Annotated in this window: 111 protein-coding genes, 1 tRNA gene and 1 pseudogene (1 of these 113 running past the window's edge); 62 read left to right on the forward strand and 51 right to left on the reverse strand. The window is 32.2% G+C overall.

Annotated elements, in window-relative coordinates; genetic code table 11:
* Positions 1-279 (forward strand): integrase core domain-containing protein (locus H526_RS0100005; RefSeq protein WP_027391073.1); only part of this gene is annotated, 279 nt, incomplete at its 5' end.
* Between the two features lie 458 nt (positions 280-737).
* Here the strand turns inward: H526_RS0100005 and H526_RS27940 are convergent.
* The 16 genes from H526_RS27940 to H526_RS0100085 all read right to left on the reverse strand — a co-directional run bounded on the left by H526_RS27940 (position 738) and on the right by H526_RS0100085 (position 24,130).
* On the reverse strand, positions 738-1,088 hold the full coding sequence (locus tag H526_RS27940) for a hypothetical protein (RefSeq protein WP_155839583.1): 351 nt from the start codon (positions 1,086-1,088) through the stop codon (positions 738-740).
* Positions 1,078-5,448 (reverse strand): RHS repeat domain-containing protein, encoded by a 4,371-nt coding sequence (locus tag H526_RS0100015; protein WP_027391074.1) that lies wholly within the window; start codon positions 5,446-5,448, stop codon positions 1,078-1,080. The genes H526_RS27940 and H526_RS0100015 overlap by 11 nt, the downstream gene beginning before the upstream one ends.
* A 26-nt stretch (positions 5,449-5,474) precedes the next feature.
* Positions 5,475-10,664: an RHS repeat domain-containing protein gene (locus H526_RS0100020; protein ID WP_155839584.1), complete on the reverse strand. Its 5,190-nt coding sequence runs from the start codon at positions 10,662-10,664 to the stop codon at positions 5,475-5,477.
* Between the two features lie 152 nt (positions 10,665-10,816).
* Complete coding sequence (locus H526_RS0100025; RefSeq protein WP_245591169.1) at positions 10,817-11,521, reverse strand: hypothetical protein; 705 nt, start codon at positions 11,519-11,521, stop codon at positions 10,817-10,819.
* Positions 11,518-11,871, reverse strand: a complete 354-nt coding sequence (locus H526_RS0100030; RefSeq protein WP_027391077.1) for a four helix bundle protein — start codon at positions 11,869-11,871, stop codon at positions 11,518-11,520. Before H526_RS0100030 ends, H526_RS0100025 begins: the two co-directional genes overlap by 4 nt.
* 155 nt (positions 11,872-12,026) lie before the next feature.
* Positions 12,027-12,560 carry an OmpH/Skp family outer membrane protein gene (locus tag H526_RS0100035; protein WP_035084003.1) on the reverse strand — a complete coding sequence of 178 codons (534 nt, stop codon included), beginning with the start codon at positions 12,558-12,560 and terminating at the stop codon, positions 12,027-12,029.
* A gap of 150 nt (positions 12,561-12,710) precedes the next feature.
* Positions 12,711-14,294 carry a tail fiber protein gene (locus tag H526_RS30475; RefSeq protein ID WP_051335905.1) on the reverse strand — a complete coding sequence of 528 codons (1,584 nt, stop codon included), beginning with the start codon at positions 14,292-14,294 and terminating at the stop codon, positions 12,711-12,713.
* A gap of 4 nt (positions 14,295-14,298) precedes the next feature.
* A complete protein-coding gene (locus H526_RS30480; RefSeq protein ID WP_155839585.1) occupies positions 14,299-15,672 on the reverse strand; it encodes a tail fiber protein in 1,374 nt (457 codons plus the stop codon).
* A gap of 378 nt (positions 15,673-16,050) precedes the next feature.
* On the reverse strand, positions 16,051-16,827 hold the full coding sequence (locus tag H526_RS0100050; RefSeq protein WP_027391079.1) for a formyltransferase family protein: 777 nt from the start codon (positions 16,825-16,827) through the stop codon (positions 16,051-16,053).
* Complete coding sequence (locus H526_RS0100055; RefSeq protein ID WP_027391080.1) at positions 16,805-17,713, reverse strand: ChbG/HpnK family deacetylase; 909 nt, start codon at positions 17,711-17,713, stop codon at positions 16,805-16,807. The genes H526_RS0100050 and H526_RS0100055 overlap by 23 nt, the downstream gene beginning before the upstream one ends.
* 160 nt (positions 17,714-17,873) lie before the next feature.
* Positions 17,874-18,392 carry a hypothetical protein gene (locus tag H526_RS0100060; RefSeq protein WP_027391081.1) on the reverse strand — a complete coding sequence of 173 codons (519 nt, stop codon included), beginning with the start codon at positions 18,390-18,392 and terminating at the stop codon, positions 17,874-17,876.
* Positions 18,376-19,584, reverse strand: coding sequence for a hypothetical protein (locus H526_RS0100065; protein WP_027391082.1), 1,209 nt, complete (start codon positions 19,582-19,584; stop codon positions 18,376-18,378). Before H526_RS0100065 ends, H526_RS0100060 begins: the two co-directional genes overlap by 17 nt.
* On the reverse strand, positions 19,584-21,821 hold the full coding sequence (locus tag H526_RS0100070; RefSeq protein ID WP_027391083.1) for a type II secretion system protein GspD: 2,238 nt from the start codon (positions 21,819-21,821) through the stop codon (positions 19,584-19,586). The genes H526_RS0100065 and H526_RS0100070 overlap by 1 nt, the downstream gene beginning before the upstream one ends.
* Positions 21,822-21,825: 4 nt before the next feature.
* Positions 21,826-23,241 carry a GspE/PulE family protein gene (locus tag H526_RS0100075; protein ID WP_027391084.1) on the reverse strand — a complete coding sequence of 472 codons (1,416 nt, stop codon included), beginning with the start codon at positions 23,239-23,241 and terminating at the stop codon, positions 21,826-21,828.
* Positions 23,241-23,723, reverse strand: a complete 483-nt coding sequence (locus tag H526_RS0100080; protein WP_027391085.1) for a hypothetical protein — start codon at positions 23,721-23,723, stop codon at positions 23,241-23,243. The genes H526_RS0100075 and H526_RS0100080 overlap by 1 nt, the downstream gene beginning before the upstream one ends.
* A complete protein-coding gene (locus H526_RS0100085; protein WP_027391086.1) occupies positions 23,723-24,130 on the reverse strand; it encodes a prepilin-type N-terminal cleavage/methylation domain-containing protein in 408 nt (135 codons plus the stop codon). Before H526_RS0100085 ends, H526_RS0100080 begins: the two co-directional genes overlap by 1 nt.
* 256 nt (positions 24,131-24,386) lie before the next feature.
* Between H526_RS0100085 and H526_RS32425 the strand changes: the two genes are divergently transcribed.
* On the forward strand, positions 24,387-24,521 hold the full coding sequence (locus H526_RS32425; RefSeq protein WP_281171926.1) for a hypothetical protein: 135 nt from the start codon (positions 24,387-24,389) through the stop codon (positions 24,519-24,521).
* A gap of 70 nt (positions 24,522-24,591) precedes the next feature.
* On the opposite strand, the gene H526_RS0100095 is transcribed toward H526_RS32425, so the two are convergent.
* The 4 genes from H526_RS0100095 to H526_RS0100110 form a co-directional block, all read right to left on the reverse strand.
* Positions 24,592-24,786, reverse strand: coding sequence for a hypothetical protein (locus H526_RS0100095; RefSeq protein ID WP_027391087.1), 195 nt, complete (start codon positions 24,784-24,786; stop codon positions 24,592-24,594).
* Positions 24,787-24,932: 146 nt separating this feature from the next.
* On the reverse strand, positions 24,933-25,478 hold the full coding sequence (locus H526_RS0100100) for an RsmD family RNA methyltransferase (RefSeq protein ID WP_027391088.1): 546 nt from the start codon (positions 25,476-25,478) through the stop codon (positions 24,933-24,935).
* 1 nt (position 25,479) lies between these two features.
* Positions 25,480-26,310 (reverse strand): DUF3822 family protein, encoded by an 831-nt coding sequence (locus tag H526_RS0100105; RefSeq protein WP_027391089.1) that lies wholly within the window; start codon positions 26,308-26,310, stop codon positions 25,480-25,482.
* Complete coding sequence (locus H526_RS0100110; RefSeq protein ID WP_027391090.1) at positions 26,285-26,938, reverse strand: hypothetical protein; 654 nt, start codon at positions 26,936-26,938, stop codon at positions 26,285-26,287. Before H526_RS0100110 ends, H526_RS0100105 begins: the two co-directional genes overlap by 26 nt.
* 136 nt (positions 26,939-27,074) lie before the next feature.
* Here H526_RS0100110 and H526_RS0100115 point away from each other — a divergent pair, with 136 nt between their 5' ends.
* From H526_RS0100115 to H526_RS0100130, 5 genes and pseudogenes are all read left to right on the forward strand, one after another.
* Positions 27,075-28,502, forward strand: coding sequence for an ATP-dependent DNA helicase (locus tag H526_RS0100115; RefSeq protein ID WP_027391091.1), 1,428 nt, complete (start codon positions 27,075-27,077; stop codon positions 28,500-28,502).
* Between the two features lie 11 nt (positions 28,503-28,513).
* Positions 28,514-29,089, forward strand: coding sequence for a DUF4126 domain-containing protein (locus tag H526_RS0100120; RefSeq protein ID WP_027391092.1), 576 nt, complete (start codon positions 28,514-28,516; stop codon positions 29,087-29,089).
* A gap of 64 nt (positions 29,090-29,153) precedes the next feature.
* Positions 29,154-29,858 (forward strand): annotated as a pseudogene (gene kdsB, locus H526_RS32545) (3-deoxy-manno-octulosonate cytidylyltransferase); the annotation flags it as partial.
* A gap of 78 nt (positions 29,859-29,936) precedes the next feature.
* A complete protein-coding gene (locus H526_RS32550) occupies positions 29,937-30,998 on the forward strand; it encodes an iron-containing alcohol dehydrogenase family protein (RefSeq protein ID WP_027391093.1) in 1,062 nt (353 codons plus the stop codon).
* Positions 30,999-31,023: 25 nt separating this feature from the next.
* Positions 31,024-31,581 (forward strand): 1-acyl-sn-glycerol-3-phosphate acyltransferase, encoded by a 558-nt coding sequence (locus H526_RS0100130; protein ID WP_035084005.1) that lies wholly within the window; start codon positions 31,024-31,026, stop codon positions 31,579-31,581.
* Here the strand turns inward: H526_RS0100130 and H526_RS0100135 are convergent.
* From H526_RS0100135 to H526_RS0100160, 6 genes are all read right to left on the reverse strand, one after another.
* Positions 31,578-32,090, reverse strand: a complete 513-nt coding sequence (locus H526_RS0100135; protein WP_233557599.1) for a hypothetical protein — start codon at positions 32,088-32,090, stop codon at positions 31,578-31,580. The two genes, H526_RS0100130 and H526_RS0100135, sit on opposite strands and share 4 nt — an antisense overlap.
* Positions 32,091-32,192: 102 nt before the next feature.
* Positions 32,193-32,918: a YebC/PmpR family DNA-binding transcriptional regulator gene (locus H526_RS0100140; protein WP_027391096.1), complete on the reverse strand. Its 726-nt coding sequence runs from the start codon at positions 32,916-32,918 to the stop codon at positions 32,193-32,195.
* A gap of 80 nt (positions 32,919-32,998) precedes the next feature.
* Positions 32,999-33,286 carry a 4a-hydroxytetrahydrobiopterin dehydratase gene (locus H526_RS0100145; RefSeq protein WP_027391097.1) on the reverse strand — a complete coding sequence of 96 codons (288 nt, stop codon included), beginning with the start codon at positions 33,284-33,286 and terminating at the stop codon, positions 32,999-33,001.
* Positions 33,287-33,321: 35 nt separating this feature from the next.
* Positions 33,322-34,266, reverse strand: coding sequence for a hypothetical protein (locus H526_RS0100150; RefSeq protein ID WP_027391098.1), 945 nt, complete (start codon positions 34,264-34,266; stop codon positions 33,322-33,324).
* 119 nt (positions 34,267-34,385) lie between these two features.
* Positions 34,386-34,973 (reverse strand): Maf-like protein, encoded by a 588-nt coding sequence (locus tag H526_RS0100155; RefSeq protein ID WP_027391099.1) that lies wholly within the window; start codon positions 34,971-34,973, stop codon positions 34,386-34,388.
* A gap of 3 nt (positions 34,974-34,976) precedes the next feature.
* Positions 34,977-35,861, reverse strand: a complete 885-nt coding sequence (locus H526_RS0100160) for a geranylgeranylglycerol-phosphate geranylgeranyltransferase (protein ID WP_035084007.1) — start codon at positions 35,859-35,861, stop codon at positions 34,977-34,979.
* Positions 35,862-36,061: 200 nt separating this feature from the next.
* Between H526_RS0100160 and H526_RS0100165 the strand changes: the two genes are divergently transcribed.
* The 8 genes from H526_RS0100165 (at position 36,062) to H526_RS0100200 (ending at position 44,019) form a co-directional block, all read left to right on the forward strand.
* Positions 36,062-37,249: a S41 family peptidase gene (locus tag H526_RS0100165; protein WP_051335907.1), complete on the forward strand. Its 1,188-nt coding sequence runs from the start codon at positions 36,062-36,064 to the stop codon at positions 37,247-37,249.
* Positions 37,249-38,646: a sensor histidine kinase gene (locus tag H526_RS0100170; RefSeq protein WP_027391102.1), complete on the forward strand. Its 1,398-nt coding sequence runs from the start codon at positions 37,249-37,251 to the stop codon at positions 38,644-38,646. Before H526_RS0100165 ends, H526_RS0100170 begins: the two co-directional genes overlap by 1 nt.
* A 2-nt stretch (positions 38,647-38,648) precedes the next feature.
* Positions 38,649-39,329 (forward strand): response regulator transcription factor, encoded by a 681-nt coding sequence (locus tag H526_RS0100175; RefSeq protein WP_027391103.1) that lies wholly within the window; start codon positions 38,649-38,651, stop codon positions 39,327-39,329.
* A gap of 39 nt (positions 39,330-39,368) precedes the next feature.
* Positions 39,369-40,592, forward strand: coding sequence for a serine hydrolase domain-containing protein (locus tag H526_RS0100180; protein ID WP_035084009.1), 1,224 nt, complete (start codon positions 39,369-39,371; stop codon positions 40,590-40,592).
* Positions 40,593-40,658: 66 nt separating this feature from the next.
* Positions 40,659-41,441 carry a CPBP family intramembrane glutamic endopeptidase gene (locus H526_RS0100185; RefSeq protein ID WP_027391105.1) on the forward strand — a complete coding sequence of 261 codons (783 nt, stop codon included), beginning with the start codon at positions 40,659-40,661 and terminating at the stop codon, positions 41,439-41,441.
* A gap of 62 nt (positions 41,442-41,503) precedes the next feature.
* Complete coding sequence (locus H526_RS0100190; RefSeq protein ID WP_027391106.1) at positions 41,504-41,953, forward strand: hypothetical protein; 450 nt, start codon at positions 41,504-41,506, stop codon at positions 41,951-41,953.
* 51 nt (positions 41,954-42,004) lie between these two features.
* Positions 42,005-42,424 (forward strand): hypothetical protein, encoded by a 420-nt coding sequence (locus H526_RS0100195; RefSeq protein WP_027391107.1) that lies wholly within the window; start codon positions 42,005-42,007, stop codon positions 42,422-42,424.
* 14 nt (positions 42,425-42,438) lie between these two features.
* On the forward strand, positions 42,439-44,019 hold the full coding sequence (locus tag H526_RS0100200; protein ID WP_027391108.1) for a S41 family peptidase: 1,581 nt from the start codon (positions 42,439-42,441) through the stop codon (positions 44,017-44,019).
* Positions 44,020-44,051: 32 nt separating this feature from the next.
* On the opposite strand, the gene rlmH is transcribed toward H526_RS0100200, so the two are convergent.
* Positions 44,052-44,525, reverse strand: coding sequence for a 23S rRNA (pseudouridine(1915)-N(3))-methyltransferase RlmH (rlmH, locus tag H526_RS0100205; protein ID WP_027391109.1), 474 nt, complete (start codon positions 44,523-44,525; stop codon positions 44,052-44,054).
* A gap of 84 nt (positions 44,526-44,609) precedes the next feature.
* Here rlmH and nadC point away from each other — a divergent pair, with 84 nt between their 5' ends.
* The 7 genes from nadC to priA all read left to right on the forward strand — a co-directional run bounded on the left by nadC (position 44,610) and on the right by priA (position 51,465).
* Complete coding sequence (gene nadC / locus H526_RS0100210) at positions 44,610-45,467, forward strand: carboxylating nicotinate-nucleotide diphosphorylase (protein WP_027391110.1); 858 nt, start codon at positions 44,610-44,612, stop codon at positions 45,465-45,467.
* A gap of 3 nt (positions 45,468-45,470) precedes the next feature.
* Positions 45,471-46,388, forward strand: a complete 918-nt coding sequence (locus H526_RS0100215) for a YihY/virulence factor BrkB family protein (protein ID WP_027391111.1) — start codon at positions 45,471-45,473, stop codon at positions 46,386-46,388.
* 36 nt (positions 46,389-46,424) lie between these two features.
* Positions 46,425-46,988: a chalcone isomerase family protein gene (locus H526_RS0100220; protein WP_027391112.1), complete on the forward strand. Its 564-nt coding sequence runs from the start codon at positions 46,425-46,427 to the stop codon at positions 46,986-46,988.
* Positions 46,989-47,133: 145 nt separating this feature from the next.
* Entirely contained in the window at positions 47,134-47,697 is a 564-nt protein-coding gene (locus tag H526_RS0100225) for a chalcone isomerase family protein (protein WP_027391113.1), read from the forward strand.
* Between the two features lie 110 nt (positions 47,698-47,807).
* Positions 47,808-48,236 carry a DUF2147 domain-containing protein gene (locus H526_RS0100230; protein WP_027391114.1) on the forward strand — a complete coding sequence of 143 codons (429 nt, stop codon included), beginning with the start codon at positions 47,808-47,810 and terminating at the stop codon, positions 48,234-48,236.
* A 106-nt stretch (positions 48,237-48,342) separates the two neighbouring features.
* Positions 48,343-48,909 (forward strand): chalcone isomerase family protein, encoded by a 567-nt coding sequence (locus H526_RS0100235; protein ID WP_027391115.1) that lies wholly within the window; start codon positions 48,343-48,345, stop codon positions 48,907-48,909.
* A 102-nt stretch (positions 48,910-49,011) separates the two neighbouring features.
* Positions 49,012-51,465: a replication restart helicase PriA gene (gene priA, locus H526_RS0100240; RefSeq protein WP_027391116.1), complete on the forward strand. Its 2,454-nt coding sequence runs from the start codon at positions 49,012-49,014 to the stop codon at positions 51,463-51,465.
* Between the two features lie 105 nt (positions 51,466-51,570).
* Here priA and H526_RS0100245 read toward each other — a convergent pair whose 3' ends face one another.
* The gene (locus H526_RS0100245) at positions 51,571-52,284 is read right to left on the reverse strand and encodes a LytR/AlgR family response regulator transcription factor (protein WP_035084012.1); all 714 of its coding nucleotides are present in this window, start codon (positions 52,282-52,284) and stop codon (positions 51,571-51,573) included.
* 161 nt (positions 52,285-52,445) lie between these two features.
* On the opposite strand from H526_RS0100245, the gene rpsF reads away from it, so the two are divergent.
* The 5 genes from rpsF (at position 52,446) to H526_RS0100270 (ending at position 57,443) form a co-directional block, all read left to right on the forward strand.
* Positions 52,446-52,784, forward strand: coding sequence for a 30S ribosomal protein S6 (rpsF, locus tag H526_RS0100250; RefSeq protein ID WP_027391118.1), 339 nt, complete (start codon positions 52,446-52,448; stop codon positions 52,782-52,784).
* The gene (gene rpsR / locus H526_RS0100255) at positions 52,784-53,083 is read left to right on the forward strand and encodes a 30S ribosomal protein S18 (protein WP_174412104.1); all 300 of its coding nucleotides are present in this window, start codon (positions 52,784-52,786) and stop codon (positions 53,081-53,083) included. Before rpsF ends, rpsR begins: the two co-directional genes overlap by 1 nt.
* A gap of 16 nt (positions 53,084-53,099) precedes the next feature.
* Positions 53,100-53,552 carry a 50S ribosomal protein L9 gene (gene rplI / locus H526_RS0100260; protein ID WP_027391119.1) on the forward strand — a complete coding sequence of 151 codons (453 nt, stop codon included), beginning with the start codon at positions 53,100-53,102 and terminating at the stop codon, positions 53,550-53,552.
* Positions 53,553-53,661: 109 nt separating this feature from the next.
* Positions 53,662-56,865 carry a TonB-dependent receptor gene (locus H526_RS0100265; RefSeq protein WP_027391120.1) on the forward strand — a complete coding sequence of 1,068 codons (3,204 nt, stop codon included), beginning with the start codon at positions 53,662-53,664 and terminating at the stop codon, positions 56,863-56,865.
* A 98-nt stretch (positions 56,866-56,963) separates the two neighbouring features.
* A complete protein-coding gene (locus H526_RS0100270) occupies positions 56,964-57,443 on the forward strand; it encodes a DUF6495 family protein (protein ID WP_027391121.1) in 480 nt (159 codons plus the stop codon).
* Positions 57,444-57,467: 24 nt separating this feature from the next.
* Here the strand turns inward: H526_RS0100270 and H526_RS0100275 are convergent, their stop codons facing one another.
* Positions 57,468-58,709 carry an ABC transporter permease gene (locus H526_RS0100275; protein WP_027391122.1) on the reverse strand — a complete coding sequence of 414 codons (1,242 nt, stop codon included), beginning with the start codon at positions 58,707-58,709 and terminating at the stop codon, positions 57,468-57,470.
* A gap of 219 nt (positions 58,710-58,928) precedes the next feature.
* Between H526_RS0100275 and hisS the strand changes: the two genes are divergently transcribed.
* Positions 58,929-60,299 carry a histidine--tRNA ligase gene (gene hisS / locus H526_RS0100280; RefSeq protein ID WP_027391123.1) on the forward strand — a complete coding sequence of 457 codons (1,371 nt, stop codon included), beginning with the start codon at positions 58,929-58,931 and terminating at the stop codon, positions 60,297-60,299.
* Between the two features lie 67 nt (positions 60,300-60,366).
* Positions 60,367-60,837 carry a hypothetical protein gene (locus tag H526_RS0100285; protein WP_035084016.1) on the forward strand — a complete coding sequence of 157 codons (471 nt, stop codon included), beginning with the start codon at positions 60,367-60,369 and terminating at the stop codon, positions 60,835-60,837.
* A gap of 117 nt (positions 60,838-60,954) precedes the next feature.
* Here H526_RS0100285 and H526_RS0100290 read toward each other — a convergent pair.
* Positions 60,955-61,028, reverse strand: a tRNA-Met gene (locus H526_RS0100290).
* A 154-nt stretch (positions 61,029-61,182) separates the two neighbouring features.
* On the opposite strand from H526_RS0100290, the gene H526_RS0100295 reads away from it, so the two are divergent.
* Both H526_RS0100295 and H526_RS0100300 read left to right on the forward strand, forming a co-directional pair.
* Entirely contained in the window at positions 61,183-61,575 is a 393-nt protein-coding gene (locus H526_RS0100295) for an START-like domain-containing protein (RefSeq protein WP_027391125.1), read from the forward strand.
* Between the two features lie 66 nt (positions 61,576-61,641).
* On the forward strand, positions 61,642-62,490 hold the full coding sequence (locus tag H526_RS0100300) for an aminotransferase class IV (protein ID WP_027391126.1): 849 nt from the start codon (positions 61,642-61,644) through the stop codon (positions 62,488-62,490).
* On the opposite strand, the gene H526_RS0100305 is transcribed toward H526_RS0100300, so the two are convergent.
* The 5 genes from H526_RS0100305 to H526_RS0100325 all read right to left on the reverse strand — a co-directional run bounded on the left by H526_RS0100305 (position 62,487) and on the right by H526_RS0100325 (position 67,049).
* On the reverse strand, positions 62,487-63,047 hold the full coding sequence (locus H526_RS0100305) for a YqgE/AlgH family protein (RefSeq protein WP_027391127.1): 561 nt from the start codon (positions 63,045-63,047) through the stop codon (positions 62,487-62,489). The two genes, H526_RS0100300 and H526_RS0100305, sit on opposite strands and share 4 nt — an antisense overlap.
* 132 nt (positions 63,048-63,179) lie before the next feature.
* Complete coding sequence (locus H526_RS0100310; RefSeq protein ID WP_027391128.1) at positions 63,180-63,452, reverse strand: HU family DNA-binding protein; 273 nt, start codon at positions 63,450-63,452, stop codon at positions 63,180-63,182.
* A 186-nt stretch (positions 63,453-63,638) separates the two neighbouring features.
* Positions 63,639-64,589: a methionyl-tRNA formyltransferase gene (gene fmt, locus H526_RS0100315; protein WP_027391129.1), complete on the reverse strand. Its 951-nt coding sequence runs from the start codon at positions 64,587-64,589 to the stop codon at positions 63,639-63,641.
* Between the two features lie 4 nt (positions 64,590-64,593).
* Positions 64,594-66,486: a RecQ family ATP-dependent DNA helicase gene (locus H526_RS0100320; RefSeq protein ID WP_027391130.1), complete on the reverse strand. Its 1,893-nt coding sequence runs from the start codon at positions 66,484-66,486 to the stop codon at positions 64,594-64,596.
* 5 nt (positions 66,487-66,491) lie between these two features.
* Positions 66,492-67,049: an AAA family ATPase gene (locus H526_RS0100325; protein WP_027391131.1), complete on the reverse strand. Its 558-nt coding sequence runs from the start codon at positions 67,047-67,049 to the stop codon at positions 66,492-66,494.
* A gap of 181 nt (positions 67,050-67,230) precedes the next feature.
* On the opposite strand from H526_RS0100325, the gene H526_RS0100330 reads away from it, so the two are divergent.
* The 7 genes from H526_RS0100330 (at position 67,231) to murA (ending at position 74,057) form a co-directional block, all read left to right on the forward strand.
* Entirely contained in the window at positions 67,231-67,692 is a 462-nt protein-coding gene (locus H526_RS0100330) for a (2Fe-2S)-binding protein (protein ID WP_027391132.1), read from the forward strand.
* A 20-nt stretch (positions 67,693-67,712) separates the two neighbouring features.
* Entirely contained in the window at positions 67,713-69,872 is a 2,160-nt protein-coding gene (locus tag H526_RS0100335; protein WP_027391133.1) for a xanthine dehydrogenase family protein molybdopterin-binding subunit, read from the forward strand.
* Positions 69,869-70,939 carry an XdhC family protein gene (locus tag H526_RS0100340; protein WP_027391134.1) on the forward strand — a complete coding sequence of 357 codons (1,071 nt, stop codon included), beginning with the start codon at positions 69,869-69,871 and terminating at the stop codon, positions 70,937-70,939. Before H526_RS0100335 ends, H526_RS0100340 begins: the two co-directional genes overlap by 4 nt.
* A 16-nt stretch (positions 70,940-70,955) precedes the next feature.
* Entirely contained in the window at positions 70,956-71,534 is a 579-nt protein-coding gene (locus H526_RS0100345; RefSeq protein WP_281171932.1) for a nucleotidyltransferase family protein, read from the forward strand.
* Between the two features lie 60 nt (positions 71,535-71,594).
* Positions 71,595-71,888: a DUF493 family protein gene (locus H526_RS0100350; RefSeq protein WP_027391136.1), complete on the forward strand. Its 294-nt coding sequence runs from the start codon at positions 71,595-71,597 to the stop codon at positions 71,886-71,888.
* Between the two features lie 151 nt (positions 71,889-72,039).
* On the forward strand, positions 72,040-72,711 hold the full coding sequence (locus tag H526_RS0100355) for a DUF4290 domain-containing protein (RefSeq protein ID WP_233557651.1): 672 nt from the start codon (positions 72,040-72,042) through the stop codon (positions 72,709-72,711).
* A gap of 32 nt (positions 72,712-72,743) precedes the next feature.
* Complete coding sequence (gene murA, locus H526_RS0100360; protein WP_027391138.1) at positions 72,744-74,057, forward strand: UDP-N-acetylglucosamine 1-carboxyvinyltransferase; 1,314 nt, start codon at positions 72,744-72,746, stop codon at positions 74,055-74,057.
* Positions 74,058-74,129: 72 nt separating this feature from the next.
* Here murA and H526_RS0100365 read toward each other — a convergent pair whose 3' ends face one another.
* Positions 74,130-75,440: a DEAD/DEAH box helicase gene (locus H526_RS0100365; RefSeq protein ID WP_027391139.1), complete on the reverse strand. Its 1,311-nt coding sequence runs from the start codon at positions 75,438-75,440 to the stop codon at positions 74,130-74,132.
* Positions 75,441-75,768: 328 nt separating this feature from the next.
* Between H526_RS0100365 and H526_RS0100370 the strand changes: the two genes are divergently transcribed.
* The gene (locus tag H526_RS0100370) at positions 75,769-76,929 is read left to right on the forward strand and encodes a response regulator (protein ID WP_035084022.1); all 1,161 of its coding nucleotides are present in this window, start codon (positions 75,769-75,771) and stop codon (positions 76,927-76,929) included.
* Positions 76,930-76,938: 9 nt separating this feature from the next.
* On the opposite strand, the gene H526_RS0100375 is transcribed toward H526_RS0100370, so the two are convergent.
* Positions 76,939-77,259: a hypothetical protein gene (locus tag H526_RS0100375; RefSeq protein WP_027391141.1), complete on the reverse strand. Its 321-nt coding sequence runs from the start codon at positions 77,257-77,259 to the stop codon at positions 76,939-76,941.
* A gap of 719 nt (positions 77,260-77,978) precedes the next feature.
* Between H526_RS0100375 and H526_RS0100380 the strand changes: the two genes are divergently transcribed.
* The 15 genes from H526_RS0100380 to H526_RS0100450 all read left to right on the forward strand — a co-directional run bounded on the left by H526_RS0100380 (position 77,979) and on the right by H526_RS0100450 (position 91,207).
* Entirely contained in the window at positions 77,979-78,551 is a 573-nt protein-coding gene (locus tag H526_RS0100380; RefSeq protein ID WP_027391142.1) for a Crp/Fnr family transcriptional regulator, read from the forward strand.
* 210 nt (positions 78,552-78,761) lie between these two features.
* The gene (locus H526_RS0100385; RefSeq protein ID WP_027391143.1) at positions 78,762-80,576 is read left to right on the forward strand and encodes an acyl-CoA dehydrogenase family protein; all 1,815 of its coding nucleotides are present in this window, start codon (positions 78,762-78,764) and stop codon (positions 80,574-80,576) included.
* Positions 80,577-80,644: 68 nt separating this feature from the next.
* A complete protein-coding gene (locus tag H526_RS0100390) occupies positions 80,645-81,421 on the forward strand; it encodes a glucose 1-dehydrogenase (protein ID WP_027391144.1) in 777 nt (258 codons plus the stop codon).
* A gap of 72 nt (positions 81,422-81,493) precedes the next feature.
* A complete protein-coding gene (locus tag H526_RS0100395) occupies positions 81,494-82,708 on the forward strand; it encodes an acyl-CoA dehydrogenase family protein (protein ID WP_027391145.1) in 1,215 nt (404 codons plus the stop codon).
* Between the two features lie 3 nt (positions 82,709-82,711).
* Positions 82,712-83,764: a phosphotransferase family protein gene (locus H526_RS0100400; RefSeq protein WP_027391146.1), complete on the forward strand. Its 1,053-nt coding sequence runs from the start codon at positions 82,712-82,714 to the stop codon at positions 83,762-83,764.
* 11 nt (positions 83,765-83,775) lie between these two features.
* Positions 83,776-84,411, forward strand: a complete 636-nt coding sequence (locus tag H526_RS0100405) for a transglutaminase-like domain-containing protein (protein WP_027391147.1) — start codon at positions 83,776-83,778, stop codon at positions 84,409-84,411.
* A gap of 11 nt (positions 84,412-84,422) precedes the next feature.
* Entirely contained in the window at positions 84,423-84,806 is a 384-nt protein-coding gene (locus tag H526_RS0100410) for a DUF1330 domain-containing protein (protein ID WP_035084026.1), read from the forward strand.
* 30 nt (positions 84,807-84,836) lie between these two features.
* Positions 84,837-85,592: an SDR family NAD(P)-dependent oxidoreductase gene (locus tag H526_RS0100415; RefSeq protein ID WP_027391149.1), complete on the forward strand. Its 756-nt coding sequence runs from the start codon at positions 84,837-84,839 to the stop codon at positions 85,590-85,592.
* A gap of 38 nt (positions 85,593-85,630) precedes the next feature.
* Positions 85,631-86,395, forward strand: a complete 765-nt coding sequence (locus H526_RS0100420) for an enoyl-CoA hydratase/isomerase family protein (RefSeq protein WP_027391150.1) — start codon at positions 85,631-85,633, stop codon at positions 86,393-86,395.
* A 27-nt stretch (positions 86,396-86,422) separates the two neighbouring features.
* On the forward strand, positions 86,423-87,427 hold the full coding sequence (locus tag H526_RS0100425) for an NADP-dependent oxidoreductase (RefSeq protein ID WP_027391151.1): 1,005 nt from the start codon (positions 86,423-86,425) through the stop codon (positions 87,425-87,427).
* A 1-nt stretch (position 87,428) separates the two neighbouring features.
* Complete coding sequence (locus tag H526_RS0100430) at positions 87,429-88,406, forward strand: NADPH:quinone oxidoreductase family protein (protein WP_027391152.1); 978 nt, start codon at positions 87,429-87,431, stop codon at positions 88,404-88,406.
* Between the two features lie 25 nt (positions 88,407-88,431).
* Entirely contained in the window at positions 88,432-89,169 is a 738-nt protein-coding gene (gene fabG / locus H526_RS0100435; protein WP_027391153.1) for a 3-oxoacyl-ACP reductase FabG, read from the forward strand.
* Positions 89,170-89,195: 26 nt separating this feature from the next.
* On the forward strand, positions 89,196-89,663 hold the full coding sequence (locus H526_RS0100440) for a MaoC family dehydratase (protein WP_027391154.1): 468 nt from the start codon (positions 89,196-89,198) through the stop codon (positions 89,661-89,663).
* 69 nt (positions 89,664-89,732) lie between these two features.
* Positions 89,733-90,557, forward strand: coding sequence for an alpha/beta hydrolase (locus tag H526_RS0100445; RefSeq protein ID WP_027391155.1), 825 nt, complete (start codon positions 89,733-89,735; stop codon positions 90,555-90,557).
* Positions 90,558-90,718: 161 nt separating this feature from the next.
* The gene (locus H526_RS0100450; protein ID WP_027391156.1) at positions 90,719-91,207 is read left to right on the forward strand and encodes a C39 family peptidase; all 489 of its coding nucleotides are present in this window, start codon (positions 90,719-90,721) and stop codon (positions 91,205-91,207) included.
* A 40-nt stretch (positions 91,208-91,247) separates the two neighbouring features.
* On the opposite strand, the gene H526_RS30485 is transcribed toward H526_RS0100450, so the two are convergent.
* The 7 genes from H526_RS30485 to hutH form a co-directional block, all read right to left on the reverse strand.
* Positions 91,248-93,137, reverse strand: coding sequence for a sensor histidine kinase (locus tag H526_RS30485; protein ID WP_051335908.1), 1,890 nt, complete (start codon positions 93,135-93,137; stop codon positions 91,248-91,250).
* Between the two features lie 253 nt (positions 93,138-93,390).
* Positions 93,391-93,903, reverse strand: coding sequence for a hypothetical protein (locus tag H526_RS0100460; protein ID WP_027391157.1), 513 nt, complete (start codon positions 93,901-93,903; stop codon positions 93,391-93,393).
* 67 nt (positions 93,904-93,970) lie between these two features.
* Positions 93,971-94,600 (reverse strand): hypothetical protein, encoded by a 630-nt coding sequence (locus tag H526_RS0100465; RefSeq protein ID WP_027391158.1) that lies wholly within the window; start codon positions 94,598-94,600, stop codon positions 93,971-93,973.
* 57 nt (positions 94,601-94,657) lie between these two features.
* The gene (gene hutG / locus H526_RS0100470) at positions 94,658-95,611 is read right to left on the reverse strand and encodes a formimidoylglutamase (protein WP_027391159.1); all 954 of its coding nucleotides are present in this window, start codon (positions 95,609-95,611) and stop codon (positions 94,658-94,660) included.
* Positions 95,612-95,659: 48 nt separating this feature from the next.
* Positions 95,660-97,663, reverse strand: a complete 2,004-nt coding sequence (locus tag H526_RS0100475) for a urocanate hydratase (RefSeq protein WP_035084029.1) — start codon at positions 97,661-97,663, stop codon at positions 95,660-95,662.
* A gap of 59 nt (positions 97,664-97,722) precedes the next feature.
* Positions 97,723-98,970 carry an imidazolonepropionase gene (gene hutI / locus H526_RS0100480; RefSeq protein WP_027391161.1) on the reverse strand — a complete coding sequence of 416 codons (1,248 nt, stop codon included), beginning with the start codon at positions 98,968-98,970 and terminating at the stop codon, positions 97,723-97,725.
* 2 nt (positions 98,971-98,972) lie between these two features.
* Entirely contained in the window at positions 98,973-100,553 is a 1,581-nt protein-coding gene (hutH, locus tag H526_RS0100485) for a histidine ammonia-lyase (protein ID WP_027391162.1), read from the reverse strand.
* 83 nt (positions 100,554-100,636) lie between these two features.
* Here hutH and H526_RS0100490 point away from each other — a divergent pair, with 83 nt between their 5' ends.
* Together H526_RS0100490 and H526_RS0100495 are read left to right on the forward strand one after the other, a co-directional pair.
* Positions 100,637-101,527: a LysR family transcriptional regulator gene (locus H526_RS0100490; RefSeq protein ID WP_027391163.1), complete on the forward strand. Its 891-nt coding sequence runs from the start codon at positions 100,637-100,639 to the stop codon at positions 101,525-101,527.
* Between the two features lie 148 nt (positions 101,528-101,675).
* Positions 101,676-102,305 (forward strand): porin family protein, encoded by a 630-nt coding sequence (locus tag H526_RS0100495; RefSeq protein ID WP_051335909.1) that lies wholly within the window; start codon positions 101,676-101,678, stop codon positions 102,303-102,305.
* Between the two features lie 65 nt (positions 102,306-102,370).
* On the opposite strand, the gene H526_RS0100500 is transcribed toward H526_RS0100495, so the two are convergent.
* The 6 genes from H526_RS0100500 to H526_RS0100525 form a co-directional block, all read right to left on the reverse strand.
* A complete protein-coding gene (locus H526_RS0100500) occupies positions 102,371-102,736 on the reverse strand; it encodes a nuclear transport factor 2 family protein (RefSeq protein WP_027391165.1) in 366 nt (121 codons plus the stop codon).
* A gap of 87 nt (positions 102,737-102,823) precedes the next feature.
* The gene (locus tag H526_RS0100505) at positions 102,824-104,131 is read right to left on the reverse strand and encodes a cryptochrome/photolyase family protein (RefSeq protein WP_027391166.1); all 1,308 of its coding nucleotides are present in this window, start codon (positions 104,129-104,131) and stop codon (positions 102,824-102,826) included.
* Between the two features lies 1 nt (position 104,132).
* Complete coding sequence (locus tag H526_RS0100510; RefSeq protein ID WP_027391167.1) at positions 104,133-104,831, reverse strand: SDR family NAD(P)-dependent oxidoreductase; 699 nt, start codon at positions 104,829-104,831, stop codon at positions 104,133-104,135.
* A 40-nt stretch (positions 104,832-104,871) separates the two neighbouring features.
* A complete protein-coding gene (locus H526_RS0100515; RefSeq protein ID WP_027391168.1) occupies positions 104,872-105,339 on the reverse strand; it encodes an SRPBCC family protein in 468 nt (155 codons plus the stop codon).
* A gap of 70 nt (positions 105,340-105,409) precedes the next feature.
* The gene (locus tag H526_RS0100520) at positions 105,410-105,766 is read right to left on the reverse strand and encodes a hypothetical protein (RefSeq protein WP_027391169.1); all 357 of its coding nucleotides are present in this window, start codon (positions 105,764-105,766) and stop codon (positions 105,410-105,412) included.
* An 84-nt stretch (positions 105,767-105,850) separates the two neighbouring features.
* Positions 105,851-106,510: an MIP/aquaporin family protein gene (locus H526_RS0100525; protein WP_027391170.1), complete on the reverse strand. Its 660-nt coding sequence runs from the start codon at positions 106,508-106,510 to the stop codon at positions 105,851-105,853.
* Between the two features lie 122 nt (positions 106,511-106,632).
* On the opposite strand from H526_RS0100525, the gene H526_RS0100530 reads away from it, so the two are divergent.
* Positions 106,633-107,472, forward strand: a complete 840-nt coding sequence (locus tag H526_RS0100530; RefSeq protein WP_027391171.1) for a DUF2911 domain-containing protein — start codon at positions 106,633-106,635, stop codon at positions 107,470-107,472.
* A 348-nt stretch (positions 107,473-107,820) separates the two neighbouring features.
* Here the strand turns inward: H526_RS0100530 and H526_RS0100535 are convergent, their stop codons facing one another.
* Positions 107,821-108,801 carry a Gfo/Idh/MocA family protein gene (locus H526_RS0100535; protein WP_027391172.1) on the reverse strand — a complete coding sequence of 327 codons (981 nt, stop codon included), beginning with the start codon at positions 108,799-108,801 and terminating at the stop codon, positions 107,821-107,823.
* 220 nt (positions 108,802-109,021) lie between these two features.
* On the opposite strand from H526_RS0100535, the gene H526_RS0100540 reads away from it, so the two are divergent.
* From H526_RS0100540 to H526_RS0100560, 5 genes are all read left to right on the forward strand, one after another.
* The gene (locus H526_RS0100540) at positions 109,022-109,354 is read left to right on the forward strand and encodes a hypothetical protein (protein WP_027391173.1); all 333 of its coding nucleotides are present in this window, start codon (positions 109,022-109,024) and stop codon (positions 109,352-109,354) included.
* A 309-nt stretch (positions 109,355-109,663) separates the two neighbouring features.
* A complete protein-coding gene (fabG, locus tag H526_RS0100545) occupies positions 109,664-110,410 on the forward strand; it encodes a 3-oxoacyl-[acyl-carrier-protein] reductase (RefSeq protein WP_027391174.1) in 747 nt (248 codons plus the stop codon).
* 163 nt (positions 110,411-110,573) lie between these two features.
* The gene (locus H526_RS0100550) at positions 110,574-112,604 is read left to right on the forward strand and encodes a vWA domain-containing protein (RefSeq protein ID WP_027391175.1); all 2,031 of its coding nucleotides are present in this window, start codon (positions 110,574-110,576) and stop codon (positions 112,602-112,604) included.
* 25 nt (positions 112,605-112,629) lie between these two features.
* The gene (locus H526_RS0100555; protein ID WP_027391176.1) at positions 112,630-113,445 is read left to right on the forward strand and encodes a prohibitin family protein; all 816 of its coding nucleotides are present in this window, start codon (positions 112,630-112,632) and stop codon (positions 113,443-113,445) included.
* A 260-nt stretch (positions 113,446-113,705) separates the two neighbouring features.
* On the forward strand, positions 113,706-115,343 hold the 5' portion of the coding sequence (locus H526_RS0100560; protein WP_027391177.1) for an ATP-binding response regulator. Its footprint extends 567 nt past the window's final position; 1,638 of the gene's 2,205 nt are visible here — the first part of the coding sequence; its start codon is at positions 113,706-113,708; the stop codon falls past the right edge of the window.

Below are 115,343 nucleotides of genomic sequence, written 5' to 3' on the forward strand. Positions count from 1 at the left end.
ATTGAGATTAGCATGACAGAAAATGGAGATCCGTTAGAAAATGCAATAGCAGAAAGAGTGAATGGTATTATAAAGGAAGAATACCTAAACGATTATCAAGTAGAAAACATACAAGAAGCTACAGAATTATTAGAAACTGTCGTGAAGTTATATAATAACGAAAGACCACATATGAGTATAGGAAACCTTACCCCAAACCAAGTACATCAAAACAATATAAAAACTGAAAAACTATGGAAGAATTATTATATAAAAAATCCTATTATTGTAAACCAATAATAGGATTAAGAATAAGTTGTAAATCTATTTTAGGATTAATATAAAATATGTAAACTTTTTTTAGGACGAGACACATTTTACCGCCACTAGTTACAAACTAGCGGGAGCATGGGTTCAATGCAATATTGCAGACTTTCTATAATAGTATCTTTGTTTTTTTTCGAGTAAATACGTCGATCCAATCTACTACTGTTAAAGTAATGAAATGTGGTTTTGACTGATCTCTTATTTTGTAACCATCTGTTTGCATTGATGAAATATACTAATAAATGATTGCTTTGTGAAGTTTAAAATATAGGCTTTGCGAAGTTTGTAACTTGGCACTTTAATTTAAAAAAAGCTGCAATATTATACTACAGCTTTGTCTTTTTTTACTTACTATTATGGCTGCGAAGTCACAGACATTCGCAGAGCACACACTTCGCAGAGCTAGTTTAATCACTCTTCGGAGAGCTGGTTCATTCTTCTTCAAGAGGAAAAAGCCATTCTGTTTCTACTAAGGAAAAGATTGAAAAAAACTCTTCATTTTCTATAATTTCAAAAATAACTTTATCTAATGTATCTATGCTCATATCATCAATTAAACACATATCTTCATCCCAAAAATAATATCCAGATAAACATTCCCCTGATTTTTTGAATTTTTCTACTAACGAAGTTATATTTTTATATGTGTAAAAAGTAGCTAAATATACTTTTTGCGTTTTAACAATTGTAACAAATATATCCGTATTGCAATTGTCTATATCCTGTTCAGGATCCAGTCTATATTTAATTTTAAAAATACTATTTTCTCTTTTATAATCCATGTTGTTGTAAAATTTGATTAATAACAGCATCTTGGAGCTTTTTATTAGAAATACCTAATATTTCAATTACACCATTATTTTCTCTGAAATATACTCTTGCAGGATCATTACCTCTACTTCTTAACTCTTGAAATACTTTTTTTCCACTAGAGTTGTATATCCACTTAGAACCAGATCCAGGATTAAGATTTCCGTTGACTAATTGTTTAGTTAAAGTTTGAGATCTCTGTATTATTCTAGCGTCTAATTTCCTATATAACTTTCTTATCTGTTTACTCCAAAGTACAGATGTAACTGCTCTAGTTCCCTGTTTAATGCGACCACCCGCAGGAAACATATCTAATACATCCACTACCATAGGTTGATCTCTTTGATATTGTTCTAAAGCACTTTGAAAATTTAAAGTATTCTGTAATTGCTTTTGTTCAAAATCATAAATTCTAACACTAGCCGATTTTCCAGTATTTAATGCCTCAATGTTATTGTTAATTTCAGCAAGAGCATTTACATCGGCCCAATAATTATCCCAGTAATTATCAGTATAAACAGTTCCTAAATTAACCGTGTTCAATTGTGTTTGAACAGCAACAGCTATTGAGTTTAAAACTTCTTGATTAATACAGAAAACACATCCACCGTCAGGATCAGTCAGAGATATTGGATTATTTCCTATTCCAAGGTAAGGAGAGCTAAACTCTCCATACGGATCCGTTGTCAACCATCTTCCAATCCTACTATCCCATAACCTAAGTTCAAAAGCTTCTTTCCCGGTCTCTCGGTCTTTTTCTTGTCCTTGGTATGCGTATCGGTATCCTTCGGCTCCGCTCAGGGTACGGTTGGGCATTGGCATTCCAAAAGGATAGTAATCGGTAGCACTTACGGCCATTGCAGTACCAGTTTCTTGATCTCTGGTTACCACTGCACGCACATTACCCAAATGATCTGTTAGTTGGTATAAACTCTTTCCTCCACCAAATAATCCTCTTTTATAAACGCCTAATCTGTTGGATCCGTAGATCGTATGTTCCGCAATTGAGGCTGTAGATCCTCCTCCTGGAACATTGGCATTAAATCTGTTATATATAGCCATGGCAGTACCTGCAGCATCTCTTACGTAAAAAGTTGTTGTGGTAGCGCTACTATTTAGATTATAGGATTCCTTGCGTACTCTATGATTTTTATCATTGTAAAAGAACTTCACCAAAGTTTGATTATCTTTTCTAACCTCAGTCACCAATCCACTGGCGTTATAAAGATACTCAATATTTTCTTCATTGTTCTTTACCAGTTGCCCTATTTCATTATACTCATAGTTATCTCCATCTTGATCTTTGATATCATCGGCATCGGATACTGCACCTACGGTATCATCTACCCGCAGCAATTGATTGGGTTTGTTTGTTTTGTATGCATACGATAGTTTATCCATGGCATTACTACCATTAACATTATCCTTGTTACGATTCAATGATTGTATGTTTCCATTAGCATCGTAGGTAATGTTAGATACATTATAATCTCCATTACCCAATACTGTCCCATCAGTTATGATTTTAGCACTAAAAGTACGACCATTCGTGGCAGTGATACTAAAACCGTTTTCTAATGTAATAGATCGTCTAGCTTCTGCATCGGTTGTGCTACTAACAGGTTGGTTTAGTGGATCTAAATCCAAAGGGATACTAGGGTCTGCTTCATTAACCGGTTGGTTAAAACTAGCACCTGTTAACCAATTGTTTTTGTTGTATGTATAATAGTAACTATTAGGAGTATTGGTTATATCTGGTCTATTGGTGTTCCAGGTAATTGATTTGATATTTCCATTATATTGATTAATTCCTGTGCTTGTATGAGCCACAGATCTTGGAGTGTTCGTACGAGTATAGTCGTTATCATAATAATGTAGGTTCATCCCAAAAAGATCATCAATATCTTGTGTTGGGTTATTAGTATCATCAAGCGTAGGGTCGTTAATACTTTTTAAAGCACCATTTAAGGTGTATACATAGTCTATTTTTTGTAATCCTTCAGCTAGATTCAATGTTTTTAACGCTCCAGTTTCATTATACTCATAGGCCGCATGCTCTATATAGTTAGTACCATCAGTAGAGGTTTCTACTTTGGTAAGACTATAATCATTTGTGTCATAAGTGTATTTATGTATAAATAGATCCGATGTACTGTGTTTTTGATACAGTACTCTGTTTACTTGACTTGTAATTGGGTCATATTCATAATCGATCGTTTTATCTCCTAAATCTGCAATGTTTTGTACAATCCATTGCACTCTGCCATAGATATCATAACTATAATAGGTGGTGGTATTTTCGTTTTCGGTTTTTGCCACATTTCCTGATAAGAATGACGGATTGGCGTAGCTGCTGTGCACACCCGATAGATAGTTTTTGTCAGAGTGTAATAATGCATCGTAGGTAGTATTATGGACTTCAGTTGTTATCCCAGCACCTAATACACCATCTGGGTTTAATGAACTAAACTGAACCGGAAAATGAGGTTTATAAACACCACTTTGTGTAGGCCTTCCTAATTGATCGTAATTGGTATATGAGAATTCACCAGCTGCCAATTGTTTGCTATTTTGGGAGTAGCGAATTTGTCCATCACTACGATATTTAAACCAAGCTTCACCTTCATCAGGACTTTTAGTATAGGTTAATTGTCCTAATGCATTATACTCAAAGGTACTTTCTAATTGTGCTAAGGGTTGTTTGCTACTTAGTAAACGTCCTGCTTTATCGTATTCATGTAAGCTATAATCATAATAGTTTTCTGGATAATTAACAGAAATACTATTGGCAATATAATCGTCTGTATCTGTAATTGCAATTCTATAAAATCCATTTGATAAGCTACCTATATTGGTAGTAACGATTTCTTCTGTGATTAAATTATACACAGTAATGCCAGGATTACTGGATAATGAGATTCCACTTCTGCCAACAGGAATATGAATATCTACAAATCCTTGTTCACTGATTTTTACTGAGGATGTTCTAGAGTTAGCAATACCACCTTCTTCGTTACCACTTCTAGCGACTGCTAATGTTCTACCATCTGTATCCGTAAAGACTACAGCTTCGATACCGTGTATATCTCTAGATACGGTTTTTATGATTTTATAGTCATCATATTTAGAATCCCCAAAAGCTCCGAGCTTTGATAATTCTTGTCCTGCGGGCATAGAAAACACATGGCCCTGTTTCCATTGATCGTCCATTTTGTTACCACCAATAGTTTTTAAAGCAGTTCCAGGATTTAAATCACTATAAATAGTTCTAGAATAAGGTCTATCTGTAATGTCTTGATATGGGTCACTATTGTTGTTTTCACTATAGTACCATCCTAATGTGTTTGTTTCATCCGTAACAGGAGTAGGGTTTTCTAGATCAGTATTTTCATAATCATTGATATTAAAATCAGCGTTACCTGATTTTTTAATAAACCCATCTTTATAAGTAAAACTTGGACTACCTCCAATTGGAGCACCTAGTGTGCTTAATGCTGGTCTTCCTTGACTGTCATAACGTATTTCTGAAGCCCAGGTTTTTTTAGCCTTTGTATCAAAAGTTTGAGATTGTGTTCCTTTACCCAAATCATCATAATAACTTACGCTAGCTCCTATGAAATTACCTACTACATTTTCAGTAATTCCATAACTATTTACAGATACCCAATTTTTATCTGTATCCGTAACAGAAAAAGGGCCATAGCTTTCATCAGTGATTTCAAAACCACTTTGCGCATAGGACATGGACAAAATACCTGGATTAACTCCAACTTCTATTAGATTGTAACTTTGTATTCCTGCACGATTCCAAGATAAATTAGCATCTGTAACCGTAGCGATCACCTGATTGTTAAACAAGAATCGCAACTGTGAACTACTTAATTTTTCAATACGTATACGATCCGTAGTTTGCAGTATGATATTCTCTAATTTCCCTAGTTCTGTTCCATCTGGTTTTCTAGCGGTTATTGTGTATCTATTTCCTACTAAATCATTCCTAGAATTATGCACAATAGTAATGGTATATCCATTGCTACCGTTTAAACTCGTTGAGACGGTTTGTGATAAGAATATGGATGCTGAAGAGAATTTTGTTTCTACAAAACCACCTAGATTATTACCATCAACCTTGAAATTAGTAATTTCAAAATGCCCGGTAGTTTGTTCTTGGGATAATACTTCGTGTGATAATAGGTTTCCGTTTCCTGATACTGTATTAGAATTGATGATATCAAAACCAGTATTCTGATACCAGTTTAAATCTTGAGCTGTTCCCCAAAAAGATAAAACTAGTACTAAAAAACAAGTGCTATATGTTTTAAAATTTTTCATTCTTTATTTTCGTTTAAACTGGTTATTTATTGTTGAATAATATCTATAGGGTCATCATCATCTCCAATTCCACAATTCCCTCTTTGATGATTTCCGGTACTCTCTTTAGTAGCCCCAGAATTTTTATCACGTACCTGACATTTGTAATAGCGTCTTCCTGTAGATGTACAATTGGTAGTCAAACTTCTAGTATTAGAGGATGTCCAACTCCCATAACTTAAATTAGAGGAGCTAGTACCAATCGCAAATCGATATTCATACTCATAGGTACCTCCATTTGCAGTTGCGGTAAGTGTTGTCGTAGATGTATTAGCATTACCAATACCAAGACTTAGCGAAAGTGCATTAGGGTTGGTGGTGTCATTACTTGTAGGATTCCCATAATTATAGTTAATTTCTTTATTCAACTTAAATCCTCCACGAATTTCTGGAGTATCCATTACTTCGCTATAAGTTTTATGTAGTCTACCAGCATCGTCATATTCGTATTTAGTAGCTAAGTTGTTGGCTCCGATGATATAGGTAAGTTCATCCCATTCATTATATACATAACTACTCATAGAAGAAGCGATAGGTACTAATCTAAAATCATCATAGATAACAGTTCCAGAAGTTGTATACACATATACTTCTTGATTTGCACCAATATCATTTGTGTAAAAGTTTAATTGTACCCAATCTCCTGCAGGAATTACTTCTGCAGGATGATATGCAATTGTAGTGCTACCAGCACGCAATTTAGTATTGGTGTAATTGGTATTACTTCCTTTATATGCCCAAACAGAAACTTTATAGTTTCCAGCTTTAGGAGTAACAGCAAATGCCTTTACATTAGCAGACACTTGTATGGCTTTAGATCCTGTATGAAAGGTATCCGATAGGGTAGCGGTACTTGCTTTATACACTTCTCCACTAAAGTAATTTGTATTATCTATCAAGTCTTCTGCTCCAGAATAATACATTTCTGTATATCCAGCATTTGCTACTGCAAATACTTTGGAGTTATCATCGCCCATTTTAGTACTTGCTTTATTCTCATTAATATCAATGGATTCTAGTGGCATTGAATAATGATCGTATAGACTTACTGTAGATGTTTTGATCCATTTAGCATTGGATTGATTATCAGGATCAGACCAATTAAAGTTATCATCATCTCCGGTATATCCAGAATATGCTCCATTTTCATCAACTTCACCTTTCCAGGCAAAGGTTTGATGTTTACGCCAGATCTTTTCTGCATCATTAGTTGGAGTAGTGGTGGAGCCATTATAATTACGATAGGTCCAATCATTGTTCCAGGTATTGATGTCTGCGTTAATCGTTTTCCAACCTCCAGAAGCATCTTTAATTTGAGTTAATGTTGCTGCAGTTTGGGTAAGCATGTTTTTGTTTGTAGGATTGTCTACTTTGGACCCCATACCGTAACCATCAATGATTCCATCATTATTACTATCTAGATTACCAGAATATTTAGGAACTGTATAAGCTGGAATAATTTTAGTCAAATATTCTACTCCATCACTGGATGTTGTTATAGTTTCTAATAACTGTCCAGAATTAAGATCGTGTGTTAGGAAGTTAGTTGTATTGGTTAAATTTTGATTGTATGTTGTTGTACTTATAAGACTACTAGGGTACGATATTATTGTAGAAGAATTTATAAGCCACTTATCTCTATTATTATCTTTTAGATAATCAATATTTTTATATGATTGAAATGACTGCTGAACAATACCTTGTGTTATATTGTCAGCAGATTGGAAATTATTGACGACCTTATTTAACTGTTGCCCTTTTTTGTTGTAAGTCTCGGTGGATATAAGTTGCCCTAAAACAGATAGATTGTCTTCAATTATTATGTCAGAAATATTAACATCCTGATTATCTGAATTAGAATTATTAGTTTCTGTGCTAGTAATTTCAAGAATATCTCCAAATTTTATTTTATCGTTTTGTTTGTGAGGAATAACTTTGAAATTATATTTATTATATCCTACTAATTGAGAATTTGAATCGTAAGAACTTGTTTTGACATTACTATACATTACTACAGGAGAAGGTAATAAACTACCATAAGGAGCTTCTGTAATAGCATTTTGAGAGAAAGGGATATAACTTACCATTCCAGATGTTTGAGTACCAGATTCTTTATTGTAATCATAAGAAGTTTTAAAAGAATTATTATTACCTCTTACTGTAATATCAGTAACTCTCAGGCCTCCTCCTTTTTGTTGATTTGTTGCTTTGTATTTTGCTCTAAGGCCTTGAAAAAAGCTATCTATAGGAGCTGTTCCTCCACCTGTAATAGGATCATTTGTTTTAACCTTGAATTTATTAGAGTCAATTTGCTCAATTACCTGGGCACTTCCTTTATATCTATAAAGAAAACCATTTGCTGTAAGTATATAATCAACTTCTTCAATAGAATCACCTATTTGAATTCCTAAATCGGTATTCCCAGAATCAATGAAAAACTCACCGGTGTTATAATTCATATTTGAAGCAGTATATTTTTCATTTTCCAGATCAAAGGTTATTTTATGGTCCACTGCTGTGAAAAACACATCTGATTCATAGTTTATTTCTACACTTCCCCCTGTCGGATTTGTTATTTTTGTTAAACTCCAATTTGATGGGTTTGAATTGTTGTATCCCCAATCATCTTTGTTTTTCCAGTTGAATTTTTCAACATTATTGTATTCAAATTTATAGGGAGGGATAGAGTTAATACCTTTTTTTCCCTTAAAATTAATTCCATTTAATGTCAAACGCCCTGAAGAAGAGTTAGGGGTTTCTTGCGCTAAAGAATAACTATAAGAAGATGAAAAATCAATTATTTTTAATGCATTGTTTTTCAAAGAATTCCATTCAGTAGAAGTTAAATCATTTCTATCTAAAATATCATCTTGTAGCGAATAGTTCTGTTTAGCCGTGCTTATATAAGTATTTGCTGGTGGGGTAATGTTCAAATTGGATTTGTTAGTCTTGTTTACTAGGACACCTCCATTTGGATTATTTTTAAGTAAAATGATTTCTTTCAATCTTAAAAGTTGTTGAGATAAGAATTCTATATCATTTACAGTTACACTATTTAATCTTTCTTTATGTATTAGTGCCTTTCCTCTGCTATCTAGACGCTCTTCTTTTACAAAAAGAGCAGTGTGCGTTCTTGTTTTGATTTTATCTAAATAGAATATTTCTTTTCTTCCCCAAGTGTAACTTTTTACATTTGGATCTTCATCGTTTGCGATATATTCTTCTCCATAGGGAGCATACCAAATAAAACTATTGCTCCATTTCCCATATTCTAAATTAACCCAATAACCTAAATCTCCATTAGAAGCAATTCCATCTCCATTATCTATAAAATCAGGACCCGTTACCGCTGTTAATAACCAATGTGTAGCATAACCCTCGTATTGCCTCTTTTCTACATAAGAATCTTCTTTGCCTCTTCTACCGTCATATAAACCATAAGTTCTACTTACAATTTCACTATTATATACTGGTAATGAGTAGTGATATGTTTTTCCGTCTGGAGAAGTTATTTTAAAACCGGCAATTCCGCCTCCAGAATATTCATAATCGATATTTGGTTTTAATAAGCCGTTATCTTCATAACTACTATTTTCTAGCATACTTCCTGTAAAGTATTCTACATATCTAGCTTTTTTCTTGTTTTCTTCAATAGTATTACCATTGGATAAATCTGTATAATCAAAAACATCATTTGCAGATAAAACAGAATTATAGTTAATAGGATTTACTATCAAAGACGAAGTGTATTCATTTTCAAAATTAAAAGTGGGTAGAGTGTTAAACTCTATAATTTGTTTATGTAATTCATTTAGATTATCAGGTAAAGCATACTCAATTCTAAACCGATCGTCCTGTTTGCCTATTTCTTTACTTAATCCTAATAACATCCCTGATTCTTGATAAAGAGGTTTTATAGTTCCGGATAAGCCTTGTGCGGATACATTGTATGTGTCATGATTAGGTAAAACGGCATTATTGTAATCGAGATTTAATTCTTCACTTTGATTAACAATTCCTATTTCATCTACATCCATAATATTATTAGGATGTACTCTTGTTTCACGTATACTATATCCGGGACCACAATTAATATTATCAGACCATTCTTTACAAACAGATCCACTTCCATTAAGACAACATTTATACTGAAGTCTATACGTCTGATTTTTTAAGTTAATACCACCCGTTACATAAGAACTTCTTAATTTATTTAGAGAATATTTAACTGTTTGTTTACCAAACCCTAAATTTATAAATGCATTATTAACTGGAATAACCACCGGTATATAATAACCACTTTGACTAACAAAGTAGTCGTCCATTTTGTAGGCTGAACTTGTAGATAAATTTATACCAGTACCTGCACCATTTATTTTTCCAGAAAGTCCTACTCCCTGAGAAGAGAGATTAAAACCTATACCTGATTTTTTATTTTTTTCTCCGGTATAAATTCCAAAACTACCAGATACATTTCCTGTATAGCTTATATCGGCACCTAGAGAAAGTGTGTTACTTCCTGAAGAAACACCTAGTCCTACACCAACACCGTTTGTTCCAATATTAGCATTGATAGAAAAAGGTGAGTTTTTACCTAAACCAATAGAACCGTTTAAAGAAGCCCCATTCGTTCCTACAGATACTCCAATACTTGCATAGTCGCTTAATCCTGCAGCAAAATACACGGAACCTCCAGATGCTCTATTATTTCCCCAAGAATATGACAGTCCTGCTGAAAATCCATTAAAACCAACTCCTACTGATGCAGTATAGTAATCATCTTCTGACCCCTTATCATAAAAATAGTCGTGTATACGAGTTGTTGACCAATCATCGGGGTATCCATTTACACCACGATTTATTGCTCCCGGATTTAATGACCATCCTAATCCTACCCAAGAAGCTTCTTGATCCATAGCGATACCTGCATGATAAGATAAGGCTAAAGGATATCCGCCTTCTGGCGATGGTACATTTAGTAATGGTAAGACATATGAAAAATCACCAGTAACCAGATTTACCATATCTGTGGCATCTACCGGTTCAAAAGCTGCCGCTTCTGGAGCATTTGGGCCTTGTGCAGACATATTATGAGTACATAGAAGAAATGAGCAAATAATACTCATAAGTATATATTTATGTGTCATTCTTAATAGTTTTGTTTTGTATTCCTTCATCAGTTTTGTGATTTGATGTTTTACTTTTTTTGTTTTTTCCTTCGACAAGCTCAGGATAATTAGTGTCTGATGTCCGATGTCCGATGTTTGTTGTTTACCCTTCGACAGGCTCAAGGTGACAAATATTATCTTCCGACATCTGTCTTCAGACCTCACTCAAACTTTAGTTCTAATTCGTCTTTAAATATTTTTGTTGGGATCTTAAATTTTACTTCTCCAGTATAAAAACCAAGGTCCTCAATACTAAGTGTCATATGCTCTGCATTTGTTACCATAGTTTCTTTAGGATATACTAACAAAATAGTAGTAGCGCCACTCATCCCATACATTCTAGGGTAGATATAGTCTGCCATAGCTATAGTATCTTTCTTTGGTGTATAGAAGTGAACTTTTTGTTCCATCCCAAAAGCTAGTTGATTTACCATAGCTCCAAATTGTTGTTTGTTACCCGCTACATTGCTTAGTAATTCCTGATTGTTTTTAGCCATAGATAAATTGAAATACAAGTATTGATCATATTTACTTCGTAAACTATCAATTTTTTTAGCAGAGACCTGACCACTTAATTCTTGATCTACTAATAAATCTGTTGGTTTATACACAATGGAGAAATCCACTCCGTTTACTGTTTTGGTGTGGATATATTTATTATCTGGATTATTGAGATAGTTCCATAGGTCTTCTTTAGTGTTAAAAGTAGTGTTCGAACACGAAGCTATGATTAAAGCTATCGCTAACATGCATACTAGTCTTTTGGGTTTGTATGTCCGATGTCGAGTGTCCGAGGCCCAATGTTTGATGTCGTCTGTCTGATGTCCGATGTCCGAGGGCGAATGTTTATAGTTTGACTTAATCATTTTATACTTTTTTTAAACGCTGTCATCATATTCATTAATTCGTAGCTATCAGCATAATACTTTTCAAATTCATCTTTATTGATATACTTTCTTCTTTCAGCTTTATGTAAACATGTTACTACCTCTGCTAAAGATCGTATCGAGTATCCCATAAACCTTTTGAATTCCGGATTGGTTTGTCCAATAGATCCTTCAGAAATATTTAAGGCAACTGAATCCATTGCTCTTATCATTTGAGAAGAAAGATTGTACATTTCTGTTTTAGGAAAGGACTTCGCAACTTTGTTTAGTTCTTCGCCCATATCCATTGCTTTTTGCCAAATCCTTAATTCTTCAAATTTAAATTTCATGGTTTGTTTTTTTAAAAGTCGGATGTCAGGAGTTCGATGTCTGATGTCTGATGTCTGATGTCAGGAGTTGGATGTCAGGAGTCGGGTGTTGGATGTCCGAGGTTTTTGTTTGACTCTTGGCCTCTGACTTCTAACACCCGACTCCTGACTGCTAACTATTTCCCTTCAAATTCAGCATTTAATTCTTCTAATACTTTATCTGTTAAGTCAGCAGACTCTTCTCCATACATAATGGTTCCGCTACCGGTTGCTCCAAAAATTACTTTGTATCCGTTTTTCTTACCATATTCTTTTACGAAATCATTGATGTCATTAATAACCGTCTGCGTTACTTTCTTATCTTCCTCTTGTAGTTGCTTTTGTACGGCTTGCTGGTAATTGTTAATCTGTTGTTGTTTATTACCTAGTAATTGTTGTTTTAGCTCTAGTTCTTTTTTGCTAAGACCACTGCGTTCTTTTTCGTAAGTTTTTAATTCTTTTTGCCAATCAGCTAATAAGCTATCAACATTTGATTTCATTGTTTTTGCTTTCTCATCAAATTCTGCTTTTACAATTTTGGTTCTTTTATAACCATCTAATAGTTTATTGACATCTACATATACAAGATCAGAAGAAGATTGTAAGTAGAAAAAAGAGGCTATAGATGCTACTAATGCGATTAAGGCGATGGGTAATGCTATTTTGTTCATTTTTTTGTTTTTTATGTCTGATTTCGGAGGTTTTGATGTCCGATGTTTATTTATATTTAGGGTTTTGTTTTTAAGCCGAAAGTCCGAGGTCCGATGTCAGAGGTTTATTGAAGCAAAGCTTTATATTTCATTTCCTGACCTCAAACTTTATTATTCTTTAGTTATTAATTTTTCTAGTTTTTCTAATCGAGTTTCGAGTTCGTTGTTTTTAGTTTCTAAAGTCTGAATTCGAGCGTTGGATGTAATAAGTTTATTGTTTGCATCTTTGAGTTGTTTCTCTTGAGAAATTGTATAGAGCGTTAGCTCTTCTATTTTTTCTAATAGATTAAGATTCATTTGTTTTAGCTCGATACCATTTTGCTCCATTTCTGCCGCAGAAGGAATATTTGGTAAATGCCCTTGATCTTTAATATAGGCTTCTACCTCATTAATAGTTTTTAGATCATAATCTTCTAAAAACACATAATCAGGAGCCACGGCTCCGTTAAGATCTACTTTTACTTCTTGCGTATGAATGTTTCCTTTTACGGTTAGTTTGGCGTCTGGAGTGTTGGTTCCTATTCCTAATGCTCCCTCGATATATTGATTACCTACACTGTGGACTAATCTTGCCCAGGTTCCGGTACCTTCTTTGTTTGTGCTCCTGAAATACATTTTGGGATGTACGGAGTTATTTTTAATTACAATCTGACCATTATATCTATACTCAGGATTGTTGGAGCTATGATTCATATTGATACCCCAAAACCACTGATTTGGTTCAGGAAGGTTGGTTGCGTTATAGCTTTGATAAAAACCACTTTGCCATAAAGTATTCCAGTCGGATGTGTTATTTGGATCATTAAGTAATAATTTATCACTTTTAATTGTTCCAATTATATCCAATTTTTGAGTAGGATTCATAGTCCCAATACCAACATTACCTGTGCCATCTCCATTAATTATGGTATGGGAAGTTGATTGGGATCCATTGATGTGTAAGTTAGAATTGACGTTATTACTGAAAGCACCAATTTCATTATTATCAATAGCAATATGAAGTCCATTTCGTGATCCGATAAGAAATGCTGGGTCTTGCCCTCTTCCTACGTCAGCATTACTATTTACATGAAGTTTTGCTTTTGGTGTAGATGTCCCTATGCCTGTATTACCAAAATTATCAATACTTAAACCTGTGTCTAATCCAGATGTCGTACTATTTGCAATATCAAATCTCCATCCTTGACCATCTTTGTATGTTACTAAAGAACCATTGTATTCCGAATTCATACCACGTCTTTGCATTTCAATCGAGGCAGTACCATCCGTACTTCTATGAGTCATAAACCAAGTAGATACGTGTTTATTACCAGGTGTTACACCTTTTGCAGACAAAATTAAGTTTGCACCTTGATAATTGCCAGTTCCTGTACCTTCTATATGAATGGAAGGGTTGCTACTAGAGGTTCTAATATTTCCACTTGGGCTAAAAAATACTCTATGCACATTATTAAAAGCAAAACCAATTCCTTCTGTCTTATGGATATTAATTCCATAACCAGTATTGTCAAGTGTCCCTATAGTAGGATCGTTGGCTGCAAACGTATTAGGTAGTCTAAACTCATTGCTTAATCTTAGTACAGGTGCAACAATTTCATTATTTGTTTGTGCTTCATTATTAGTAAATGTGAACTGAGAATTACCTTTAAAACCAAGTAAAATAATTGCTGCAAAAAATAAAAAATTTTCCTTCATAGTTTTAATTGTTATTTTGTAATAATAATTCTATTTTTTTCTCAAGAGCTTTGATTTTAGCATCTCTGCTTTCTAATTCTTTAATTCTTTTCTCTTGGGCAATTGTATAGAGTGTTAACTCTTCTATTTTTTCTAATAGATTAAGATTCATTTGTTTTAGCTCGATACCATTTTGCTCCATTTCTGCCGCAGAAGGAATATTTGGTAAGTGTCCATGATCTTTGATATAGGCTTCTACTTCATTAATAGTTTTTAGATCATAATCTTCTAAAAACACATAATCAGGAGCCACAGCTCCGTTAAGATCTACTTTTACTTCTTGGGTATGAATGTTTCCTTTTACGGTTAGTTTGGCGTCTGGGTTTGTGGTTCCGATGCCTACATTACCATTATGAACTATTTTCATTAAAGTTCCATTGATGTTTTTAAAATTAAAACCTCTAACAGTAGAGTTGTTATAAAGGTTTATTCCATCATCATTAACTCCAACATCTAGAGCGTACCCACTAGAGTTAGTACCTGAAGAAAAATTAATTGTTTGTCCTCCATTTTTTACTACGAATTTTGATTGAGGATTTGTAGTTCCAATACCAACATTTCCATTTTGATGAATCCCTAGTGAACCAGCAGCGGTTTTAAGTAATAATCCATAATATCCTGCTAGCTGAACTGAAGTTTTTACATTATCATTAGAAAGATCCGTGAAATTTCCTCTACCTAAACCGTACCAAGGGCTATCATTAATCCGATCATTTATACTTTCAATAGAAAAGTTAGATGCTCGAACTCCATCTCCTACTACATGTAGTTTTGCAGCTGGGCTATAAGTTCCAATACCAACATTAGCACCATTAACTGTAAATCTATCTGCACCATTTTCTAAATTTATTCTGAAATTAGTCAGACTACTATCAAATCCTACATAAGCTTTTCTCGTACCATTCTTATCCTTCCAGTTAGTGTATAGCCATGAATCATCAGAAGTTTGCAAAGTCATTATACCATCATAATTACTTACAATATGAAGAGGGGAAGCAGGATTTGAATATCCGATACCAACATAACCGTTAGGTTTAATCTTTAGGAAAGAAGTATTAAAGTCATTTTTACCAAAATTAAAACCCTGAGCGTCACTAATACGAAAACCATAGGTTGCAGCTTCTGTATTATTACCTCCATGTTTTATAGATATGTAATCTCCAACATCAGATAACCATCCAGATCTAAATAAAGGCTTGTTAAATTGCCCATCAACTAAATTAAATACAAAGTCAGTTTTAATTTCACTAACTCTTCCTGTTGATGATGTGCTTACTTGCCCAAAAGAAATAGTCACTAGCATCATGATTATGCTAGTTAGTAATATTGATTTTTTCATAAAAACTTGTTGTTAATCACTTTTTATTTCAAAAAAAAGAAGGCGCAAATATAATTGTTTGTGGTATAACCGTAAGGGGATTTTTACGTTTGTTAATAAATGTTTAAAATTGTTAAAAACTGATAGTTGTTAATGAGTATTTTACATTTGTTTTTTCTCTATAAATCTTAATTCTTTACCCTTTAGTTTTACCTGTTACTTTCTTTTTATATAGTTAAGTGTCGTTTGTAAGAAATATGTTACCATAGAAATTTGATTTTTTTTTGGATTTTAAAAAAAAAGGGTAAAGTTTAAATAAAAAGTGTCAATATTTATTAGAGAAAAAAACAGATCTAATAAAGATAACTAAGGGATAGATTTAAGAATGGACGGTATATACTATATAAAATTCTTTTTTCTTTTTCTTAGTTCTTTCCAATGAGTTTTTTTTGGGAAACTAAAGTAGGAAGGTGTGTAGGTATTATGGATAGGATGTATTTCATTTTTTTCAATTTTATGAATCGCTTGCAAAACTACTTCAGCACTATGTTTAAAACATTTTTGATATAGTCGATCAATAGTATCGTCATTTTCTACACGTATTATTTTTTGACCTAAAAGAATTCCTTTGTCGATTTTTTTCTCCATAGTATGACAAGAAACACCAACACTACTTTCTCCTTTTCTAATCGCTTGAAAAACAGGCCAAAGACCACCGAATGATGGTAGAAGAGCACTATGCCTATTAATACAATATTTAGGTATGTTTAACAACTCATTTCCAAAAATCAAAGGGTTGGAACTAATGATTATATCTGGTTTATAAGCTCTTATTCTATTTAAGTTTTCTTCAGTGTTTATATCGTATTTCACCTTGAAATAGTCTATGTTAAAACAATCAAAAACTTTTTTCACACTATAAAATGAACCTTCGGGAGAGGTTCTCAAAAACATGTTCTTAAATAAAAGATAGGCTTTTTTTACAGATAATTTAAATAATTCTAACGGAGTTAACAAATACCAATTTTTGATCATATATCTTTCAATGTCACTTTTTGGTAATGCTTTAGTAACCAAAATGGCACCAACTATATCATGATTAGTTTTTCTTATCAAATCAGCAACAAAATCCGGTTGATAAAAACAGGTTTCACTAATTATTAAAAATAACCTCATATTTCTGAATTAAACTTTTAAAATTATCATCTTTGATTACTTGGGATTCATTCTTTCTTTCTATTGAGGAGTAATATTGGAGAAAAGCATTTTTCTTTGTCCAATCAATACTTTCTTTATTTTTCACTCCCCCTGGATGAAATAATATATCTATGGATTTTGGTTTTTGTTTTCTTTGTATGCTAGATAATGCAGAATCAACATCTTTGTAGGACATTCTTCCAGTGGATAGTACCCCTACAAAGAAATCGTTCGTTTTTATACCAAGTTCTTTGGCCCTTCTAATGTATTTTTTAGATAGATGATTTAGTAAAATATTCTTGATGAAATTTAATGCTAGATAGTTTTTCATTTTAGTAAAACCATAAAAATATTTTAGTTCCAACGGGTTGCGGATAAAATCAATTTTGTGTTTTTCATGCAATCCAAGCAAAGATTTAAAAATAAATGGTATCATATGGAAATGCATATGGCTATCTATCAATATTGGAGTATTGCTATTGATAGCATTTTTATACTTATCAATTTGATTATCTATTTCTGTTTTTATTTGCTCACTAATTTTTCTCTTTTTAGCTTTTGAAGCTAAGATATAGAAAAGCCAAAGTGACAAGAAAGAGTATTTAAATTCTCCAGATTTGTCTACAATAAGATTAACTTCTTCTTTGGAAGATATTGGTTTTCCTTCAACGAGATTTAAATGTAAACAGAGCCTTATTTTTTTAGGTATAGATGTATATTTCTCTATTCCATATTTAAAATTATTTGTATTACAAACTATACTAATGCTATTAACACTTCCACTATTAATACAATCCAAAATATTATCAGTGATCTCGTTTCCTATGCCAAAATCATCTGCGTGAATATTAATAATTTTTTTCATTTTATTTAGAATGATTTTTAGGAAACGAACTTCCTTTTGCGGATTTTTTGTTGCAATTTAAGGAAAGCATTTTTAAAGAGTTGAGTGGGTTAAATTTATTTCTAATGAAATGCAGCAGTATAATAATTCTGAATAGATTTCCTTAAAATATTATATTTACTTAATGCACTCGTTGAAGTAAAATTTTACACTGCAAAAACCTATTCCCAGTCCTAAAGTTTTTCTTCTTTTTGAAATTAACACTTAAGATATTTCCAAAACTATAATTCTGTTCTAAAGCATATACTACGTGTATTAATGATTTGTAATCTCCTTGTAGCGTAAAATTATAAGTTGTAGTGGTTTTTTGAGAATCTTCATCTATATACTTATGAGGCTTTTCAAAATTAATTATTTTAAAATTTGAATCACTTGATAATGTATTAAGTACTTTTAATATGTTGTTTTGTAATGAATTTCCCTCTACATTATTGTTTTTTAGGATCTCATCCAATTGTTTCTCTTTATTAGCTAAGGCAACTAACTGGGTAGGAGCAGATTCATAGATCTCCTTTTGATTTTCGAGTTTGGTCACCTCTTTATGTATCGCAAAGGTTTTTGCAAAGCCATATCTGTATGCAATAAACAGAACAAGCAATAGGCCTATGATTAATACTATGTTTTTATTTTTCTGTGTCATCAGTGAGGTTAATTGCTATTTCAAAAAGAGATATGTTTTTTTTATCTAAGCTATAATTCACAATGGTTACTTGATTAACAAAATATAAACTTTCAATTTTATTTATCCAATTCGTAAAGCTGGTTTTGTCAGAGGAATCTCCTGTAATTAATATAGTTTTGTTTTTTATAGTTAATGGTTTGTCATTACGTATCGTTTTTGCCAAGGGTTGATAGTTTAATGATTTTAGAATAACCGTACTTGGTTGGAATTGTATAATTTGATCTACAAAATAGGAGCTTTTTGAGAAACCTGTAGTTATAATACTGTTTACGATACCTTCTTTGGTACTAACTATGGATTGTTGTTTTTCTATATTTTCTTTTTGCGTAGCATAGACTTGTTGTTCTTCTTGTAGATTTTGCAACGTTTTATACTTACTATTAAAAATAAAAAAATTGATTAATAATGAAATTAATAAAAAAACAATTCCATATTGCAGCGTTTTCTTAAAGAATTGAGTCTCTTTATAGGTACTAATTAGTTCTGTGTTTTTTTCTTCGATGTTACCAGTAATTATAGATTGATTGGTAACAGTGTATAAAATACTAGCAAATGGAAGTATATAGGTACTAGGGATTTTTAAGGTGTCAATTATGTATTCTTCTTTATCACAATTATCATTGTGGATAGAAAAAATTTCTTCACTACTACTTTTGATACTAGAATTATGCGTTAATAATGTAGCGTCTTTAAAATAAGACAATAATGAGGATACTTTAAAACTTCCTAAATCAACAGTAGTTATAAGTATATTGACTTTTTTATATTGGTCAATAATTGCATGAACGTATTCTTTTCTGCATATAGCAACGAATGATTTCTGACTGGTTTTTAAGATTTGATAGTAAAAATCATTTATATCTAAATTTGGATAAGCTTCTGCAAGAATTTCTTGATCCGTACCTATAGTGTTTACTTCTTTGTTCAGTACATTACTATCCGTAATTATTAAATTTGCTTTTATCGAAGATTTAATATGGCCTGAAATTTTAGCCAGATCATTTACATTAAAATATTGAGTTACATCTAATTCTTCATTTTTTTGCGTTACTTCAATTCCAAGAATAACAGGAACGTTTTCTTGTTCAGAATGTTCGAAAGCGAAAAAACTCTTCTTTATAGGGTTATATTTTTTAAATGATGTTCCCATTAATAAAACACTGTTGGTTTTATAATTACGTTTAATTTTTTCTTAGAGTCTTCTCTTCTCCTTTTACTAAATAACCATTTGATAATAGGTATGCGCGATAATAAAGGTACTCCTGATCCAGAATCATTTTTTACTTTTTCTTCGATACCACCTAAAATGGCGACGTCATTTGCTTGCATCCTCATAATAGAAGAAAATCTCCTGCTATTAATATCTGGCGGAGCATCTTCGGCGATACGCTCGCCACTAAAGTTAGATTGTATAACCTGTATGTCTAGTGTTATCTGACCATCTCCAGACACAAAAGGCTTGAACTCTAATGCTAATTCTGCATCAATGGGTTGGTAATTTACGATCTCAGATGTTTGGGGATTTTGTGATCCAAAAATGTTTTGACTAGTAATAGCATAATAGGTAGTTTGACCACTAGATAGATAAGCTTTATGCCCATTAAGAGTACTAAGTTTTGGTGTGGATAATATTTTTACATTACCATTCGATTCCATAGCTTTAATATCCATATAGAAATTGGGGACTACATTACCTAGATTTAATGAGCCAAATCCATCAAAACCTCCAATAATTCTATTGATTGTTTGTGCACCTAAAGTAATGTTGGCGCTAGGGAAGGTGACACCTTCTGCTGTGGTTGGTTCTTTTCCTAGACCGAATTCTACTCCTGTTTCTACAGTTGCACTTCTGCTAACCTCTAAAATCATAACTTCGATAAGAATAAGAGGTACAGGCTTATCAATATATTTTACAAAATTTTTAAATTTTTCTACTCGGGTACCCGATCCACTAACTACAAAACTATTGAGTTCTGTGTCTATTTTTATATCCAACCCTTCTATAACAGATGCTGGGAAAATATCGGAAATGGATCCAGCTTGTGCACTATTAGTAGTGTTGCTTGAATTATTTCTAGAAACTCCAGTGTTTAAAGTTCCTTGATTTCTATTATTTGTTCTATTTTGATTAAAATTAGAGTTACCTTGATTTCCAAAAAAGTTAGTGCCACCAGTAACAAAATTGTTATTTCCAAAACTATTTCCTCCGAATCCTCCAGCAGGATTTGCATCTCCTAACATTGCAATAGAACGATGCATCATTTGTACCATTTCTATTTTTTTAATGGTTAACTGATTCTCAGTTCCAAAATAATAAACATTCCCTTCTTTTTTAAATGTAAAATTGGTCGATGTTGGAGTAGTGGAAGTGTTTTGAAAACCTCCTTGTTGATTTTGATTGTTATTTCTATTTCCTTGATTATTTGATGAAGGACTTTTTACAACCTGATTAGAATTACTTTCAAAAATCTTAATAAGTAAATCATCGAAACTAATCGCCTCTGCTTTTACCGTCACCTTACCAGCACTTTCTAATGGTGAGGCGGTAAAAATATTTAGTTTAAGATCTTCAGATACATTGTTAATAAGATCAGCTACACTAGCGTTTCTTAAATCTACCGATAAAACTCTGTTTAAAGTGTCTACTATTTTATAGTTAGTATTTCTTCTATTTCGTCTTGCTCTGGAAGCACTAGCTCCATTAGTTTCATTATTTAAACCAGGTATACTTTCAAATTCATAAAACCCCTCTCTTGTTGTATTAAAATCTAAATCGTTTGTTTCTGCTAGCTTTTGTAATGCTACTTCTATTGGAACATTACTTAGGTATAAAGAAAGAGTTTTAGTGTTTAGATCAGGAGTGTAGAGTAAGTTTTTTCCAGAAAGTTCCGTTATTTTTCTAAATACTTTAGGTAAAAGATCATTTCTAAGATCAGTAGATAGAGTTCCTGTAGTCAAATCATAATTAATAATTACTTCTTTTTCTTTAGGCGCTTCCGTAGGAGGTGTGTATTTTTTTATTGATAGGATATTTCCTGTAAATTCAATATCTAATTGATATTCTTTTGCTAAAAACAAAAGGAGATCTTTTACACTTACATCATTAAACCCATTAATAATATTTATGGAATTAAGTTCATCCGAAAGATTTAAATTAATCTTATGGACCTGTGAAACTGCTCTTAGAAAATTAAGAAGTGTAGTGTTAGAGATGTTTATATTCACTTTTTCTCCTAATCCTGGAACTTCTACACTTAGTAAATCTATTTTGTTTTCTAGTGTAGCTATTCTCGTATTATCCTGAGATTGATTTTGAAATGTTTCCTGAGCATATGATAGTATTCCAAAACTAAAAATGAGATATATTAATAAGATCTTTTTCTTCATAGTATTAGTTGTTTGCCAGTAATGCATACACTTCTTCTGTAGAAGTTACACCTTCCCTTACTAGGCGCAATGCATTTTTTTGTAGCGTATCAATATTTTGGGTTGCAATGTAGTCGTCAATTTGTAATTCGTTGTGGCGTATTGCGGTTTCTAATTCTTTGGTAATAGGTAGTAGTTCATAAATAGCTTTTCTACCTAAATATCCTGTTTGGTAACAATGATTGCAGCCAGTTGGAATAAAATGTGTTTTTATTTCTTCTGGAATATCAAATCCCAAAGGAAAATCTTTTGGTTCGGCTTTTTTTTCTTTTTTACAATGAATACACAGTTTTCGCACTAATCGTTGAGCAATACTCATGGTTAATGTACTAGCTAATAAGAAAGAAGGAACTTTCATGTCAATCAATCTCGAAATAGTAGCCCAAGCCGAATTAGTGTGTATTGTGGATAAAACTAAATGTCCAGTTAATGCAGCCTTTATAGCCATATTAGCTGTTTTATCATCTCTAATTTCTCCAACCATTATAATGTCTGGGTCTTGACGCAGAAAAGCTCGAAGTGCTGCTGGAAAATCAAATTCGATATCTTCTCTTAATTGTACTTGATTTACTCCTTCTAACGTGTATTCTATAGGATCTTCTATAGTTAAGATATTTGAGACTTCTTTATTTAATTCTTTTAAAGTAGCATATAGCGTAGTCGTTTTTCCAGAACCTGTAGGACCAGAAATTAGAATTATTCCTTGAGGTTTTTTTGTAGCTTCTCTATATAGTTGAAGTTCTTTTTTAGTAAAACCGAGATCATTTAGTTGTACATCTTGTGTGTCACGGTTTAATAAACGTAAAACAATTTTCTCTCCATATAAAGTCGGCATAGTCGAAACCCTAATATCAAATTCTTCGTTTCCATTTTTAAATGTGATACGACCATCTTGTGCTAGTCTTTTTTGAGAAATATCTAATCCTGATTGTATTTTTATTTGATTAACCAGTTGAGGATATTCTTTGTTGCTAATCGTATACTGCTCCTTTAATTTACCATCAAGTCGCAATCGTACTCTACAGAATTTTTCATAAGGTTCCATATGAATATCACTACTTCCAAAATCTTTTGCAGTGGTTATTAACTTCTGTAAAAAGTTATCTTCATAATGCAATTTTTGATTAGAAGTAGTTGTTGTTTTTCTGTAGTTTAATGTTAAATAAGATTGTAAATTCTCTTCCGTTTCAGAAATAAGAACAACCTTCTGATTAAGGATTATTGAAAGTTCCTTTTTTAGGTTTTCAATGTCTTTAGAATCAGTTTTGAATTGTATACTGCCATTTTCCTTTTGGAATGGAATTATTCTATAATGAAACGCTTGATTTGGAGTAATCAATTGTTTGATATCGACTGGTATTTCAAAAGAACCTATTTTCATTATAGTATATATAGATTAATTGAATTGGAGATCCAATTAAAAGAAAAAACTAAAACCAAAAATAATGACATGTAGCCTGCTAAAGGGATTGTATTATGTTTAGAATTCTTTTTTAGAATCATCCATAGTACTAAAGAGAAAATTATAGAAAACACAAATAATATTGTAAAACTTACCGTCGGAAATGCTATTGCAAATGCAAGAAAAAAGAAAGCATCTCCGATGCCAAATACTTCTTTAAAAAATGGACGTTTTATTTTCATTGCCGAATACATATAGAGTACTGTTATTATTGAAACTATTAATGAAGCATTTATTAAAATTGAATTTTGGAAATGAATGAATAATACATTGTTATAATGCAGAAAACCTAGAGAAATCAATAGACTCAAAAACAAAAACCAGTAAACTTCTCTATTAAGTAAGTCTTGCCAGGTTATATAACCAAGATTTAAAAGTATAAGTCCTTTCAAAATAAGCATTAATCTTTAGTGATTTGTTTAGGACTTCCGTTTTGATCAATTTCCCATACATTAAAAATGCCATCTCCGTCGAAATCAACTATTGCAGTTGCTCTAGCTTTAAAATTAGAAATAGAAGCTTCGATAATTTCGTAATTATAATTTGCTGTTCCTCCATTTTTAACTGTTGTTGGAGATTCGTAATTTATTTCATTAAAATCGTTAGAATATTTCGAATTAAGGTATCTGTATTGAGTCTGCATATTACTAATAGTTTTTAATTGTATTTTGGCCTCTTGAGCTTTTGTTTGAGCAATAAGAGGTAAAAAATTAGGCAGTGCTATTAACAATAAAATTCCTATAATTGCCAAAACTAAAAGCATTTCTTGTAAGTTGAAAGCTTTGATTTTGTGTGTCTTATACTTCATATACGTAGGGGTTAACTAATCTTCAGTTTTTAGGTCTGCAAAAATATACTTTTTTGATTTACTTAGAGGTCTGATATTCATAATACTGATGACTTATAAGTATTAAATCTATTTAATAGTGTCAGAAATCTATATTTTGTTACCATAAAAAAATCAAAAAAAATGAATTATTTATTTAGTATCCGTAATTATAGGTAATTTAAAGATGTGTAAGTACAGGATTTCTTTATCGACTTTATACAAAAAAACATTAAGTATGGATATTATTGACTACCTTATTGGTAGAGGAGGTTTCGCTATATTGGCACTTGTAGTTTTGGTAGTGTTATTATATAATAAGATAAAGGCTAGAAGAGAATTTAGAGTTTCTCCTAAGAAGAAAAACAAATAAACTATTTGGTATTAAAAAAGGAGTCAAACATATTGTAAGACTCCTCTATGATTTTTTTAAATCTTTTTTCTTAATTAAACTGACATACTTTGTATGAAGAAAAAGGACTGTATCTACAAGATACATCTCCAGGTCCTAAAAACGGAGACAAATTCCAGCAATCTGCATTGGTGTTACATCTTCTGCCAGCAATGTATCCACCATTGATTTCTTTTTGTTGTTCTTTGTTTAAAGAGGTTCCTAAATTTTTGATTTTGTTAATCATAATGTGAAAAATTTAATTTGTTATATCATTTTCAAGATAAATTCTTCTCTAGTATAAATAACAACTTTGTGGAAGTTCTACAAAATCGTGTGGACTAAAGTTGTGTTGTAATTAAAAAATGTATTTGTGAACTTTTTAATAAATGCTTAGGATTCCTCTTTTTCGAAGAAACTAAACACTGATCCTCCGTATTTACGGGCGTTTCTAAAATTAGGAGCATGCTCTAAGGAGGTGTGTTTAGAATGTTCGATGATTAAAATACCTTCTTCATTAAGTAGGTCATTAGCAAAAACCAATTCTGCAATTTTTGTAAACTGCTCCGTATCGAAGTCATATGGAGGATCTGCAAAAATAATGTCTGATTTCTTTTTTACTTTTTCTAGATAGCTATACACATCACTTTTAATAGTGTCTATATCAAATTCTAGCTCCTTGGCAATACTTTTTATATAACCTACACATCCATAATTAGTATCTACCGCAGTTATATTTTCGGAACCTCGAGAAGCAAACTCATAACTGATGTTTCCTGTTCCTGCAAAAAGATCTAGTAAGGTTACCTGAGAAAACACATAATGATGGTTTAGGATATTAAACAATCCTTCTTTAGCCATGTCTGTTGTGGGTCTTACAGGTAGTTTTTTTGGTGCCTGTAATCTTTTTCCTTTATATTTTCCTGAAATAATTCGCATATCAAAAATGACTTAATAAAACAAAATGTTGGTGCGCATCTATAGAATCCATTGTTTCTGGTAGTTGTATGGTGTTATTTCTATTTCCAAAACTTACATTCCTTATATATTTATATGCAATATTGTAACATGGACTCTCTTTAGAAATATCTCCAAGAAAAACCAGGTGAAACTCTTCGGGATTTAATCGCAATTGTTCTGCCGCAAACATTACATAATATAGAAAATCCTCATTAGTTTCATATATATATGAATTACTCAATATTAATTTCCCTTTGGTTACAACTACTAAATCGAAAGATGCAGAATTCATATTAGCAAAAACTCTGGTCGTTTCACTATTTTTTTCTTTGGATAAAATACTATCCACTAGTATTGTTGAAGAGTGCTTGTATGTAAATGATCCAAATGTTTCAAAAAAGAAATTGGTAATATTAGTATAAGGGATATAAACAATTACTATTTCATGCTGATTAAGTTCATCATAGGCTATAAAATCATTTTCTAATACCTTAATGTTGTACTTTAGGTAATCTTTGAGTAACTCTGTATCAAATAAAACTTTAGGTACAGCAGTATAAAGATCATTTTCATAGATCACTTCTACAGTTTCAAAATCATATTTTAGATGTGTATTATGATCAAAAATATATTTGATTTTGTTTAAAACCTGCTCAGGAGATAAGCGTACACCAAAATTATCTTGCTCTAAAGCAACTATTTCGTTTTCAGAATTTACTGCACAAAAAGAAAGTCCATTCAGGCTCACCTGAATGGACAATGTATATTTTGTATTACCTGTGGTGTTACTCCTGTTTTGTATTTGAGTCATACGTTTTTGGCCAATTACCTGTGGTATTTACTTCTTGCATAGAACCTACTGATAAAAAAGGTCCATCAACACCTTCTACCGATACTACTTGCTTTTCTTGGAATAATAAATCTTTATCAAGATCGTGCAATAATATATCTTTAGGAACTCTTGCTTCAAAAACACTTACTCGTATTCCGTTTTTGTCGATAAATCCAGCATCAAGTTCGAACTTAGCATCTTTACCATCTACAGGAACATTCATCATTGTTTTGTATCGATCACTCCCTTTAAATAAAGAATCCTTAACAGAAGCATATCCAAGTGTATCTACTACAACAGTATCTCTTGGCTCATCAATTTGCAGAATTTTGTTGAATGCTACAAAACTAGAATCTCTACGCTGCGTTAATGTAAACTTAGCAGTATCTATAAAAGCAATTAATTTGGTTGGATCTTTTTCAAATTTACCAACTACCGTTTTATGGGCTAATTCTGCTTGTCGGATATCTCTAAGGTTTTCAATGGCTTTTGCATAACGTACCTTTTTAACTTTATTGAATCTTACAGGACCCATTACAGAATCGTATACCATGTATCCCAAGGCTGCGATAACTACCCATAGAACTAATTGAAGAACAATTTTCATTTTATAATTTAGCTTTTAGACATTAGTGTATACGCAAATCTACAATTTTTTTTTAATCGTAAAAGTTTATAGCCAAAAAATCATTACTATCTTTGATTTATTAACAGATTATGGATTTAAGGAATACAGATATTTCATGAGGGAAACAGAGTTTTATCAATTATTAAAAGATGATTTTCCTTTTGAACTGACTCTAAAACAGGATATTGTACTTCAGAAGCTTTCTGCTTTTATTTTATCAAGTACAAAAGACTCACTTTTTTTATTAAAAGGGTATGCGGGGACAGGAAAAACAACTTTAATAGGAACTTTAGTAAAAAATCTATGGAAAGCGAAGTTAAGTTCTGTTTTATTAGCTCCTACGGGTCGAGCTGCAAAGGTGATTACTAATTATTCAGGAAGACATGCGCAAACCATTCATAGGAATATTTATTATCCTAAAAAGAACAGTAGTGGAGGACTTGCTTTTCAGTTAAAACAAAACAAAAATAGGAATACAATTTTTATCGTAGATGAAGCCTCTATGATCCCTGATACACCTAGCGATAGTAAGTTGTTTGAGAATGGCTCATTACTAGATGACCTAATGATGTATGTGTACTCTGGTCATAACTGTAAGGTTTTATTTATAGGAGATACAGCACAGTTACCGCCTGTAAAATTAGAAGTTAGTCCAGCACTAGATCCAGACACATTATCGATGGGATTTAATAAAGATGTGATACAAATAGAATTAGATGAAGTTGTGCGACAAGCCGAGAATAGCGGTGTTTTAATGAATGCGACCTCATTACGAGAATTGTTAAATGATGGTTTTTATGAATCTTTTCAGTTTGACGTACAAGGATATCCTGATATTATTAGATTAGTAGACGGGCACGATATTATGGATGCTTTAAATGATTCGTACGCAAGTTCGGGTCACGAAGAATCAGTTATTATATTGAGGTCTAATAAAAGAGCTAATATATATAACCAACAAATTAGATCTAGAATACTGTTTCAGGAAGAGGAACTTTCTGCTGGAGATTATTTAATGGTTGTAAAGAATAATTATTTTTGGTTAGATACTAAAAGTGAGGCAGGATTTATTGCGAATGGTGATATTATAAAAATACTAGAAATTTATGCTATAAAGGAGTTGTATGGTTTTCGTTTTGCTGAAGTAAAAATAACCATGGTTGATTACCCTGACCAAAAGCCACTGGAAACTGTGCTTATTTTGGATACATTATCTTCCGAAACGCCTTCTTTGTCCTACGAAGACTCTAATAAGTTGTATCAAGAAGTAATGAAAGATTTTGAAGGGGAAAAGTCCAAGTATAAAAAGTTTTTAGGTGTTAAGAATAATAAATTTTTTAATGGATTACAGGTGAAATTCTCTTACGCAATTACATGTCATAAATCTCAGGGAGGACAATGGGATACAGTGTTTATAGAACAACCATATCTTCCCGATGGTGTTAATAAGGATTATCTACGATGGTTGTATACTGCGGTTACTAGAGCAAAAGAAAAATTGTATCTTATCGGATTTAAAGACGATTTTTTTATCGAAAATTAATTTTTTAAGAAATGCAAGAAACAATAATAAGTATATGCTTAGGAATTGGATTAGCGGCATCTGTTGGGTTTAGAGTGTTTTTACCTTTGTTGGCGGTTAGTTTAGCAGGACATTATGGAGCGATTCCTTTAAATTCTGATTGGGAGTGGGTAGGGAGTAACACGGCATTAATCGTTTTATCTATAGCTACAGTAGTTGAGATATTAGCTTACTACATTCCTTGGTTTGATAATTTATTAGATACTATAGCGATTCCACTTGCGGCAATTGCAGGAACAGCGGTTATGGTATCAACTGTTGCTAATTTAAGTCCTGTAGTTACGTGGGCTCTTGCTATTATTGCAGGTGGAGGAACAGCGGCAACGGTAAAAAGTACAATGGGAGCATCTAGGTTAACATCATCTGCTACAACAGGTGGATTAGCTAATCCTATAATTGCAACAGCAGAAACGGGTACAGCGACAATTATGTCGATATTATCGGTATTTCTCCCGTTCATAGCAATTATTATGGTAATACTGCTGTTTTTTGGTTTAAGAAAAGTTTATAAAAAACTATTCACTCGCTCTTCCGGAAAATCGATTTAAAAAAGTTATTTTTGACCTGCAAAAGCAAGCAATTTTGAACAAAACGGACTTAAAAACTATCGCAATGATTCCTGCGAGGTACGCTGCATCCCGATTTCCAGGGAAATTAATGCAGGATCTTGAGGGAAAATCTGTTATTTTAAGAACATACGAAGCTGCAGTGAGTACTTCATTGTTTAGTGAGGTTTATGTGGTAACGGATAGCGAGATTATATTTAAAGAAATTACGGCTCACGGTGGCAAAGCCATTATGAGTATTAAGGAGCACGACTGCGGAAGCGATAGAATTGCTGAAGCAGTGGAAAATATGGATATTGATATTGTAGTCAATGTGCAAGGCGATGAACCTTTTACTGAAAGAGAAAGCCTAGAAAAGGTTTTAGAAGTATTTCGGGGAGAGGATGCTGCTAAGATTGACTTAGCAAGTCTTATGACGCCAATGACTGATTGGGATGATATCTTGAACCCAAATAGTGTTAAGGTAATTGTGGATAAAGACGACTACGCCTTATATTTTTCCAGAGCTCCAATTCCGTATCCTAGAGATAAAGAAATCAGTCATACCTATTTTAAACATAAAGGTATTTATGCATTTAGAAAGCAAGCAATTCTAGATTTTTATCGCCTACCGATGAGGACTTTAGAAGCTTCTGAAAAAATTGAATGTATTAGATATTTAGAATATGGTAAGAATATAAAAATGATAGAGACGCATCATGAAGGTGTGGAAATAGATACCCCGGAAGATTTAGAAAAAGCAAGGAATTTAATTAATAAACAAAATCTTTTGAATAGTACATCTACGGTTACTCCTAAAGTTGAAGAATCCATCCATAAGAATTTTCCTATGGTACCAAGAGTGGTTTTTGGTAAAGGATCTTTTAATCAACTAGGACAAATCCTCTCTTCTGAAAGAAAAAATGGAGCCCCTTTTATCTATCTTATAGATGATGTTTTTGAAAATAACAAAACATTTATAGAAGATAGAATACAGTTATCGGGTAATGATAGCATAGTGTATGTTTCCACAAAAGAAGAACCTAAAACTTCTCAAGTAGATCAATTAGTTTCTGATTTTAAAAACACATACAGTTTTACACCAAGTGGTATTATAGGTATTGGTGGTGGATCCATTATGGATCTAGCAAAAGCAGTAGCTATAATGATGAATAATACAGGAAGCGCTACAGAATACCAAGGTTGGGATCTTGTAGACAATAAAGCTGTGTATCACGTGGGTATTCCAACAATTTCTGGAACAGGAGCAGAGGTGTCAAGAACAACAGTATTGACAGGTCCTGAAAGAAAATTAGGTATTAATTCTGATTTTACACCTTTTGATCAGGTAATTCTGGATCCAGAATTAATACGAAATGTTCCCAAAGACCAATGGTTCTATACAGGAATGGATTGTTATATCCATTGTATCGAATCGTTAAAAGGAACATATCTTAATGCTTTTAGCCAGAGTTATGGAGAAAAAGCGTATGATTTATGTAAAGAAATCTTTCTTGAAGATACGCTCGATAAAGAAGAAGCAGATGCTAAATTAATGATGGCTTCCTGGCATGGTGGAATGAGTATAGCATATTCGCAGGTTGGAGTTGCGCATGCCATGAGTTATGGATTAGCATACGTTTTGGGTACCAAACATGGAATAGGTAATTGCATTGTATTTGATAAGTTAGGAGATTATTATCCAGAAGGAGTGGCACTATTTAAAAAAATGAAGGAGGTTCATGAAATTGAGCTACCAGTTGGTGTTTGTGCGGATGCCACCGAAGAACAATTGGATACAATGGCATCTGTTGCTCTTGGTTTAGTCCCTTTATGGGAAAATGCATTAGGAAAAAATTGGCAAGAACAGATAAATGCGGATAAGCTAAAAGAAATTTATCGTACTTTATAAGTGATCTTTAATACTTAAAGTTATTATGACTAGACTAGCATCTTTTATATTTTATAAAATAATGCGATGGAAGATGATAGGAGATTTTAGTAGTGATACTATTAAAAAATGTGTTGTTATAGCAGTACCCCATACTAGTTGGCATGATTTTTATTTGGGATTATTGATCCGAAAGGTAAATCGTGTGAAAATAAGTTTCATGGGTAAGAAAGAACTTTTTAAATGGCCATTTGGTTGGTATTTTAGAAAAGTAGGCGGGATAGCTTTAGATAGAACACCTGGACAGAATAAAGTCGAAGCAATTGCAAAAGAATTTGAGAAACGTGATGAGTTAAGATTAACTTTAGCTCCAGAAGGAACTAGAAAGAAGGTATCTACATGGAAAACAGGTTTCTACTATATAGCTATAGCTGCAGAAGTACCAATTATTATGGTTGCTTTTGATTTTGGAAAGAAAAGAGTAGTGATCTCTGATCCCTTTTATCCTACAAATAATCTTGATAAAGATCTACAATTTATGTATGCTTTTTTCAAGGATGTGAAGGGAAAAGTACCTGAATATAGTTTTGAACCAGAAGTTTAGAACTTTTCAGTATTTTCCTTTTTAATTATTTCTTTTTTAGGTTCTTTCTTTTTTTCTTCAAGTGCACCAGCTCCAAAAAGTAGTTCAGTACTGGAGAATGTCGTTCCAAAAGTTTTCGCGGCATAGTATACTTGCGATATAGCACTTTCTACCTGTTCTGTTGTAAGTTCTTTTAAAGGATGAACATACGCCGACCAAAGAATGCCATTAGAAATGGCGTACTTTACATCTAATGCCGAGTGAAAATTAGCAGTCATAGAATCTAACAATAAATCTTTATCTAAATTTTCGGATTCCATAATCGGAGCTATAATGCGCATTCGATTGTTTTTTTGATCAGTAACGCATAGCATTGGAGTATCTTTATATACTAATTGCCAATTTCCAGTGATTCCTGCTAATGTATCTGCTTTTCTGGTAATTATTTCTCTTAATGTTTCATTAGTCATATTTTGAGCCTGAGAAAATTGCATTACCAAAAGAAATGTCAAAAAGATCCATTTTTTCATAATTGTCTTAGTTTTTTGGTTGGTCGAAAAGGTGAATTAAACATAACAAAAAAGACTGTCTTTTATAGACAGTCTTTTCATAAAGTGTTGTTATGCTTTTATTTATTCATCAGAAGAAGATTCTTCCATAGTATGATATACATTTTGTACATCATCATCTTCCTCTATTTTTTCTAAAAGTTTTTCTACGTCAGCAACTTGTTCTGCAGTCAGTTTTTTGGTGACTTGCGGTATACGTTCGAATCCAGAAGATAAAATCTCAATTTCTCTACTTTCTAATTCTTTTTGGATCGCTCCAAAACTTCCAAAAGGCGCATATATTAAAATACCATCTTCATCCTGAAATACTTCTTCAGCACCAAAATCAATAAATTCTAGCTCTAGTTCTTCAGGGTCTAATCCCTCTCCATTAATTCGGAAATTACAAGTATGATCAAACATAAATTCTACAGAACCAGAGGTTCCTAAGTTTCCGTCACATTTATTAAAATATGATCTTACATTGGCTACTGTTCTATTGTTGTTGTCAGTTGCTGTTTCTACCAGAATAGCAATTCCATGAGGAGCATATCCTTCAAAAAGGACTTCTTTATAATCGCTTTGATCTTTGTCAGAAGCTTTTTTAATGGCACGCTCTACATTATCTTTCGGCATATTTACAGACTTCGCATTCTGTATTACAGCTCTTAAACGAGAATTAGAAGCTGGATCAGGTCCACCTTCTTTTACAGCCATTACAATATCTTTACCAATACGAGTAAATGCTTTGGACATTGCTGACCAACGCTTCATTTTACGTGCCTTTCTGAACTCAAAAGCTCTTCCCATAATCTAAATTTAAAATCTGAATACAAACATAAGTAGAAACAAAAAGTTTCACAAATCGATATTCATTTCTGATTTATATTTTATTCTTCTTCTACAATTCCGTCGATGGCTTTTGCTAATTTAAAGTCCTTTTCGGTAACACCATCTGCATCATGAGTAGATAATGAGATGTTAACTACGTTGTATACATTAGACCAATCTGGGTGATGGTTTAGTGCTTCTGCCTCAAAAGCTATACGTGACATAGCTGAAAAAGCATCTTTAAAATTTTCGAATTCAAAAGAAGTATGGATTGCATTATCTTCATATTCCCATCCTTCCATTGCTTTTAATCGGCTCGTAATTTCTGTTTCGGTTAATTTCATAATTGTATTATTAGTTTAAATAGATCTTTGTAATATAATTAAAGTCCTAATTCTTTTCTTAAAACTTCATCCTTATTACTATTCTTACTCCAATAAGGAGATTTTATACTTTTTAGTTTTGTTGCTTTTGTAACTAGTTCTTTTGCATTAGCACCAAAACCACTTTTAAAAGTTTCTGTCCAGCTTTCTATCTCATAAGGGAAAGAAGCGGTAAAAGTGATACTTATGCTTCGATTTAGTTTGGGGTATTCTATAGTATATGTATTATAATTGGCATCTTTTTGCAAGGTAGCTTTCGCATCATATGCCTTAATTTCTTTATGTTTAAGTCTACAGTATTCTAAAGAAGGAATGATTTTTAAGTCTCCTTGTGGTAATTCATTTGGGTTAATTCGAATTTTAGTCCATAATTCATTTTCAAGAATGTCTTTGTTTAATTCAAAATTTTGATCCGCTTCTCCTTGAAAATAGGAGTGAGACGTAAGCTCATATTTTTCTCTGTTATTTAATTGAGCATATACGTGACCACACCATTCTTGCATAGAACTTGATATTTTTATAGCATGCTGATTATCAGTAACAGGATAAAAAGTACTTTGCATAATAGAATAAGGATATATTCCTGTATTGAATTTTTTAGTGGCATTTAATTTTAGGACAGGAATATTATCAGAGTTTTGGTAATCCGCTTTTACTTGTTCTTTAGCCAAAAAATCTTCAGTAACATATATTAGTACAGCTTTTCCTTCTCTCATTTCACCATATCTGGCTTGTTCCAATTTGTACGATGTTATTTCTGCATTTCCAGCATACCAGTATTTTTTAAACTCTTCAGAAAGTTCTTTTGTAGGTTTTGTAATTGTGGTTGTGTTTTCAGTACTGGTTTTTTCAGTACTTTTTATGTTTTCATCTGCTTTGATATTACTGCACGCAATAATTACCAAAACACCTAGTATCCCAAAAAGGAACAATGACTTTTTCATAATATAATTTTTAAGCAATGTAATTATCTAGAATACTTTTTTGGACAAATTTTATTTCAAAATAACATTGATGTGCCCTTATTATTCTTTCATATTAGTAAAACTAAATTACGATAATGCTATGATCTGGCAAGTTCTATTAACGTTTCATAAACAAGTTGTATGGGTAATCCCATTACATTGAAATAGCTACCTTCTATATTTGTAATTCCGATATGTCCAATCCATTCTTGTATTCCATAAGCACCCGCTTTATCTAATGGAGAAAAAGTATCTACATAGTATGTTATTTCTTCACTACTTAGTTCTTTAAAAGTTACTTTGGTAGTTTGATTAATAACTTTGGTAGCTGTTGGTGTTTTAAAACATACTGAGGTAATTACTTCATGAGTTTTTCCTGATAAAGAAGCGATCATGTTTTTAGCATCTGCTAGGTTTTTAGGTTTTCCTAATGCTATATTCTGATGCCAGACAATCGTGTCACTGGTTATTAGAATATCATTTTTTTTTAATTCTGTAAACTCAGCAGCTTTTAGTTTAGCCAAATAATCAGAGATTTCTGCCGCTTTAAGGTGATTTGGGTATATTTCATTTACTTGTTTTAACTGAATTGTAAAATCTAAATCTAAATCTTTAAAAAACTGTTGTCTTCTTGGAGATCCTGATGCCAGAATTAGGTTATAATCTTTTAATACTTGTTTAAGCATTTCTTATTTTAGAATAAATTGATAAAGTAATAGAGATAATGAGGCTAAGAATAGCACAATTTTTAATATAAGGCTTAAAGTTTTAAAATCTTTATTGCTTTCTGCTCCCCAACTTTTAAACATAAAATATAGTAGAGGTGCAACGAGTAACCCCAAAACTATGATGACAGCAGTAGAATTATTGAATAAATATGTATATACATAATAAATAATCATACCTATTGGTAGTATCGTTAGGCCTCCAATTAATTTTGCGGTACGATCTTTTCCTAAACTAATTGGTATTGTCGGTAAACCTGCATTGTGATCTCTATCAACATGCAAACAGTCTTTTACAATTTCTCTAATTGTAACAATTATAAAAGCAAAAATGGAATAGTCTACAACAATTAAAAAAATAACCTTTTGTGAAGCTCTATTTTGCTCAGTAATAGCAGGAAGTAAGTCAAAAATAGTCACAGCTATCAATCCCAAAGCCATAAGAATACCAATAATGATATTTTTTAAAACTAATATTTCTTTTAGATAGGTCGTATAAATATAAAATATACCTGATACCACTATAAACAAAGCAGCTAATTTGGGTATTCCGATGATATTAGATAAATAAAAACCAATACCAACTCCTATAACATTAAATATTATAAAAAGACGGTTTAAGACTTTTTCAGATACAATCGTCTCTGATTGTTCTTTATCCTGAATATATAACATAACATTTGCTGCGGCCACTAAAGAAATAGTGGAAATAATTAAAAGCGAAATTCCGAATGCATTTAACGTAACGTCTATATCAAACGGTTCAAAAAGACCATATTTAATAAATAATTGTGCTAAGGCTATAAGAATGAGATTATCAAATTTAATCAGCTTTAAATATGCTTGCATATGGGATTGGTTTGATTTGTTCGCAAATGTAGTAATTAATCTTTTTTGAGGCAGTATTAACTTAACTTCTTCATGTCCTTATTTTATAGGGTTGTAGGGCTTTATTAACGTTAATGGTCGGTTAACGATGCTTAATTCCTCGTTTTGATAGATGGTATCTTATAAATTTGATCTCATCAACAATCAAAAAACGAATAGTAATGTTTAGAATCATCATCATTTTATTAGTAACCTATAGTTCTATTGCGCAGACCAAGTATCAAAAAGACTTTGACTATTACTGGAATACAGTTGATAAATATTTTGCATATTTTGATACTCAGCAAGTCGATTGGAACGAAGTAAGAAGGATTTATCAACCTTCTGTGGACACGATTCAAAATGGTGATGATTTTATTCGTTTATTAGAAATGACTAATAATGAGTTATTTAATGGTCATGTAGGTCTTAATACTAATTTGAATTCTTCTAGCAGAATGCTGCCTACAGGTACAGATATTTGGGTTACCTACGGAAATAATAAATATACTATAGCAGCCATTAGAAAAGGTTTTCCTGCAGAAAAAGCAGGATTAGCAATAGGAATGGAGGTGACGGCATATAATGAAATTATAATTTCAGAAGCTGTAAAAAAGTTTTTACCCAAAAGTGTTAGTGTACATACTAATAAAATGTATGAATATGCAGCAAATCTTTTATTGGCCGGAACACATAATACTAAAAGAAGTATTAATGTTAATGGTTCATTAACATTCAATATTGAAAATGTAAAGAATAAGAATGTTACAGAATTAGTGGCTTCTAAAGTGATAAATGATAATATTGGTTATATTAAAATCAATAACTCCTTAGGAAATAACAATACTATTAAAGCTTTTGATGAAGTAATGCAGAACCTTCAAGATACCAAAGGTATTGTTTTAGATCTTAGAGATACCCCTAGCGGAGGTAACACAACAGTTGCTAGAGCTATTATGGGATCTTTTATAAGTAAAGAAGCACCCTATCAACAACATAATTTTATTTACGAAAAAAGATTGTTTGATGTAGAAAGAAAAACAATCGAGCTGGTTTCTCCTAGAGGAAAAACATATAAGAATACTTTGGTAATTCTTTGTGGTCGATGGACCGGTAGTATGGGAGAAGGTATAACAATTGGATTTGACGGACTAAATAGAGCAGAAGTAGTTGGTACTGGTATGGGTGATTTATTAGGAGCAATTTATCAATATACACTACCAGAAACTAAAATTGGATTTCAATTTCCGGTAGAAAAGTTATTTCATATAAATGGGATTCCTAGAGAAGATTTTAAACCAAAACATTATATCTTAGATTCTCAAGATCAATTGCAAAAAGCTATTGATATCATTAATACATCTTTATAATGAAGAAAAAGATAAACATACTGATCACAACATCCGCCATGGCGTTAATAGCATTATGTGCAATACAGGCGTATTTGATACATAATACCTATCAATTAAAAAAAGATGTCTTTATCAAAGAAACTAAAAAAGCCATTAGTAATATAGATAATACTGTAGAGATGGATTCTTTGGCAGAGGCATGGTATGTTTACTTAAGTGAAAATCTAATAGAATATAAGAAGAATAATATCCAAAAGAAAGAAGCATTGAATAGGTTTAGACCTATAACAGATTCTCTAAATCATTTATTTGTAGATTATTATAAAAAGGAAATTGCAAATAGGAATTTAGAATACGATATACAATATAAAAAGGATATTAAAAGTATTGTAATTTTTGATGGAGAAGAGATGGATTCTATTTTTTCGGCATCAAGTGGAGAAAATGTTTATTCTTTTGGAGAAAAGTTTCCTAAAGAAGATGAAGTAGTGATGAGTAAAGCTCGTTGGTTTACTGATATGGACTATGAAAATGAAATAAATAATGATATGATAAATGTTTCATTAGATATAGAAGTGAGAACAGTAGATTATATCAATATTATAGGATGGAAGAAGATAGTATTTAAGCAGATGGCAACATTATTTATTTTCTCTATTCTTTTATTTCTTTTTGTAGTAAGTCTAATGTTTTATTCCATTAGAAACCTAATTCGTCAGAAAAAACTAGCGGATATAAAAACAGATTTCATTAATAATATCACTCACGAACTTAAGACTCCTATGGCTACTCTAGGTATTGCTACTAAGAGTTTAAAGAAAGCTGAAATACAGAATTCTCCAGAAGCATTTTCTAATACGTTGGACATTTTAGATCGTCAAAATAGTAGGTTGCAGAAGTTAGTAGATCAAGTGGTAACGAATAGTTTAGGATCCGAAGAAATAATACTTAACAAAGAAGAAATATTAGCAGATACTTATTTTAAGAATGTTTTAAAGGATTTTGAATTATCTGTTCAGGATATGGATGTTACAGTAAGTTCTAAGATCGAGTTTAGAGAAGTATATTTTAGTATTGATAAGTTTATGTTTACCACAGCATTACTTAATATTCTGGATAATGCAGTGAAATATGGTAAAGAAAAAGTGGGTATAGTCTTTAGAACCTATCTTAAAGATGATATGTATGAGATCTCAATCCATGATAATGGAATTGGAATTTCTGAAAAAGAACAACGTAAAATTTTTGAAAAGTTTTATCGTGTTACAAAGGGAGATATTCATGATGTAAAAGGCTTAGGGCTAGGGCTTTTTTTTACTAATCAAATTGTAAAAGCACATCAAGGTAATATCAAATTAGAAAGCAAGCAAGATTTAGGGACAACGTTCACAATAACAATACCGACAAAAATATAATTATGAAGCATATATTATTAGCAGAAGATGATTTTGATTTCGGAAGTATTTTAAAACAATATTTAGAGCTTCATGGATACAGTGTAGTTTGGGCTCAGGATGGGAAAGAGGCCTTACAAGTATTCTCCGAAAAACAGTTTGATATATGTGTGTTTGATGTAATGATGCCAAAAATGGATGGTTTTACATTGGCAGAAAAAGTAATAGAAATCAATCCAGAAGTTCCATTTGTTTTTCTAACAGCTAAGAAAATGAAGGAGGATAAAATACGTGGATTAAAATTGGGAGCTGATGATTATATAGTTAAACCTTTTGAAGCTGATATTTTAGTTTTAAGACTTCAAAATATTTTAAAAAGATCTCAGAGAATTGAAACTATTCGCGAAGAAGTTATCACAATTGGTAATTATAAGTTTGAGGCAACTAATCACTGTCTAACACTACATGGAGAACGACAGAAACTTACAGAAAAAGAAACAGTTTTGATTCAATATTTATATGATCATAAAAACACCATGATCAAAAGAGAAAATTTATTAAAAGACGTTTGGGGTAATGATGACTTCTTTTCAGGTAGAAGTATGGATGTGTTTATTAGTAGGTTACGAAAATATTTTAAACAGGATAATAAGATAAAAATAGAGAGTGTAAGGGGAGTAGGGCTCACCTTTAATTTGGAATAATTAGAGCCCATCAATCATCAATCAAAAAAACGAATAATTATGAGAACAATAAGTATCTTTCTGTGTCTAATAGTGTCATACTGTATTAGTGCACAAACATCAGTAAATGAGTTGGATAGAAAAATAGATTCTATATATAAAACTAGTAAAATAGCTGGTTTTGGAGTTTCTATTATGACACCTGATCAAATATTATATCAAAATGGATTTGGTTATGCTGATTTAGAAACTAATAAAAAATATACTGTAAATACAGTACAAAATATTGGTTCTGTTTCCAAGACTTTTATCGGAATCGCTTTAATGAAAGCTATAGAAGAAGGGAAGTTAACAGTGGATACTCCAATAAATGATGTTTTGCCATTTGAAATTAATCATCCTAGGTATCCAGAAATTCCAATTACTGTTGAGCATTTGGCTACGCATACATCTTCTATATTAGATACCGACGCCTATGAAAAGAGTTATGTTATAGAAAATGCAGTAGTACTCAATAAAGAAAGCTATACTAAAAAAGAACGTAAAGAATTGGAGTTAATGAGCTCTAATAAGACATATAGTTTAGAGAGTTTTCTTAAAAATCATTTAACTCCAGAAGGAGAATGGTATGAAAAAAGTAATTTTTTAAAACATCAACCGGGAGATAGGTATGAGTATTCCAATATTGCATCTGCATTATTAGCATATATATTAGAAATAGCCACTGATATGTCATTTCCGGAGTATACGCAAAAACATATTTTGGATCCATTAGGTATGAATAATTCCGGTTGGTCGGATGAATCTATTTACCAAGGACATCGTGCTTCTACCTATACAGAATCGGGAAATATTATCCCTAAATATAAATTAATTACATATCCTGATGGAGGATTTAAAAGTAGTATCAAAGAATTATCTATGTATCTACAAGGTCTTATGAGAGGATATTACGGAGAAGATAATATACTTAAAGCTACAGCATTTCAGAAAATGATGTCTGCTAAATTGACTAAAGAGCAGTACAATACTAAAAAGGAATTAAACGATAACTACGGATATTTTTGGGAAGTTTCTCCTTCTGGAAAAATGGGGCATAATGGCTCGGATCCAGGGATATTAACCTTGATGTATTTTAATAAAAAAGAAAAAGTAGGAGCTATTTTTTTTATGAATACTTCTTTAGAAGAAAGCAAGGAGATTATACGTTCGGTACAACAAATATGGAATACAGTAAAAGAATTCAAAAAAGATTATATCAATACGTTAAGCATTGGTGAGTGACCAATAGAGTTTAAATAATATTGTCAATATTCATAACTACTGTGTAACATAAAAAGAATACATAAAATGTTCAAATCAAAATTTTGGAACCAACTTATAATCTTTGTAATTGCTATAATAACTATTTTAATTGCTAGGGAATATTTTTCTAACCTACTGATTGAAAAAGGAATTAAATCATTTCAGATACATACGTTTTTAAATATTGGATCAAATCTGCTTTTAATTCTAGTTTCGATAATATTAATACAAAATAATGGAATTTCTGAAATCGCAGGAATAAAACGAACAAAACTAAAAAGATGGTATCTATTACTTTTTCCTCTTGTCTATTTAGTATTACTTAATGGATTATCGATAGATGAAATGGATAGAGAACCGCTAATTTCTAATATTCTTGTGTTTGCAATATATTCTTTGTCCATTGGTTTTGCAGAAGAATTAAGTCTTAGAGGTTTTTTACAGTCTTATTTAATCAAACACTTAGGTACTACAAAAAGGAACATAGTTTTATCCGTATTAATTTCTTCTTTATTTTTTGGATTACTGCATTTAATAAATTTTGATAATGGCTTTTACGGAGAATTGTCCCAAGTTATGTACGCAACATTTATTGGATTTATGTTTGGAGCGCTATTAGTTATTACCAAAAGAATTTATCCTTTAATTATTATCCACGCTATTATTGATTTTATTGGAGACTTTGATACAATTGGACTTAATGTAAACAAGACGATGAGTGAAAGTAGTTCATTAGAAAGTGCTGCTCTAATAGCCTTACTGGTATCACCTTGTTTACTTTATGGAGTTTCACTCATGAGAAAATATCCACTACAAAGTAATATATAAGAATAAAAAAAAGACATAGCATATTAAATTAAAAATCAATCATTAATCAAAAAACAAATATCATGAAAACACTAATTTTAATTATTGCCAGTTTTGCATTTGGGTTATTAACTACCAATGCGCAAACAACCGAAACGAGTTCGTCAAAATCTTCTTCAGAATTTTCATTCACGTATGATTCCGATGCAGAGAACAAAAAGTTTTATAGATCTTTCGTTACGCTGGATATGGATGATAATTATAGAATAAAAATAAAATTCATGAAGTATATGGAGTCTAATGTAAAATCATATTTAATTGATCAGTTTGGAAAAGAAAATATGATCGAAAAGAATGATACTTATGTATGGAGTAAAGGTTTAGAAGAAGAGGAAATTTATCAAGTAAAGCTAAAAGGAAATAGACTAAGAATAAATGTTAAAAAAGAATTGGCATCGGATAAGTTACTTAAACGGTTTACTCAGATAGGTAAAGAACTAAAAAAACTAACTTCAGAATCAGCTGGTAGTTAGGGAAATAAGTAGAAACATCAATTAATAATCATTAATCAAAAAACAAGTAGTATGAAAACAATCATTTTTATGTTGTGTGTAGCGCTGGCTATACCAACTTTAAACGCGCAGACAAGTTCTAATTCTAAAATTTCAGTTAATTATTCTAGTGATGACACTAGTGATAATGGGTATAAAATAAATATCTCTATTTCCAACACTGATGATGCTTACAGCTTAAAAGCAAGTTTTCCTTCACATAAAACAGAGAAAGTAAAAAAGTTTCTGAATGAACATTTAGAAGTAAAAATGTCTAAAAATTACAGTTCTTATATGTGGAATTATAACAATAAAGGAAGTGAAGGATATAGGGTAAAACTTAGAAAAGGTAAATTATCTGTTTTTTTGGATAAAGAAGCAATATCAATTGACCTGGTAGAAGATTTAATAGATGCATTTAGCGATCTAAGAGATTTAATTAAAGATAAATAAAAGAGAACATCTTAATGAAGAAAGTAATTATATGGATGATGTTTTTTATATACATCATTTCAATCAATGCTCAACAGGATCAAAAGAAGTTTCTTACCGCAAAACAAATATCAGATTTGTATGATAAGATGATTTCTGAAATCGAATATGTTGATGCAGAATCGATAGAGGTAAGAAATAAAACAAAACAGGTTAATTGGGATCAATACAAGGCCTATCATAAAAAACAGTTTGGGAAAGCCGATGGTTATAAAAGTTTAAGAAAGAAATTTCTTGATTTCGGGAAAGGATTTACTAGTGGGCATTCTTATTTTCAGTTTAGCTATCCAATAGAAAAGCAAAAAAAGGATAAGTTAGAGAGTTCCATTAAAATTGGATTTACATATCCAGAAATGGTGTTTTTTGATATAGAGTCTAAAAAAACAATCTCAAAAATTAATGATGTATCTCTCAAAGATGTTTTTGAACATTTTGTAAACTATGAAACCAGAGCAAATGGAATAGGAACTTGTCAGTCTAGTTTTAAATATAGATTTGAGCACGGTGTGTTAAAAGTAAAAGGTGATCTTCCAAAGCAAATAACTTTTGAAGATGGCAGTCAAAAAGAAGTGACTTATACTATTGATAAGGATGCAGAATCCTCTTATGATCTTTATATGAAGAGGATTGATCTTAATGAATATCAAGATTGGCAATTAATAGAAAAAGGTTACAAAACAGCTTTACTTATTAGAGATAGTATAGCTTTAGTCAAAATTAAAAACTTTGCTTATAAGAATGGTGATAATGATTTAAGATGCACAACTGCCGTAGGTGATTCTACAGTATGTAGTGATATTGTAAAAATCAGAAATGGTTTAAAATCAGTTGAAAACGATATAAATTACGTAATTTTTGATGTCCAGAGTAATCCTGGTGGAAATGAAAATTCATCATTTCTTGCAGAGTTTTGTCCATCTGAATTTAAAGATTTAAGAGTACAGTATAAAAAAACAGCGATTCTAGAAGACAATGATCTTAGAACAGAATTATCATATGGTTTTCCGGGAGCAAATGGATGGTTTGAAGAAATTTCGGAAAATGGGATTTATGAAAAAACTAAAAATGGAAGTTTTTTACCACCAAGAGGAGACTTCTGTCGAGGTGGAAATAAGTGCGAGCTGGAATATATTGAACCTAATGAAACCGCTAAGCGGAAAGTAAAAAAAATAATAGTTTTAGTTAATGAAAGAACTGCAAGCTCAGCAGATGATTTTGTGTATAGAATGAAAGAATATAGTAATGCTACTATTGTGGGGCAACCACAATCCGCAGACCTAACATTTGCTCTGATTGGGATTGTTTTTTATGTAGACAACCAAGGTAATATAAAGAAAATGTACACAGGTAATAATCAAAGAAATTATGATGTTCCAGGAACAGAACTCTTTCAGTTTTCCATACCCTATTCTAGAACAGTGAATAAAAACGGAGAAATGCTTCAAGGGAATCCACTTAAACCTGATTTGTTAGTTAAAATAACTAAAGATAATTTTGAAAATCGAGAACGTATCGTGTTAAATAAAGCTATAGAAGAGTTTGTTACCAAAGATTAGAATTAAGTAATTTCAAAAACATAAAATGAGTCTTATCGATGATGATAAGGCTCATTTTTTAGAATAGTAAATCCTCTATATAACTGTTCTATAAAAAATAAGCGAATCATCTGATGCGAAAACGTCATTTTAGATAATGAAAGTTTACCATTGGCTCTATTATATACTTCCGGACTAAAACCATATGGACCACCAATGACAAAAATCAATTGTTTAATACCACTATTCATATGTTTCTGTAAAAGTTGAGAAAAACCTACAGAGTCATATTGCTTTCCATTTTCATCTAATAGGATTAAAACATCAGAAGTAACCGTCTTGCTTAAGATGAGTTTTCCTTCTTTATCCTTTTGTTGTCCTTCACTAAGGTTTTTAGAGTTTTTTATATCAGGTATAATTTCAAAAGTAAATTTAATATAAAACCCTAATCTTTTTGTGTATTCGGAGATAAGATCTTGTAGTTGTTTATGATCTGTTTTACCAATTGCAATTAATTTAATAGTCATAGATATAGTTTCTTTATTGACTTTGTACTTCCAACTTCGTACTTCCAACTTCTTTTCCTACTTTAGCAAAAATAACCATTCAATATGATTACAAAAGCTCAATTTGATACAGAAATTGAATTAATAATAGCCAATGCCATACGAGAGGATGTAGGTGATGGAGATCATAGCTCTTTAGCATGTATTCCGGATACAGCAACTGGCAAAGCTAAATTGTTAGTAAAGGATGAAGGAATATTAGCAGGTGTCGATTTTGCTAAGAAAGTATTTAATTATGTCGACCCTAAAATGGAAGTTGAGGTAAAAATAGAAGATGGATCCGAAGTTGAGTATGGAGATATAGCCTTTTATGTTTCAGGAAGTTCTCAGTCTATCCTTAAGGCAGAACGATTGGTTCTTAATGCTATGCAAAGAATGAGTGCTATAGCTACTAAAACACATCAGTTTGTACAGTTATTAGAAGGAACAGGAACCAAAATTCTGGATACTAGAAAAACAACACCAGGAATTAGAGCTTTAGAAAAATGGGCTGTAAAAATAGGTGGAGGAGAAAATCATAGATTTGCGCTGTATGATATGATCATGCTTAAAGATAATCATATCGATTTTGCTGGTGGAATTACAAAAGCAATAGATAAAACAAAAAAATATTTAGCTGATACAAATAAGGATCTTAAAATAATTGTAGAAGCTCGAAATCTCGATGAGATTAAAGAGATTCTTAAAACCCCAGGAGTTTATAGAATTTTGATCGATAACTTTAATTATGATGATACCAGAAAAGCTGTAGAGCTTATTGGAGATACTTGCCTTACCGAATCTAGTGGTGGGATAAATGAAAAAACAGTTCGTAAATATGCTGAATGTGGCGTAAATTATATTAGTAGTGGAGCTTTAACCCATTCTGTTTATAATCTTGATTTGAGTTTGAAAGCGGTATAATATATGTCAAAAGCAGTTGAAGATAAACTAAATAAAATTCCGATTATTAATATTCTAGTTAAGATCGGTAAAAAAGTTATTCTTCCCGGTTTCGAAGGTCTTTCTGTGTATGATTTGGTAGAGATTTATACTATTGGAATTGTAAAAGGAACGTTTTCTGCTAGAGCGAGTGCCATTTCATGGAGCTTTTTTCTATCTCTTTTTCCTTTTTTACTTTTTCTTTTAAATCTAATACCAATTATCCAAATAGATGGTTTCCAAGAAAATTTCTTCGAATTTATAACTTCTGCATTACCTAATCAGTCTAAATTATTCTTTGAAGAGATATACACTGATATTTCTGCTAATCCTAGAACAGGTTTGTTATCTACAGTTTTTATATTGTCATTGTTCTTAATGACTAATGGGATAAATGCTGTGTTTTCTGGGTTTGAATATTCGTATCACGTAACATTGAATAGAAATTTTGTAAAGCAGTATATAGTGGCTCTAGGGGTATCTTTGATCGTGGCATCATTGTTGCTTATTACCGTAATAGTAACACTATATTTTAGTTATTTGTTAGAAGATCTTAAGGAGATGGGAGTAATGGATAATACGGTTTTCTGGCTGCAATTTGGTAAATATGGATTGTTTGTCTTGATGATTTTTCTTGTAGTAGCGACGTTGTTTTATTTTGGAACAACGGAAGGAAAAATGAATAGATTCTTTTCTCCTGGAGCATTTATGACTACAGTATTGATCATGGTAACAACCTATTTATTTGGAGTATATATAGATAATTTTTCTAACTATAATAAATTATACGGTTCAATAGGTGCTATGCTGATTCTAATGGTATATATATGGCTTAATGCTAATTTACTTCTGTTAGGTTTTGAATTAAATGCTTCACTTATTAAATTGAAGAAGAATTTTTAATATTTTAGCAACATACAAACATTTAATTTAACAAAAATGAAAAAACTAAGCTTATTATTTATTCTTTTAGCAATTGTAGGAACTAGTCAAGCTCAGGTTCAAGTTGGGGATGCTACGTTACCAAATACGGTAACTTTTAGCGGAGAAGATTTGACGATTAATGGAGCAGGTATGAGAGAGAAGTTCTTTTTTGATATCTATGCTGGAGGGTTGTATCTAAAGAAAAAAAGTACAAGTGCTAGTGCGATTGCTGCTGCAGATGAAACAATGGCAATAAAATTGCATATATTATCTGGTATGATGTCTAGAAGCAAAATGGAATCTGCGCTTAGAGATGGTTTTAAAAAATCTACAAAAGGTAATACGACTTCTTTAGACAAAAGAATAAACACTTTTGTTGGATTTATTAAAGATGAAATAGAAGAGGGACAAATCTATGATATTGTATATGAGAAAGGTAAAGGAAGTGTAATTTATAAAGATGGAGTAGAGAAAGGGTATGTAGAAGGATTAGACTTTAAAAAAGCCTTATTTAACATATGGATTGGAAATAATCCTGCAGATAAAGGTTTAAAAAATGAAATGTTAGGTGCTTTTTAGGATAAAAAGTATTGTTTTAGCGTTGAAATACACAATTTAACGTTTTTTTTCTGTTTTTACTATGCGCGCATAATAAATTTTATTACTTTTGTGTAATAAGGAAAAATTTTAATACTAATACACCCCAGATAAAACTTTAACAAAGATGAAAAAAATTACTTTACTAATCGTAGCACTTATTTCTTTAACAACTGCTACGGCACAAATCAGAGTAGGTAAAGCTGTATTGCCTTACGAAGAAAACTTTGGTGAAACAGATCTTAAGTTAAATGGAGCTGGGATGCGAGAAATGTTATGGATTGACTTATACGCAGGCGGACTTTATTTACAGAAAAAGAGTAAAGACCCAAGAGCTATCTTAGATGCAAATGAAACAATGGCTATAAAATTAAATATAGTATCTGGTTTTGTAACTCAGAAGAAAATGATTAAAGCGGTTCAAGACGGTTTTAAGAAAGCAACTTTTGGTAATACAAAAGCGTTAGATGAAAGAATCAATAAGTTTATTAAATTTTTTAATGAGCCTATTGTTAAAAATGATATTTTTGATATCGTATATATAAAAGATAAAGGAGTACAGGCTTTTAAGAATGGAAAAGAGCTTGGGGTGATAGAAGGAAGAGACTTTAAATATGCTTTATTTAAGATATGGTTAGGTGATGAACCGGCTAGTGAAGGAATTAAGAATGGAATGTTAGGACTTCAGTAGTCTACTATTTTATAAAATTATTAAAAAGCTATCTGAATTTCAGATAGCTTTTTTTGTTTTAGCATCATATTCTCTATATTGAACACTTAAGTTTAAAACAGTTAATTACAATGAATATCTCTAAAGTTCTTATTATAACATTATTACTTCTAACCGGCTTAGTGAATGCTCAAAATGAAATAGTTGGTAAATGGAAGACTATCGACGATAATACAGGTGAACCAAGGTCGATAGTAGAGATTTATAAAAAAGGAAATAAATTGTTTGGAAGAATCGATCGAATTTTAAAAGAATCGGATCGTAAGCAATTATGTAAAGAGTGTGAAGGAGATGACTATAATCAGCCAATAGAAGGAATGGTTATTATCAAAGATTTACAAAAGGATGGTGATGAATATGAAGATGGTACTATAATGGATCCAGAAAATGGAAAAGTATATAGATGTAAAATCTGGATTGAAGAAAATGATCCTAATACGCTGAATGTTAGAGGGTATATTGCTTTCTTATTTAGAACTCAAAAATGGATTAAAGCATAACCATTTTTAAATCTAAAATTTTATTTAAAGAAAATTTTAACATTTTTTATTGTTAGTTTTTAGAAAAATACAGAACTAAGTCTTTGTAATAATTAAAAACTAAATCATGAAAAAAATAATTACCCTATCTATCTTATTAGTCGTTACGACTATTACTACTGCTCAAATAAGAGTAGGAGATGCAGTAATACCTTATAAAGTAAATTTTGAAGGAGAAGAGCTTACACTAAATGGAGCTGGTGTTAGAAAAGTATTAGGAGTAGAAACATATTCTGGAGGATTGTATACGGTTAATAAGTATACCGATGATAGAAAAGTTTTGGATGCAGATGAAAGTATGTCTATTAGATTAGTTATCAATTCTAAAAAAGTAACTAATAAGAGAATGAAGAAAGTATTTAGAAAAGGTTTTGATGACGCTATGTTTGGTAATACACAGAGCTTAGATGCTAGAATTGATCAGTTTTTAGAATTGTTTGGAAGTACAACTCAGATTAATGATTTCTTTGATTTAGTTTATATCAAAGGAAAAGGAATAAGAACTTTTAAGAATGGAGAAGAAGTTGGATATATAGAGGGAAGGGATTTTAAATATGCTTTATTTAAAATATGGTTAGGAGATGAACCAGCTTGCAAACTTATAAAAGGAGGAATGCTTGGACAAAATGGATAAATAAGATTTACCCCAAAATAAGCAAAAGGCTGATCAATTGATCAGCCTTTTGTTGTATATAATAAGGGTAAAAATGTATTTTTGTTTGAATCAAAAGTATCGATGACGTATTTTATAGATGTAATCCTACCTATTCCTCTTAATAAGGAGTTTACTTATAGTGTTAACGAAAATGAAGCACATTTTTTAAAGCCAGGAATGAGAGTTGCTGTGCAATTTGGTAAGAGTAAAGTCTATGCTGCTTTAGTTACCAATATACATCAAAAGGCTCCAGAAGTATACGAGGCAAAGGAAATTGAACATATTTTAGATGAAACTCCAATTGTAACAATAAATCAGCTAGAGCTTTGGTCATGGATTTCTAAGTATTATATGTGTTCAAAAGGAGAGGTGATGAGAGCAGCTCTACCGAGTGCTTTTTTATTAGAAAGTGAAACAATTATTCTTAGAAACGATAACAGTTCGATTGACGAAAGTGGATTGAAGGATGATGAATTCTTGTTGTATGAAGCTTTACAGCATCAAAGTTTACTTCGAATACAAGAAGTAATGGATATAATTGGGAAAAAAAACGTTCTACCTTTAATTAAAAGATTATTAGAAAAAGAGGTTATTAACGTACAGGAAGAGATTTATGAGCAATATAAGCCTAAGCTTGTAAGATATGTTAGACTAGTATCCGAATATACAAAAGAGGAAGGTTTACAATCTTTATTGGATTCATTAACTCGTGCTCCAAAACAACGGGATGTATTAATGCATCTATTTATGTTACAAGCCAAAAGTGATAAATCAATTAAAGTAAGTGAACTTGTGAAAGCTTCTGGTAGTAACACATCAGTTATTAAGTCGTTAATTAATAAAGAGATATTAGAAGAATATCATAAGCAAACAGATAGGGTTCAATATGAATTGGATGCAGTAGCTGTTACTAAAGAATTAAATACATATCAAGAACAAGCATTAACGGATATTAAAGAACATTTTTTAGAAAAAGATGTTTGCTTGTTTCATGGAGTTACATCTTCTGGAAAAACAGAAGTTTATGTGAAATTGATAGAAGAGCAGTTGCAAAAGCGAAAACAAGTTCTGTATTTATTACCCGAAATAGCATTAACGACCCAATTGATAAGTAGATTGCAAGAATACTTCGGAGAAAAATTAACGGTATACCATTCAAAATATTCTGTAAATGAAAGGGTAGAAGCTTGGAACAATGTAAAAGATTCAAAACCTAAAGCTCAGATTGTTATAGGAGCGCGATCTTCAATCTTCTTGCCATTTACTAATCTAGGTTTGATTATAATAGATGAAGAACACGAGAGCTCATTTAAACAGTATGATCCAGCACCAAGATATCATGCTAGAGATACTGCAGTAGTGTTGTCTAATATGTTTAAAGCCAAAGTAGTTTTAGGTTCTGCAACTCCAGCTTTAGAATCGTATTATAATGCAGAACAAGGTAAATATGGTTTAGTGGAGTTAACAAGACGTTATGGGAATGTTTTAATGCCAGATATTAACCTTGTAGATTTAAAAACAAAATATAAGAGAAAAGAAATGACGGGGCATTTTAGTGACACTTTGTTACTTGCTATTCAAGATGCACTTAAAGAAAAAGAACAAGTCATTTTATTTCAAAATAGAAGAGGATATTCTCCTGTGGTAGAATGTAATACCTGTGGTCATTCTCCGCAATGCCCTAATTGTGATGTAAGTTTAACATACCATAATTATAGAAATCAATTGCGATGTCATTATTGTGGATATCATATAGCAATGTTACAAAAATGCCTTGCGTGTGATAGTCATGAATTAACAACAAAAGGTTTTGGTACAGAGCAGATTGAAAATGAGCTTAAAGAGTTGTTTCCAGAAAATAGTATTGGCAGAATGGATCAAGATACAACGAGAGGTAAACATGGGTATGAGAAGATTATAAATAAGTTTGAAGATGGAGAGATTGATATTTTGGTGGGGACACAAATGCTAACTAAAGGATTAGATTTTAGGAATGTAACATTGGTAGGTATTATGAATGCAGATAATCTCCTTAATTTTCCTGATTTTAGAGCTCATGAAAGAAGTTTTCAATTAATGCAGCAAGTGGCAGGGAGAGCGGGGAGAACAAGTAAGAGAGGAAAAGTATTAATTCAAACTTATAATCCATTTCATCAAATCCTACAGCAGGTATCTATTAATGACTATTCAGGGATGTATAAAGATCAGATAGAAGAACGCTATCAATATAAATACCCGCCTTTCTATAGAATTATTAAGATTACTGGGCGGCATAAAGATTATAATAAAGTAAACGAGGCTACTTTGTGGTTAGCGAAATCTCTTGCCATGACTTTTAAAGAAAATGTTTTAGGACCAGAATTTCCTCCAATCTCTAGAATCCGAAATCAATACAATAAGAATATTTTAATAAAAATACCTCACGGACAATCTTTAAAAAAGACGAAAGATTTTATAAGTAAGGTACAGAATTCTTTTAAGAGTATAAAAGAGTTTTCTGGTGTTAGGATTATAATTAATGTAGATAATTATTAATTATAGGGTCATCTTATATCCGTTAATCAATATAATGTCAAAAATACAAAGTCCCACTTATAAGAAAAATGGGACTTTTTATTTTGTTTGTTATTAGTAGAATTATTATCCGCTTAAAGCTTCTATCAAAGAATGTTTCTTATGTCTACTAAGAGGTATTTTTTCGTCGGCAATTTCTATATTACGACTGTTATATCTTTCTACCTTATCTAGGTTTACAATATATGATTTATGTATTCTTAAAAAACGATCACTAGGAAGTTCTGCTTCAAAGGATTTCATAGTAGCTAATACTACTATCGGATCTCCATCTTCCATAATTAATTTTACATAATCACCTAAAGCTTCAACATATTTTAATTGACTTAAAAATATTTTACGCTTTTTTAGATTACTTTTCACAAAGATATAGTCATCGTCTTCAATAGATGCTTGTTCAGAATTTAAACGAGACATACTAAGCGCTTTTTCTACAGCAGCATTAAATCGATCTTTTTTAAGAGGTTTTCTTAAATAATCAATTGCATCGTAATCAAAGGCTTTAAATGCATATTTCGTTTTTCCAGTAACAAAAATGATATGAGGTTTATTTTCTAGATCGTCCAAAAGGTCAAAACCAGTAAGGATTGGCATTTCAATATCTAAAAATAATAAGTCAACCGGAGTATCTAATAATCCGTTTTTTGTCTCAATAGCATTGTTCCATTCTGCCACTAATTCTAGGGAAGAATGTTCATCTATTAATTTAACAATAGCCAGTCTTTGTAGACGTGAATCGTCTACTACCGCACATTTTAATTGAGATTGTTCCACTTGCATAGGTTAATATTCTATACAATATTAATGAATATATATTATTTCCACAAACATTTTACGCTTTTTATCGATAAAAGATGTGTTTCGTCGAAGCGTTTTTTAGTTTGAAAATCAAAAAAATAATGTTACTTTTGCAGCCAATTTTAATTAAAAATAGATTTTTTATGAATCATTATGAAACTGTTTTCATCTTGAATCCCGTTTTATCTGAAGAACAGATAAAGGAAACAGTTAAGAAATACGAAGACATTCTTGTTTCTAACGGTGCCAAGATGATATCCAAAGAAGACTGGGGACTTAAAAAGCTTGCTTATGCAATCCAGCACAAGAAAAGTGGTTTTTATCACTTATTTGAGTACACTGTACCAGGAGAGGCTATCAACACAGTAGAGGTTGAGTTCAGAAGAGACGAAAGAGTAATGCGTTACCTTACTGTTCGTTTAGATAAGCATGCAATTGCTTGGGCTGAGAAAAGAAGAAATAGAAACAAACAAAAAGCTTAATTATGTCATCTATAGAACAACAAGCTAAAGGAAAAAAAGATGGAGAGATTAGATATCTTACTCCGTTAAATATAGATACTTCAAAAACTAAGAAGTACTGTCGTTTCAAAAAGTCAGGTATTAAGTATATTGATTACAAGGATCCTGATTTCTTAATGGCATTTGTAAATGAGCAAGGTAAATTATTGCCTCGTCGTCTTACTGGAACTTCTCTAAAATATCAACGTAAAGTGAGTGTTGCTGTAAAAAGAGCAAGACACTTAGCATTAATGCCATACGTTGGTGATTTATTAAAATAAAATTCGTCATAACATTATGGAACTTATATTAAAGAAAGACGTTGAGAATCTAGGATTCGCAGACGATGTAGTAGAAGTGAAGAACGGTTATGGACGTAACTTTCTAATCCCTGGAGGTTTTGCTGTATTAGCAACTCCATCTGCTAAAAAAGTATTAGAAGAAACGTTAAAACAACGTGCTTTTAAAGAAAAGAAAGAAATCGAAGATGCTGAGAAAATAGCTAAGAAAATAGCTGGATTCGAAATCAAGATTGCTGCTAAGGTAGGATCTGGTGATAAGTTATTCGGTTCTGTTTCTAATGCAGATGTTTCTGAAGCATTAGGAAAAGAAGGTGTTGAACTAGAGAAAAAGTTTATCACTGTTCCTGGCGGAACTATTAAGCGTTTAGGTCAATATGAAGCTTCTGTTCGTTTACATAGAGCTGTAATTACACCGGTTGCTTTTGAAATAGTTGCTCAAGCAAAATAATTTGATTTTTTAAACCGGTTGATAACTGGTTTATAATAATATAGAAAACCGCTCATTTGAGCGGTTTTTTTTGTTTAATTTATATTTAGTTCACACAAAAAAACAACCGATGAAAAAAACTCTTTCAACCTTAGTTTTTGCATTATTGGCAATAACAATTCAGGCTCAGGTAACAACTTCTAATATTTCAGGATTAGTGTACGATAACGTTAATCAATTATTACCTGGAGCAAATATTACGGCAATACATTCACCTACAGGAACTACGTATGGTGGAACTACTAATTTTGATGGTCGTTTTGATCTTATTAATTTAAGAGTAGGAGGACCATATCGAGTAACAATAAGTTATGTTGGTTTTAAAAAGAAAGTATATGATGATGTTTTTCTTCAGTTAGGTCAGACATATAACATAGATGTTGTTATGATAGAAGATGATAATCAACTTGAAGAAGTAGTAATCACTACCAATAAGAATGCTACTTTTAGTAGTGAAAGAACTGGAGCAGAAACCAGTATAGGGAATAGAGAGTTAAAATCATTACCTACAATTACACGTTCTGCAGCTGATTTTTATCGATTAGAACCTACAGCTTCTAGTAATGGTTCTTTTGGAGGGAGAAATGATCAGTTTAATAATTTTAGTCTAGATGGGTCTATTTTTAATAACCCTTTTGGATTGGATGCAGCAACACCAGGTGGTCAGGCAAATGCTCAGCCAATATCATTAGATGCGATAGATCAGATTCAGGTTTCTACGGCGCCTTATGACGTAACCCAAGCTGGTTTTACAGGAGCATCAGTAAATGCTGTAACTAAAAGTGGTACTAATGAATGGAAAGGAACCGTATATGGTTTTTATCGTAATCAAGATTTAACAGGAGATAAGGTAGGGGATGATGATATTATTGTTCCAGACCTTACCCAGGCTCAATATGGATTGAGTGTTGGAGGACCAATAATAAAAAATAAATTGTTCATTTTTGGGAATTTTGAAATTGATGATCGAGAAGATTTAGGTTCAAATTTTTTAGCCGCTAGACCAGGAGTAACTGGAGCTAATGTTTCAAGAGTGTCAGCAGAAGATTTGGATTATGTTTCTCAACAGCTTAGTTTACTTGGTTATGAAACAGGGCCTTATGAAGGATACACGCATAATACAGAATCAACTAAAGGGATTTTAAAACTTGATTGGAATATTAATAATAATCATCGGTTAGCATTGATCTATAATTTTTTAGACGCATCCCGAGATTTACCTGCGAATCCAGAGGCTATTGGTAGAAGAGGACCTGACTTAACAACACTACAGTTTAGAAATGCTGGATATACCATAAATAATAAGATTAATTCATTTTTAGTAGAACTGAATTCTAATTTTGGAGGAAACATTTCGAATAAATTTCAAGCTGGATATACATTTTTTGATGATAGTAGAGATCCATTTTCTGCTCCGGCTCCACCGATTAATATAGCGCAAGATGGTGTACGGTATATTGTGGCAGGTCACGAACCTTTTTCTATCAATAATAGATTAGAACAGAAAGTATATCAGGTAACGAATAATCTAAATATAGTTACTGGTAAACATACCATTACTTTAGGAGGAAGTTTTGAGAGATTCGAATTTGATAATTCTTTTAATCTTGGATTGTATACTTATTTTAATGGAGATGGTGGAGTAGGTACATTTGCTCCTGATTTTGATAGCGTTCGCATAACGGCGGGTTCCACTAATAGTTTTGAACAAGCTATTAATAACGGCCTTATTGCGGAGGCTTTGGCAAATGCGCAAAATGTTTTTGACACAAATAATGCTACTGATAATTGGGCGTTGGCAGAAACTAATGTGGGGCAATTGGCATTTTATGCTCAGGACAAATGGAGAATGAGTGATCAATTTACGCTGACATATGGTGTTAGGGTGGATCAACCTCTTTTCTTTGATACTAGAGATAAAATTGCAGAAAATATCGAAAGAGCGGCTGGAGGCGAATTTCCTGATGGTAATTATCAACCTGGAATTACATATTTTGATGAAAATGGAACTCCCACAAACCTGAATAGTTTAGATCTACCATCTAAAAAGCTGTTAATTTCTCCAAGATTAGGATTTAATTATGATGTAAAAGGAGATAAGACTATTCAGATTAGAGGAGGTACCGGTATTTTTACAGGACGTCTTCCATTCGTGTGGATAGGAAATCAGGTTGCTAACCCTAATTTCTTTTTCTATACTACATCTGCTCCAGATTTTCAGTTCCCGCAGGTATTTAGAAACAGTTTGGGTGTCGATTATAAGTTTAAAAATGGGTTGATTGCTTCTACGGATATTATTTATACTGAAGATATTAATGCACAAATGGTGCGAAATTATGGTTTGGCTACTCCTTCTGGAACATTAAGTGGAGTAGATGGTAGGCCTATTTATCTTGCGTCTGATAGAGCTGTTAATGAATTTGGTGGTACAACAAATGCTTATGTGTTTACGAATACCAATGTTGGTTATTCGTTTAACTGGTCATTTAAACTTCAGAAAAGTTTTAAAAATGGACTATTTGCTAGTGTTGCTTATAATTTCTTAGAGGCAGAAGACGCAAGTTCACTTGATGCAGAAATATCCAGTGATGCTTATGATAGAAACCCTGCTATTGGTAATGTGAATCAAGCTGTGAGTACCGCCTCTAGATATGGTGATAAGCATAGGATTGTTGGGCAGATAAATAAATCTTTTAGTTATGGAAAAAATAAACAATGGAGAACTTCTTTAGGAGCTTTTTATGAGTATGCTCAGGGAGGAAGATTTTCATACACATATTCAGGCGATATAAATAATGATGGTTCAGTTCTAAATGATTTGATTTATATACCTACCGAATCTGAACTTGCGTCGTATAACTTTAGTGGAACAATTGTCGAGCAAGCCGATCAAAGAGCAGCTTTAGAGGTTTACATACAGCAAGATGAATATCTAAGAGAGCGTAGAGGGGATTATGCAGAGAAATATGCGATTTTGAGTCCTTGGAGAGCAAGATGGGATGTAAAGTTATTACAGGATTATAACTTTCAAATAGGTGATAAGACAAATACAATACAGTTGAGTGTTGATATTTTGAATTTTGGTAACTTATTAAATTCTGATTGGGGGGTAATAGAAATTCCTGTAAATGATCAACCAATTGGAGTTACCGTCGATGCTACTAATACTCCAACGTATTCTTTTGATACTTCTCAAACTAGCACCTTTGCTAATGACTTTAGCTTAGATTCTAGATGGCAAGCACAGGTAGGACTTCGATATATTTTTAACTAAAAAAAGAATTTCGGTATTAGATTTAAAAATCCGTTCTTGATTTATTAGGAGCGGATTTTTAATTATCACTATTTTTGCACCCAATTTTATTAGAAAAGATGAGATATCGCAGGCTTACCAAAGAACAGTTAGAAGAATTACACCAAGAATTTATCAATTTTTTAGCTACACAATCTATAACAGCAGATGAGTGGAGTGATATTAAACAGAATAAACCAGAAGTAGCAGAAGAAGAGATAGATGTTTTTAGTGATTTAGTTTGGGAAGGAGTTTTGGGCAATGCTCAGTATTTAGAACATTTTTCTAAAGATCAAATACATCTATTTTATCTTGGTGAAACAGAAATGCATTTAATTGCTATTAAAGTGAATTTTCCTGATATAGATATTACTACACAAGAAGGGTACGATTGGTTAAGAAATAACCTGTTAGATGATCAAGTAGCTTTTTATAACGCAAATAAAGAATACACAGAAGATCCTAATATGGATAAGTTTAAACTTATTTTACAAGGAGCTAATATTACAAAAGGTGAATTGTATCAGTATTTTGAAAAACTAGTTGAACAAAAATCATGATCATTCTTTTAAGCTAATTATTGACTATTCGTACCTTAAGGATTCAATAGGATCTTGTCTCGCAGCTTTGACTGCTGGGTATGAGCCAGAAACAACTGCTGTTAAGAATGAAGTAATTACTGCAGCAAAAATAGCTAACCATGGAACTGCAAACTCAAAACCGGATACAGCTACTATAATTGCTCCAATAGTTATTCCAAGTATAATGCCTACGATACCGCCTATTTGACCGATGATAACGGTTTCCATAAAGAATTGGCTCGATATAGTATTCTTTTTAGCTCCAAGTGCTTTACGAACACCAATTTCTCTGGTTCTTTCTGTAACAGAAACTAACATGATATTCATTAAAGCAATAGAGGATCCAAAAATGGTTATGATACTGATAATCCAGGCAGCCCAATATAAATAGGATGTAATACTAGATATACGGTTGATTAGGTCATCACTGCGTTCTAGGCCAAAATCATTTTCTTCTACAGGATTTAGTCCTCTTATTTTTCTAAAGGTAATGATTGCTTCATCTTGAGCCCCTTCTAAGAATTGCTTGTCGTCAACTTTAACGCTAATGTTATAATTGATATTTGGTAATGTGTATATAGAGCGTGCAACCTGTAAAGGAATTAAAACCTTAAGATCTTGATTGTCTCTAAATGTTGCTCCTTTACTTTCTAAAACACCAATAACTTTAAATTTCACACCTCGTATACTGATTGTTTTGTTTATTGGATCTGTGTCTTTGAATATATTTTTTTTAAAATCAGAACCTATTAAACAAACATTGTTATTGTTTTCGATATCAAAAAAGGTAAAACTTCTTCCAAACTCTACTTCAGTCCCTGTGTTTTCTAAGTAATTTTCATTTACACCAACTACAGAAGCTTCTGGGTCCGTTTTTTCATTTTCGAATTTAACTTCTGCATTTCTGGTGCCACTAAAAGATACGGAGGTTTTAGAAAATGGATATTGAAATTTTTCTTTAAACTGCCTTACGTTACGATAACTAATTATAGGATTTATCTTTTCTCTTTCGCCACTTCCGCCACGTCTTGTTGTAAATTCATATCGCTGAATATTAAAGGTGTTAGATCCCATAGAGGCAAAATCTCCAGTAATGGTGTTCTCTAAGGCTCCAAGAAATGTTAGGATACCAACTAATGCAGTAATACCTATGGCAATAATCAAAACAGTAAGAATCGTGCGTAAAAGCTGCCCTTTTATAGAGTCTAAAGCTATACTGATATTCTCTCGAAAAAGTGAAAACATAATGGGTGAATTAGTATCTTTTGAAGTATAAGACTACAAAATGAGCTTAAAGTTACTCAAAAAAGTAAATTTTATTAATATAAGTAAAACTCTTTATGCTTTTCGTGTAAAATTTTAAAGCTTTTTTAGATATTTACATCCTTTAATAATTGATAATTAGTAGAAGTATTTCTGGTTTAGAAATATTTTTTATGATTTAAAAAATAGAACGAAACGGACATGGCACAAAAACCATCCATACCAAAAGGAACACGTGATTTTTCTCCAATAGAAGTGGCTAAGAGAAGTTATATAATGAATACAATCAAAGAACAATTCCAGTTGTTTGGTTTTCATCCTATAGAAACTCCAAGTTTTGAGAATAGTGATACGTTGATGGGTAAATATGGAGAGGAAGGAGATCGATTAATATTTAAGATATTAAATAGTGGAGATTATCTTAGTAAAGTGGATGATACTTTGTATGACAGTAAAGAAAGTAGTAAGATGACTACTAAGATTAGTGAAAAAGCACTCCGTTATGATTTAACAGTTCCTTTTGCCAGATATGTAGTACAACACCAAAACGAGATTGATTTTCCGTTTAAACGTTATCAGATACAACCAGTATGGCGTGCTGATCGTCCGCAAAAAGGTAGGTTTAGAGAGTTCTATCAATGTGATGCGGATGTGGTAGGGAGTAAATCTTTATGGCAAGAAGTTGATTTTATTCAACTGTACGATAAAGTATTTAGCAAATTAGGATTAGATGGTGTTACTATTAAAATGAATAACCGCAAGATTCTTTCAGGAATAGCAGAGGTTATTGGAGCAAGTGATAAATTGATTGATTTTACTGTTGCTCTAGATAAGTTAGATAAAATTGGAGAGGAAGGTGTTAAGAAAGAGATGATTGCTAAAGGGATATCTGAGACAGCTATAGAGAAAGTAAAACCACTTTTTAACTTTACAGGCACTACTTCTGAAAAAATTGATAAATTAAAAGAGTTGTTAGCGTCTTCTGAAGAAGGGATGAAGGGAGTAGAGGAGTTGGAGTTTATTGTAAGTGCGATTACAGAAGTAGCTCTTGATAAAGCTTCTCTTGATTTAGATGTTACATTAGCGCGTGGTTTAAACTATTACACTGGAGCAATTTTTGAAGTAGGTGCACCAGAAGGTGTAAAGATGGGGTCCATTGGAGGAGGAGGACGTTACGATGACTTAACTGGGATTTTTGGTTTAAAAGATGTTAGTGGTGTTGGAATTTCTTTTGGATTAGATAGAATTTATCTCGTTTTAGAAGAGTTAGGTTTGTTTCCGGATACAGTAGCACCATCTACAAAAGCATTATTTATTAACTTTGGAAAAGAAGAAGCCTTATATAGTCTAAAGAGTATAAATCAACTCAGGGAAGATGATATAATTGCAGAGCTTTATCCCGATAGCGCTAAAATGAATAAACAAATGAAATATGCGAATAAAAGAGAAATTCCATTTGTAATTTTAGCAGGTGCCTCAGAAATGGAAAACGAGAATTTTACCGTTAAAAATATGCAAACTGGATCCCAGGAAACAATGAATTTAGAAGAATTGAAATTACTTTTAAAGTAAGATAAACCAATAATTTTATAAACCAAACTAAAAATAATACTATATTAACTACCCTAAAACTATAATTATGAAAAATATCTTATTGAGATTTCTTTTATGCCTTTTATTGATTTCTGTGGTTTCTTGTAAAAAAGACCCTAAGTCTGATAAAGTGGATGTAATCGAGGAAGTAGTAGACTCAACAGATGTTGTAGAGGTTGTAGAAGAGAAGAAGCCAGTAGTAAAAAAGAAAAAGAAATCTACAAAAAAGAAGCCTAATAAAGAAACGATAAAGCTTCCGGCAGGAGCTCCTTCTTTTAGCAGTACCGAAGCTAAAAAGTATATAAGAGATTACGAAGCTTATGTTTCAAAATATAAAAAAGCTGTAGAATCTAAGGCCGATATGGATGCTTTTTTGAAGCTAAGTGAATCTAGCTCGAGTTTAACGAAACAATATAGGAAATTAATTTCTACGCTTCCTGCAGCAGAAATGGAAAAAATGAGTAAGTATATGCAGGAAAAAACAAAACAAATTGATGCGCTAAATAGACAAATGTAAGTTTGATAACAGCGTTAAATTTAAGAATAAGTCATCCATCAATGTGGATGGCTTTTTTTTGTTTAAGGCTTTAAAAATAAAAAAGCCCTTAAAAATAAGGGCTTTAACGAATTACTGTAGCGAGAGGGGGGCACGATCCCCCGACCTCTGGGTTATGAATCCAACGCTCTAACCAGCTGAGCTACCTCGCCAAATAGATGCTACATCATTTTAATTCGGGTGCAAATATAAAAACAAAAAGCATTGTAGCAAACAATAAAGTAGAATTAATTTTTTCAAATACTCTTTTCAATATTTTTAAAGTAAATAATTAATCTATATATTGGCTTACTAACAATTTGCAATATGTCTGAAAAAATAAAATACGAACTTGAATTTGTAATACAATCTTCTCCACAACTATTATATCAATATATTTCTACTCCATCAGGACTTTCTGAGTGGTTTTCGGATAATGTAAATTCACGTGGTGAAATGTTTACATTTATTTGGGATGATAGTGAGGAGGAAGCAAAACTGTTAAGCAAAAAAAGCGGAGAGAGAATCAAATTTAGATGGATGGCAGATGATGAAGATGGTAATGATTATTTCTTCGAATTACGCATACAGGTTGATGAAATTACAAAGGATGTTTCCTTGATGGTGACTGACTTCTCCGATGATGATGAAATTGATGAGAATAAAATGTTATGGGATAATATGATCGGTAATTTAAAACAAGTTTTAGGTTCCGCATAAATCCTTTAGTTTTATAATGTATATTTGCCCCGCCCAATAATTTATTGGTAATAAGGGGCTTTTTTTATGGTCAATATTAATGGAAATTTAATCGTAGATAATGAAGCAACATTATCTATCGCTAATAGAGGATATGCATATGGTGATGCATTATTTGAAACGATTCGTGTAAACTCGGGAACAATTCTTTTCTGGGAAGATCATTATTTTAGATTAATGGCTTCTATGAGAATTCTTAGAATGGAAATACCAATGAATTTTACCCCGGAATTTTTACAACAAGAAATTTTAGAGCTTATTCAAGAAAATGGATTTATGAATTCATCCGTTAGAGTTAAAATTATTGTTAATAGAAAAGAAGGTGGATTGTATACTCCTAATTTTAATAGTATAGATTATTCTATTTCTGTAACACCATTAAATTCTTCATTTTATACTATTTCTAGTACTTCTTATGAAGTTACATTGTTTAAAGATCATTACATAGCTCCTGATTTATTATCTACATTAAAATCTAATAATAAGTTGGTAAATATTTTAGGAAGTATTTTTACAAAAGAAAATGGTTTTGAAAATTGTTTGTTGTTGAATACTAACAAAATGGTTCTTGAGGCATTAAATGGTAATTTGTTTTTGATTAAGGGAAACAAAATTAAGACTCCACCAGTTGCTGATGGTTGTTTAAAAGGAATTTTGCGTACTCAATTGTTGAGGATTTTGGAAAAATTACCGGAGTATGAGGTAGAAGAAGCATCGATTTCGCCATTTGAACTTCAGAAAGCTGATGAGTTGTTTATTACCAATGTAATTACAGGAATACAGCCTATTACAAAGTTTAGGAAAAAGGAATATACATCAGAAGTAACAAGAAGGTTGCTAGGTGTATTAAATGCAAGAATAAGAATAGGAGGTTAGTTATAGCTAGGATCTTCTGGAGCGTTTGACCATAGAAGATATTCTCCACCTAATTCTATCATCTTTTCTTTCCAGAAAGTATCATACGATTTACCAATGATATTTTTTTCATAGGTGTTTTTTACAATTACCCAAGAATTAGCTTCTAACTCTTGTATAAGTTGCTCCGCATCCCAGCCAGAATAGCCTAAGAAAAAGCGAATCTCATTCGGTGTGATTTTGTTTTCTTCAATTAAACTTGATACTACAGAGAAATCACCTCCCCAGTAGATGCCAGAAGAAATTTCAACACTGTTAGGAATCAAATGAGGAACTTTGTGAATAAAATATAAATTATCTTGTTCTACTGGTCCACCATTGTATATTTTAAATTCTGATTCTACTTCTGGAACTAGATCAGATAAAACATAATCTAAAGGTTTATTCATGATAAACCCTATCGAACCTTGATCACTATGATCTGCAAGAAGCACAACCGAACGATTAAAAGAAACATCACCGATAATAGACGGCTCGGCAATCAGAAGATGTCCTTTTGAAGGTTGAAGTGAAATCATAGTTGGTGTAGTTTGTATTAAAACTAAATAATTATTTTTAATAATCAAAGAGGAAGTTTGACTTTTACTGATAATCCATAAAAAAAAGCTCCCTAAAAAGAGAGCTTTCTATAATATCAAAAACTAAATAAATTAGTTAACTGAACTAGATAAATCTGCACCAGCTTTGAACTTTACAACATTTTTAGCAGCGATCTTGATAGTTTTACCTGTTTGAGGGTTTCTACCTTCTCTTGCAGCTCTTTTAGAAACTGACCAAGAACCGAATCCTACTAAAGAAACACGGTCACCTTTTTTAAGAGAACCTTCAACATTTCCTAAGAAAGATTCTAAAGCTTTCTTTGCTGCTGCTTTTGTAATTCCAGCGTCAGCTGCCATTGCATCGATTAATTCTGTTTTGTTCATAATTCTGTTTTTAAATTAATTGTTGGTTAAACCAAATTTTTGTTAAACGCTCTACAAATTTATACGGATTTATGATTCGTGCAAGGATTAGCCCAGTAAATACGGGGTTTTGTTGATAACTCAACACGATTGTTAATAAACCTGTACGTTTTCTATGAATTTTCTTACTCTAGTGATAGCAAGGGCTCAGGCCATTTTAGCATCCTTGTAAAAGGTATACCCATTTAAGAGTGCTTTCGCTTCCATAGCTTTTTTCCCCGGAAGTTGAATTTTATTTAGAATAATGTACCCATTGGCTACTGCCACTTTGATTATAGAATCTTCTACGATAATTTTTCCAATATCAAAATTATGTTCTTCTTCCTCTATTTCCGTATCATATATTTTAATAGAAATTTCTTCACCTTTATTATATAATAATGACCAAGCAGTTGGGTATGGACTTAATCCTCTAATGAGGTTATAAATAGTTTTGATATTATCATTCCAATTGACCTTAGTATTGTCTCGATGGAGTTTGTAGGCAGTTTTTAATTCTTTATCTTCTTTTGGCTGCATTTTGGTTGTGACCGTTTCGTTCTCAATTGCTTTAATTGTGTCGATTACTAAAGAAGCTCCGTTTACCATTAATGTGTCATGAAGTGTTCCAGCAGTTTCATGATCTTGTATTTCAATTTCTTTTTGAAGAATAATATGTCCAGTATCTATCTTTTCATCAATAAAAAAAGTAGTAATACCCGTTTTTTGTTCCCCATTTATAATAGCCCAATTAATCGGAGCTGCTCCTCTATATTGTGGCAATAAAGATGCATGAAGGTTAAATGTTCCATATGTAGGCATGTCCCAAACTACTTTTGGTAACATCCTAAACGCAACAACAATATTTAAATTTGCATTTAAATCTTTTAAGTTTTTGATAAACCCCTCATCTTTTAAATTTGTAGGTTGCAGTATAGGTAGATTTTGTGATAAGGCATATTCTTTTACTGCAGAAGCTTTTAATTTTCTACCTCTTCCTGCAGGTCTATCCGGAGCTGTAATAACACCAACTACGGTATAATTATTTTCGATAATTGTTCGTAAGGTCTCTACAGCGAAATCTGGAGTTCCCATAAACAGAATTTTTAAGTCTTTCATTATGTTATACTAGTTGATAGTTATTGTAAGAATCAATTCTTATGATATTGTGTTCATTTAATTCTCTGAGGATTTTTAAGGCAATATCTTCAGGGCATTTTAGTTGCATTAAAAGATCTCTAGAGGATAATTCATTTTTTTGTAAAAGATTGATTACTGTATTTCTGATTTCTCGGGGATCAATTGAATTGGCATTATTAGAACGACATACGCTGCACATACCACAATCTTTAGTATCCTTTTCTCCAAAGTAATCAAGCAGTTGTCTACTTCTACATATTGTTTCATTTTGCACGAATCTAATCATGGTTTTTACCTTATTTGATTTAGAAGCGTGTAGTTCTTCAATAAATGGTTTTATGCGATTAATAGTGTGATCATCTTCTCTAGGGACTAGAAAAGTGATATCAGCATCAGTTAATTGATTATTAAAAACGAGTAGTTCTGCTTCTTCTAATCTTTTTAAAACATCTATAACTTCTTTTTCGCTTATATTTATTTTAGAAGCTATTAGTGATAGATTTATTTTTACTTCTTCATCAAAAACACCTCCATATGTTCTTAGAATAGCTTTGGTGGTTAATTCTAAATGAGGATTTTTTTCTAAGTATCCCAATAAATGATTTCCGGTGGTTGTAATATGGAGGGAACTTTTTTTAGTAAATCGTTGTGTAAAATTAATAATACTGCAACGATCTAAAAATTGTAAAGCATTATATGTTATTAAGGTGCTAAGGCTGTAAGTCTTGCAAAATTCATTAAAATTAAAGCCATGGGTAGTTTGTTCTCCCTCTCCATAGGATATCCTGAAATAATTGCACAATTTGCGGTATATCAATTTTACAAAATCTACATTAGGGAGTACTTTGATAAATTGATTTTGAACTCTAATAATATCATTTTCGTTTTTGAGAAGAAAAGCATAAGAAATCTCTCCATCTCTTCCGGCTCTTCCGGCTTCTTGAAAATAACTTTCGATACTCTCTGGGATATTATAATGAATAACAGTTTTTACATTGGCTTTATCGATCCCCATACCAAAAGCATTGGTCGCAACCATAACTCTAATATCTTCCCTTAACCATTGATGAAAACGTTTTGTTTTTTCTTTAGAGTCTACACCACCGTGATAGTAAGTTGTTTTATATCCGCTAGCGTTTAAAAAGTCACTAATCTCTACCGCAGATTTTCGATTTCTAACATAAATGATAGAACTTCCTTGATATCGTTTTAAGATTCGAACAAGTTTATCACTTTTATCCAGAGTATGATAAACCATATATCCTAAATTACTTCTAAAAAAAGATTGTTTAAAGGTTTTAGGTTGAAATAAATCTAACTCTTTAATAATGTCATCCGCTACATTAGGAGTTGCTGATGCAGTAAGAGCAATCATCGGAACAGCGGGTTTGATCTCTCTTAATATTTTGATTTTCTTGTAAGAAGGTCTAAAGTCGTTACCCCATTGAGAAATACAATGAGCTTCATCGATCGCAATAAGATTAATGTTCATTTTCTTTAAACGCTCTTGTACTAAATCCTGTTGCAGCCTTTCTGGTGAGAGGTATAGAAATTTGTAATTCCCATAAATACAGTTATCTAAAAGTGTATCTAATTCTGAGTGTTTAATTCCGCTGGTTAATGCAATGGCTTTTATACCTTTTTGTTGCAAATGCTCAACCTGATCTTGCATAAGTGCGATTAAAGGAGATATAACTATGCAAATTCCAGGTTTAAATAGCGCAGGAATTTGAAAACAAATGGATTTTCCGCCTCCAGTAGGAAGTAAAGCAAATGTATCATTATCTTCTATAACAGCATTGATGATTTCTTCTTGTAGCGGTCTAAAAGAATCATGATTCCAAATCTTTTTTAATAATTGGATAGGGGTGGCCATCAATACTATATTACGTGTTGTAATATAAAAGTACTACGTTCTTTTACATTTCCAAAAGGAACTTCAATACAATTGTATCCAAATTTTGAATACATCTCTAATAAATGATGATGAATTTGTTGTGCCTCATCAAAACTTTCATAACGTTGTTCATCTGAAGTATAGATTTCTTTCCAGGGGGGTAATAAAAAAATCTGATTATAAGGGTGTTTTGTGCAAGCTTCTACAAAAGTATTATCATATGTTTGTTTAAACAGATTCATATATGCTAAGACATCAGGAATTCCTCTATCATAAAAAGCGATATTTTTATCATTAGCAATAGGATCATTATACTGAGCAATCCTACCATTTAGTAATTGCATATTAAAATCATATGGATCAGAAACAGATACTATTGGATTAGAGACTATCTCTATAGTATCGTTATTATCTTTTACCTCTTGGGTAATACTTCTAATAAATTCAGGAAAACAAAAGAAGCCTTCTTCTTCAAGATTTTTAATAATAGATGTTTTTCCTGTTGAAGGACCTCCGGTGATAACTATTTTGTGCTTTGCCAAAGAAATATTTTTTTTGCGAATTTCGTAATTATTAACTGATTTTGAAAATATGTAAACAATGATACCATAAAGCTCTGTTAAAGTTGAATTTGTCGATCTGTATTTTTAGTAACTTGATTAACAAATTAGGGATTATTCTCTTATTTAGACTAATTAAATACAAATCCTAAAAATAAAACTCATGCCTGTTTATAATCTAAAAGTAAATGGTCAATCGCTTTCTGTAGAAGCGGATGAAGACACACCTTTGTTATGGGTTCTGCGAGATCATTTTGATCTGGTTGGAACTAAATTTGGTTGTGGTATCGGACAATGTGGGGCCTGTACCGTACATGCGGATGGTGTCGCAACAAGAAGTTGTTTATTAAAGGTTTCTGTAGCAACAGAAATGAAAATTACTACGATAGAAGGTTTGTCAAAAGACATTACTCATCCAGTACAACAAGCCTGGAAGGAAATTGATGTTCCCCAATGTGGATATTGTCAAGCTGGACAAATTATGACCGCTGCAGCTTTTCTAGATCAGAACCCTAATCCAAATAAAGAGGAGATTAGAGACGCAATGAGTGGGAATCTATGCAGATGTGCTTCTTACAATAGAATAGAGAAAGCAGTAGAACAAGCAGCAAGTAAAATAAGTTAACCAATATAAATTCTAAACTAATGAAACGTATAACAACTCCTTCGGTAAGTAGAAGGTCATTTATAAGAACATCAGCTTTAGCAGGTGGCGGAATCTTAATTGGTTTTAATTTGTTTCAATCTTGTAAACCAGAAGTAGCACCACCAGTAGATATTGCAGATTTAAACTTTAACGATTTTAATGCTTTTATTAAAATTGCAGATAATGGAATGGTAACAATTTTTTCGCCAAATCCTGAAATTGGACAAGGTGTAAAAACATCGATGCCGATGTTAATCGCAGAAGAATTAGATGTAGATTGGGAAAATGTTCTTGTAGCGCAAGGAGCATTAGATACTAAAAATTTCACTAGACAAGTTGCTGGAGGAAGTCAATCTCTAAGGCATGGGTGGGAACCGCTAAGACAAACGGGAGCTACCGCAAGACAAATGCTTATTAATGCGGCTGCTGCAAAATGGGGAGTTGACCCTAGTACTTGTAAAACAAAAAGCGGAGTTATTTCTAATGGTAATGGGGAAACTTTAGGGTATGGAGAAGTCGTAAAAGAAGCAGCTTCTTTAAAAGTTCCGGAAAAAGTAAAACTTAAAGACCCTAAAGATTTTACGATTATAGGAAAGGATATTTATAATGTTGATATAGATAAAATCATTTCTGGAAAACCTCTATATGGGATGGATTATAAAGAAGATGGGATGGTCTATGTCTCCGTTGTTCGGCCTCCTGCATTTGGTAAAAAACTAAATGATTTTGATGCTACAGAAGCAAAAAAAGTAAACGGCGTTATAGATGTTTTTAAGTTTGGAGATAAAATAGCAGTATTGGCAGAAAATACATGGTCTGCCATGAAAGGTAAAAAAATAGTGAAGGCAAAATGGATGGATGACTCCAAACTTGAAAATACTAAGGATCATGATAAGATTTTAGTAGATCTTTTAAATGGTAATGAGTTTAATACAATGCGCGCGGATGGTGATGTAAAAAAAGCGTTTGCCGCTGCGGATAAAGTTGTAGAACGTACCTATGAGTCACCGTTTCTTCCTCATAACTGTATGGAACCCATGAATTTCTTTGCTCACGTTACTGCTGAGAAAGTTAAGTTGGTTGGACCAATACAGACACCTGCAGGAACAGCTAGAAGAGTTGCGGAGTTATTAGATAGAAAACCAGAAGAAGTATCTGTGGACATGACAAGAATGGGAGGTGGATTTGGAAGAAGATTATATGGAGATTTTGCTCTAGAAGCTGCAGAAATTTCTAATATAGCAAAGAAACCAGTAAAGGTAGTATATTCTAGGGAGGATGATATGTCTGCAGGAATCTATAGACCTGCTATAAAATATAGAATAAGCGCAGCGATTAAGGATGGTAAACTAACGGGGTATCATTTAAAAGAAGCTGCAATTAATTCTAATATGTATGGATTAATTCCAAATTTCTTTCCAGCAGGAGCGATAGAGAACTATCAAGTTGATGTTGCAAAATATGATAGTAATATAACCATTGGAGCTTGGAGAGCACCATATACTAATTTTTTAGCATTTGCTGAACAAAGTTTTTTTGATGAATTAGCAGAAGCAATGGAGGTTGATAATATTCAACTTAGATTAGATTTATTACAAAATGTAAAAGGTCATAAAGACGAAAGAATACAATATTCTCCAGAACGATTAGAGCAGGTGATTAAAACGGCTGTAGAGAAATCAGAGTGGGGTAAGAAGCCAGAAGGCGTATATCAAGGGTTTAGTTCTTATTATTGTCATAATACTCATGTGGCTGAAGTTGCAGATGTGGTATTGGAGAATGATCAACCTGTGATAAAAAAGATAACTTGTGTAGTGGATTGTGGGATCGTAGTCAATCCTCTAGGAGCAAAAAATCAAATAGAAGGAGGAGTTATTGATGGAATAGGTCATGCGATGTATGGTGATTTTTCTTTTGAAAATGGAGAACCACAGGATACTAACTTTAACACATATCGCTTAATTCGTATGAATGAAACTCCAGTTGTAGAGACTCATTTTATCGAAAGTGATATTGCTCCTACTGGATTAGGAGAGCCAACGTTGCCTCCAGCAGGAGCAGCAATAGCTAATGCAATAAAAGCAGCTAAAGGAGTTAGGCTTACAAAACAGCCTTTCGTTAAAAACATGAAAAACGAGACATTGTTAGGTAGTGTATGACGCATGAGTTTAAAGAAATAATAACTTCATATAAAGAAGCTAATAAGAAAGGTATAAGAGCTGTCATGGCAACTATTGTTGATGTTGATGGCTCATCATACCGACGTCCAGGTGTTGGAATGCTTATCCTAGAAAATGGAGAGATGACTGGAGCTGTTAGTGGAGGGTGTGTTGAGAAAGAAGTGCTGCGACAATCACAATCAGTTTTTGCTGATAATAGGGCTAAAATAATGACTTATAATGGTAGATACCGTTTAGGTTGCGAAGGTGTTTTGTATATTTTGATAGAACCATTTTCTATTCATAGTGATGTAATTACTACAATAGAGGATTATCTGTTTTCTCGAATACCTTTCGAGATTAATTCTCATTATACTAAAAAAGAAGATTTTGTTGGGACAATGGGGTCCACGATTTCTTTTGGGGACTTTAAAGAGCTTAAATTTTCAAGTTGTTTTGATATCCATTTAGTTAAAAATAATATAAGTTTTGACTGTTTTTCACGAAGTATGGAACCTTGTTTTCGATTGATAATTATTGGTTGGGAACATGATGCAATTGAGTTATGTGCAATTGCAAATGCCACAGGATGGGAAGTAGAGATTGTGAATACTCCAAAAAAACCAAAAATTGCATCGGATTTTCCTGGGGCTACCAAAGTATTGAATCAATCTCCTGAAGAGTTAGTCATAGATAAAGTAGATAAACAAACTGCAATTATTTTGATGACTCATAATTTTGCTAAGGATTTGTTATATCTACAAGCTATAAAAAACGCATTGCCTGTCTATATAGGTTTGTTAGGTCCTTCTAAAAGAAGAGAAAAAATTCTTTCTGCATTTATTGAGTATTTTCCGGATGTTAATGAAGAGTTTATAGATTGTATTTATGGACCTGCTGGTTTAAACCTTGGTGCAGAAACTCCTCAGGAAATTGCAATTTCCATCATTGCAGAAATTTTATCTGTAGTTCGTGATCAGGAGCCAATTTCATTGCAGGATAAAGTAGGCGGTATTCATGGATCTTCGAAACAAGAAAAATTAGATAAAATATCTTCTCATAATTAATAGAATTGTTCATATCATATTAGCCGCTGGATCTTCTAGTCGTATGGGTGCTCCTAAGCAGCTATTATCTTGGCAAGGTGATTCATTAATCGTAAACGAAATTAAAAAGTCATTAAATCTAGAGTTAGTTGAAACTTATGTTGTGTTAGGAGCAAATTTTGAATTAATAGAAAAAGAGATCAAGGGGTATCCAATTCATATTTTGAATAATAAACAATGGAAGCTAGGGATGGGATGTTCTATTAATTTTGGGGTACGATATCTTCTGAGTAATCAAGTAGATTTTGATGCAGTATTATTTTCATTAGTAGATCAACCTTTAATAAATGTAAATCATTTAAGCCGTTTGATATCGAAATTTGATTCCAATCCTAATAGAATTATTGCTACTAAAATGAAAAATAGAACAGGAGTTCCAGCTATTTTTCCGAATACCTTTTGTTCTGAATTATCAGAGCTTAAGGAGGATTTTGGTGCTCGATACATTATTGAAAGACATATGGACGATTTGATAACTATTGATGGTGGTGATAGAACAATTGATATCGATACGTTAGAACAGTATAATGCATTGCTGAAAATGAAAAAAGAGTAGAGAGTGCCATTCTGATATATGAATGAGAAGGTGTATCTTTACCCAAAAAATTTGTAATACATGAGTGATGCTCCTAATTCTGAAGAATTTTATAAAAAACTAAAAATTCAATTAGCTGATACTGCTTTATGGCCTACAGCTTATTTGTATAAATTTATAGTTCCTACGGATATTGAAAAAATAAATCTAATCGAAAAAATATTTGATAACCTGGGTGCGGTTATTACGACTAAACAATCAAAAAACGGGAAGTACACAAGTGTTTCTATCAATGTAAGAATGAAGAATCCCGATCAGGTAATCTCTAAGTATAAAGAAGTAGCTGATAAAGTAGAAGGAGTTATTTCTCTATAACCAAAATATTTTTAGATACTTAATAAACATACTAATATTATTTTAGTATTTTGCAAAACAATTAATGAGCTACTGAAAAGTCTACGCGTTAACAAGGCTGTTTTATAACTTACCATTCCTTTTTAGAGAAGCTCATATTACTATAGATTTTATGGATGTTAACAATCATATGGAAATAAATAATTTAGAATATAATACCGAGCGTGAAAAGCTTATTATACCAGAGTATGGTCGTCATTTACAAAAAATGATTGATCAGGCGGTGGAAATAGAGGATAAAGAAGAAAGAAATAAAGTAGCTAAGGCTATTATTGCTGTTATGGGAAATCTACAACCTCACCTTAGAGATGTGCCGGATTTTCAACATAAATTATGGGATCAATTATTTATTATTAGTGATTTTAAATTAGATGTAGAAGCTCCTTATCCAATACTAACAAAAGAAAAGTTAGAAGAAAGACCGGAGCCTTTAGAATACCCTCAGAATTTCCCAAAGTATCGTTACTATGGTAACAATATTAAAAGAATGATAGATGTTGCTGTTAGTTGGGAAGAAGGAGATTTAAAAACTGCCTTAACTTATACCATTGCAAATCACATGAAAAAATGTTATTTGAATTGGAATAAAGATACAGTAGATGATCATGCAATTTTTAATCATCTTTTAGAATTAAGTGATGGTAAAATAGATCTTAGAGATAGTACTGAAGAACTAAGTACAGCCTCAGATTTAATGAGAGGTAAAAAGAAAAATTATCGTTCTGGAGGTTCTAATAAAAAGAATTACAGAGGTGGCAGCAATCGAGGAAAAAAACGTTATTAACCAATACCAATATACATAACCCATTTACTTTTATGAGTACTTTTCAGATAGAAGGAGGGCATCAGCTCAAAGGTGAAATTACACCTCAAGGAGCTAAAAATGAGGCCCTACAAATTCTTTGTGCAGTATTATTAACCCCAGAAAAAGTGACTATTTCTAATATTCCAGATATTAGAGATGTCAATAAGCTTATAGAAATCCTTAGGAATTTGGGGGTTAAAATCCAGAAGCTAGGTAAGGGTAAATATACTTTTAAGAGTGATGAATTAAATTTAGAATACCTAGAAAGTGAACAGTTTAAACAAGAAGGTAGTGGTTTAAGAGGTTCTATCATGATTGTAGGGCCTTTGCTAGGAAGATTTGGTAAAGGGTATATTCCTCGCCCTGGAGGGGATAAAATAGGACGTAGAAGATTAGATACACACTTTGAAGGATTTATTAATCTTGGTGCTGAGTTTAGATATAATAAAGAAGAACGCTTTTATGGAGTTGAGGCTCCAGAAGGATTGACAGGAACTTACATGTTATTGGATGAAGCTTCTGTTACAGGTACTGCAAATATTGTAATGGCTGCTGCTTTGGCAAAAGGGAAAACTACAATTTATAATGCAGCTTGTGAACCATACTTACAACAATTATGTAAGATGGTAAATTCCATGGGAGGCAAGATAAAAGGAGTTGGTTCTAACTTACTGACTATCGAAGGAGTAGAGTCTTTAGGTGGTTGTGAACATAGAGTGCTGCCTGATATGATAGAGATTGGTTCTTGGATAGGTTTGGCTGCAATGACCAAAAGTGAAATAACTATTAAAAATGTAAGTTGGGAAAATTTAGGAGTAATACCGAATACATTCAGAAAACTTGGTATTACTTTAGAAAGAATAGGTGATGATATATATATACCTGCACATGTTGATGGGTATCAAATAGAAAGTTATATAGATGGTTTATTCATGACCATTGCAGATGCACCTTGGCCAGGTTTTACACCAGATTTGTTAAGTATTGTTTTGGTGGTGGCTACGCAAGCAAGAGGAGAAGTGATGGTACATCAGAAGATGTTCGAAAGTCGTTTATTCTTTGTAGATAAACTTATAGATATGGGGGCTAAAATCATTTTATGTGATCCACATAGAGCAACTATTATAGGCCATGATTTTAAATCGACCTTAAAAGCGACAACTATGGTGTCTCCAGATATAAGAGCTGGAATATCCCTATTAATAGCGGCTTTGAGTGCTAAAGGAACATCAACTATTCATAATATCGAACAGATTGATCGCGGGTATGAAGATATAGATGATCGTTTAAGAGCTATTGGAGCAAAAATTATACGTATCGTATAGATTCTTAGAGAATAAGAGAGTAAAGAAATATATAAATAAAAAGAGGAACTTTAAAAAAGTTCCTCTTTTTATTTATATAAAGGATACTCGTACTTTCTTTTTCTTTAGTCTTGTGTTTGTAACTTGTTCAATTACCTTTTTTGCTTTAGAAGCTTTGACTGCAACAAAAGCACAATCTGGTTTGATTTCTATAATGCCTAGTTCTTCTTTGCTTAAATTTCCTTGTTTGAAGAAAAGCCCAGCGATATCACCTTTGGATATTTTATCTCTTCTTCCTCCAGAAATAAATAAAGTTTTCCAGTCTGATTGTTTAGGAATAGGAGCATCAACTAATTCCTCGATTTCAGGATCAATGATGAAGTCAGGAAGTGGTTCGTTTTTCCATTGTAAGATGTAAGCGGTTCCGTCTGCATTCATTCTTGCGGTTCTACCATTTCTATGAGTAAATTCCTGACTTTTTAGTGGTAAATGATAGTGAATTATATATTTTATTTCAGGAATATCAATTCCTCTTGCAGCTAGATCCGTAGCAATTATAATTTGGTGAGTTCCGTTACGAAATTTAATTAATGTACGTTCTCTATCTTTCTGCTCCATTCCACCGTAAAAACAACCATGACTGATTTTATGTTCTTTTAAATAATCACTTACTCGTTGTATAGAGTCTTTGTAATTACAAAAGATAATCCCTGGTTGGTTTCCGATATGACTTAGAGCTTTTACTAATATAGGTAATTTGTCTTTTGTATCAGAAACGATACTTTTTATTCGCAATTGCGAATGACCTTCATCTAGATAGTCAATCTGAACGGGATTATGTAGCCCAACAAATTCTGGAACACTTACTTCTTGAGTTGCCGATGTTAAAACTCTCTTTTGAATATTTGGCAAATTTTCTATAATCTCGGTCATTTCTTTTTCAAATCCGATTTCCAATGATTTATCGAATTCATCAAGAACAATTGTTTTTATAGAATCGATAGAAAAATTGTCCCTTCGTAAACGATCAGCAACTCTTCCCGGCGTCCCGATTAGAATTGCAGGACGATGTTTTAAATCTAATCTATCTTGCGACCCAGATCTTCCTCCGTATACTGCATTTATTTTATATCCGGTACCCATATCTCTTGCTACTTGCTCAATCTGAATAGCTAGTTCTCTGGAAGGTACAAGAATTAGTGTTTGTATTTCGGTACAATTTTTATCAAGTGCTTCGATGACGGGTAGGAGAAAAGCCAATGTTTTTCCAGTACCTGTAGGTGATAGTAATACTATATTGTCACTAGAAGATATTGCTAATTTGGCTTCTTCTTGCATAGGGTTAAGCTTTTCAATCCCTAGTTTTTGCAATATAAGTTGTTGGTTTTTTACAATAGTTGACATCGTGCAAAGGTACAGTTAATTAGCGCTTAAATTCAATAAAATTTAGAAACGAATAGAATAAAATTAGGACTCTTTGCTTGATTTTTCTTATATTTTGACTTGAGTTAGATACTTCACATTTCACGCAGATACATCTTATAGGTTGTTTAGGGAAGGTTTATTTTTATTTTTTTTAGTAAGTATTTACATCGTTTCAGAGAAAATTCCCTAAATTTAATTACGCAACATCACTTTAAATACATTTTATTGACCGATTGATTTAGTAGGATCAAGTGTTTTTTTAAAAGGGTTTAACGGAGATTTAATATATAATATTTAAAGTTTAATTATGAAAAGAATTTTAGCAATAGATGATCAACAATTAATTCTATTATCCTTAGAAAAACATCTTTCCGATCTTGGTTATGAGGTAAAATGTGCTGATAATGGAAAAGAAGGTCTGTTATTGTTTGAATCCTTTTCGCCTGATTTGGTTATTGTGGATATCAATATGGATGAAATGTCTAGTTTAGAAGTGATAAAAGCAATAAAAGAGAAAGAGAAATCTGATGTAAAAATATTAGTGCTTTCTGGGAATAATGATGAAGATACTATTATTGATGGCTTTGATTTAGGTATTGATGATTATATGAAAAAACCATTATCTCTTAACGAAGTTTCGGTAAGGATAGGTAGGATTTTTGGAATCAAACATGATAGGTCTCCTTCTGAAGATTCTAAAGGAAAAATGTTGCAAAGGAATTGTGTAGGAGTTGTTATACCTTGCTATAATGAAGAAAAAAGATTATTAAGTAAAGAGTTTATAGATTTTACAAATAGTAATTTAGGGTATCACTTATGTTTTGTTAATGATGGCAGTACTGATGATACTCTTAATGTATTATTAGAGTTGAGTAAAGGTAGAGAGGATAGTATAAGTGTTTATAATTGCGAAAAGAATGGAGGTAAAGGAGAAGCTGTGCGACAAGGAGTTTTACATTTGGCTAAGGATAAACAGTTGGATTATATTGGGTATTTGGATGCAGATTTATCAACGGATTTTAGAGACTTTGATGATCTTGTTCAAACAATAGCTACTTCGGATTTTAAAATAGTAAGTGGTTCTAGAATGAGTAGAATGGGAGCAGACATTACTAAGGAATCTGCTCGTAAAATTATAAGCAAAACAATCAACCTGATAATTCGAAATATTCTGGGAATGTCATTTAATGATACTCAGTGCGGTGCTAAAATTATGGATAAGGAAGTGTTTAATGAGTTGTTTAAAGAGAAGTTTATTACAAGATGGCTGTTTGATGTAGAGATATTTATGAGAATGCGTAAGTTTTATGGTAAGAAAAAGGCCGCTTCATATATCTGTGAACAACCATTAAAAAGATGGATTCATGCGGATGGGTCTAAATTGTCAATGAAGGATTCTGTAAAAATAGTGGGACAACTTGGACACATAGCGTATCATTATGGAGTTAAAGTTAAAAGTACTGCGTAAAAAATATAGTTATAGTGTGCTCTCCAAATACCGAGTAATATTTTCTAATATACTTTCGAATTCTTCTCGGAGTATTTCTGATTCATTTTTTAAATTATCCTCATATTTCTCAGCAGTATCATAACTAGTTTTCAATCCTAGGATACTAATCTTATGTTTAAGCTTATGTACATCTTCTGCAGCTTTATTGTATTTCTTTGATTTAATACTTAGGAAATACTTTTCTTTTTCTTCAGGAAATTCTCTTCTTATAACAGTAAAAATTTTTTCTTCAAAAACTTTATCACCGTTTGATAATTTATTAATAAAAGATAGGTTAGGTTCCTCCATTGATCGTGTGTTATTTAAGTGGTACTTCAAATTTACATTTAATTACGATATTTTATAATTATTTTTTTGTGATAATTAAGGGAATTTTCAGTATCTATAATGTTGTTTTATATGTCTAAATGTTAAGCTTATATAGTTTTGTATGATGAAAGCTTCAATTTTGATTTTCACTAATGATACACTATACTTTTCTTAAAGAGTGTTTTTTCTCTCAGAATTTTGTTTATAACGTTCATTGTTAACTTGTTTTTTGTTAATAAGTGATGATCTCTATGATTAATTTTATACTTATTAACAGTTTTAGTAGGAAAATAATACTATAAATGATATATATTATCATAAATAGTGTTTTTTTGTCGATAAAAATATACTTTATGAATATTTACTAACAATTTTTTATTTAAAATGTTGATTATATGTTAATAACTTACTATATTTACTATAATTAATCCTTAAATCACACAGTTATGAATCATCTTTATTCTTCTATTGAACTTATTTTTAAAAGTGCTGTTGACTTCTTAAGAGATCTTCCCGGTGCATCTAGTTATGCAATCCGTAAATAACAATAAATTGTTTAGTGTAGTTTATAAATAGTCAAAGAGGTTGTTTTCCATTAGACAACCTCTTTTTTGTATTCTAGATGCTAGAATATATACACAGTTGAACTTGCTCAATACTCAAATATTTTGTTCTTTGCGCTTCTATAGTAAGATATATTGAAGGATTTAGAACAAAAAATACGCTCTTTTACACCCGTTAGTGATTCTGATATGGAATATGGGTTGCAATTCTACAAAAAAGAAATTTATAAAAAAGGTGCATATCTTGTTAAGCCAGAACAATCTATTCAAGATTTCTATTTTATGAAGAAAGGCTGTGTAACCTATTATACCATTGAAGAAGGGGTGACCAGAGTAATGGAGTTTTTTACAGAAGGTTCTTTTTTTACAGATTTGTATCCATATATTGAAGAAATTCCGTCCGAATCATATTTAGAAGTAATCGAGGATTCTATCGTTTATACCATTTCTAAAACTGATGCTCTTAAAGTTTTCGATTATTCTCATGCATTAGAACGTTTTGGAAGATTATCTATGCAAAAGGCTTTTATTAATAATTTTCAAAGAATTAATAGAATGAAGAATCTTTCTAATCAGGAACGTTATCTTCAGTTATTAGAAAAGCGACCTTCACTTTTTCAGAGAGTTCCCCAATATCTTATTGCTTCTTATTTAGGGTTAACTCCAGTTGGGCTTTCTAAAATAAGAAAGAGGCTAAGTCAACAATGATTTAGTAGTAAGATTTTCGGTAACGTTTATAATTTAATTAATTTAGAATAGTAATGTTCTAAGCCGTAAGTAGTTTATAGGTCAATTTTTGTTTTAAAAACAAAAGGATATCATAAAATTCATATTTATTAAACCAGTTTAATTAGAATCTACTAAATATTCACGAAATTTATTGAGTTGTCAGTAATCAACTTCTTAAAACTTCACACAATGGCTAAAGAATATATAGATCTAGATACTTTAAAATACCTCTTATATGATGTTCATCAATTAGAAGAAGTATTACAGCAAAAACGTTTTGTAGATCACGATAAAGAATCACTGAACTTATTTTTGGATTCTGTAAAAGAATTCTCAGATCGTGAATTATTTCCCTACTTTAAAGAAATGGATGAGAATCCAGCATATTATAAGGATGGAAGTGTAGTTGTTCATAAGCAAGTAGAGGTTATGATGAAAAAGGGTGGTGAGATGGGACTCATTTCAGGAACTTTTGATTATGAAGCTGGAGGATTGCAATTACCTATGATGATGTATACAGCATCTGCTTTTATTCAAGATGCTGCGAATAATCATTTGCCAGGTTATGTAGGATTAACATTAGGTGCTGCAGAATTGATTATTCATTTTGCTAGTAAAGAATTAAATGATACTTATGTCCCTAATATGCTTTCCGGAAATTGGGGAGGAACTATGTGTTTAACCGAACCCCAAGCAGGTAGTTCATTGTCTGATGTGGTAACAAAAGCTACGGAGCAAGAAGATGGTTCTTATAAAATTCTTGGGCAAAAAATATTCATTTCTGGAGGTGACCATCAGTACGCAGAGAATTTTGTGCATCTTGTTTTGGCCCGTATTGAAGGAGCCCCTCCAGGTACTAAGGGAATATCTTTATTTATCGTTCCTAAAAAAAGACCAGATGGGAATGGTGGTTTAATTCCTAATGATGTGACTACTGTTGCAGATTTTCAGAAAATGGGGCAACGCGGATATTGTGCTACGCATTTAGGTTTTGGGGATGCCGATGACTGTAAAGGGTGGTTGGTTGGAAAACCACATCAAGGTCTTAAGTATATGTTTTTAATGATGAATGGTGCTCGTATTGCTGTTGGAAGAGGAGCTGCTGCAATCGCTACAGCGGCATATCAAGCTTCATTACAATATGCAAAAGAACGACCGCAAGGTAGAAAATTAGCAAGTACGGGTAAAAAGGATCCTGAACAAGGACAGACATTAATAATTAATCACCCAGATGTCCGCAGAATGTTATTGTTACAAAAAGTAATAGCAGAAGGATCTCTGAGTTTGGTTTTATTAGCATCTAAATATTATGACCTTAAGGAGACTTCTCAGGACGAATCCGAAAAAGAGAAATATAGCTTATTATTAGAGTTGATTATTCCAATGGTTAAAACATATCCATCAGATATGGGCGCGCATGCAGTTTCTAATGGATTACAAGTGCTAGGAGGTTATGGATTTTGTTCTGATTTTATATTGCAACAATATCATAGAGATATTCGTATTTTCCCTATTTATGAAGGTACTACAGGTATTCAATCTCAGGATTTATTGGGGAGAAAACTTTTGATGGAAAATGGTAAAGCGCTAGAAGCACTTAACAATGAAATAATGCATACTATCCGACAAGCATCGGAGTATGATGATCTTCGTAGATATGCGAATTCACTTGGAGAGAAATTGCTATTAACTCAAAAAGTAATAGGTTTCTTGGTTGGGTTTGCTAAAAAAGGAGATTATCAACGTTTTTTATCTGATGCTACTCCCTTTATGGAATTCTTTAGCAATATAACGATCGCATGGATATGGTTAGATATGGCAGTACATGCTAAAAATGCAATCATAACTGGAAAAGAATCATATTCTGAAGAGTTTTATGAGAGTAAAATCCATGCGATGAAATTTTATTTTAAATATGAATTACCAAAGACCAGTAGTCTAGCAGAAATTCTTATGGATGAAGAAGTGTTGACTATTCTGGGAGAAAAAGAAGTCTTTAATTGATTGAATTTTATATCAAAAAACACTCAAATATTTTAATAATAACGAAACATTAATTCATTAAATATATAATGAACAGTATAAAACAATCATTTAATTTAGAAGGAAAAGTAGCGATCGTAACAGGTTCTAGTAAAGGAATAGGAAGATCAATTGCACAAGGTTTGGCAGAATATGGGGCTAAAGTGGTTATTAGTAGTCGAAGTCAGGACGCAGTGGATCAAGTTGCTACCGAGTTTAAAAAAAATGGACTGGATGCTTTTGGCATTGCCTGTCATGTTGGTAAATCGGATCAACGCGAAGCTTTGATACAAAAAACTATAGCACAGTATGGAGGAGTTGATATTTTAGTAAATAATGCAGCAATAAACCCTGTGTATGGTCCAATTGAAGATGCGGATGAGAATGTTTTTGATAAAATAATGGATGTCAATGTAAAAGCGCCTTGGATTTTATCCAATCTAGCGTTGTCATCTATGCAAAAACGTGGAGGCGGTAGTATAATTAATATAGCGTCAGTAGAAGCTTTACATCCTGGAGCGGGTTTAGGATTGTATAGTACGAGTAAAGCGGCTTTATTAATGCTTACTAAAAATCAAGCAAAAGAATGGGGGCAATACGGAATTCGTGCTAATGTAGTATGTCCTGGATTGATTAAAACGAAGTTTAGTGCTGCTCTTTGGCAAAATGAAAAACTATTAAGCAAAATAGAAAAAACCTTACCGACGGCTCGTATGGGAATGCCAGATGAAATGTCTGGTATTGTTTGTTTATTAGCCTCAGAGGCTGGTGCATATATGACAGGTGGCGTATACAATGCAGATGGTGGATATATGATTGCTGGTTAGTATCCATGTTTTTTGTTTAAAGCATTACTCTGGTGTTGTTCAATTGCTAAAATAAAATAAGACGATTATAAGATGAACTTTGATTACTCGGAAGAAGTACTAGAATTACAAAAAAAACTCATTACGTTTTTTGAAGAGCATATATTACCGATAGAAAAAGAAGTAAATGATTTTCTTTATGATCCAGATAACCGATGGAAATCTTGGCCAGGAATGGAAGATTTAAAAGCTAAGGCTAAAATTGCAGGGTTATGGAATTTGTTTTTGCCTAAAACTTATGGAGCATTAAGTCCTGGATTAACTAATTTAGAATATGCTCCACTAGCGGAGATTATGGGGCGTATTTTGTGGTCTTCAGAAATATTTAATTGCAGTGCTCCAGATACAGGAAATATGGAGGTATTAGCAAAATATGGTTCAGAAAATCAACAAAAAAGGTGGTTAGCCCCATTAATGAATGGAGAAATCCGATCAGCTTTTTTAATGACAGAGCCTCAAGTAGCCTCTTCGGATGCTACGAATATAGAAACTTCAATAATCCGAGACGGTGATGAATATATTATCAATGGAACAAAATGGTGGTCTTCTGGTGGAATGAATCCCCATTGTAAGGTCGCCATTGTTATGGGGAAAACAGATCCAAATGCTCCAAGACATAAGCAACAGAGTATGATTTTAGTCCCCATGGATGCACTTGGATTAAAAATTATTAGACCATTATCGGTGTTTGGATTCTATGATTCTCCAGAAGGACATGCAGAGATCGTTTTAGAAAACGTAAGAGTACCAAAAGAGAATCTAATATTAGGCGAAGGAAGAGGATTCGAGATCGCACAAGGACGATTAGGCCCAGGACGTATTCATCATTGTATGCGTTTAATTGGGATGGCACAACGTTCTTTAGAACTAATGTCCAAACGAGCAGCAGAGCGTATTGCTTTTGGAAAATCATTTAAAGACTATAGTAGTATCCGGCAAGAGATTGCGCAATCGCAATGTGATATTGAACAAGCTAGATTACTAACGCTTTCTGCAGCTGATAAAATGGATAAACTCGGTAATAAATCTTCGAAAGACTTAATTGCAATGATAAAAATTGTAGCTCCAAATATGGCATTAAGAGTAATAGATAGAGCTATGCAAATACATGGAGGAAAAGGAGTGGGGCCTGATACGCCTCTTGCACATTTTTTTGTAGCGGCTAGAATGTTACGTTTGGCAGACGGTCCAGACGAAGTACATATGTACCAGTTAGGAAAAAGCGTAATTAAAAAATATTCAGAATAAAATATGCAAAACGTACGCAAAGGCGAAGAACTAAATGAGAAAACTTTAAAATCATTCCTTCTTAAGGAAGGTTTGATAAATAATGTTCAAAGTGATTGGAATGTTGAACAATACACTCACGGGTATTCTAACCTTACTTATTTGTTAAAAATAGAAGATAAAGAATATGTATTACGTCGTCCACCATTTGGTGCTATTAAGCGAGGACATGATATGGGGCGAGAATTTAAAGTCCAATCTGCTGTATATAAGGTATTTCCAAAAGTTCCTAAAATGTATGCTTTTACAGATGATGAGAGTGTATTAGGTTGTTCTTTTTATATTATGGAAAAGGTAAGCGGAATTATTTTGAGTACTCGTGAAGCCAAAAAAAGAAATATTTCAGCAAGTGATTTTAAAACTATTGCCGATTCCTGGCTAAATACTTTTGTAAAACTTCATAATATAGATTACCAAGAGGTTGGCTTAGAAGATCTAGGAAAACCAAAGGGGTATGTAAGCCGTCAAGTATTGAACTGGGGGAAACAATACCTTAAAGCGGCGACAGATAATATTCCTGCTGCTGGAAAGATAATGAAATGGATGGAAGATAACCAGCCAAGAGAATACCAATATAGTTTAGTGCATAATGATTTTAAATATGATAATGTTGTATTTAAAAATGATAGCTGGAATGATGTTATTGCGGTATTGGATTGGGAAATGGCAACATTAGGAGATCCATTAATGGATTTAGGGACTTCATTAGGATACTGGACAATGAGCAGTGATCATGAATTTGTGCAAAAAGGTATTCCTTCTCCAACAATTATGGAAGGAAATCCTAGTAGAAGTGAAATAGTGGAATTGTATGCACAAAAAAGTCAAAAAGAAATAAAAAATTTGGTGTTTTATTATGCATTTGGACTTTTTAAGATAGCAGTTATTGCTCAACAAATTTATTATAGATACGATAAAGGTTTAACAACAGATCCACGTTTTGCGCAACTGGATAAGGCATCCGCACTACTTTGTAATCTTGCTTGGCAGGCAATACAAACTAATAAAATTGATTAAATATTGAAATAATGGATTATTTGGCAGCGACATATTATTATGATTATGAGACGGAGGAAATCCAGAAGATTATAGAAGAATTTAAAAGTAGCAATGTAACATTGAAAGAAAAAGCAAAGGCTTTGTATGTTAAGGTTAGAGATGGTTGGCGTTATGATCCATATCATATTAACCTGAAGAAAGAGGCTTATAAAGCAAGTAAGGTAGCTACAAAGAACAGTGGTCATTGTTTAGATAAATCCATTTTATTAATCGCCGGTTTAAGAGGGTTAGGTATTCCTGCCAGAATTCACCTAGCTAAAGTGAAAAATCACATTGGAGTAGAAAGGCTTATAGAGAAGTTCGGGACAAATGAATTAACACCTCACGGAATGGTTAATGTTTATCTTGATGGAAAGTGGGTAAAGGCGTCACCAGCATTTAACAAAGCATTGTGTGAAAAATGTAATGTAGCACCTTTAGAGTTTGATGGAGAAAATGACTCAATGTTTCAGGAATTTGATAATAAAGGAGGGATTTTCATGGAGTATCTAGAAGATTACGGTCATTTCGAAGATGTTCCTTTTGATTTTATGCTGAATAATATTAAAGAACATTACACAGATATATACGAGAAGTATAAAGAGCTTAGCGAAATAAGATTATAAAATCAATTTTTATGAATACATACACTGGAATTACCCAAAAACAGTTTCAAGATTTTTTAGAATTACCTATCGATGGATCATTTCAGATGATAAATCTTTTGAAATTTAAGGATTATGTAGAAGAAACTGGGACGACAGGTAGAGAGGCGTATGCAGAATATTTGAATGCGATACTGCCTTTTTTTGAAAACACTAGAGCGAGAATCGTATATCAAGGTAAACCTCTGTTTGGATTGATAGGTCCAGAGAATACCATCGAATGGGATAAAATACTCATTGTACAATACGAGAGTAAAGAAGAATTTGTAAAAATGATTACAGAAAAAGAATATCCAGCTGATATGCGTAGCAGAGCTTTATTAGATTCACGTCTTATTCTTTCTTTAGGGAAATAAATCTAGATTAAACAAATTATATAGTATTACATGCAAGTAAAAGATAAAGTAGTTATAGTTACAGGAGCAGGTTCGGGAATAGGAGCCGCTACGGCAAAACATTTTGCAAAACATAAAGCAACCGTTGTTGTTTCTGATATTAAAGAAGAAAAAGCAAATCAGGTTGCAGAAGAAATAAATAAAGAAGGAGGAAAAGCGACAGTAATTACTGCTAATGTTGCTGATTTTGCACAAGTAGAGTTGTTAATTTCTAAAACGGTAGATCAGCTTGGGCAATTAGATGTAATGGTAAATAATGCAGGGATAGGTCCAAGAAATATGTCTAAAACAGCAGAATATACGTTAAAAGATTGGGATAGTGTTATTTCGGTAAATCAAACAGGAGTCTTTTATTGCATGAAATTAGCTTTACAGCAAATGATGAAACAAGGTTATGGTAATATTGTAAATATTGCATCCTTAGCAGGATTAAAAGCATCATTAAATAACCTTTCATACAGTGCTAGTAAATTTGCTGTCGTTGGGATGACGAAATCAGCAGCATTAGAATATGCAACTAAGAATATTAGAATCAATGCAGTTTGCCCGGGCTATACAGAATCGGCACTCTTAAGTAAATTGTTATCAGTACGACCTGATATGGACGATATGCTAAAAAGTGTAATTCCAATGAAGCGGTATGGACAAGCGGAAGAAATAGCAGAAGCTGTGGTGTGGTTAGCTTCAGAAAACACGAAGTTTATAACGGGACAGACAATTACATTAGATGGAGGAACTTCTCTATAAAACAATTATTCAATTAGTAAATAAAGCCAAAGCCTATAATGCAAACCATTAAAGTAGAAAGAAAAGATGACTACGCAATTGTTCAATTGAACAGAGGAAAAGTAAATGCTATTAACCATCAAATGGTTCAGGAAATAAGACGAGCTTTTGATGATTTAGAAACTGATAGTTCTGTAAAAGGTGTAATAATAACTGGTACACCGCATTTTTTCACAGCGGGTCTTGACGTTATAGAATTGTATGGTTATGATAAGCCGAAGATGAATGAGTTTTTTAATGATTTTGGAGGAATGTATATCCAATTAGCCAAGTTTAGTAAACCATTTATATGTGCTATTACAGGATATTCTCCAGCTGGTGGTTGTGTAATTGCTATTACTGCTGATCATCGTATTATGGCTGCAGGAGAAAAGTATACTATTGGGTTAAACGAAGTAGCGGTGAATATCCAGATTTCTAATAACCTTATTAGAGGGTATTCCTATTGGTTAGGAGAAGGAAAAGCAAATGAATGTATTCTTGGAGGAAAGTTATTGAGTGTTGATGAAGCTTTGGATACTGGCTTAGTAAATGAAGTTTGTGATTTAGAACAAGTTTTGTCAAAAGCAGAAGTAAAAATGAAGCAATATTTGCAAGCTGATGAAGAAATTTTTAAGAATACTAAGTATAAGTTACGAAGGGATTGGTTGGAAAGTATGGAAGAAGATCCTAAGGTCGATTTAGAACAAGCAATTTCCCTTTGGTGGAAACCAGAAATAAGAGCAAAAATGAAAGCTTTCGTAGAGAGTTTACAGAAAAAATAAATGTATCAATAAAAAAATATTTCAAAAATGAATAAGCAAATCATCTTAAAAAACCGTCCAGAAGGATTGCCAGATAAAAATACTTGGGAGTTACAGGAGAATCCTATTCCAGAACCTAAAGAAGGAGAAGTGTTGATTAAACATCATTACATATCACTAGATCCAGCAATGAGAGGTTGGATGCGGGAAGGGAAATCCTATATAGAACCAGTAGAATTGGGTGATGTGATGAGAGCTGGATCTATAGGAGAAGTTGTTAAATCTAATAATCATACAAAATTTAATGAAGGTGATTTTGTAACCGGTTGGGGAGGAGTACAGCAATATACTGTAACTAATGGTGATAATTGGTATACTGTAGATCCTAAATTAGCGCCTTTGCCAATGTATATTGGAACTCTAGGGATGCCTGGTATGACAGCATATTTCGGAATTTTAGAAGTTGGTAAAATAAAAGAAGGAGATACTGTTTTAGTTTCTGGTGCTGCTGGAGCGGTTGGTAGTGTAGTAGGTCAGATAGCAAAGATAAAGGGGTGTCGTGTTGTTGGAATAGCAGGAGGAAAAGAAAAATGTAATTATATAAAAGATGTTTTAGGTTTTGATGCGGCTATAGATTATAAATCGGGAGATATATATGAAACTATCAAAAATGAATGCCCAAAAGGTATTGATGTATATTTTGATAATGTTGGAGGAGAAATTTTAGATGCAGCGTTATCTAGATTGCGTATGCAGGCAAGAATTGTTATTTGTGGGGCAATTTCTCAATATAATAATATGGAAGATATGAGAGGGCCTAAAAATTATCTTTCATTATTAGTAAATCGGGCAACAATGCAGGGTATGGTTGTTATGGATTATGCAAAAGATTATGGGAAAGCAGCTAGAGAAATGGCTGGTTGGTTGGCACAAGGGAAATTGAAAAGTAAAGAAGATATTTATAATGGAATCGAAAACTTTCATGAAACATTTTTGCGTCTTTTCTCTGGAAATAAAATGGGTAAACTTGTATTAAAGGTTATAGAGGATTAATATGAAGGCTATAGTTTGTAAACAATATGGACAACCTTCTAATTTGGTATATGAGGATGTTGTATCTCCAAAACCAAAGGAAAATGAAGTCCTAATTCAAGTAAAAACCTGTGGAGTAAATTTCCCTGATACTTTAATAATTCAGGGGTTATACCAGTTTAAACCCGATGTTCCTTTTATTCCAGGAAGTGATGTAGCCGGAGTTATTAAAGAAGTAGGTATTGATGTTAAGCATCTTAATATTGGAGATGAGGTTTTTGGATTTGTAATGCAAGGCGGTTATGCAAAAGAAGTTGCAGTTCCTGCTAATGTATGCTTTAAAAAACCTCCTAAGATGGATTTTTCGGTAGCGGCTTCTTTTATGATAGCGTATGGCACATCTTATCATGCATTAAAAGATCGTGCTCAATTAAAGCAGGGCGAAACTTTACTGGTTTTAGGGGCATCAGGAGGAGTTGGGCTTGCAGCAATTGAACTAGGAAAGCTATTGGGAGCTAAGGTTATTGCGGCTGCATCTTCTAAAGAAAAACTGGAATTATGCAAACAATATGGAGCGGATGAAGTTATAAACTATACAGAAGAGGATCTAAAAAGTAAAATCAAAGAGTTAACAAGTGGAAAAGGAGCAGACGTTGTTTATGATCCTGTAGGAGGAGATTTTTCTGAACCAGCATTGAGAGGGACAGCTTGGGAAGGTAGGTATTTAGTAATAGGTTTTGCCGCTGGTCAGATTCCTAAAGTACCATTGAACCTAGCATTACTAAAGGGATGCTCTATTGTTGGTGTGTTTTGGGGTAATTTTGCAATGAAAAATCCTAAAGGGAATATGGATAATACATTACAGTTAATGAAATGGATGGAAGAAGGAAGAGTACAACCGCATATTTATAAAATATATCCGTTAGAAGAAACTCCAAATGCGTTAGAAGAAATGATGAATCGAAAGGTGAGAGGCAAAGTGGTGATTCAATGTTCTTAATATTATTTAATAAACAAGCTTACATATGAGATTAAAAAATAGAATTGCAATTGTTACAGGAGGAGCAAGAGGAATAGGAAAAGCTATTTCTACTTTATTTGCTAAAGAAGGTGCAACTGTAATTATTTGGGATTTATTATCAGAAGGTGAACAAGTGGCTAAATCTATATTAGACAATGGTCAAGTTGCTGAATTTACGAGTATTTCCGTTACTAATAAAAGTGCTATTGAAGCCGAAGCCGAAAGGATTCATAAAAAGTATGGAAAAATAGATATTTTGATTAATAATGCAGGAATAACTAAAGATCGCACACTGCATAAAATGAGTGAGAATGAATGGGATGCTGTAGTCGAAGTAAATTTAAAAGGTGTTTTCTTATGTACACAAGTTGTTTCTCAATATATGAAAGAATCGAGGTATGGAAGAATTGTATCTGCGGCTTCTAATGTAGGTTTACGAGGTAATTTCGGGCAAACCAATTATGCTGCTACTAAAGCAGGTGTTATTGCGATGTCTAAAACTTGGACAATAGAGCTAGGTAAGTATGGAATTACAGCTAATGCTTTAGCTCCGGGATTTACACTAACAGAAATGACAGATCAGATTCCTAAGGAACATATAGAAGGAATTAAATCACAAATTCCTTTAAAGAAAGCCGCTACACCTATTGATATTGCTTACGGGTATTTGTATTTGGCATCAGATGAAGCTTCTTATGTATCAGGTATTTGTTTGACTATAGATGGAGGAATCTCAAGATAGTTTAGAAACACTTAATATGTAAAAATATGGATCAGTTGACTTGTAAAAACTTTGATGAGTTTAAAGCTTACAACGGAAAACAATTACCATTGGGTGAATGGGTCACTGTAACCCAGGAAATGATTAATGCCTTTGCAGATGCTACAAAAGATTACCAATGGGTGCACGTTGATTTAGATCGAATTGAAAAGGAATCACCATTTAAGAAGCCTATTGCTCACGGTTTTTTATCAGTTTCGCTACTATCCAAAATGTTGATGGATCTTATTGATATAGAAAGTTTAGCAATGGGTGTTAATTATGGACTTAATAAAGTAAGGTTTCCAAATCCTGTAATTGTAGATAGTAGGTTAAGATTACATAGTAGTATTAAGGATATAGAGGCTTATACCGAAAAAGGCCTAAAAATAACTTGGGATTGTTCAGTGGAAATTGATGGTTCAGAAAAGCCTGCCTGTGTTGCAGAATTTGTTTCGTTAATGTTTGAGGAGTAAAAAATGTAATTTGCTTTTATTTAGAAAAGTGATGTCATTTTTGAATCTATTTTAATAGTATATCTAAGTATGCAATTTCAAGAATTTTATTTCAATTATCTTAAATATCAGTTGTACGGTCAATATTGGTTGCCTACTAACTGTAAAGCAATGGTTTTGCTAGTACATGGTATGGGTGAGCATTCTGGTAGATATTCGGATCATGTAATTCCTGAGTTGTTGTCAAAACAAATAGGTGTAATTACTTATGATAATTTTGGTCATGGTAAGAGCAGTGGTAAAAGAGGACATTGCCCTAATTATGATTCTCTTATGGATACAATAGACGCTGTTTATCAAAAATCAAGAGAAATAGTAAATAACCTTCCTGTATTCTTATATGGGCATAGTATGGGTGGAAACTTGGTTATCAATTATTTAATCCGGAAAAAACCAGAAGTTACAGGAGTAATTATTACGAGTCCTTTCTTACGTTTAGCGTTTCAGCCACCAAAATGGAAAATGACAATGGGAAAGATGTTTCAAAAAATAGCACCTTCTGTAACATTGCCTTCTGGGTTGGATGTAAAGGCCATTTCTAGAATAGCGGATGAGGTAGAAAAGTATGAAAATGATCCTTTAATTCACGATAGAGTAAGTACTAATTTCACACTTCCAATTATAGAAGCTGGTATTTGGGTAATTTCTAAAGCCGCTTTTGTTGAAAAACCAGTTTTGATAGTTCATGGAACTGCAGATCAAATTACTGATTATAGGGCAAGTCAAGAGTTTGCAGAAAAGAATGACTTGATTTCATTTATTCCTTTTAAAGGAGGGTACCACGAACTGCATAATGATTTAGAAAAAGAAAAGTTTCTTTTGACGATTACGAATTGGATTGTTCAGATGGTTTAATGTGTTGTTTTTTAATTTATTAAGTGTATTTTTCGTCAGTTTTTTCATACTTGTTTATAGTTGTTATAGAAGCTGTTTTTCCTTATTTTTATTAGAATATTTATTTGTTGTCTAAAAACAACTCTTGAAATCTGAAAACACACAAAAAACAATAAAGTATTATGGGCGAACTAACAAGTGCTAAAAAGAAATCGACAAGTGTTTTACATATAATTCCAGAAGAACAAATTGGATCAAATAACTGTTGGGCTGCTGCTTTATCAATGGCTTTACAAAGTTATGGAACATTTAAGTCCGAAAAAGAACTAGACCAAATGTTTGAAGCAAATAATCAAGGTTTAGATTTATTTACATTACATCCGCAAATATCAACTCACTTTAGCTATATCAATTCAGAATATAGAAGTTTAATTTATGGAAATGATTCAAAACTTACTTTTAGTGAGATAAAAGGGCATATAGATAGCAGTCGTCCAATTTTAATTGGGACACAAAATTATAATGGTTTTATGGCGCACGCACTTTTGATAACGGGGTATAAAGATGATAATACGGTTTTAGTGATTGATCCTTGGGTTGGAGTTTTAAAAGAAATAACGTTAGAAGAATTAGAGAATTACTGGGTAGAGACCATTGTATTCGATAAATAAAAATATCTAATTATAGAGTAGGTTTGGTGTCCTTTTAAGTCTATTCTTTTTTTGATTTGGTATATGGGATTGTAAAATAAAACACAGAACCTAAGTCTTTTTTGCTTTCTAACCAGATTTTTCCGCCAAGCATTTCACTGTAGGCTTTAGCGATAGATAATCCAATACCAGCCCCTTCTATGGCATAATTATTTTCGATATCTGCTTGTACGAAGCGTTCGAAAATTGCTTTTTGTCGATTTTTTGCAATTCCCATACCGGTATCTTTTACGTAAAATTGTAAAAATTCATCTTCCACTTTATAACCAAAAGAAATAGAGCCTTCAGGAGTATATTTAAGAGCGTTTTTAACTAAGTTGGTTAGTATAGCGTTAAATTTTTCTTTATCTGTTTTAATAATTGCTTCTTGGTCCGGTAAACCATTGTTAAAGCTTAATAGCAAACCCTTTCTGTCTGCTTCTGGTTTAAAAAACTGATATAAATAAGTTACTTGTTCATTGATGTCTATATCTGATGTAAACACCTTCACTTGTCCAGATTCAATCTTCGAAATATCAATTATATCTCTTATAATATTGAGCATTCGAGTGCCACTTTCTTCTATAAGACTAATGTATAGTTGTTGTTCGTCTCCGGTAAGTACAGGTTCTTTAAGTAATTCGGCAAAACCTAATATCCCATTCATAGGAGTTCGTATTTCATGACTCATGTTTGCTAAGAAAGCAGACTTTAAACGATCACTTTCTTCAGCTTTATCTTTCATTTTATTTAGTTCTATTTCATAAAGTTTTAATTCAGTGATATCTGTTGCAGTCCCTACATAACCAATAATTTCTTTTCGTTCATTATACTCAGGAATAGCTTGGCCTAATACCCAAATAGTAGTTCCATCTGGTCTAATAAATCTATATTCAGCATGTGAAGATTCTCGTCTTTTTGTATTATTATACCAGTCAGATTTTAATTTCTTTCTATCCTCTGGATGTACTGCTTTTAGCCATCCATCGTTCATTGCTTCTTGTTGGGCTAAACCGGAAATTTCGCACCATTTTTCGTTAACAAAGGTAGTTTTTCCATTGGCTTTAGTCATAAAAATGCCTACAGGAGAAATATCGGTTAATGTTCTATATCTGTTTTCGCTTAGCTGAATTACCTTTTCTGCTTCTTCAAATTTTTGACGATAGGTTAGTGAGTGATAAACATCCTTAAAAGTAGAATAGCTGTTTTCGGAGATTTCTTTTTGAAAGTATTTAATGTATATGGTAAATAAAATACCATAATAAATACTCATAACTATTTTAGAAGATAGTCCAGAAATTAGAAAATTTGTTACATCCATAGGTCCCCAAAACCCTACAATACTAAACATCAAAGCATCAAATGAAAGGATCAAAAGCATCGTGAAAAGTATTCTTAGAAAAAGAGATTGTATATGTTTAGAAATATACTCAAAGACAAAAATTATAAGAATAGAATCAAGGAATAAAAGAATAGTACCATAAATTAGAAGAAATATATTGGTGTTAAAAAAATCAGATAACATAGTAAATGAAACCTGATGAATACTAGAATCTTTTAAGTTAATACCGAAAAGGAGTAATAAGATTACTATCATCAAGTTAGCAATAACGAGTGCGTATATTAGCTTTCTTGTTAATAAAGCATCTTCTTTAATGTAGAAAATTAATACGGTAAACAGTGTTACGGAAAAAAGAACGGAGGATCCTGGAGATACCGTAATTCCATTATATATTTCAAAATACATTGTTGTTGCTGTGAATACCTGTATGAATTGAAACATTCCTAAGGCTGTAAATAACAGTCCGTTACCTGTTACTTTTCGAAAATGAAATAACGTTAATACCAAAAAGGATACTACAAACCCTTGTAGCAAGAAAACTGATATTTGATAAAAATTTACTTCTTCCATAAAACATTCTGAACCATCTTTATTTAAGAATAAATAAAGTGATTGTAATTTATATTAAAAAAGCCCGAGAGGTAATCTGTGTGCGCAAATCTAAATGGGGAATTTAGATATATACATATATCCCGAAGATACGAAAGTAATTATATTTTGAATGCAATGAAATACAAGTTTTCCTATAAGTAAGTTTCTTAGTTAATTATTTGTGTAATAAAATGAATACGTTTTTACTGTTTAAGTTTTAAAAACATAATATTTATCGCTGTAGATACGTGTATCCAAAAAATAGTAAGGCGGCTAGAGCAGCACTTATAATAAACAATGAAGTTCTGTTGTCATCTTTTGGTGATTTTAAAGTAATTGTTTTAAAGATTTTAATCATTTTCTTTTGTTCGAAAAATAGAAGAATTATAAGAATAACAAGAAAGACGATAGCGTTAATAGTAGCTCCTGCGTTAACTTGGTAGAATACATCAAATAGTACAATATTGGCCATGATTGGCAATAAAAGGAATGTGCCAATAATTTTAGTACGCTTAGATAAAAGTAGTAATGCTCCTGTAACTTGCAATACTCCAATAATTATGGGTATTGCTTGTGTGTGTCCAAAAAAAGACCACATAAGTTCCATCCCAGTTAACTCACTTACTAATTTATCTGGAAAACCATTATTATTTTTAAATTGAAGTGGTTTGGCAGCACCGTAAACAAATATGAAAAATGCTACGAAGTATCGCAGCGTACGTTCAGTTATTTTTTGAAAATACATGATGTATGAGTTTAATTATCAGACGATGTACTAAAAATAATGTTACAAGGAAGGTAAGAACCTGTTGTTAAGATATTTTTCGTCTCCAAAAAGTAACAAATATTAATGTAACAATAGAAGGGGTTAACCAAACCCATAAGGTGCTTGAATCCAATGCAGCTAGTAAAAATGCAGTTATTGCTGCTCCGTATGCTCCGGACATTTTACCAATATGATTAGATAAATAAGCCTTAGGATTCGTTTTAAAGGTTTTATAGAGCTTAACATCTCTAATCGTGGCCATGACACCAAACCCTCCGAAAAAGAAAAATAAAATGCTTTTAGGGATCTCTTGCAAGTGATAATAGATGCCTGTACTAATCATTCCTAAAAATATTAATCCCATTACAGAGCTAATAATGATGTCCACTTTTTGTAAAACATATTGTTTTTTAAACCTGAGTACTCTATTTCCAGAAATTACAAGGTATATTGTGAATATAGAGAGTAAGTGTAGTAGTAAATTTTTATGATTAGGGAGAAGGGTGATAGGGATAGCAATTAGAGCACTAATAAACATAGCGATAGAGAATACTATTCCGGCTTTTTTGTGGTAAAACCTACCTTTTTTACCTATAATACTGATAAGGCCTGATAATAATCCAATACCACCAAATAATGCATGAATGTAAATGAGAATTATCACAGTTTGTTCCATAGGGCTTATAAGAAGTTCTATGGTAAATATAGCTAAATGTAGGAACAGATATTATAATTAAGAAGAGGAAATAAACTTCATCATATAATAAACTAATCTAGCAGCTAATTTAGCTGTGATATTATCTAAATCATATTTAGGATTAAGCTCTACAATATCCGCACTAACTAATTTTTTACTATTGCAAATTTGTTCAATAGCAAATAAGGCAATGTCGATAGAAAAACCAAATGGAGAAGGGGCGCTAACACCAGGAGCAACAGAAGATGAAAAACCATCTAAATCAATGGTTAAATAAACCAAGTCAACATCGTTTATAAAATTATTAATTACTACTTCAATATTGTTTTTGTTTGTAATATTGAAATCTGTATTCTTGATATATTCTACTCCCAGTTTTTGAGCAGTTTGGAATAATTCTTTGTTATTGGATTCTTCTTGAATTCCTAAGCACAGGTATTTGAAACGATCATTCTCTTTAGAGATTTGATAAAATGGAGTACCAGAATTTCCTTGGCCATTTACTGATCTCAAGTCAAAATGAGCGTCTAAATTTATAATTCCAATTCTGGCGTCTGGTTGGTGTTTTTTAATTCCATTATAGTGTGCGTGTGCAAGATCATGACCACCTCCTAAAATAATACTAAAATATTGCTTTTCAAGAATTTGAAACACCTTATTTGAAGTAATAGTTTGAGCTTCTTCTAAGTCATTTCCTATGCAATAAATGTTGCCTACGTCTATTATTTTAACAGTTTTATCGAAATGATTTGATAAAGACCCTATCATTTTCCTTATTTGATCAGGTGCGGACTCTGTGCCAATTCTACCTAAATTTCTTTTGACTCCTTCTTCGCAAGCGTATCCTAGAATTGTAAAGCTTGTTTGCTTATTTTTAGGAAGTTCATCATTTTCTATGTCAATACAAGTTATTTTCTCGTGAAGATATAATTGATCATTAGATGTCCGTCCTGACCAAATAGCGGGATTTGTTTTTTTATAGTTGTTCATTGGTAGAATAATGCTTGTGTGTAAAATATTGTACAGATGTGATGGTTGTTAAAATAATTTATCTAAAATTCTTTTCTCTAGGATATTAGGGATGGTTACTTTAAGTGAAGGTGTACGTTTCATTTCTCTTTTTATCGCAAAAATAGCCTCTTCATTTCTTGCCCAACTTCTCCTAGAAATACCATTATTCACATCATAAAACAACATGTTTTTTAATCTTTTGGACGCTTCATCAGATCCATCTAATAGTAAACCAAATCCTCCGTTGATAACTTCTCCCCATCCAACGCCACCTCCGTTATGAATGGATACCCAAGTAGCTCCTCTAAAACTATCTCCAATTACATTATGAATCGCCATATCAGCAGTAAATTTGCTTCCATCATAAATATTACTAGTCTCTCTATATGGAGAATCTGTACCGCTTACGTCGTGATGATCTCTACCTAATACTACAGGCGCCGATATTTGATTTGATTTAATAGCTTTATTGAACGCTTCAGCGATCTTTGATCTTCCTTCGGCATCAGCATATAGAATTCTTGCTTTGGAGCCTACAACAAGCTTATTTTCTTTTGCTTCTTGAATCCAAGTGATATTGTCTTGCATCTGTTGTTGGATTTCTTCTGGAGCATTTTTCTTAATCTCTTGCATTACCTGTATTGCAATGTTGTCAGTTGTATCTAAATCATTAAGGTTTCCCGAGGTACACACCCATCTAAATGGACCAAAACCGTAATCAAAACACATAGGTCCTAGGATATCTTGCACGTATGAAGGGTATTTAAAATCTATCTTGTTTGTGTCCATTACATCCGCTCCAGCACGAGAAGCTTCTAATAGAAATGCATTTCCGTAATCAAAAAAGTAGGTTCCTTTCGCTGTATGCTTATTTATTGCATCTGCATGTCTTCTTAATGATTCTTGTACTTTAGTTTTAAATTGGATTGGGTCATTTGCAATCATTTCATTGGATTCCGAATAAGTCATATCTACAGGATAGTACCCTCCAGACCAAGGATTGTGTAGTGATGTCTGATCTGATCCTAGATGTATATATATGTTTTCATCATAAAAACGTTCCCATACATCAACGATATTTCCTTTATACGCAATTGATACCACTTCTGTATTTTTAATCGCTGTTTGAACTCTTCTTACTAAATCATCTAAATTATCTACAATTTCATCTACCCAACCTTGTTCATGGCGTTTTTCGGCTGCATCGGGATTTACTTCAGCGCATACGGTAATACATTTAGCAATGTTTCCAGCTTTAGGCTGGGCACCGCTCATTCCGCCTAAACCAGCGGTTAAGAAAATCTTACCAGCAGTTTTTTCGCCAGGAGTTAAGGTTTTTCTGAATGCATTCATTACGGTAATAGTAGTTCCGTGTACGATTCCTTGTGGCCCAATATACATATAACTTCCAGCAGTCATTTGTCCATATTGGGTAACTCCTAATGCGTTGAATTTCTCCCAATCATCTGGTTTGGAATAATTTGGAATCATCATTCCATTTGTAACAACAACTCTCGGAGCTTCTTTAGAAGAAGGAAATAGTCCCATAGGGTGACCTGAGTATATGTGTAAAGTCTGTTCTTCGGTCATGGTGGCTAGGTAATACATCGTAAGCAGATACTGTGCCCAATTTTGAAAAACGCCTCCGTTTCCTCCATAAGTAATTAATTCGTACGGATGTTGAGCAACAGCAGGATCTAAATTGTTTTGTATCATTAACATGATTCCTGCGGCCTGTGCGGTAATTGATGGATACTCATATATAGATCTAGCACACATTTCATAATCTGGCATAAAACGATACATATAAATACGTCCGTATTCATTTAACTCTTCAAGGAATTCCTCGGCAAGTTCTTGATGCCAATCCGGTTTGAAATATCTCAGAGCATTTTTAAGTGCTAGTTTTTTTTCATCAATTGTCAATATTTGTTTTCGTTTAGGAGCTCTACTTATTTTTGTACTAAGTTCTTTTTTAGGAGGTAATGTATCAGGGATACCAGTTAAAATTTGTTCTTTGAAAGTAGTCATAAGTATTTGATGTAATTGTTGATCATATAGATCATTGTTGAAGTCTTTTTATCGTTATATTATTTAGAATATACTAGATCTCCTCGTTTCCATACTTGATTTGGAGTTAGTTTACCTTGATGATATAATATTTCATTGTAATTATCAGTTGAAAAGAAACAGAAGTCTGCTATCATTTTAGGAGCTAATTTTCCACGATCATCTAATTTTAAAGCAGCAGCAGCTCTTGTTGTAATTCCGGCTAATACCTCTGTATTACTTAGTTTTTCGAATGTTCCTAAAATACAAGCCTGGGTAAGTAAATCTCCCATCGGTGCAGAACCGGGATTCCAGTCGCTTGCAATTGCTAAAGCTCCTCCTGCATCAAGAATTTTTCTAGCTGGTGTAAAATTACAACCTAATCCGATAGAAGCTCCTGGTAATGCAACTGAAACAACATCGCTTTCTGCTAACATTTTAATTTCTATATCTGTGCTTGCTTCTAGATGATCTGCACTTACCGCATTTATTTCTACCGCGATTTCACTTCCACTAGTAGTAAATTGATCTGCATGAACGGTGATATCAAATCCCATTTCAATAGCTTTATTAAGATAAGGTTTGATGTTTTCTTTAGAAAAAGCACTTTGCTCTACAAATGCATCAATTCTATTTGTAAGTTTTTCCGTTATAAGATTTGGGAACAAGTTTGTAGTTATATCGTTTAGATATTCTTCATGAGTGCCGTTATAATCTTTTGGAAGCATATGTGCTGCTAAGCAAGTAGGTATTAGATCTGATTCTAAATTTTCATTAGCTCCTTTTATTGCGCGCAACATCTTTAGTTCTTCTTGTATAGAAAGACCATAGCCACTTTTTACTTCGACAGTAGTGATACCATTCTTAAGAAGGTGATTAGCTCTTTTTATTACAGAATGACATAATTCTTCCTGACTAGCAGTTCTAGTATTGGTTACTGTATCCCAGATTCCACCTCCTGCTTTTGCAATTTCGAGATAAGATTTTCCTGAGTTTCGCATGGCATAATCATTAGCTCTAGAACCAGAAAAGCAAATATGTGTATGGGCATCTATAAAACCAGGTAGACAGACATAATCAGATTGCAGTTGTATAACCTTTGCATCAAGACTTTTTGCTATTTGTTGCATTTCATTATAGTTTCCTATGGTGTGAATGCGTTCTCCTATTGTAAGAATACCTGCATTTTCAATTATTGGAAGCTCTTCGTCTTTCAAGGCTCCTTTTAAGGGTAATCCATCCATGGATAGCAATTGTTTAATAGGGCCAATAAGTTTGTACTTTTCCATAATTAATATATTTCAAATTGAGAGGAAAACTCTGTTTCTAAGGATAAGTTATTGTCTTTTAATACATTATTAGAAACTTTAATGATGCTCTTGTTTTTTATTATTTCAATACCTTTATCTATGTCATCCGAAAAAACACGATCTTTTTCTGCAAAAGAGACTTTTTTACGTATCATTTTGTGAATTTCATCTAAAATTACACCAGATTTCATTGGTTTTCTAAATTCAAAAGCTTGAGCCGCTGTTAGAAGTTCTATCGCTAATATCTTCTCTATGTTTTCTAGTACTTTTAAAGCTTTTCTACCACCAATAGATCCCATGCTTACGTGATCTTCTTGTCCAAGTGAAGTAGGGATGCTATCCGCGCTAGAAGGGAAACACAAACCTTTGTTTTCGCTAGCTAATGCTGCCGTTGTATATTGTAAGATCATATATCCAGAGTTAATTCCAGTATCTTTCATCAATAATTTAGGAACTCCTGGAGAATTACCTTCTAGAGCAAGATATATTCGTCGGTCCGAAATGTTTCCAATTTCAGAAGCGGCAAGACAAGCGTAGTCTATAGCCATTGCTAGTGGTTGTCCATGAAAGCTTCCGCCGCTGATAGTAAGTTCTTCGTCAATAATAATAGGATTATCCGTTACAGAGTTTAATTCTACTTCTAATAATTCTTTAAGATGCAGCCATGCATTTCTGGATGCTCCGTGAACCTGAGGAATACATCGCAATGAATATGGATCTTGAACTCTATCACAATCAATATGATCTTCCATGATCTCAGAACCTTTTAATAAGGATTTTACTCTAGAGGCTACATGAATGTTTCCTTTAAAAGGACGCAGCTTGTGTAATTCATTATAAAAAGGTTTAATAGAGCCTTGTAGTCCTTCTATCATCATAGCTCCAATAATGTCGGCTTGAGAAAGGCAGCTATGCAGTTTCTCAATAATTTTCACAGCGTGCGCAGCTATGAATTGTGTTCCATTTATTAATGCTAAACCTTCTTTAGGACCTAAGTCTAATGATGTTAAGCCAGTTTTTTTAAATAAATCAGCACTAGGTATTTCTTCACCCTTATATATTACTTTTCCTAAACCAATTAAAGGTAAAAAAAGGTGGGATAATGGCGCTAAATCTCCAGATGCACCAACAGAACCTTGAGAAGGAACAATTGGAATTGCATCATTATCAATATGCCAAAGAATACGATCCAAAGTGCTTTCTGCAATACCAGAATATCCTTTTGCTAGTGATTGTAATTTTAGAATCAGCATAAGTTTGGCAATTTCCTTATCTATAGGATCACCAACACCAACACTGTGGCTTTGTAATATATTAGATTGAAGTATCTTTGTTTCTTCTTTTGAAATCATGGTTGTGCATAATGGACCAAAACCTGTATTGATTCCATAAACTGGATTGCCTTTATCTACAATGTTTTCGACTACTTGGCGACTCTTTCTGATTTTTTTTCTGGAATCTTCAGAAATAGTTCCTTTAATTTCTTTAGACGCTATTTTGATAGCTTTACCTGCGGTGAGATAGTCTTCTCCGAATTGAAAATGTGATGATATTTTAGACATTATAATTGTTAGTATTTGTATAGACTAAGATAATATGTATTTTTAATACCTATAAATACTAATTTTATCAATAATTAATAACTATGAGTTATCAATTGGAATTACGTCATTTTACTTATTTCTTAGCGGTGGCGGAAGAATTACATTTTAGAAAAGCTGCGGAAAGGTTGTTTATTTCTCAACCTGGTTTGAGTAGGCAGATTAAACAGATGGAGGGTATTATTGGAGCTGAACTTTTTATAAGAAATAAAAGAAACGTAAGTTTAACTGCTGCGGGAGAGTATCTGAAAAAAGAAATTGCTTATATTTTTAATCATATAGATTTTACAATAAAACAAACATCCTTAATTGATAAAGGAAGTGAAGGAGAGGTAAGGATTGGTTTTTTGGGTTCTGCCATTCAAACGGTTATACCGGATCTATTGGTGAAAGTGGACAAAGAATATCCGAAAATTCAGTTTAGCCTAGAGGAGATGTCTAATTATGATCAAGTTAAGTCAATTGTTAGTGATGAGTTGGATATTGGATTTGTTAGGTTGGCTAGAGTTCCTGATGGAGTGAGTATTAAAGCTGTACAAACAGATTCTTTTTCATTAGTTTTACCAAAAGATCACCGACTTAATAAAAAGAATTTTAAAAGTGTTGCACAAGTTTCTTCGGAGCATTTTATCTTATTTTCTTCGGACTATAGTTCTATATATTACGATAAGATTATGAGTATATGCGAGGATAAAGGCTTTACGCCAATTGTTTCTCATAAATCGGTTCATGCGCAAACAATTTTTAAATTGGTAGAGAGTGGATTGGGAGTTGCGATCGTTCCAACATCTTTGCAGCATGGATTTGATCTAGAGGTAAAGTTTTTAGAAATCCCTAAAATCGCACAAAAAGCTGCATTATCTGTTATTTGGAAAGAAGATAATCGGAATCCTGCTTTAGAAAGGGTAAAGAGATTTTTGGATCCCGATATTTGATAATACATGTGAGTGTTTTTTTGTAAGGAAATTTGTGGTTACCTATTGGTCAAATGATCAGATAATTCTTTACTTTTTTTAATTAGAATGATTTGTTTATTTTTGGCGCTTTTATTTTTTTAAAAATTAACCCCGAAATATAGATTTGATGATTAAAAAATTACTATTCCCAATACTTCTTGTCCTTTTAGTGTCAGAAAAGATAAATGCTCAACAAGATCGTACTCAACTTGGTATAAAGGTAGGTTATAATCTTTCGTATATAGCAGGAGAAGAGATAGATGATTTTATTCCTAGAAATACAATTCATTTAGGGCTTGTAGGAGAAATACCAATTACAAGATATTTTGCAATACAACCGGAGTTACTTTATTCGTTTCAGGGGTCGTATGTACAACCTGGATTTACAGATAGTTCAGATTTAAGGTTTACTGAGTGGTTGTTAAAGTTAGATTATGTTACGTTACCTATTATGGCGAAATATTATTTGACACCTGGATTTAGTGCAGAAGTTGGACCACAAATAGGTATATTAACCTCTTCGAGGTTATTAAAAAAGAGTTCTGTTAATGGTGTTTCTGAAACAACTGAAGATGATTTAAAAGATCTGATTGCACCCGTAAGTTATGGAGTTAATATAGGTTTTGGTTATCAGTTTGAGGATGGATTATTTTTTCAATCTCGTTTTAATATAGGGATTTCGGATATTTTTGATTTTGACGATGCATTAAGTCAAAGAAATCACGTCTTTCAGGTGTCTGCTGGGTATAAGTTTTAATGATTTGGCTATACGAATAAAAAGAGATCGAAAAGTATCACACATTTCGATCTCTTTTACTTTTATTAGCTTGGCATGGAATAAAAGAACTGTTCTTCTATTATTTTTCCATTATTTACATTATAAATAGCTAGTTCTTCTATTTGCATGCGTCCTTGACCTTTAAAAGTGCAATCCATTTTCATTTTACAAGAAAAATGATTTTCTGCGACTGTTGGTTCAGATACTTCACCTCCGTGAAACTCTTCTACGGTGGCATACCAATCCTGACTTTTTTTGGTTACAGCATCTTTTCCAGTAACAACAGCATTAGGAGCTCCTGGCATTTCTCTACTAACTACGTTGTCAGCATATAATTCTTTTAAGGCTTGCATGTTTTCACCTTTACGGCAAAGTTCTACTAAGCGATTAGCTACTTCTTGTGTATTCATTGGTTTTTGAAGTTTATTGGTTTATGATGGCTTTAAATTACAAAAAACTTCGTATCATATTTTTAAATAAATGTTATAATTTGTGGTTTAAGCAACAGCCTCTTTGTAAGTTATAAGACACCTTTCTCTAGCCATTTTGTGATCAACAATGGGTTGTGGATAGGTTAATTCGTTGATATCTTTTACCCAAGTATTGATATATTCCAGTTTTTTGTCAAACTTGGTTACCTGAGTTGTAGGATTAAATATGCGAAAATATGGTGCTGCATCTACTCCAGAACCAGCCGCCCATTGCCAGTTACCTACATTAGCGGACATATCATAATCTAAAAGTTTTTCTGCAAAATACGTTTCGCCCCATCTCCAGTCTATAAGAAGGTGCTTGCATAAAAAACTGGCAACTAGCATTCTAACACGGTTATGCATATATCCAGTTTCATTTAATTCTCTCATTCCTGCATCTACTAATGGATATCCTGTTTCTCCTTTTTTCCAAGCTTCAAATTCAGTTTCGTTATTGCGCCATTCAATTCGATCATATTTAGGTCTAAAGGCTTTGTTTTTTGTGTGAGGAAAATGCCATAGGATTTGCATAAAAAACTCACGCCATATAAGTTCTGACCAGAAAACCTCGTTTTCTTCAGCGATTGCTTTTTTGATCATTTCACGGATACTGACAGTTCCAAAACGTAAATGTGGACCTAATCTAGATGTACCGTTTTTTATTGCAGGAAAATTACGAGTCTCCTCATAATGATTGATAAGATTGGAAGAAACTACATATTTTGGTACGCTAATTTTGGACTTCACAAATCCTAGATCGGATAGAGAAAGGTTTGGTAAGTTTATATCTTTTATAAGATTGTTAAGATGTTTGATCGAATTATGTTCTTCTAATTTAGAAGCATTAAATTTCTCTTTCCACTTATTTTTATATGGAGTATAAACAACATACGGAGAGCCATTAGCTTTTGTAATTTCATTTTTCTCAAAAATTACTTGATCCTTATAGGTTTTAAACGCTATAGTTTTTTTAGTAAGTAATTTTTTTATTTTTTCATCTCTTTCGGTAGCATAAGGCTCGTAGTCATGATTTGTATATACTTTGTTTACCTCATATTCTGTGATTAAATTTTCGAATACTTCTATTGGGTTGCCATGGAACATTGCGATAGTACTATCGTAGTTATCTTTTAGTTTCTTGGAAATAGTTTGTAATGTACTATGTATAAATGATAATCTAGCGTCATCTTTTGGTAGTTTTTTCAGAATTTCTTTATCGAAAATAAAAATAGGTAAGACTGGCAGGTTGCCCTTTAATGCTTCTTTAAGACCTACATTATCATTTAGTCTTAAATCTCTCCTAAACCAAAAAATGTTTACTTTTTTTGGCATATTAATTTACGTTTAAAGTAGACATTCCACCATCAACTCCTAGTACTTGTCCTGTTATCCAGCTACTATCATCACTTAATAAAAATTTAGCAATATTAGCAATATCTTCTGCCTCTCCTACACGTTTAAGAGGATGTCTTTGATCCATTTTGTCTTTCTTCTTTTCGTTACCTAATAATCTTTTGGCTAGAGGTGTATCTGTTAAAGAAGGGGCTATAACATTAACTCTTAGTTTTGGAGCATATTCTGCGGCTAATGCTTTTGCAAAACCTTCAATAGCACCTTTAGCGGCTGCTACACTTGTATGGAAAGGCATTCCTACTTTAACGGCAACAGTGCTAAAGAAAATTAAACTAGCCTGTTCTGATTTTTTTAATTGAGGAAGAATGGAATGTATGATTTTTACTAAAAACATAAAATTGATTTGCATATCCTCATGAAATGAATCAGGGCTTAGCATAGTAAATGGTTTTAGGTTAATACTTCCGGGACAGTATACAAAACCATCTAATTGATCAGGTAGTTTAGAGGTGTCAATTTCATCGGTAGAAGCATCATATGGAATGTGAGTAACTTCTAAATTACCTAAACTTTGAGAAGTACGTGAAGCTATATAGACATTATGATTACTATAAAGTTTTAAAGCTAATTCAAACCCTATTCCATGGCTACCACCAATAAGTAAAATGTTTTTTCTCATTATGTTGTTTTCTAAATTTTACAGCTATTATGTTTATCTTTTAATCGTTAAAAGTTCCAAATAGCTCAATTAATTTCTTTTCTCTATAATCAAATATTTCTTTTAATTTTGGTTTTACCATAAATGGATGTACCAATTGTCCTAAAATTCCAAAAGGGACTTTATAATCAATAATATCTTCCATTTCTACACCACCAGGAATTTCTTTGATGAAATGTTTATGGTGCCAAAGTGCGTATGGACCAAATCTCTGTTCATCTACAAAGTATTCTTTATCTACTGAATGGGTGATTTCTGTAACCCATTTTGTTTTAATTCCTGCAACAGGAGTAACAATATATTGTATAATTTGTCCAGCATACATTTTTTTTTCTGCTCCGGATAATATTTTGAAACCCATATAATCAGGTGTGATTGTTTTCAAATTTTTTGGATCAGATAAGAAATCCCATGCCTCTTGAAGGGTAATAGGTAAGTTTTGTTTAGCCTTTAACGTGTATATTTTCATTGTATACCTCTTTTAGGTATAAAGGTACAATCATTTTTGTTTAAAATTTAAACAAAAAAGTTAAACAAAACTAAAAATAAGATTCAGCCCAAGATTTTGCTTCGTCCAGATTTTCAAAAAAAGCAAATGATTTGTCAAATAACTTTTGTTCGATAATTGCCTTATCACGTTCTGTTTTTTTCTTTGAGACAATCGCTAACGCCTTCATGTTAGCTAATTGGCCTCGTTTATATATTTCACCAGATACTTCATGATTGTTTTTTCTATTCGAAATCAAAAGAAACTCTTGATTTTTGTAATAAGACTGAAGCTTTTTTCTAATGATGTTAGCTCTATCTAAAGTTAAATTAACTCCTTCATTTACGGTAACAATAACATACTTCTCGTATAATTCAATAGAACAAAAATCGGTAGTGTCTAGCTGCATTTAAAATACTAATAAGCTATAAATATATGTTAAATAAAGTAAATTTTGAAAAACTTAGAAAGTTTAAGCACCTAAGATTTATTGTTAACATTCTTTGCAGCAGTTGTCTGCTTTAATAACTCTACACGTTAATACTGCCAGTATAGCTCCTACTATTGGGGCGATCATATATAGCCATTGATGTTCCCAATGCCCAGATAATAGAGCTGGTCCCAAAGATCTTGCAGGGTTCATTGATGCGTTTGTCATAGGTCCGGCAAACATAGCTTCTAAAAGAACAACGCCTCCAATTGCTATTCCAGCCATCATTCCTACCTCTTTGGATCCTGTAGATACATTAATGATAACTAGCATTAAAAAATAGGTTAAAAGAATCTCAAGAACAAATGCTCTAAGTGCATCGAAAGAAGGAAGTGTACCACCAAGAAACTCGCTTTCTGGAAATAAAAAGAGTAAAATACTACTGGCTGCGATGGCTCCAATACATTGAGACAAAATATATTTAGGTGCTTCTTTCCATTGGAATTTTTTAGCATATGCAAATGCAATAGTTACTGCAGGATTAAAATGTGCTCCAGAGATATCTCCAAAAGCATAAATCATAGCCATCACAATTAATCCCCAAGTAATTGCAATACCTACATGAGTGACATCACCACCGGTAACCTCGTTAATTGTCATGGCTCCTGTTCCACAAAAAACCATTATGAAAGTTCCTATTGCTTCGGATATGTATTTACGCATCATAGAATTATAAATGAGGACAAATATAAGGTTACTTATTTTAAGTTTTTGTTAACTTTTAATGTATGTGTAATTATTAATTTCGTTTCGATTAAACTAATTAAATACTAAATTTAAACACAATGAAAAAGATCATCTTATTTGTATCAGCGGCATTACTATCGTTAGGTGTTGATGCACAGGTTAAAGTTCCTCAACCTAGCCCTCTTTCTAAAATAGAACAAGTAGTTGGATTAACGGATGTTGCCATCGAATATTCCCGTCCAAGCATGAAAGGTCGTACTATTTTTGGAAATTTAGTTCCTTATGATAAATTATGGAGAACAGGAGCTAATAAGAATACTCAAATTACATTTGGAGATGATGTAAAAGTAGGAGGCGCTGAATTGAAGAAAGGAACGTATGCTATTTTTACTAAACCTGGTAAAGAAAACTGGGAAGTTATGTTTTATAGCGATGCAAATAACTGGGGTACTCCACGTGAGTGGGATGATAGTAAAGTTGCTGCTAAAATAACTGTAAAGTCTACAAAAATACCGATGAATGTAGAAACATTTACTATTATGTTAAGTGATTTTACTATGGATAGTGCACATATCAATATTTTATGGGAAAATACAGAAGCTGCTATCAAATTAGAAGTACCTTCTAAAAAGAAAGCGGCGGAGAGTATAGAACTAGTTATGGCAGGACCATCTCATAATGATCACTATCAAGCAGCAACATTTTATAAAGAAACTGGAGATTTAGATAAGGCTAAAGCACATATCGAAAAAGCTGTAGCGGGTAGAGCAGATGCATTCTGGTATCACAGACAACATTCTTTAATTCTTGCTAAAAGCGGAGATAAAGCTGGTGCAATAAAAGCAGCAAAAACTTCGTTAGAGTTAGCAGAGAAAGCTAAAAATGCTGATTACGTAAAGCTAAACAAAGACTCCCTTGCAGAGTGGGGAGCTAAATAACACTCTTTTTTTTCACACAAATCGAAAAGCGCTCTAAATAATAGAGCGCTTTTTTTTGTTGATATCTAACGATCAGCGCAAAAACTAGGTTGACTATTAGAACAACATCTATTGTCTATAAGGGGATTTTCCAAACATTCTTCATATTCTACTATCCAAGGCCTTCGCACTGGATTTTCACTTTTTACGGACTTTTGCTTATTTTTTGATCTTTCTAAATTTTGATTTAATATTATAGTCAATCCATCTATACATGTTCGTGTTAGGGTTAAGCGAAATGTTATTGTGCAGAATGATTTTTTCTTAATGTTTTTGGAATAAATAGATAACTGTAAAATATATTATTATCTAAGTATAGTTCAGACCAATTTTATCTCGAACACTATCTAATAGCTTGATTAGCTCTAAGCTTTTTTCAAAAGACATGATATTACTTTCTATGTTTCCTTCTGTTATCATTTCCTGAACGTGTATTGCTTCATAATTATAACCATTAGTTGTTACCGGGAATTCATGTAATTCAGAAACTCCATTTTTAGTAATTGTAATAGAAGAAGGTTCATGAAAACGACTATGTATGGCGATTGTTCCTTTTTCTAATTCAATAACTGCTTCTGTATTGGTTTTTTCAGTAACAGAAGAATATAAAAAAGCTCCTATATTATTTGGGTAGGAGAGTTGCATCGTACAGTTTTCATCAATACCGGTTTTCCCAAATGTAGCTTTTGCTTCAATATTTTCTGGATATCCTAATAAGCTTAATGCTGCGAATAATGGATAGATTCCCACATCTAATAGACTTCCTCCTCCAAGTTCTTTTTTAAATATTCTACTTTCCGGATTAAACTCGCTTGCAAAACCAAAATCAGCTTTTAAATTTTTTATTTTACCAAGTTCATTAGATGTAACAATTTTTAATACATATTTATAATGAGGTAAGAAGTATGTCCATAAGGCTTCCATAAGAAATGTATTATTATTTCTTGCTACAGCAATCATTTCTGTTACTTGTTCTAAAGTTAAAGCAAAAGGTTTTTCACATAACACAGCTTTTTTAGCGTTTAAACACATTAGGGTGTTTTTATGATGAAAAACATGAGGAGTTGCTATATAGATTATATCAATTTCTGGATTGGAAATAAGTTCGGTGTAACTGCCATAACAACTAAATGCATTATATATATTACCAAAATCTTTTGCTTTTTTAAGATTTCTACTAGCTACAGCGAATAAGTTTGCATTAGGCACGGTAAGTAAATCTTCTGCAAACTTATGTGCTATTTTACCGCATCCAATAATTCCCCAATTATATTTTTTGTATTTATCCATTAATTATAGGTTTTATGATTTTTTTAGGGGTATTTTCCCTATTTTTTTATATACGAATGATTATAAATAATTAATTTTTATTGAAATATAATGCTGATTTTTTTATAAATCATTTAATTCTTTAAATTAAATATAAAACACTTAAGTATAAGGTCTAAAGTTTTTGATGTCTTATTTTTTATTGGTAAATTTAAAACACTCACTTTAAAACCAAACCATTATGAATAACCAAATTACGTTTAGGGAATCACCTAATCGTCAAACACATACGCTTCGTTTGAGTCGTATGAAGGATGAACTCACAGCCATGCTTACTGATTTACATTCTTATCGATGTGAGCCTTGCACGCCTGATATGCATAAACAATTTTTAGAATTGGATCATAATGGTAGAAAGCTTTCACAAACTATTAATAAAGCTTCGGATTTATTAAAGGATTCTGTTCAGTTCTCTAAAGAAATAGGGGATGAAGTTTTTGGAGTAATTAAGAAATATCATAAGTTTCAAGAAAATCTATCCTCGTATAGATCAGAGGCTATAGTACATCACTAAACTTAGTGAAAATAATATTCTATTAAGGCCTCGATCAGTAGTATCGAGGTTTTTTATTAAAGATTTGTTTTGGAATATAAAAATTTAAAGCGTTTTTGAAGTAATTATGATAAAATTAGTTGCTAAAAGATTGAAGGTTAACAGGATCAAACTTACCTTCAATTGTTTTATAACTTTTGTATATAATACCAATTATAAATCAAGTGTTTTATTATTGTTGAGCTGCTAGTAATTCTTATATTTGAAAACGTAAAATAATTCATATCATTATTAGATGATGTGAGATACCAAAAAAATATTATAGAGCGAATGAATCTCTTACAAGGTAAAACTGCCATTATCACGGGTGCTACACGTGGTATTGGAAAAGGAATAGCACAAGTTTTTGCAAAACAAGGTGCCAACGTTGCATTTACATATAGTTCTTCTGTAGACGCTGCAACGGATTTAGAAAAAGAATTAAACGGTTTAGGTATTAAAGCAAAAGCATATCAAAGTAATGCTGCAAGTTTTGAGGAATCTGAAAGTTTAGTAAAGGATGTTTTAGAAACTTTTGGAAGTATAGATATATTGGTTAATAACGCAGGTATTACAAAAGATAACTTGCTTATGAGAATGAGTGAAGACGATTTTGATAAAGTCATCGAGGTTAATCTTAAGAGTGTTTTTAACATGACTAAAGCAGTTCAGAGAACAATGCTTAAGCAACGAAAAGGAAGTATCATTAATATGAGTTCTGTTGTTGGGGTAAAAGGAAATGCTGGTCAAGCTAATTATGCGGCATCTAAAGCTGGTATTATTGGTTTTTCTAAATCAGTTGCCTTAGAACTTGGTTCGAGAAATATTAGAAGTAATGTCATTGCTCCTGGTTTTATCGAAACTGAAATGACTGGGAAATTAGATGAGAAGGTAGTGGATGAATGGAGAAAAGCAATTCCCTTGAAAAGGGGAGGAGCTCCCGAAGATATTGCAAATGCTTGTCTGTTTTTAGCTAGTGATTTAAGTGGATATGTTACTGGTCAGGTTCTTAATGTAGACGGAGGAATGCTTACCTAAAATGAATTTTCCGAAATTACGATTTACGATTTTTTGGATAGTTTTTTAATAAGTTTAAGATCTTTTAAATTTAATGTGATTATTTTCAATTTTCAAAATAAACTATTTAAGAGTGAGAAATCAATGATTTCTTGATAAGATTCTTAGATAGTAATTAATAAGAATGCAGATACAAAATATAGGATTGATTATAGCAGCAGGAGTAATTGCCATAGTTATTGCGCTATTTCAATATATGTACAAAGCAAAAAACAGAAATAAAAAAAATCTGTTTTTTGCTTTTTTACGTTTTCTTAGCATTTTTGCGTTATTAATATTGTTGATTAATCCAACATTTCGAAAGAATACTTATTATATAGAGAAACCTACCTTGGTTTTTGCAGTGGATAATTCTTCTTCTATAAAACATCTTAAACAAGATGAACAAGTATCACAATTTATTGGTAGAATTAAAGACAATCCAGAACTTAAAGAAAGATTTGATGTAAAATATTATTCTTTTTCAGACGTATTAAAAGATAGTTTAGGCTTAACATTTGATGAAAAGCAAACAAATATCTCGGAAGCATTAGAAAGTTTAGATCAAATCTATAAAAATACAAATGCTCCTACGGTATTGATTACCGATGGTAACCAAACGTATGGAAGGGACTATCAATTTAGTAGTGTTAATTATAAACAACAGGTTTATCCAATAGTTATAGGTGATACAACGGTAGTAACAGATACCAAGATCCAACAACTTAATGTAAATAAGTATGCATATCTTAAAAATAAGTTCCCTGTAGAGGTTATTCTTACTTATTCTGGAACAGGTAATATAAATACAAGTTTTGAAATAAGATCTGGTAAAAATATTGTTTATTCTAAGCCTGTTTCTTTTTCCGAAGAAAATAATTCTACAGTTATTAATTTTACACTCCCAGCTAGCTCAGCTGGTGTTTTAAAATATAGTGCTCGATTAGCACCAATAGAAAATGAGAAAAATGTAATTAATAATAAGAAAGATTTTGCTGTAGAGGTAATAGATCAAAAGACAAATGTTTTATTGATTAGTGATTTAACTCATCCAGATTTGGGAGCTATTAAAAAAAGTATCGAAAGTAACGAAAGAAGAAGCCTCACAATTAGTAGGCCATCAGAAGTAAAAGATATTGAAGAGTATCAACTTATTATTTTATATCAACCAAATGCAAGATTTAGAGCGGTATATGAAAAGATAAAAACTGCTAGGAAAAATTATTTTACGATAACTGGTTCTAAGACTGATTGGGTTTTTCTAAATAAATCACAAAATGTATATAGGCAAGAAATAACTAGGCAAACAGAATACTATTTGCCAAGATTCAACCCTAACTACGGAACATTTTTGTTAGAAGATATCGGTTTTAATGACTATCCTCCTTTAATAGGAACTTTTGGAGAGATACATATGAAATCATCTTATGATGTGTTATTACAAAGAAATATAGGAAACATAAAAACCGGTGAACCCTTGTTAGCCACTATAGAGGATAATGGGGTTAGAGAAGCAATTTTATTTGGAGAAGGTATATGGAGGTGGAGAGCACAGTCGTATTTGGATAATAAAAGTTTTGAAAGTTTTGATGATTTTTTCGGTAGGCTCGTTCAATATCTAGCATCTAATAAACAAAAAAGTAGACTTAATACGATTTCTGAATCATTTTATTATGGAAATTCTAGTATAAAGGTAAAAGCGGAATATTTCACTAAAAATTATGAATTTGATCGCAGGGGTAATTTAAATATAGTAGTAAAAAATAAAGATACAGAAGCATCACAGACAATCCCAATGTTATTAAAAAACAGTTCATATGAAGCCGATCTCAGTAGTTTTGCTTCTGGAAATTATGAATATACAGTAGTGGTTGTGGGTGAAAATATTTCACGATCTGGGAGTTTTAGTATTTTGGATTATGATGTAGAACAACAATTACTTAATGCAAATGTAACAAAACTTAGACAAGTTGCGACTAATACTAAAGGAACTGCCTATTTTATGAATCAAATAGATGGCTTAGTGAGTGATCTGATTGAAGATCAGAGGTATCAAGCAATTCAAAAGAGCAAAGAAAATATTGTATCTTTAATAGATTGGAAATACCTTTTGATGATAATTATATTATTATTAAGCATTGAGTGGTTTATGAGGAAATATAATGGGCTTATTTAAAAATTAAAAACTATACACATATATCATGGAAAAATTACCTAAAATAGGGTTACCTATTCTTATAATTATTGTACTTACAATTGTCTTTATTTCTAAATCAACAGAAACAATCGGCTCCGGAGAAGCTGGAGTGTTGTATAAAACATTCGGTGGGGGAGTTGTAACTGATGCACCTCCATTAGGAGAAGGTTTTCATTTGGTAGCGCCCTGGAATAAAGTTATTGTATATGAAGTAAGACAGCAAGAAGTTTTTGAGAAAATGCAAGTACTTTCTTCTAATGGTTTAGAGATAAAATTAGACGCTTCGGCTTGGTTTCAACCGGATTATGCTAAACTTGGGTTGTTACATCAACAAAAGGGAGAAAATTATGTTCAACGAGTTTTATTACCGACCATACGTTCTGCAGCACGTAGTGTAGTGGGAAGGTATACGCCAGAACAATTATACTCAAGTAAAAGAGATGCTATCCAGAAAGAAATCTTTGAAGAGACTAAGAAAATTGTTGGGAATCAATATATTCAGTTAAATGAGGTATTAGTGCGTGATGTAACATTACCGCCAACAATTAAGGAAGCTATCGAAAGAAAACTTAAACAAGAGCAAGAGGCATTAGAATACGAGTTTAGATTAGAAAAAGCTAAGAAAGAGGCAGAAAGACAGAAAATTGATGCTGAAGGTAAAGCGATAGCAAATCAAATTCTTAGTGCTTCTCTAACGGATAAGATTCTTAAGGAAAAAGGAATAGAAGCTACTCTTGAATTAGCAAAATCTTCTAATTCTAAGGTTGTTATTGTAGGTTCTGGAAAAGACGGGATGCCTTTAATCTTAGGTAATCAATAAATAAACCCTTTTCTGTAAATAATTACTGCCACTATATTTAATATATATAGTGGCTTTTTTTATGCTCTCTTACTACTTTTAGTAAGAGATTTTTGTGGGAATAATACTCTTAAATGGTTTTGATACAGTGAGTTGTGTTTTAAAAAAATGTGGTTTATAAGTATGAAATTTAAAAAAAAATGTATTTTTATCTGTATAATAAGTCAGTTAGTCTTTTATCTCCTAGATTAAGGTAAGAATATTTTTACAACCCTTGTTTTATGATTGAACATAATAATATCTTATCCAAAATTCAATATTTACTTGATAAATCCTACGAGTTTAGGGTTAATAATTTAAAAGAGAGTATGAGATTGGCTAATGAGGCATTGTTATTAAGTCAAGAAGTTAATCATATAGAGTATACTGGAAAAAGCCTAAATATGTTATCTCTGTTTAACATGATTTGTGGCAAAGGTAGTATCGCCTTAGACTATGCAGAGAAAGCTATAGTTTGTTTTAGATTATTAGAAGACGATAGAGGAGTAGCTGATGCCAAATATAGTATTGCAGGTATTTATTATAAAACCAATGATTATCATCTCGGAATGATCTATCTTATTGATGCTTTGGTAATTTATCAAAAGTATGATGATTGGTATAATGTATCTAGGACTCAGAAATCTCTAGGTACAATCTATGAAATTCTAGGAGATGAAAATAATGCTATTGAAGCCTATAAAATAGCTATAAAAGCAGCCAAAAAATGTAAAAGTAAAAACCTAGAATCTAATGTGTATAATCCAATGTCCGGAATTTTGTTAAAAAAAGACAAACCTGTAAAAGCTTCAAGGATGATTAATAAATCTATAAAGCTTAAACAAGAAACTGGAGATGAAAGAGGGTTAGCTTTTGCGATTTATGGACGTGGAAAAGTTTTTTATTATTATAAAGAATATGTAAAAGCAAATAAAGATTTTTTAGAAGCATTAGAAATACATAAAAAGTATAACGAAGTTTTTGGAATAGGAATGTCTAAACAAAAAATCGCTCAATTACATTTAGAAATAGGTGATAGACAAAAAGCGAAATTTTTACTAAAGGAAGTGATTGCACACGGAGATAAATACAACCTTTCTAGAACTAAATTCAAAGCATGTCATCTTCTTTATCAGTTATATAAAACCGAAAACAAGCATAAGAAATCACTAAAATATTTAGAGAGTTATTTAAAAGAAAAGGATAAATCTATTAATTCTCAGACGCTAAAAGTAATTGAGAATTATGAACGTATTTCTAAAATTAAATACGAACAACAAGAAGAGGGATTAAAGAGAGAGAAAGAGGCAATTGTTTTAAAAGAAAAACAAGCTGAGGAAACTGCAAAGATGAGACAAGAGTTTTTATCGGCAATGAGTCATGAAATAAGAACACCTTTAAATGCAGTTACAAGTATTATTTCGATGTTAAAAGAGAGGGCGGATGAGGATGATCAAAAATTACTTGTTTCGTTGCAGTTTTCTTCTAAAAATTTGATGCGCATTATTAATGATATCTTGGATTTTTCTAAGTTGGATTCCAACAAGATGGAGTTAGAAATACATGCAGCTAATTTTGAAGAACTAATAAATAATATTAGGGATACTTATCTAGGAATGGCTTTAGAAAAAGGTATAGAACTAAACGTTCATATTGATGATAAGTTAACTAAATTTTATTTACTTGATGAAACTAAGTTATTTCAGATTCTTGGAAACCTTGTAAGTAATGCCATAAAATATACTAATACAGGAGCAGTTGATATAAATATTAAATTGATTTCTTCTAAAGGTAGAAAAGATAAAATTTCTTTTAGTGTTAAGGATACAGGTGTAGGTATAGCTAAGAAAGAACAGTCTAGATTATTTGATAGTTTTTAC

The organism is Aquimarina latercula DSM 2041 (assembly GCF_000430645.1).
GTDB classification, from domain to species: Bacteria; Bacteroidota; Bacteroidia; order Flavobacteriales; family Flavobacteriaceae; genus Aquimarina; species Aquimarina latercula.

Bases quoted from the DNA above. Each gene is read 5' to 3' on its own strand.
- H526_RS0100450 (WP_027391156.1), top strand. From the start codon at position 90,719: ATGGGCGAACTAACAAGTGCTAAAAAGAAATCGACAAGTGTTTTACAT.
- H526_RS0100130 (WP_035084005.1), top strand. From the start codon at position 31,024: ATGACTAGACTAGCATCTTTTATATTTTATAAAATAATGCGATGGAAG.
- H526_RS0100270 (WP_027391121.1), top strand. From the start codon at position 56,964: ATGAGATATCGCAGGCTTACCAAAGAACAGTTAGAAGAATTACACCAA.
- H526_RS0100475 (WP_035084029.1), bottom strand. From the start codon at position 97,663: ATGACTACTTTCAAAGAACAAATTTTAACTGGTATCCCTGATACATTA.
- H526_RS0100510 (WP_027391167.1), bottom strand. From the start codon at position 104,831: ATGAGAAAAAACATTTTACTTATTGGTGGTAGCCATGGAATAGGGTTT.
- H526_RS0100330 (WP_027391132.1), top strand. From the start codon at position 67,231: ATGCCTGTTTATAATCTAAAAGTAAATGGTCAATCGCTTTCTGTAGAA.
- H526_RS0100400 (WP_027391146.1), top strand. From the start codon at position 82,712: ATGCAAAACGTACGCAAAGGCGAAGAACTAAATGAGAAAACTTTAAAA.
- rpsF (WP_027391118.1), top strand. From the start codon at position 52,446: ATGAATCATTATGAAACTGTTTTCATCTTGAATCCCGTTTTATCTGAA.
- H526_RS0100385 (WP_027391143.1), top strand. From the start codon at position 78,762: ATGGCTAAAGAATATATAGATCTAGATACTTTAAAATACCTCTTATAT.
- fabG (WP_027391174.1), top strand. From the start codon at position 109,664: ATGAATCTCTTACAAGGTAAAACTGCCATTATCACGGGTGCTACACGT.
- H526_RS0100460 (WP_027391157.1), bottom strand. From the start codon at position 93,903: ATGTATTTTCAAAAAATAACTGAACGTACGCTGCGATACTTCGTAGCA.
- H526_RS0100100 (WP_027391088.1), bottom strand. From the start codon at position 25,478: ATGCGAATTATTTCAGGAAAATATAAAGGAAAAAGATTACAGGCACCA.
- H526_RS0100540 (WP_027391173.1), top strand. From the start codon at position 109,022: ATGAATAACCAAATTACGTTTAGGGAATCACCTAATCGTCAAACACAT.
- H526_RS0100505 (WP_027391166.1), bottom strand. From the start codon at position 104,131: ATGCCAAAAAAAGTAAACATTTTTTGGTTTAGGAGAGATTTAAGACTA.
- H526_RS0100285 (WP_035084016.1), top strand. From the start codon at position 60,367: ATGAAAAATATCTTATTGAGATTTCTTTTATGCCTTTTATTGATTTCT.
- H526_RS0100390 (WP_027391144.1), top strand. From the start codon at position 80,645: ATGAACAGTATAAAACAATCATTTAATTTAGAAGGAAAAGTAGCGATC.
- H526_RS0100355 (WP_233557651.1), top strand. From the start codon at position 72,040: ATGGATGTTAACAATCATATGGAAATAAATAATTTAGAATATAATACC.
- H526_RS0100115 (WP_027391091.1), top strand. From the start codon at position 27,075: ATGAGGGAAACAGAGTTTTATCAATTATTAAAAGATGATTTTCCTTTT.
- H526_RS0100265 (WP_027391120.1), top strand. From the start codon at position 53,662: ATGAAAAAAACTCTTTCAACCTTAGTTTTTGCATTATTGGCAATAACA.
- fabG (WP_027391153.1), top strand. From the start codon at position 88,432: ATGAGATTAAAAAATAGAATTGCAATTGTTACAGGAGGAGCAAGAGGA.
- H526_RS0100530 (WP_027391171.1), top strand. From the start codon at position 106,633: ATGAAAAAGATCATCTTATTTGTATCAGCGGCATTACTATCGTTAGGT.
- H526_RS0100220 (WP_027391112.1), top strand. From the start codon at position 46,425: ATGAAAAAACTAAGCTTATTATTTATTCTTTTAGCAATTGTAGGAACT.
- hutH (WP_027391162.1), bottom strand. From the start codon at position 100,553: ATGTCTAAAATATCATCACATTTTCAATTCGGAGAAGACTATCTCACC.
- rplI (WP_027391119.1), top strand. From the start codon at position 53,100: ATGGAACTTATATTAAAGAAAGACGTTGAGAATCTAGGATTCGCAGAC.
- H526_RS0100295 (WP_027391125.1), top strand. From the start codon at position 61,183: ATGTCTGAAAAAATAAAATACGAACTTGAATTTGTAATACAATCTTCT.
- H526_RS0100180 (WP_035084009.1), top strand. From the start codon at position 39,369: ATGAGAACAATAAGTATCTTTCTGTGTCTAATAGTGTCATACTGTATT.
- H526_RS0100275 (WP_027391122.1), bottom strand. From the start codon at position 58,709: ATGTTTTCACTTTTTCGAGAGAATATCAGTATAGCTTTAGACTCTATA.
- H526_RS0100520 (WP_027391169.1), bottom strand. From the start codon at position 105,766: ATGCAGCTAGACACTACCGATTTTTGTTCTATTGAATTATACGAGAAG.
- H526_RS0100535 (WP_027391172.1), bottom strand. From the start codon at position 108,801: ATGGATAAATACAAAAAATATAATTGGGGAATTATTGGATGCGGTAAA.
- H526_RS0100200 (WP_027391108.1), top strand. From the start codon at position 42,439: ATGAAGAAAGTAATTATATGGATGATGTTTTTTATATACATCATTTCA.
- H526_RS0100035 (WP_035084003.1), bottom strand. From the start codon at position 12,560: ATGAACAAAATAGCATTACCCATCGCCTTAATCGCATTAGTAGCATCT.
- H526_RS0100340 (WP_027391134.1), top strand. From the start codon at position 69,869: ATGACGCATGAGTTTAAAGAAATAATAACTTCATATAAAGAAGCTAAT.
- H526_RS0100060 (WP_027391081.1), bottom strand. From the start codon at position 18,392: ATGACACAGAAAAATAAAAACATAGTATTAATCATAGGCCTATTGCTT.
- H526_RS0100495 (WP_051335909.1), top strand. From the start codon at position 101,676: ATGATTAAAAAATTACTATTCCCAATACTTCTTGTCCTTTTAGTGTCA.
- H526_RS30480 (WP_155839585.1), bottom strand. From the start codon at position 15,672: ATGAAAAAATCAATATTACTAACTAGCATAATCATGATGCTAGTGACT.
- H526_RS0100445 (WP_027391155.1), top strand. From the start codon at position 89,733: ATGCAATTTCAAGAATTTTATTTCAATTATCTTAAATATCAGTTGTAC.
- H526_RS0100155 (WP_027391099.1), bottom strand. From the start codon at position 34,973: ATGCTTAAACAAGTATTAAAAGATTATAACCTAATTCTGGCATCAGGA.
- fmt (WP_027391129.1), bottom strand. From the start codon at position 64,589: ATGAAAGACTTAAAAATTCTGTTTATGGGAACTCCAGATTTCGCTGTA.
- H526_RS0100440 (WP_027391154.1), top strand. From the start codon at position 89,196: ATGGATCAGTTGACTTGTAAAAACTTTGATGAGTTTAAAGCTTACAAC.
- H526_RS0100020 (WP_155839584.1), bottom strand. From the start codon at position 10,664: ATGAAGGAATACAAAACAAAACTATTAAGAATGACACATAAATATATA.
- H526_RS0100095 (WP_027391087.1), bottom strand. From the start codon at position 24,786: ATGATTAACAAAATCAAAAATTTAGGAACCTCTTTAAACAAAGAACAA.
- H526_RS0100235 (WP_027391115.1), top strand. From the start codon at position 48,343: ATGAAAAAAATAATTACCCTATCTATCTTATTAGTCGTTACGACTATT.
- H526_RS0100405 (WP_027391147.1), top strand. From the start codon at position 83,776: ATGGATTATTTGGCAGCGACATATTATTATGATTATGAGACGGAGGAA.
- H526_RS0100300 (WP_027391126.1), top strand. From the start codon at position 61,642: ATGGTCAATATTAATGGAAATTTAATCGTAGATAATGAAGCAACATTA.
- H526_RS0100110 (WP_027391090.1), bottom strand. From the start codon at position 26,938: ATGAAAATTGTTCTTCAATTAGTTCTATGGGTAGTTATCGCAGCCTTG.
- H526_RS0100395 (WP_027391145.1), top strand. From the start codon at position 81,494: ATGAACTTTGATTACTCGGAAGAAGTACTAGAATTACAAAAAAAACTC.
- H526_RS0100070 (WP_027391083.1), bottom strand. From the start codon at position 21,821: ATGAAGAAAAAGATCTTATTAATATATCTCATTTTTAGTTTTGGAATA.
- H526_RS0100365 (WP_027391139.1), bottom strand. From the start codon at position 75,440: ATGTCAACTATTGTAAAAAACCAACAACTTATATTGCAAAAACTAGGG.
- H526_RS0100370 (WP_035084022.1), top strand. From the start codon at position 75,769: ATGAAAAGAATTTTAGCAATAGATGATCAACAATTAATTCTATTATCC.
- H526_RS0100080 (WP_027391085.1), bottom strand. From the start codon at position 23,723: ATGCTTATTTTGAAAGGACTTATACTTTTAAATCTTGGTTATATAACC.
- H526_RS0100050 (WP_027391079.1), bottom strand. From the start codon at position 16,827: ATGAGGTTATTTTTAATAATTAGTGAAACCTGTTTTTATCAACCGGAT.
- H526_RS30485 (WP_051335908.1), bottom strand. From the start codon at position 93,137: ATGGAAGAAGTAAATTTTTATCAAATATCAGTTTTCTTGCTACAAGGG.
- H526_RS0100350 (WP_027391136.1), top strand. From the start codon at position 71,595: ATGAGTGATGCTCCTAATTCTGAAGAATTTTATAAAAAACTAAAAATT.
- H526_RS0100165 (WP_051335907.1), top strand. From the start codon at position 36,062: ATGTTTAGAATCATCATCATTTTATTAGTAACCTATAGTTCTATTGCG.
- H526_RS0100415 (WP_027391149.1), top strand. From the start codon at position 84,837: ATGCAAGTAAAAGATAAAGTAGTTATAGTTACAGGAGCAGGTTCGGGA.
- H526_RS0100310 (WP_027391128.1), bottom strand. From the start codon at position 63,452: ATGAACAAAACAGAATTAATCGATGCAATGGCAGCTGACGCTGGAATT.
- H526_RS0100320 (WP_027391130.1), bottom strand. From the start codon at position 66,486: ATGGCCACCCCTATCCAATTATTAAAAAAGATTTGGAATCATGATTCT.
- H526_RS0100055 (WP_027391080.1), bottom strand. From the start codon at position 17,713: ATGAAAAAAATTATTAATATTCACGCAGATGATTTTGGCATAGGAAAC.
- H526_RS0100525 (WP_027391170.1), bottom strand. From the start codon at position 106,510: ATGCGTAAATACATATCCGAAGCAATAGGAACTTTCATAATGGTTTTT.
- H526_RS0100135 (WP_233557599.1), bottom strand. From the start codon at position 32,090: ATGAAAAAATGGATCTTTTTGACATTTCTTTTGGTAATGCAATTTTCT.
- priA (WP_027391116.1), top strand. From the start codon at position 49,012: ATGACGTATTTTATAGATGTAATCCTACCTATTCCTCTTAATAAGGAG.
- H526_RS0100170 (WP_027391102.1), top strand. From the start codon at position 37,249: ATGAAGAAAAAGATAAACATACTGATCACAACATCCGCCATGGCGTTA.
- H526_RS0100430 (WP_027391152.1), top strand. From the start codon at position 87,429: ATGAAGGCTATAGTTTGTAAACAATATGGACAACCTTCTAATTTGGTA.
- H526_RS0100550 (WP_027391175.1), top strand. From the start codon at position 110,574: ATGCAGATACAAAATATAGGATTGATTATAGCAGCAGGAGTAATTGCC.
- H526_RS0100085 (WP_027391086.1), bottom strand. From the start codon at position 24,130: ATGAAGTATAAGACACACAAAATCAAAGCTTTCAACTTACAAGAAATG.
- H526_RS32550 (WP_027391093.1), top strand. From the start codon at position 29,937: ATGGTACCAAGAGTGGTTTTTGGTAAAGGATCTTTTAATCAACTAGGA.
- H526_RS0100215 (WP_027391111.1), top strand. From the start codon at position 45,471: ATGTCAAAAGCAGTTGAAGATAAACTAAATAAAATTCCGATTATTAAT.
- H526_RS0100335 (WP_027391133.1), top strand. From the start codon at position 67,713: ATGAAACGTATAACAACTCCTTCGGTAAGTAGAAGGTCATTTATAAGA.
- H526_RS0100140 (WP_027391096.1), bottom strand. From the start codon at position 32,918: ATGGGAAGAGCTTTTGAGTTCAGAAAGGCACGTAAAATGAAGCGTTGG.
- H526_RS0100305 (WP_027391127.1), bottom strand. From the start codon at position 63,047: ATGATTTCACTTCAACCTTCAAAAGGACATCTTCTGATTGCCGAGCCG.
- H526_RS0100065 (WP_027391082.1), bottom strand. From the start codon at position 19,584: ATGGGAACATCATTTAAAAAATATAACCCTATAAAGAAGAGTTTTTTC.
- H526_RS0100410 (WP_035084026.1), top strand. From the start codon at position 84,423: ATGAATACATACACTGGAATTACCCAAAAACAGTTTCAAGATTTTTTA.
- H526_RS0100490 (WP_027391163.1), top strand. From the start codon at position 100,637: ATGAGTTATCAATTGGAATTACGTCATTTTACTTATTTCTTAGCGGTG.
- H526_RS0100160 (WP_035084007.1), bottom strand. From the start codon at position 35,861: ATGCAAGCATATTTAAAGCTGATTAAATTTGATAATCTCATTCTTATA.
- hisS (WP_027391123.1), top strand. From the start codon at position 58,929: ATGGCACAAAAACCATCCATACCAAAAGGAACACGTGATTTTTCTCCA.
- H526_RS27940 (WP_155839583.1), bottom strand. From the start codon at position 1,088: ATGGATTATAAAAGAGAAAATAGTATTTTTAAAATTAAATATAGACTG.
- H526_RS0100225 (WP_027391113.1), top strand. From the start codon at position 47,134: ATGAAAAAAATTACTTTACTAATCGTAGCACTTATTTCTTTAACAACT.
- H526_RS0100420 (WP_027391150.1), top strand. From the start codon at position 85,631: ATGCAAACCATTAAAGTAGAAAGAAAAGATGACTACGCAATTGTTCAA.
- H526_RS0100375 (WP_027391141.1), bottom strand. From the start codon at position 77,259: ATGGAGGAACCTAACCTATCTTTTATTAATAAATTATCAAACGGTGAT.
- H526_RS0100030 (WP_027391077.1), bottom strand. From the start codon at position 11,871: ATGAAATTTAAATTTGAAGAATTAAGGATTTGGCAAAAAGCAATGGAT.
- H526_RS0100500 (WP_027391165.1), bottom strand. From the start codon at position 102,736: ATGAATACACAAGAAGTAGCTAATCGCTTAGTAGAACTTTGCCGTAAA.
- H526_RS0100245 (WP_035084012.1), bottom strand. From the start codon at position 52,284: ATGCAAGTGGAACAATCTCAATTAAAATGTGCGGTAGTAGACGATTCA.
- H526_RS0100195 (WP_027391107.1), top strand. From the start codon at position 42,005: ATGAAAACAATCATTTTTATGTTGTGTGTAGCGCTGGCTATACCAACT.
- H526_RS0100425 (WP_027391151.1), top strand. From the start codon at position 86,423: ATGAATAAGCAAATCATCTTAAAAAACCGTCCAGAAGGATTGCCAGAT.
- hutI (WP_027391161.1), bottom strand. From the start codon at position 98,970: ATGGAAAAGTACAAACTTATTGGCCCTATTAAACAATTGCTATCCATG.
- H526_RS30475 (WP_051335905.1), bottom strand. From the start codon at position 14,294: ATGAAGGAAAATTTTTTATTTTTTGCAGCAATTATTTTACTTGGTTTT.
- murA (WP_027391138.1), top strand. From the start codon at position 72,744: ATGAGTACTTTTCAGATAGAAGGAGGGCATCAGCTCAAAGGTGAAATT.
- H526_RS0100015 (WP_027391074.1), bottom strand. From the start codon at position 5,448: ATGAAAAATTTTAAAACATATAGCACTTGTTTTTTAGTACTAGTTTTA.
- H526_RS0100515 (WP_027391168.1), bottom strand. From the start codon at position 105,339: ATGAAAATATACACGTTAAAGGCTAAACAAAACTTACCTATTACCCTT.
- H526_RS0100120 (WP_027391092.1), top strand. From the start codon at position 28,514: ATGCAAGAAACAATAATAAGTATATGCTTAGGAATTGGATTAGCGGCA.
- H526_RS0100230 (WP_027391114.1), top strand. From the start codon at position 47,808: ATGAATATCTCTAAAGTTCTTATTATAACATTATTACTTCTAACCGGC.
- H526_RS0100150 (WP_027391098.1), bottom strand. From the start codon at position 34,266: ATGAAAAAGTCATTGTTCCTTTTTGGGATACTAGGTGTTTTGGTAATT.
- H526_RS0100185 (WP_027391105.1), top strand. From the start codon at position 40,659: ATGTTCAAATCAAAATTTTGGAACCAACTTATAATCTTTGTAATTGCT.
- H526_RS0100075 (WP_027391084.1), bottom strand. From the start codon at position 23,241: ATGAAAATAGGTTCTTTTGAAATACCAGTCGATATCAAACAATTGATT.
- rlmH (WP_027391109.1), bottom strand. From the start codon at position 44,525: ATGACTATTAAATTAATTGCAATTGGTAAAACAGATCATAAACAACTA.
- nadC (WP_027391110.1), top strand. From the start codon at position 44,610: ATGATTACAAAAGCTCAATTTGATACAGAAATTGAATTAATAATAGCC.
- H526_RS0100465 (WP_027391158.1), bottom strand. From the start codon at position 94,600: ATGGAACAAACTGTGATAATTCTCATTTACATTCATGCATTATTTGGT.
- H526_RS0100105 (WP_027391089.1), bottom strand. From the start codon at position 26,310: ATGACTCAAATACAAAACAGGAGTAACACCACAGGTAATACAAAATAT.
- H526_RS0100025 (WP_245591169.1), bottom strand. From the start codon at position 11,521: ATGATTAAGTCAAACTATAAACATTCGCCCTCGGACATCGGACATCAG.
- hutG (WP_027391159.1), bottom strand. From the start codon at position 95,611: ATGAACAACTATAAAAAAACAAATCCCGCTATTTGGTCAGGACGGACA.
- H526_RS0100175 (WP_027391103.1), top strand. From the start codon at position 38,649: ATGAAGCATATATTATTAGCAGAAGATGATTTTGATTTCGGAAGTATT.
- H526_RS0100555 (WP_027391176.1), top strand. From the start codon at position 112,630: ATGGAAAAATTACCTAAAATAGGGTTACCTATTCTTATAATTATTGTA.
- H526_RS0100190 (WP_027391106.1), top strand. From the start codon at position 41,504: ATGAAAACACTAATTTTAATTATTGCCAGTTTTGCATTTGGGTTATTA.
- H526_RS32425 (WP_281171926.1), top strand. From the start codon at position 24,387: ATGGATATTATTGACTACCTTATTGGTAGAGGAGGTTTCGCTATATTG.